This is a genomic window from Variovorax sp. 22077 (assembly GCF_052044195.1).
Classification (GTDB): domain Bacteria; phylum Pseudomonadota; class Gammaproteobacteria; order Burkholderiales; family Burkholderiaceae_C; genus Variovorax; species Variovorax atrisoli.
In genome coordinates, this window is sequence record NZ_JBQEQC010000025.1 from 1 (window position 1) to 111,807 (window position 111,807).

Annotated in this window: 106 protein-coding genes (1 of these 106 only partly in view); 23 read left to right on the forward strand and 83 right to left on the reverse strand. The window is 67.6% G+C overall.

Features of this window, described 5'->3' with window-relative positions:
- From ACTJLF_RS28125 to mscL, 3 genes are all read left to right on the forward strand, one after another.
- The coding region (locus ACTJLF_RS28125; RefSeq protein ID WP_440884351.1) for a YadA-like family protein at positions 1-988 on the forward strand (988 nt) is incomplete at its 5' end.
- Positions 989-1,173: 185 nt separating this feature from the next.
- Positions 1,174-3,663: a tetratricopeptide repeat protein gene (locus tag ACTJLF_RS28130; protein ID WP_132752360.1), complete on the forward strand. Its 2,490-nt coding sequence runs from the start codon at positions 1,174-1,176 to the stop codon at positions 3,661-3,663.
- A 59-nt stretch (positions 3,664-3,722) separates the two neighbouring features.
- The gene (gene mscL, locus ACTJLF_RS28135; protein ID WP_019654386.1) at positions 3,723-4,154 is read left to right on the forward strand and encodes a large conductance mechanosensitive channel protein MscL; all 432 of its coding nucleotides are present in this window, start codon (positions 3,723-3,725) and stop codon (positions 4,152-4,154) included.
- A gap of 113 nt (positions 4,155-4,267) precedes the next feature.
- Here mscL and pdxA read toward each other — a convergent pair whose 3' ends face one another.
- From pdxA to ACTJLF_RS28150, 3 genes are read right to left on the reverse strand one after another with little or no spacing between them, the layout of a single operon-like run.
- Complete coding sequence (pdxA, locus tag ACTJLF_RS28140) at positions 4,268-5,302, reverse strand: 4-hydroxythreonine-4-phosphate dehydrogenase PdxA (RefSeq protein WP_019654387.1); 1,035 nt, start codon at positions 5,300-5,302, stop codon at positions 4,268-4,270.
- Between the two features lie 31 nt (positions 5,303-5,333).
- The gene (locus tag ACTJLF_RS28145; protein ID WP_019654388.1) at positions 5,334-6,107 is read right to left on the reverse strand and encodes a Nif3-like dinuclear metal center hexameric protein; all 774 of its coding nucleotides are present in this window, start codon (positions 6,105-6,107) and stop codon (positions 5,334-5,336) included.
- On the reverse strand, positions 6,104-7,459 hold the full coding sequence (locus ACTJLF_RS28150; RefSeq protein ID WP_019654389.1) for an MFS transporter: 1,356 nt from the start codon (positions 7,457-7,459) through the stop codon (positions 6,104-6,106). The genes ACTJLF_RS28145 and ACTJLF_RS28150 overlap by 4 nt, the downstream gene beginning before the upstream one ends.
- 294 nt (positions 7,460-7,753) lie before the next feature.
- Here ACTJLF_RS28150 and ACTJLF_RS28155 point away from each other — a divergent pair, with 294 nt between their 5' ends.
- On the forward strand, positions 7,754-8,914 hold the full coding sequence (locus ACTJLF_RS28155) for a trypsin-like peptidase domain-containing protein (RefSeq protein WP_019654390.1): 1,161 nt from the start codon (positions 7,754-7,756) through the stop codon (positions 8,912-8,914).
- A 181-nt stretch (positions 8,915-9,095) separates the two neighbouring features.
- Here the strand turns inward: ACTJLF_RS28155 and tatC are convergent, their stop codons facing one another.
- From tatC to ACTJLF_RS28200, 9 genes are all read right to left on the reverse strand, one after another.
- Positions 9,096-9,908: a twin-arginine translocase subunit TatC gene (tatC, locus tag ACTJLF_RS28160; protein ID WP_019654391.1), complete on the reverse strand. Its 813-nt coding sequence runs from the start codon at positions 9,906-9,908 to the stop codon at positions 9,096-9,098.
- Positions 9,909-9,978: 70 nt separating this feature from the next.
- On the reverse strand, positions 9,979-10,440 hold the full coding sequence (tatB, locus tag ACTJLF_RS28165; protein WP_019654392.1) for a Sec-independent protein translocase protein TatB: 462 nt from the start codon (positions 10,438-10,440) through the stop codon (positions 9,979-9,981).
- Positions 10,441-10,456: 16 nt separating this feature from the next.
- On the reverse strand, positions 10,457-10,705 hold the full coding sequence (gene tatA / locus ACTJLF_RS28170) for a Sec-independent protein translocase subunit TatA (RefSeq protein ID WP_019654393.1): 249 nt from the start codon (positions 10,703-10,705) through the stop codon (positions 10,457-10,459).
- A gap of 65 nt (positions 10,706-10,770) precedes the next feature.
- A complete protein-coding gene (locus tag ACTJLF_RS28175) occupies positions 10,771-11,130 on the reverse strand; it encodes a histidine triad nucleotide-binding protein (protein ID WP_132752359.1) in 360 nt (119 codons plus the stop codon).
- A complete protein-coding gene (locus ACTJLF_RS28180; protein ID WP_126182688.1) occupies positions 11,120-11,509 on the reverse strand; it encodes a DUF4870 family protein in 390 nt (129 codons plus the stop codon). The genes ACTJLF_RS28175 and ACTJLF_RS28180 overlap by 11 nt, the downstream gene beginning before the upstream one ends.
- Before the next feature lie 13 nt (positions 11,510-11,522).
- A complete protein-coding gene (locus ACTJLF_RS28185) occupies positions 11,523-11,918 on the reverse strand; it encodes a phosphoribosyl-ATP diphosphatase (protein ID WP_126182687.1) in 396 nt (131 codons plus the stop codon).
- Positions 11,915-12,313, reverse strand: coding sequence for a phosphoribosyl-AMP cyclohydrolase (gene hisI / locus ACTJLF_RS28190; protein WP_184605003.1), 399 nt, complete (start codon positions 12,311-12,313; stop codon positions 11,915-11,917). The genes ACTJLF_RS28185 and hisI overlap by 4 nt, the downstream gene beginning before the upstream one ends.
- Before the next feature lie 68 nt (positions 12,314-12,381).
- Positions 12,382-13,167, reverse strand: a complete 786-nt coding sequence (gene hisF, locus ACTJLF_RS28195) for an imidazole glycerol phosphate synthase subunit HisF (protein ID WP_019654398.1) — start codon at positions 13,165-13,167, stop codon at positions 12,382-12,384.
- Between the two features lie 26 nt (positions 13,168-13,193).
- On the reverse strand, positions 13,194-14,027 hold the full coding sequence (locus ACTJLF_RS28200; RefSeq protein WP_132752358.1) for a D-hexose-6-phosphate mutarotase: 834 nt from the start codon (positions 14,025-14,027) through the stop codon (positions 13,194-13,196).
- A 170-nt stretch (positions 14,028-14,197) separates the two neighbouring features.
- Here ACTJLF_RS28200 and ACTJLF_RS28205 point away from each other — a divergent pair, with 170 nt between their 5' ends.
- Both ACTJLF_RS28205 and ACTJLF_RS28210 read left to right on the forward strand, forming a co-directional pair.
- Positions 14,198-15,502: a dicarboxylate/amino acid:cation symporter gene (locus ACTJLF_RS28205; RefSeq protein WP_019654400.1), complete on the forward strand. Its 1,305-nt coding sequence runs from the start codon at positions 14,198-14,200 to the stop codon at positions 15,500-15,502.
- 20 nt (positions 15,503-15,522) lie between these two features.
- The gene (locus tag ACTJLF_RS28210) at positions 15,523-16,440 is read left to right on the forward strand and encodes an amino acid ABC transporter substrate-binding protein (protein WP_132752357.1); all 918 of its coding nucleotides are present in this window, start codon (positions 15,523-15,525) and stop codon (positions 16,438-16,440) included.
- Positions 16,441-16,449: 9 nt separating this feature from the next.
- Here the strand turns inward: ACTJLF_RS28210 and ACTJLF_RS28215 are convergent, their stop codons facing one another.
- The 33 genes from ACTJLF_RS28215 to ACTJLF_RS28375 form a co-directional block, all read right to left on the reverse strand.
- Positions 16,450-17,622, reverse strand: a complete 1,173-nt coding sequence (locus tag ACTJLF_RS28215; protein ID WP_132752356.1) for an AAA family ATPase — start codon at positions 17,620-17,622, stop codon at positions 16,450-16,452.
- A 19-nt stretch (positions 17,623-17,641) separates the two neighbouring features.
- Positions 17,642-18,382 (reverse strand): 1-(5-phosphoribosyl)-5-[(5-phosphoribosylamino)methylideneamino]imidazole-4-carboxamide isomerase, encoded by a 741-nt coding sequence (gene hisA, locus ACTJLF_RS28220; RefSeq protein WP_019654403.1) that lies wholly within the window; start codon positions 18,380-18,382, stop codon positions 17,642-17,644.
- Positions 18,383-18,445: 63 nt separating this feature from the next.
- Positions 18,446-19,105 (reverse strand): imidazole glycerol phosphate synthase subunit HisH, encoded by a 660-nt coding sequence (gene hisH / locus ACTJLF_RS28225; RefSeq protein WP_019654404.1) that lies wholly within the window; start codon positions 19,103-19,105, stop codon positions 18,446-18,448.
- A gap of 19 nt (positions 19,106-19,124) precedes the next feature.
- Entirely contained in the window at positions 19,125-19,751 is a 627-nt protein-coding gene (gene hisB / locus ACTJLF_RS28230) for an imidazoleglycerol-phosphate dehydratase HisB (protein ID WP_019654405.1), read from the reverse strand.
- Entirely contained in the window at positions 19,748-20,845 is a 1,098-nt protein-coding gene (gene hisC / locus ACTJLF_RS28235) for a histidinol-phosphate transaminase (RefSeq protein ID WP_132752355.1), read from the reverse strand. Before hisC ends, hisB begins: the two co-directional genes overlap by 4 nt.
- Entirely contained in the window at positions 20,842-21,192 is a 351-nt protein-coding gene (locus tag ACTJLF_RS28240) for a hypothetical protein (protein WP_019654407.1), read from the reverse strand. The genes hisC and ACTJLF_RS28240 overlap by 4 nt, the downstream gene beginning before the upstream one ends.
- A 5-nt stretch (positions 21,193-21,197) precedes the next feature.
- Entirely contained in the window at positions 21,198-22,043 is an 846-nt protein-coding gene (locus ACTJLF_RS28245; RefSeq protein ID WP_132752354.1) for a hypothetical protein, read from the reverse strand.
- A 38-nt stretch (positions 22,044-22,081) separates the two neighbouring features.
- Entirely contained in the window at positions 22,082-23,452 is a 1,371-nt protein-coding gene (gene hisD / locus ACTJLF_RS28250) for a histidinol dehydrogenase (RefSeq protein ID WP_132752353.1), read from the reverse strand.
- 13 nt (positions 23,453-23,465) lie between these two features.
- A complete protein-coding gene (gene hisG / locus ACTJLF_RS28255; protein WP_019654410.1) occupies positions 23,466-24,107 on the reverse strand; it encodes an ATP phosphoribosyltransferase in 642 nt (213 codons plus the stop codon).
- A gap of 28 nt (positions 24,108-24,135) precedes the next feature.
- Positions 24,136-25,440: a UDP-N-acetylglucosamine 1-carboxyvinyltransferase gene (gene murA / locus ACTJLF_RS28260; protein ID WP_132752352.1), complete on the reverse strand. Its 1,305-nt coding sequence runs from the start codon at positions 25,438-25,440 to the stop codon at positions 24,136-24,138.
- Positions 25,441-25,482: 42 nt separating this feature from the next.
- The gene (locus tag ACTJLF_RS28265) at positions 25,483-25,725 is read right to left on the reverse strand and encodes a BolA family protein (RefSeq protein ID WP_126182676.1); all 243 of its coding nucleotides are present in this window, start codon (positions 25,723-25,725) and stop codon (positions 25,483-25,485) included.
- Positions 25,726-25,846: 121 nt separating this feature from the next.
- Entirely contained in the window at positions 25,847-26,602 is a 756-nt protein-coding gene (locus ACTJLF_RS28270) for an ABC transporter permease (protein ID WP_026346350.1), read from the reverse strand.
- 91 nt (positions 26,603-26,693) lie between these two features.
- On the reverse strand, positions 26,694-27,641 hold the full coding sequence (locus ACTJLF_RS28275) for an ABC transporter ATP-binding protein (protein WP_019654414.1): 948 nt from the start codon (positions 27,639-27,641) through the stop codon (positions 26,694-26,696).
- Between the two features lie 91 nt (positions 27,642-27,732).
- Complete coding sequence (locus ACTJLF_RS28280) at positions 27,733-28,008, reverse strand: STAS domain-containing protein (protein ID WP_126182675.1); 276 nt, start codon at positions 28,006-28,008, stop codon at positions 27,733-27,735.
- A gap of 16 nt (positions 28,009-28,024) precedes the next feature.
- Positions 28,025-28,681 carry an MlaC/ttg2D family ABC transporter substrate-binding protein gene (locus tag ACTJLF_RS28285; RefSeq protein WP_019654416.1) on the reverse strand — a complete coding sequence of 219 codons (657 nt, stop codon included), beginning with the start codon at positions 28,679-28,681 and terminating at the stop codon, positions 28,025-28,027.
- A gap of 167 nt (positions 28,682-28,848) precedes the next feature.
- Positions 28,849-29,583 (reverse strand): MlaA family lipoprotein, encoded by a 735-nt coding sequence (locus tag ACTJLF_RS28290; protein ID WP_019654417.1) that lies wholly within the window; start codon positions 29,581-29,583, stop codon positions 28,849-28,851.
- A 26-nt stretch (positions 29,584-29,609) separates the two neighbouring features.
- Entirely contained in the window at positions 29,610-30,098 is a 489-nt protein-coding gene (gene mlaD / locus ACTJLF_RS28295) for an outer membrane lipid asymmetry maintenance protein MlaD (protein WP_019654418.1), read from the reverse strand.
- Between the two features lie 136 nt (positions 30,099-30,234).
- Positions 30,235-31,017, reverse strand: a complete 783-nt coding sequence (gene mlaE, locus ACTJLF_RS28300) for a lipid asymmetry maintenance ABC transporter permease subunit MlaE (RefSeq protein WP_019654419.1) — start codon at positions 31,015-31,017, stop codon at positions 30,235-30,237.
- The gene (locus ACTJLF_RS28305; protein ID WP_019654420.1) at positions 31,014-31,877 is read right to left on the reverse strand and encodes an ABC transporter ATP-binding protein; all 864 of its coding nucleotides are present in this window, start codon (positions 31,875-31,877) and stop codon (positions 31,014-31,016) included. The genes mlaE and ACTJLF_RS28305 overlap by 4 nt, the downstream gene beginning before the upstream one ends.
- Before the next feature lie 137 nt (positions 31,878-32,014).
- Complete coding sequence (locus ACTJLF_RS28310) at positions 32,015-33,493, reverse strand: glutamate synthase subunit beta (RefSeq protein WP_019654421.1); 1,479 nt, start codon at positions 33,491-33,493, stop codon at positions 32,015-32,017.
- A 170-nt stretch (positions 33,494-33,663) separates the two neighbouring features.
- Positions 33,664-38,430 (reverse strand): glutamate synthase-related protein, encoded by a 4,767-nt coding sequence (locus ACTJLF_RS28315; RefSeq protein WP_019654422.1) that lies wholly within the window; start codon positions 38,428-38,430, stop codon positions 33,664-33,666.
- A gap of 185 nt (positions 38,431-38,615) precedes the next feature.
- A complete protein-coding gene (locus tag ACTJLF_RS28320; RefSeq protein ID WP_132752351.1) occupies positions 38,616-39,311 on the reverse strand; it encodes a transposase in 696 nt (231 codons plus the stop codon).
- Between the two features lie 39 nt (positions 39,312-39,350).
- Positions 39,351-40,229 carry a class I SAM-dependent methyltransferase gene (locus ACTJLF_RS28325; protein ID WP_126182670.1) on the reverse strand — a complete coding sequence of 293 codons (879 nt, stop codon included), beginning with the start codon at positions 40,227-40,229 and terminating at the stop codon, positions 39,351-39,353.
- Entirely contained in the window at positions 40,226-40,801 is a 576-nt protein-coding gene (locus ACTJLF_RS28330) for a DUF1415 domain-containing protein (protein ID WP_132752350.1), read from the reverse strand. The genes ACTJLF_RS28325 and ACTJLF_RS28330 overlap by 4 nt, the downstream gene beginning before the upstream one ends.
- Positions 40,798-42,060, reverse strand: a complete 1,263-nt coding sequence (locus tag ACTJLF_RS28335; protein WP_132752349.1) for an MFS transporter — start codon at positions 42,058-42,060, stop codon at positions 40,798-40,800. Before ACTJLF_RS28335 ends, ACTJLF_RS28330 begins: the two co-directional genes overlap by 4 nt.
- Positions 42,061-42,122: 62 nt before the next feature.
- The gene (locus ACTJLF_RS28340; protein WP_132752348.1) at positions 42,123-43,253 is read right to left on the reverse strand and encodes a deoxyguanosinetriphosphate triphosphohydrolase; all 1,131 of its coding nucleotides are present in this window, start codon (positions 43,251-43,253) and stop codon (positions 42,123-42,125) included.
- Positions 43,250-44,362: a 3-dehydroquinate synthase gene (aroB, locus tag ACTJLF_RS28345; RefSeq protein ID WP_207902217.1), complete on the reverse strand. Its 1,113-nt coding sequence runs from the start codon at positions 44,360-44,362 to the stop codon at positions 43,250-43,252. The genes ACTJLF_RS28340 and aroB overlap by 4 nt, the downstream gene beginning before the upstream one ends.
- 35 nt (positions 44,363-44,397) lie before the next feature.
- The gene (locus ACTJLF_RS28350; RefSeq protein ID WP_019654429.1) at positions 44,398-44,946 is read right to left on the reverse strand and encodes a shikimate kinase; all 549 of its coding nucleotides are present in this window, start codon (positions 44,944-44,946) and stop codon (positions 44,398-44,400) included.
- A gap of 23 nt (positions 44,947-44,969) precedes the next feature.
- Entirely contained in the window at positions 44,970-47,120 is a 2,151-nt protein-coding gene (gene pilQ, locus ACTJLF_RS28355; RefSeq protein ID WP_132752347.1) for a type IV pilus secretin PilQ, read from the reverse strand.
- Entirely contained in the window at positions 47,117-47,656 is a 540-nt protein-coding gene (locus tag ACTJLF_RS28360; RefSeq protein ID WP_019654431.1) for a pilus assembly protein PilP, read from the reverse strand. Before ACTJLF_RS28360 ends, pilQ begins: the two co-directional genes overlap by 4 nt.
- A complete protein-coding gene (locus ACTJLF_RS28365) occupies positions 47,653-48,330 on the reverse strand; it encodes a type 4a pilus biogenesis protein PilO (RefSeq protein WP_132752346.1) in 678 nt (225 codons plus the stop codon). The genes ACTJLF_RS28360 and ACTJLF_RS28365 overlap by 4 nt, the downstream gene beginning before the upstream one ends.
- A gap of 6 nt (positions 48,331-48,336) precedes the next feature.
- Positions 48,337-48,957, reverse strand: a complete 621-nt coding sequence (locus ACTJLF_RS28370; protein ID WP_019654433.1) for a PilN domain-containing protein — start codon at positions 48,955-48,957, stop codon at positions 48,337-48,339.
- The gene (locus tag ACTJLF_RS28375; protein ID WP_019654434.1) at positions 48,954-50,033 is read right to left on the reverse strand and encodes a pilus assembly protein PilM; all 1,080 of its coding nucleotides are present in this window, start codon (positions 50,031-50,033) and stop codon (positions 48,954-48,956) included. Before ACTJLF_RS28375 ends, ACTJLF_RS28370 begins: the two co-directional genes overlap by 4 nt.
- 241 nt (positions 50,034-50,274) lie before the next feature.
- Here ACTJLF_RS28375 and ACTJLF_RS28380 point away from each other — a divergent pair, with 241 nt between their 5' ends.
- Positions 50,275-52,683 (forward strand): penicillin-binding protein 1A, encoded by a 2,409-nt coding sequence (locus tag ACTJLF_RS28380; protein WP_019654435.1) that lies wholly within the window; start codon positions 50,275-50,277, stop codon positions 52,681-52,683.
- Positions 52,684-52,704: 21 nt separating this feature from the next.
- On the opposite strand, the gene cyaY is transcribed toward ACTJLF_RS28380, so the two are convergent.
- A complete protein-coding gene (gene cyaY, locus ACTJLF_RS28385; RefSeq protein WP_132752345.1) occupies positions 52,705-53,037 on the reverse strand; it encodes an iron donor protein CyaY in 333 nt (110 codons plus the stop codon).
- A gap of 12 nt (positions 53,038-53,049) precedes the next feature.
- Between cyaY and lptM the strand changes: the two genes are divergently transcribed.
- Complete coding sequence (gene lptM, locus ACTJLF_RS28390; protein ID WP_132752344.1) at positions 53,050-53,355, forward strand: LPS translocon maturation chaperone LptM; 306 nt, start codon at positions 53,050-53,052, stop codon at positions 53,353-53,355.
- A complete protein-coding gene (lysA, locus tag ACTJLF_RS28395) occupies positions 53,352-54,635 on the forward strand; it encodes a diaminopimelate decarboxylase (protein ID WP_019654438.1) in 1,284 nt (427 codons plus the stop codon). Before lptM ends, lysA begins: the two co-directional genes overlap by 4 nt.
- A 16-nt stretch (positions 54,636-54,651) precedes the next feature.
- Here the strand turns inward: lysA and ACTJLF_RS28400 are convergent, their stop codons facing one another.
- The 5 genes from ACTJLF_RS28400 to ACTJLF_RS28420 form a co-directional block, all read right to left on the reverse strand.
- Positions 54,652-55,296, reverse strand: a complete 645-nt coding sequence (locus tag ACTJLF_RS28400) for a sulfite oxidase heme-binding subunit YedZ (protein WP_019654439.1) — start codon at positions 55,294-55,296, stop codon at positions 54,652-54,654.
- 138 nt (positions 55,297-55,434) lie between these two features.
- A complete protein-coding gene (gene msrP, locus ACTJLF_RS28405; protein ID WP_132752342.1) occupies positions 55,435-56,463 on the reverse strand; it encodes a protein-methionine-sulfoxide reductase catalytic subunit MsrP in 1,029 nt (342 codons plus the stop codon).
- Between the two features lie 118 nt (positions 56,464-56,581).
- Positions 56,582-57,898 carry a c-type cytochrome biogenesis protein CcsB gene (gene ccsB / locus ACTJLF_RS28410; protein ID WP_019654441.1) on the reverse strand — a complete coding sequence of 439 codons (1,317 nt, stop codon included), beginning with the start codon at positions 57,896-57,898 and terminating at the stop codon, positions 56,582-56,584.
- Positions 57,899-57,912: 14 nt separating this feature from the next.
- Positions 57,913-60,078, reverse strand: a complete 2,166-nt coding sequence (locus ACTJLF_RS28415; RefSeq protein ID WP_132752341.1) for a cytochrome c biogenesis protein ResB — start codon at positions 60,076-60,078, stop codon at positions 57,913-57,915.
- Between the two features lie 124 nt (positions 60,079-60,202).
- Positions 60,203-60,877, reverse strand: a complete 675-nt coding sequence (locus ACTJLF_RS28420; protein ID WP_019654443.1) for a c-type cytochrome — start codon at positions 60,875-60,877, stop codon at positions 60,203-60,205.
- A gap of 72 nt (positions 60,878-60,949) precedes the next feature.
- On the opposite strand from ACTJLF_RS28420, the gene yihA reads away from it, so the two are divergent.
- Positions 60,950-61,699: a ribosome biogenesis GTP-binding protein YihA/YsxC gene (gene yihA, locus ACTJLF_RS28425; RefSeq protein ID WP_132752340.1), complete on the forward strand. Its 750-nt coding sequence runs from the start codon at positions 60,950-60,952 to the stop codon at positions 61,697-61,699.
- A gap of 89 nt (positions 61,700-61,788) precedes the next feature.
- Entirely contained in the window at positions 61,789-62,700 is a 912-nt protein-coding gene (locus ACTJLF_RS28430; protein ID WP_132752339.1) for an alpha/beta fold hydrolase, read from the forward strand.
- A gap of 119 nt (positions 62,701-62,819) precedes the next feature.
- Here ACTJLF_RS28430 and ACTJLF_RS28435 read toward each other — a convergent pair whose 3' ends face one another.
- Together ACTJLF_RS28435 and ACTJLF_RS28440 are read right to left on the reverse strand one after the other, a co-directional pair.
- Positions 62,820-63,704: an LpxL/LpxP family acyltransferase gene (locus ACTJLF_RS28435; RefSeq protein WP_126182660.1), complete on the reverse strand. Its 885-nt coding sequence runs from the start codon at positions 63,702-63,704 to the stop codon at positions 62,820-62,822.
- Positions 63,701-64,591: a lysophospholipid acyltransferase family protein gene (locus ACTJLF_RS28440; protein ID WP_019654447.1), complete on the reverse strand. Its 891-nt coding sequence runs from the start codon at positions 64,589-64,591 to the stop codon at positions 63,701-63,703. The genes ACTJLF_RS28435 and ACTJLF_RS28440 overlap by 4 nt, the downstream gene beginning before the upstream one ends.
- A gap of 220 nt (positions 64,592-64,811) precedes the next feature.
- On the opposite strand from ACTJLF_RS28440, the gene metK reads away from it, so the two are divergent.
- Positions 64,812-65,996 (forward strand): methionine adenosyltransferase, encoded by a 1,185-nt coding sequence (metK, locus tag ACTJLF_RS28445; protein ID WP_019654448.1) that lies wholly within the window; start codon positions 64,812-64,814, stop codon positions 65,994-65,996.
- Between the two features lie 24 nt (positions 65,997-66,020).
- Here the strand turns inward: metK and ACTJLF_RS28450 are convergent, their stop codons facing one another.
- The 4 genes from ACTJLF_RS28450 to ACTJLF_RS28465 all read right to left on the reverse strand — a co-directional run bounded on the left by ACTJLF_RS28450 (position 66,021) and on the right by ACTJLF_RS28465 (position 71,799).
- Positions 66,021-68,183: a TonB-dependent receptor gene (locus ACTJLF_RS28450; protein ID WP_132752338.1), complete on the reverse strand. Its 2,163-nt coding sequence runs from the start codon at positions 68,181-68,183 to the stop codon at positions 66,021-66,023.
- A gap of 63 nt (positions 68,184-68,246) precedes the next feature.
- Positions 68,247-68,456, reverse strand: coding sequence for a hypothetical protein (locus ACTJLF_RS28455; RefSeq protein WP_019654450.1), 210 nt, complete (start codon positions 68,454-68,456; stop codon positions 68,247-68,249).
- Positions 68,453-69,655, reverse strand: coding sequence for a PepSY-associated TM helix domain-containing protein (locus ACTJLF_RS28460; protein ID WP_132752337.1), 1,203 nt, complete (start codon positions 69,653-69,655; stop codon positions 68,453-68,455). The genes ACTJLF_RS28455 and ACTJLF_RS28460 overlap by 4 nt, the downstream gene beginning before the upstream one ends.
- A 29-nt stretch (positions 69,656-69,684) precedes the next feature.
- Positions 69,685-71,799, reverse strand: a complete 2,115-nt coding sequence (locus ACTJLF_RS28465; RefSeq protein WP_132752336.1) for a TonB-dependent siderophore receptor — start codon at positions 71,797-71,799, stop codon at positions 69,685-69,687.
- 178 nt (positions 71,800-71,977) lie between these two features.
- Between ACTJLF_RS28465 and ACTJLF_RS28470 the strand changes: the two genes are divergently transcribed.
- Positions 71,978-73,579, forward strand: a complete 1,602-nt coding sequence (locus ACTJLF_RS28470) for a phospholipase D family protein (RefSeq protein WP_132752335.1) — start codon at positions 71,978-71,980, stop codon at positions 73,577-73,579.
- Positions 73,580-73,602: 23 nt separating this feature from the next.
- On the opposite strand, the gene ACTJLF_RS28475 is transcribed toward ACTJLF_RS28470, so the two are convergent.
- Complete coding sequence (locus ACTJLF_RS28475; RefSeq protein WP_132752334.1) at positions 73,603-74,544, reverse strand: LysR family transcriptional regulator; 942 nt, start codon at positions 74,542-74,544, stop codon at positions 73,603-73,605.
- Positions 74,545-74,684: 140 nt separating this feature from the next.
- Between ACTJLF_RS28475 and ACTJLF_RS28480 the strand changes: the two genes are divergently transcribed.
- From ACTJLF_RS28480 to groL, 6 genes are all read left to right on the forward strand, one after another.
- The gene (locus tag ACTJLF_RS28480) at positions 74,685-75,953 is read left to right on the forward strand and encodes an aromatic ring-hydroxylating dioxygenase subunit alpha (RefSeq protein WP_132752333.1); all 1,269 of its coding nucleotides are present in this window, start codon (positions 74,685-74,687) and stop codon (positions 75,951-75,953) included.
- A gap of 3 nt (positions 75,954-75,956) precedes the next feature.
- Positions 75,957-76,427 (forward strand): aromatic-ring-hydroxylating dioxygenase subunit beta, encoded by a 471-nt coding sequence (locus tag ACTJLF_RS28485; RefSeq protein WP_019654456.1) that lies wholly within the window; start codon positions 75,957-75,959, stop codon positions 76,425-76,427.
- 8 nt (positions 76,428-76,435) lie between these two features.
- On the forward strand, positions 76,436-76,753 hold the full coding sequence (locus tag ACTJLF_RS28490; RefSeq protein WP_019654457.1) for a non-heme iron oxygenase ferredoxin subunit: 318 nt from the start codon (positions 76,436-76,438) through the stop codon (positions 76,751-76,753).
- An 18-nt stretch (positions 76,754-76,771) separates the two neighbouring features.
- Complete coding sequence (locus ACTJLF_RS28495; protein WP_132752332.1) at positions 76,772-77,998, forward strand: FAD-dependent oxidoreductase; 1,227 nt, start codon at positions 76,772-76,774, stop codon at positions 77,996-77,998.
- Between the two features lie 265 nt (positions 77,999-78,263).
- A complete protein-coding gene (locus tag ACTJLF_RS28500) occupies positions 78,264-78,554 on the forward strand; it encodes a co-chaperone GroES (RefSeq protein WP_007835162.1) in 291 nt (96 codons plus the stop codon).
- Between the two features lie 31 nt (positions 78,555-78,585).
- On the forward strand, positions 78,586-80,238 hold the full coding sequence (gene groL / locus ACTJLF_RS28505; protein WP_019654459.1) for a chaperonin GroEL: 1,653 nt from the start codon (positions 78,586-78,588) through the stop codon (positions 80,236-80,238).
- A gap of 159 nt (positions 80,239-80,397) precedes the next feature.
- Here groL and xylB read toward each other — a convergent pair whose 3' ends face one another.
- The 11 genes from xylB to ACTJLF_RS28560 form a co-directional block, all read right to left on the reverse strand.
- A complete protein-coding gene (gene xylB / locus ACTJLF_RS28510) occupies positions 80,398-81,864 on the reverse strand; it encodes a xylulokinase (protein WP_132752331.1) in 1,467 nt (488 codons plus the stop codon).
- A gap of 168 nt (positions 81,865-82,032) precedes the next feature.
- Positions 82,033-82,977, reverse strand: coding sequence for an AraC family transcriptional regulator (locus tag ACTJLF_RS28515; protein WP_019654461.1), 945 nt, complete (start codon positions 82,975-82,977; stop codon positions 82,033-82,035).
- Between the two features lie 14 nt (positions 82,978-82,991).
- The gene (locus ACTJLF_RS28520) at positions 82,992-83,966 is read right to left on the reverse strand and encodes a carbohydrate kinase family protein (protein WP_126182650.1); all 975 of its coding nucleotides are present in this window, start codon (positions 83,964-83,966) and stop codon (positions 82,992-82,994) included.
- A gap of 17 nt (positions 83,967-83,983) precedes the next feature.
- The gene (locus ACTJLF_RS28525; protein ID WP_132752330.1) at positions 83,984-84,655 is read right to left on the reverse strand and encodes a transaldolase family protein; all 672 of its coding nucleotides are present in this window, start codon (positions 84,653-84,655) and stop codon (positions 83,984-83,986) included.
- A gap of 6 nt (positions 84,656-84,661) precedes the next feature.
- Positions 84,662-85,450, reverse strand: coding sequence for an L-iditol 2-dehydrogenase (locus tag ACTJLF_RS28530; RefSeq protein ID WP_132752329.1), 789 nt, complete (start codon positions 85,448-85,450; stop codon positions 84,662-84,664).
- Complete coding sequence (gene dalD, locus ACTJLF_RS28535) at positions 85,447-86,850, reverse strand: D-arabinitol 4-dehydrogenase (protein WP_132752558.1); 1,404 nt, start codon at positions 86,848-86,850, stop codon at positions 85,447-85,449. The genes ACTJLF_RS28530 and dalD overlap by 4 nt, the downstream gene beginning before the upstream one ends.
- 82 nt (positions 86,851-86,932) lie before the next feature.
- A complete protein-coding gene (locus tag ACTJLF_RS28540; RefSeq protein ID WP_019654466.1) occupies positions 86,933-87,973 on the reverse strand; it encodes an ABC transporter ATP-binding protein in 1,041 nt (346 codons plus the stop codon).
- A 119-nt stretch (positions 87,974-88,092) separates the two neighbouring features.
- On the reverse strand, positions 88,093-88,917 hold the full coding sequence (locus ACTJLF_RS28545) for a carbohydrate ABC transporter permease (RefSeq protein ID WP_019654467.1): 825 nt from the start codon (positions 88,915-88,917) through the stop codon (positions 88,093-88,095).
- Positions 88,918-89,067: 150 nt separating this feature from the next.
- The gene (locus ACTJLF_RS28550) at positions 89,068-89,925 is read right to left on the reverse strand and encodes a carbohydrate ABC transporter permease (RefSeq protein WP_019654468.1); all 858 of its coding nucleotides are present in this window, start codon (positions 89,923-89,925) and stop codon (positions 89,068-89,070) included.
- Positions 89,926-90,063: 138 nt separating this feature from the next.
- The gene (locus ACTJLF_RS28555) at positions 90,064-91,374 is read right to left on the reverse strand and encodes an ABC transporter substrate-binding protein (protein WP_019654469.1); all 1,311 of its coding nucleotides are present in this window, start codon (positions 91,372-91,374) and stop codon (positions 90,064-90,066) included.
- Positions 91,375-91,560: 186 nt separating this feature from the next.
- Positions 91,561-92,490: a LysR family transcriptional regulator gene (locus tag ACTJLF_RS28560; RefSeq protein ID WP_020723060.1), complete on the reverse strand. Its 930-nt coding sequence runs from the start codon at positions 92,488-92,490 to the stop codon at positions 91,561-91,563.
- A gap of 93 nt (positions 92,491-92,583) precedes the next feature.
- On the opposite strand from ACTJLF_RS28560, the gene ACTJLF_RS28565 reads away from it, so the two are divergent.
- Together ACTJLF_RS28565 and ACTJLF_RS28570 are read left to right on the forward strand one after the other, a co-directional pair.
- Positions 92,584-93,588, forward strand: coding sequence for a Bug family tripartite tricarboxylate transporter substrate binding protein (locus ACTJLF_RS28565; protein WP_020723061.1), 1,005 nt, complete (start codon positions 92,584-92,586; stop codon positions 93,586-93,588).
- 65 nt (positions 93,589-93,653) lie between these two features.
- Positions 93,654-94,721, forward strand: a complete 1,068-nt coding sequence (locus tag ACTJLF_RS28570) for a 4-hydroxythreonine-4-phosphate dehydrogenase PdxA (RefSeq protein WP_132752327.1) — start codon at positions 93,654-93,656, stop codon at positions 94,719-94,721.
- A 71-nt stretch (positions 94,722-94,792) separates the two neighbouring features.
- Here ACTJLF_RS28570 and ACTJLF_RS28575 read toward each other — a convergent pair whose 3' ends face one another.
- The 3 genes from ACTJLF_RS28575 to tal all read right to left on the reverse strand — a co-directional run bounded on the left by ACTJLF_RS28575 (position 94,793) and on the right by tal (position 97,777).
- Positions 94,793-95,125, reverse strand: a complete 333-nt coding sequence (locus ACTJLF_RS28575; RefSeq protein WP_019654473.1) for a DUF805 domain-containing protein — start codon at positions 95,123-95,125, stop codon at positions 94,793-94,795.
- A 142-nt stretch (positions 95,126-95,267) separates the two neighbouring features.
- Positions 95,268-96,821 (reverse strand): glucose-6-phosphate isomerase, encoded by a 1,554-nt coding sequence (gene pgi, locus ACTJLF_RS28580; protein ID WP_132752326.1) that lies wholly within the window; start codon positions 96,819-96,821, stop codon positions 95,268-95,270.
- Positions 96,822-96,823: 2 nt separating this feature from the next.
- The gene (gene tal, locus ACTJLF_RS28585; protein ID WP_132752325.1) at positions 96,824-97,777 is read right to left on the reverse strand and encodes a transaldolase; all 954 of its coding nucleotides are present in this window, start codon (positions 97,775-97,777) and stop codon (positions 96,824-96,826) included.
- A 271-nt stretch (positions 97,778-98,048) separates the two neighbouring features.
- Here tal and ACTJLF_RS28590 point away from each other — a divergent pair, with 271 nt between their 5' ends.
- Positions 98,049-98,711, forward strand: a complete 663-nt coding sequence (locus ACTJLF_RS28590; protein ID WP_132752324.1) for a lipocalin family protein — start codon at positions 98,049-98,051, stop codon at positions 98,709-98,711.
- On the opposite strand, the gene ACTJLF_RS28595 is transcribed toward ACTJLF_RS28590, so the two are convergent.
- From ACTJLF_RS28595 to ACTJLF_RS28610, 4 genes are read right to left on the reverse strand one after another with little or no spacing between them, the layout of a single operon-like run.
- Positions 98,657-99,319 (reverse strand): HAD family hydrolase, encoded by a 663-nt coding sequence (locus ACTJLF_RS28595; RefSeq protein ID WP_132752323.1) that lies wholly within the window; start codon positions 99,317-99,319, stop codon positions 98,657-98,659. The two genes, ACTJLF_RS28590 and ACTJLF_RS28595, sit on opposite strands and share 55 nt — an antisense overlap.
- A 12-nt stretch (positions 99,320-99,331) precedes the next feature.
- Complete coding sequence (locus ACTJLF_RS28600) at positions 99,332-100,384, reverse strand: ABC transporter ATP-binding protein (protein WP_132752322.1); 1,053 nt, start codon at positions 100,382-100,384, stop codon at positions 99,332-99,334.
- Between the two features lie 40 nt (positions 100,385-100,424).
- Positions 100,425-102,677: an ABC transporter permease gene (locus ACTJLF_RS28605; RefSeq protein WP_132752321.1), complete on the reverse strand. Its 2,253-nt coding sequence runs from the start codon at positions 102,675-102,677 to the stop codon at positions 100,425-100,427.
- A complete protein-coding gene (locus tag ACTJLF_RS28610) occupies positions 102,678-103,694 on the reverse strand; it encodes an ABC transporter substrate-binding protein (RefSeq protein ID WP_019654480.1) in 1,017 nt (338 codons plus the stop codon).
- Positions 103,695-103,861: 167 nt separating this feature from the next.
- On the opposite strand from ACTJLF_RS28610, the gene zwf reads away from it, so the two are divergent.
- Positions 103,862-105,334 carry a glucose-6-phosphate dehydrogenase gene (zwf, locus tag ACTJLF_RS28615; protein WP_126182640.1) on the forward strand — a complete coding sequence of 491 codons (1,473 nt, stop codon included), beginning with the start codon at positions 103,862-103,864 and terminating at the stop codon, positions 105,332-105,334.
- 28 nt (positions 105,335-105,362) lie between these two features.
- Here the strand turns inward: zwf and ygiD are convergent, their stop codons facing one another.
- From ygiD to ACTJLF_RS28650, 7 genes are all read right to left on the reverse strand, one after another.
- Positions 105,363-106,280: a 4,5-DOPA dioxygenase extradiol gene (gene ygiD, locus ACTJLF_RS28620; protein ID WP_132752320.1), complete on the reverse strand. Its 918-nt coding sequence runs from the start codon at positions 106,278-106,280 to the stop codon at positions 105,363-105,365.
- Positions 106,281-106,357: 77 nt separating this feature from the next.
- The gene (gene mctP / locus ACTJLF_RS28625) at positions 106,358-107,863 is read right to left on the reverse strand and encodes a monocarboxylate uptake permease MctP (protein WP_132752319.1); all 1,506 of its coding nucleotides are present in this window, start codon (positions 107,861-107,863) and stop codon (positions 106,358-106,360) included.
- Positions 107,863-108,042, reverse strand: coding sequence for a DUF3311 domain-containing protein (locus tag ACTJLF_RS28630; protein ID WP_019654484.1), 180 nt, complete (start codon positions 108,040-108,042; stop codon positions 107,863-107,865). Before ACTJLF_RS28630 ends, mctP begins: the two co-directional genes overlap by 1 nt.
- Before the next feature lie 153 nt (positions 108,043-108,195).
- Complete coding sequence (locus ACTJLF_RS28635) at positions 108,196-109,230, reverse strand: ABC transporter ATP-binding protein (RefSeq protein ID WP_019654485.1); 1,035 nt, start codon at positions 109,228-109,230, stop codon at positions 108,196-108,198.
- Positions 109,227-110,297, reverse strand: a complete 1,071-nt coding sequence (locus ACTJLF_RS28640; protein WP_126182636.1) for an ABC transporter ATP-binding protein — start codon at positions 110,295-110,297, stop codon at positions 109,227-109,229. The genes ACTJLF_RS28635 and ACTJLF_RS28640 overlap by 4 nt, the downstream gene beginning before the upstream one ends.
- Positions 110,298-110,310: 13 nt before the next feature.
- Positions 110,311-111,222 carry an ABC transporter permease gene (locus ACTJLF_RS28645; protein ID WP_019654487.1) on the reverse strand — a complete coding sequence of 304 codons (912 nt, stop codon included), beginning with the start codon at positions 111,220-111,222 and terminating at the stop codon, positions 110,311-110,313.
- A gap of 158 nt (positions 111,223-111,380) precedes the next feature.
- Positions 111,381-111,807, reverse strand: the final stretch of a protein-coding gene (locus ACTJLF_RS28650; RefSeq protein ID WP_019654488.1) for an ABC transporter substrate-binding protein. 1,160 nt of this gene lie beyond the right edge of the window; only the last 427 of its 1,587 coding nucleotides appear in the window; the start codon falls outside the window, past its right edge; it ends in the stop codon at positions 111,381-111,383.

Here is a 111,807-nt window from a genome sequence, read left to right on the forward strand (position 1 = left end):
CGCCACCAACGTCAGCACCACCAATCTGACGGCCAGCAACGGAACGATCAACACGCTGAGCGCCACCAACGTCAGCACCACCAATCTGACGGCCAGCAACGGAACGATCAACACGTTGAGCGCAACCAACGTCAGCACCACCAATCTGACGGCCAGCAATGGCACGATCAACACGTTGAGCGCCACCAACGTCAGCACCACCAATCTGACGGCCAGCAATGGCACGATCAACACGCTGAGCGCAACCAACGTCAGCACCACCAACCTGACTGCCAACGCCGGCACGATCAACACGCTGAGCGCCACCAACGTCAGCACCACCAACCTGTCGGCCAGCCGCGGCACGATCAACACGCTGAGCGCGACGAACGTCAGCACGACCAACCTGTCGGCCGCCAGCGCCACGGTCAATGCACTGACCGCCGGCACGGTCGCCGCCACGACGGTGAACGCCAGCACGGTGAATGCCACCACCGGCAACTTCCAGACGATCACCGCGGCCAACGGCAACATCACGGTGCTGAACACGCAGACCGGCAACATCACCACGATCAACGCCGTGACCGGCAACGTCACGACGCTGAATGCGGGCACGGTCAACGTCACCGGCAACGTGAATGCGGGCGGCACCATCACCGCAGGCAACGGCGTGGTCGCCAACGGGCGCGTGCAGAACGTGGCCCCGGGCGTGCTGCCGACGGATGCCGCGAACATGTCGCAGTTGAACCAGGTCCGCAGCGAGGTGCAGGACATGCGCAGGACCAGCAGCACCGGCGCGGCCATCGCGCTGGCCGCGGCCTCGGTGCCGGCGCTCGAGGCGGGCAAGAACTTCGGCATCGGCGTGGGCGTGGGCTCGTACGACGGCCGGTCGGCCATCGCTGCAGCGGCCAGCTTCCGCATCGGCGAAGGCGCGCAGATCAAGCTGAACATCGGCAGCGGCAACAACGGCAAGGTCGGCGGCGGCATCGGCGCCTCCTGGTCCTGGTAATCCGCCCGGCACTTCCGCGGCGCCAGCGAGCGCGCCGCGGGAATGCCAGCGGATGCAATCGAAAGGCCGGCCCCTATACTGGGTGACCGGCCTTTTCACTTGTGCGGAAGGCCGGCACCGAAGCGGCCGCAATCACTGTCCCGACCCAGTCTCGACTCCAGACTCGACACTCTTCACGCGGATTCATGAACTCACCTTCTCTCGCTCCCGCTCCCTCCACGCCGGCCGCGGACGCCGGGCAACTCCTGGAGCAGGGTCTGGCGCTGCACCGGGTGGGCCGCTTCGCGGAGGCCCTGCAGGTCTACGAGGCGCTGCTGTCGCGCTTCCCCGAGCATGCCGACGCGCTGCACCTCAGCGGCGAGGCGCTGTACCGGCAAGGCCGTCCCAAGCTGGCGCTGAACTACGTGAACCGGGCGATCGCACGGTCGCCGCACCACTTCTACTTCAACACCCGCGCGACGATCTTCATGCACATGGGCCTGCCGAACGAAGCGCAGCAGGACCTTCGCCGCGCGATCAAGGCCCAGCCCAACTACCCCGAGGCCTACGTGAACCTGTCGGCGGTCTATCGCCAGCAGAAGAAATTCCGCCAGGCGCGCGAAGCCGCCGCCGAGGCCACGCGGCTCGCGCCGCAGGCACCCGCCGCATGGAACAACGCCGGCGCCATCGACATGGAGCAGGACCGCTTCGACGAGGCGATCACGCAGTTCGGCCGCGCGCTGGCGCTGGACCCAGGCTACGCCGCCGCGCACAAGAACATCGGCAAGATCCGCGCGCACCAGAAGGACTGGGCCGCCGCGCTCGGCGCGTATGAAAAGGCCGCCGCCGACCCGATGGACTGCGAGGCCGCGTTCATGCTCTCCAGGGCGCTGCAGGCCTGCGGACGCATCGAGGAGGCGATCGAACCGATGCAGCGCGCCATGCGCAACTGGCCGGCCGAGGAGCGCCACAAGGCGCTGTCCGACCCCGAGGGCGTGGCTGCGCTCTACGGCGTGTGCGGAGCGCTCGAGGGCGTGTCGATGCGCTTCGCGGAGTCGGCCGAGCTCTACAGGCTCGCGCTCGAAAGCCTGCCCGAGCACGAGCTGCTGCTGAACAACCTGGGCACGGTGAACTTCCGGCTCGGCCGCTTCGACACTGCCATCGAGGTGCTGAAGAAGGCCCTCGAGGTGCACCCGCGCCAGGTGCTCGCGCGATGCAACCTGGGCGTGACCTACGTGATGGCAGGCCAGTCGAAGGAGGCCATCGCCGAGTTCGAGCAGTGCCTGCGCGACGATCCCGACTTCATGCCCGCCATGGTGTGGATGCTGGGCGAGAAGGCGCACATCGCCGACTGGAACGGCGTGCCCGAACTGCGCGAGCGCATCGCGGCGCTGCTCGACAACCCGAGCAACGACCAGACGGTGTCGTCATTCATCCTGATGTCGAACTACGACGACGCGCGCCGCCTCATGAACTGGACGCAGCGCTCCGCCCTGCTGGCCGACCGCAACACGGCCATCAGGCCCTTTGCCGATGCGGGCGCGCGCCGCACCTCGCCGCGCATCCGCGTGGGCTACTACTCCTTCGACTTCCGCAACCATCCGGTGGCGCACCTGACGGCAGAGCTCTATGGCCGGCACGACCGCAAGGAGTTCGAAGTCTTCATCTACTCCTACGGCCCCGACGACGGCCACCCCGCACGGGCGCGCATCGCCGCCACCGCGGAACATTTCGTCGACCTGCAGGGCCTGTCGATCCAGCAGATGGCCGAGCGCATCCGCGACGACGAGATCGACATCCTGGTCGACCTCTCGGGCGACACGCGCGGCGCCAAGCCGCAGGTGATGGCCTACCACGCGGCGCCCGCGCAGCTCATGTGGCTGGGCTACATGGGCACCAGCGGCACGCCCAACTACGACTACCTGGTGTCCGACAACTTCCTCTCGCCGCCGGGCACGGAAGACTGCTACTCCGAGAAGCTGCTGCGCCTGCCGGAGACCTTCCAGGTCATCGACACCCAGCGGCCGGTCAATCCGCACAGGCCCACGCGCGCCGAGCACGGCCTGCCCGAAGACGCCTTCGTGCTGTGCAACTTCTCGCAGTCCTTCAAGATCCAGCCCGAGACCTTCGAGGCCTGGGTGCGCATCGTGCAGGGCATTCCGAACTCGGTGCTGTGGCTGGCCCAGGGCCCGAACGGCTTCGAGCAGAACCTGCGCGCGCAATGGGAGAAGGCGGGCCTGCCGGCCGAGCGCCTGATCGTGTCGCCGCGCATGCCGGTCGATCAGCACCTGGCGCGCATCGGCCTGGCCGACCTGTTCATCGACACCTTCCCCTACAGCAGCGGCGCGACCGCGAACGACGTGCTGTGGTCGAGCGTGCCGCTGCTGGCGCTCACCGGCACGACGATGGTGTCGCGCATGGCGGGCAGCCTGCTGCGCGCCATCGGACTGCCGGAGCTGGTGGCCACGAACCACGCGGAGTATGTCCAAAAGGCCATCCACTACGCCACGCACCGGGAAGAGCTGGCGGCGCTGCGCTCGCGCCTCGCGAAGGCCAAGGAAGCGCGCAGCGGCTACTTCGACACGCCACGCTTCGTGCGCCACCTGGAAGACGGCTACAGGCAGATTGCCTCGCGCAGTCGTGAAGGGTTGCCGGCTGCGCACGTCGATGTGGCACCGCGCCCGCTGGAGAAGTGAGCAATCGCGGGCATACTCGGCTCTCCTTCAACAGCAGAGCTCCAGCAGCCTTTTGAATCATGAGCATCCTCAGTGAATTCAAGGAATTTGCCGTCAAGGGCAACGTCATCGACCTCGCGGTCGGCGTGATCATCGGCGCGGCCTTCGGCAAGATCGTCGACTCGCTCGTGGCCGACATCATCATGCCGCTGGTGGGCGTGGTGTTCGGCAAGCTCGATTTCTCGAATCTCTACGTGGTGCTGGGCACGGTGCCGCCGGGCGTCGCGAACACGCTGGCGGACCTGAAGAAGGCAGGCGTCCCGGTGCTGGCGTACGGCAACTTCATCACCATCGCCGTCAACTTCGTGATCCTCGCCTTCATCATCTTCATGATGGTCAAGCAGATCAACCGCCTGAAGCGCACCGAGGAGCCGGCGCCCGCCGCAGCCCCCGCGACACCCGAAGACGTGGTGCTGCTGCGCGAGATCCGCGACAGCCTCAAGCAGCGCTGAACCTGTTGCCCGCCCCAGGCTGCGCGCACTTCATGTCGCGCACGCCTTGACCCTGCCGGGCAACACCCACGGCCCGGCAAAGCCGGTTCCGCGGTGTTTCTGGAGAAGTCGGTTCAGCTCAGCGTGCGAGCCATGCGCAGCGCCTCCACGAGGCTGGACGCATCGGCCCGCCCCGTTCCGGCAATGTCGAACGCGGTACCGTGATCGGGACTGGTGCGCACGAGCGGCAGGCCCAGCGTCACGTTCACACCCTTTTCCACGCCCAGGTACTTGACCGGGATCAGTCCCTGGTCGTGGTACATCGCGATCACCACGTCGAACTCGCCGCTGGACGGCACGCCGTTCTTGGCGCGTGCGCGCATGAAGACCGTGTCGGGCGCGTGAGGCCCGCTGGCATCGATGCCCTCGGCGCGCGCCGCCTCGACGGCCGGCGCGATGATCTCCCGCTCCTCCGAGCCGAAGAGCCCGCCCTCGCCCGCATGCGGATTGAGCCCCGCCACGCCGATGCGCGGCGCGCGGCCCAGCGCGTGCGTGAGCGCACGGTGCGTGATGCGCAGCGTCTCCAGCACGCCCTCGAAGCGCACCGCCTCGATGGCCTTGCGCAGCGACATGTGGATGCTGACGAGCACGGTGCGCAGCTCGTCGTTGGCCAGCATCATGCGCACCGGCACGTCGGCCACGGTGCGGCCCAGGTGCGCGGCCGCCTCGGCCTGCAGCAGCTCGGTGTGGCCGGGGTACGGAAAGCCGGCGGCCGACAGCGCCTCCTTGTGCAGGGGCGCGGTCACGATGGCGCCGATCTCGCCGCGCAGCGCGGCCCGCGCGGCCCACACCACGCATTCGCCCGCCACGCGGCCGGCCTCGGCGCTGATGCGGCCCGTTTCGATGCCAGAGGGCGGCGCGATCACCTGCAGTACCGGGATGCAGCCTGGCGGAACACTGGCCGCCTCGGCGACCGATTCGATCTCCAGCACCGGCCAGCCGGGGCGGCCGTCGGCGGCCAGGGCCTGCGATGCCTTGCGCAGCGTGCCCACGTCGCCGGCGACGAAGGCGCCACGCGTCGCTTCGGGCGCGTCGCGGAAGGCCTTGACGATGATTTCAGGGCCGATGCCGGCGGGGTCGCCCAGCGTGATGGCGATGGAGCCGCTCATTGGAAATACACCTCCGTGCTCCGCGCCGCGCTCATGCCGGGTTGTCGATGTCGATGAACTCGTGCGTCAGCCCGAGCTGCGCAGCCACGTGCCCCGCCACCGCGGGGGCGCCGTAGCGCTCGGTGGCGTGATGCCCGCAGGCGAGGAAGGCCACGCCCATCTCCCGCGCGTAGTGGGCCTGCGGCTCCGAGATCTCGCCGGTGATGAAGGCGTCGGCGCCGGCCGCGATGGCGGCCTCGAAGTAGCCCTGCGCGCCTCCGGTGCACCAGGCGATGTTCCTGATGGGGCGCTGTGCGGCATCGACCAGCGTCACCGGCCTTTTCAGCACGCTCTCGACGTGGGTGGCGAGCGTCCTGGCGCTGTCGAAGCTCCCGCCGCCTTCCTGCGTGCCGATGAAGCCCAGCTCCTGCTCCCCGAAGCGGCCGCCCGGACCGGTATGCGCCACGAGCCCCAGCTTCAGGCCCAGCTGGGCGTTGTTGCCGAGTTCGGGGTGCGCGTCGAGCGGCAGGTGGTAGGCGAAGAGATTGATGTCGCGGCCCAGCAGCAGGCCGAGGCGCTGCTTCATCCAGCCGGTGACGCGGCCGTCCTGGCCGCGCCAGAAGAGGCCGTGGTGGACGAAGATGGCATCGGCGTCGGACTCGATAGCGGCCTCGATCAGCGCGCGGCTGGCGGTCACGCCCGAGACGATCTTTCGCACCACGGTGCGCCCTTCGACCTGCAGGCCGTTGGGTCCGTAGTCCTTGAAGCGCCCGGGGGCCAGCAGCAGGTCGAATGCGTGAAGCAGTTCGTGGCGGGTTGTGCTCATCGCGCCATTGTCGCGCCGCGCGCGGGCGCCACGCCACCGTCGCGCATCGCATGGCCGCGCGCGGCCAGGGGCAGCAGCGCCAGCAGGAAGCCGAGCGCGGCCAGCACCGCGACGTAGTGCGCGGGCGCCATCGTGTCGTGCTGCAGCCAGAGCGTCAGGATCACCGGCGTGAGCCCGCCGAAGACCGCGTACGACATGTTGTAGGCGAAGGAAAGCCCGGTGAAGCGCACCGGCGCCGGGAAGGCGCGCACGCCCGCGATCGGCACGGTGGCGATGGAGCCCACGAACAGGCCCACCAGGCCGTAGTGCCAGAAGAGCGTCGCCGGCGTACCGGGCAGGCCGCTGTAGAAAAGGTAGGCCGTGGCGAACAGGCCGCCCCAGCCGATCAGCATGACGGCCCGGGTGCCGATGCGGTCGCTCGCCCAGCCGGCCAGCACGCAGCCCAGCGTGAGCGTCAGCGTGGCCAGGGCGTTGGCCTCCAGCGCCATGGCAGCAGGAATGTGGTGCACCTTCTGCAGGTAGGTGGGCGTGTAGAGCACCACGACCACGATGGCGGCCGACAGCACCCAGGTCAGCAGCGCGACGTACACGCAGGCCAGGCGATGCTCGCGCAGCACGGTGCGAAGCGGCAGCTCGCGCGCCGCGTTGCGGCGGCCGGCCAGCTCCTTGAACACCGGCGTCTCATGCAGGAAGCGCCGCAGGTACACCGACACCAGCCCGAACACGCCGCCCAGGATGAACGGAATGCGCCAGGCGAAGTCGCTCACCTGCTCGGGCGAATAGTGGCGGTTGATGGCCACCGCGATCAGCGAGCCCAGCAGGATGCCGCCGGTGATGCCCGAAGTCAGCACGCCGATGCCCAGGCCGTAGCGCTTTTCCGGCACGTGCTCGCCCACGAACACCCAGGCGCCGGGCATCTCGCCGCCGATGGCCGCCCCCTGCAGCACGCGCATCGCCAGCAGCAGCAGCGGGGCCGCCACGCCGATGCTGGCGTAGGTGGGCAGCAGGCCGATCACCAGCGTGGGCGCCGCCATCAGGAAGATCGACAGCGTGAACATGCGCTTGCGGCCGAAGATGTCGCCGAAATGCGCGATGACGATGCCGCCCACCGGGCGCGCCAGATAGCCGGCCGCGAAGATGCCGAAGGTCTGCAGCTGGCGCAGCCAGTCGGGCATGTCGGCCGGGAAGAACAGCGCTCCCAGCACGGTGGCGAAGAACACGTAGATGACGAAATCGTAGAACTCCAGCGTGCCGCCGAGGGCGGACAGGCCGAGGGTCTTGTAGTCGCTCGAGGCGAGCGTGCGCGCCGGCACCGGCCGTGCGCCGTGCGGGGTGGTAGCTTCTGAAGTCATGGCAGGCAGGAAGATCTTGGCCGCGCGCCAACCCGCGAAACCGGGTGAGAAACGGAAAGAATGGCGCGCCGACGGAAGGCCTCGCCGCACCCGCCGGATGGGCGGCACGGGGGCCGAAAAACAGACGGACCGGGTGGGGCCGACCCGTGATACTAAGTGTTAACCCGAATTCACGCCCCGGCACCCTCCTAATCTCGACCGGCCCGGGCGGTCTCCGGACTGCCCGGTTGAGGGACAATTGACAACATTGCCGCGCTGCTTGCGGCTTTCCAACGTCTTTTTCACCAATCTTTCATGAAACGCACCTGGCTGCTATTTGCCCAAGCCGTGACCGTCCTGCTGGCGGCTTACTTCGTCGTCGCGACGCTCAAGCCCGAGTGGATCAACAAGCGCGCGACCTCGCTGGGCGGCGTGGTCTCGATCGTCGAGGCCCCGGCCAGCAACCCGGGCGTCACGGCCCCCGGCAGCCTGAGCGCGCCTGCCAAGAAGGCTTCGCCCGCAGTGGTCAGCATCAACACCAGCAAGGCCGCCCAACGCCACCCGCGCAGCAACGACCCGTGGTTCCGCTTCTTCTTCGGCGACCAGGACGACCAGCCCCAGGTGGGCCTGGGCAGCGGCGTGATCGTGAGCCCCGACGGCTACATCCTCACCAACAACCACGTGGTGGAAGGCGCCGACGAGATCGAGGTGACCCTCAACGACAGCCGCCACGCGCGCGGCAAGGTGATCGGCACCGATCCAGACACCGACCTGGCTGTGCTGAAGATCGAGCTCGACAAGCTGCCTGTGATCGTGCTGGGCGACTCCGACGGCCTTCAGGTCGGCGACCAGGTGCTGGCAATCGGCAACCCCTTCGGCGTGGGCCAGACCGTGACCAGCGGCATCGTGTCCGCGCTGGGCCGCAACCAGCTCGGCATCAACAACTTCGAGAACTTCATCCAGACCGACGCGGCCATCAACCCCGGCAACTCGGGCGGCGCGCTGATCGACGTGAACGGCAACCTGCAGGGCATCAACACCGCGATCTACTCCCGCTCGGGCGGCAGCATGGGCATCGGCTTCGCCATCCCTGTGTCGATGGCCAAGATCGTGCTCGAGGGCATCGTCAAGGAAGGCCAGGTGCGCCGCGGCTGGATCGGCGTGGAGCCGAGCGACCTGTCGCCCGAGCTGGCCGAGACCTTCGGCGTGAAGGCCGACTCCGGCGTGATCATCACCGGCGTCCTGCAGAACGGCCCCGCCGCCAAGGCCGGCATCCGGCCGGGCGACGTGATCACCTCGGTGGGCGAGAAGAAGACGGACAACGTGCAGGCCCTGCTGACCGCCGTGGCCGGCCTCAAGCCCGGCACGACCTCGCGCTTCGCGCTGCAGCGAGGCAGCGACAAGATGGAACTGGACGTGACGCCGGGACTGAGGCCGAAGAGCCCGGTGCGGCAGGTGCCGAATCAGCAGGAGTAAAAAGCTCTCCCCCAGGCTTCGCGCACTTCGTGTCGCTTCGCCAACCCCCTTCCGGGGGCAACACCAGCGGCCCGGCAAAGCCGGTTCCGCGGTGTTTCTGGAATTTTCGGGGTAGCTTGGCGGCTGGCTACGGGCCCGACGGGCGCAGCGGGCCCTGTCGCAGGGCCTGCTGGAGGGCTGGCTAGCTGGAGGCCGAGTCGGCGCTGCTCTGCTCTTCTTCGGACTTCTTGGTGCTGCTGGCGAAGTACTTGGCGCCGAGGATGCCCACTTCGTACAGCAGGCACATCGGCACCGCCAGGGCCAGCTGCGAGACCACGTCGGGCGGCGTGAGCACTGCGGCCACGACGAAGGCGACCACGATGAAGTAGCCGCGGAAGGACTTGAGCTTCTCGATGGTCACCATGTCGAAGCGCACCAGCAGCATCACCACGATCGGCACCTGGAACGCCACGCCGAAGGCGATGTAAAGCGACAGGATCGCCTCCACGTAGGAGGAGATGTCGGGCGTCGCCTGCACCGCGGCGGGCGCGAAGTGCTGGATGAAGCCGAACATCTTGTCCAGCACGAAGAGCTGCACGAAGGCGATGCCCGCATAGGCCAGCAGGCTGCCGAAGCAGATCAGGGGCAGCGCGAAGCGTTTCTCATGGCTGTAGAGGCCCGGCGCGACGAACATCCACGCCTGGTACATGAGCCAGGGCAGCGCCAGCAGCACGGCCGCCATCATCAGCACCTTCAGGGGCACGAAGAACGGCGAGAACACGCCGATGGCGATGAGCTTCGCGTCGTGCGGCATGTGGGCCTTGATCGGCACCGCGATCAGGTCGATCAGGCCGGCCGGGCCGGGCCAGATCGCCAGCAGCACACCCGCGACCACGAGGCCGTAGACGCAATAGAGCAGGCGGTCGCGAAGCTCCATCAGGTGCGCCACGAACGGCTGTTCGGTGCCCGCGAGCTCGTCTTCCTTGTCGTTGCTCTTGTTGTCTGAATCGGCCATTGGAAAAGAAGATAGCGTGACGTCGGCCGGCGTGCGGCGCTCGAAGAACGCGGTGAAGGGAGGAAAACCGCTAGTTGATCTTGTGCGGGCGGAAGCGTGCCACGCGCGCGGCTCCCGAGAGCGCCTTGGTGCGCACGCCGTTGCGCGCCTTGTACCACTGCGGCGTGGCGCCCTGCTTCAGGCGCCAGTTCTTGCGGGGGTGCTTGTAGACCGGCGGCGGTGGCGGCTCGGGTTCGGCCAGCGCCGAAAGGGTTTCGCCCGAACCGCTGAACTGCTTCTCGAACTCGCTCGCGCCCGTGTGGATGCTGTGCTCGACGTCGCGCGCCGCATCCTCGACGGTGGTCTTCATCTTGCGGAGCTCGTCGAGCTCCATCGAGCGGTTGACTTCGGCCTTGACGTCGTTCACGTAGCGCTGCGCCTTGCCCAGCAGCGTGCCGACGGTACGGGCCACGCGCGGCAGCTTCTCCGGGCCGATGACGATCAGCGCGACGACGCCGATCAGCGCCAGCTTCTCAATGCCGAGGTCGAGCACGTGCTGCTGCCCGTGCTCAGGACTTCTGACGCGCTTCGACGTCGATCGCCGACTTGTCGCCGTTGGCCGGCTGGCCGGTCACCTGCTGGGCGGGAGCCGAGGGTGCAGCGGAAGCGTCGGACGCGGAGCCGTCCTTCATGCCGTCCTTGAAACCCTTGACGGCACCACCGAGGTCCGAACCGATGTTCCGCAGCTTCTTGGTGCCGAAGATCATGACCACGACGAGCAGCACGATCAGCCAGTGCCAGATGGAAAAAGAACCCATGGAGAACTCCTAAGAATGTGTCCGATTTTAGTCGGGCGTAATGTGACAGTTTGGCTTAATGCCCGTCAGCCGCGAAGCCATGGCCGGGGGCCGCCCATGACATGGACATGGAGATGGTGAACCTCCTGCCCGCCCTCCGCACCCGTATTGACCACGACCCGGAAGCCGCCGTCCGGGTAGGGCCTGCAGCCCTGCTCCAGCGCCAGCTTGGGCGCCAGGGTCATGATCTTGCCCATCAGCGCCGAATCCTCGGGCGTCAGCTGGGCCATCGAGGGAATGTGCTTCTTCGGCACCAGCATGAAATGCACCGGCGCCCAGGGCGCGATGTCGTGGAAGCCGAACAGGTCCTCGTCTTCGTAGACCTTGCGGGAGGGAATCTTGCCCTCGATGATTTTGCAGAAGACGCAGTTCGGATCAGATGACATCTTTGGGTTCCATGGGACGGCCGTCGTTCATCCGGATCATGCCCTTCACGATCCGGTAGAGGAACCACAGCGAGATCAGGCTCCAGGCGATCCAGCCCGGCACGAAGAGCAGCAGCCAGAGCCACGAGGTGACGATGTACAGGAGCCCGGCCCACAGCACCGAGCGGATGCGCCAGCTGAAATGCGAGGCCTGCCAGGTGCCGGCCGCGTCGTCGCGCTTCACGAAGTCGATCACCAGCGCGATGAGCAGCAGCAGCACGGAGGCCTGCGCCCCCGGCACGACGGCGCCGATGGCCACGATCAGGTGCAGGATGTAACTGACCCAGCCCCAGGTCTTGAGCGAGTCGTCGGGTTCCACGTTCACGATGTCGTTGGCCATGGCAGGTGTCCTTTCAATCGTTGGGGGCTTCGGCTTCCCGTGCCTTCACCTTGCGAAGCGCCTTTTCCTCGATGCCGCTTGTGCCCTCGCGGCGCTCCAGTTCGGCAGTGACGTCGGCCGGAGAGAAACCGTAGTGCGCCAGCGCCACCATGGTGTGGAACCACAGGTCGGCCACTTCGTTCACTATTTTCGAGCGGTCGCCGCCGTGGTCGGCGTCCTTGGCGGCCATCACGACTTCGGTGGCCTCCTCGCCGATCTTCTTGAGGAAGGCGTCGGGGCCCTTGTGCAGCAGGCGCGCGACGTAGCTTTTCTCGGGGTCGCCGCCGCGCGCGGGCAGGCGGCTTTCGATGACCGCGGCCAGGCGGGCGAGCGCGTCGGAGGTGCTGTCGTTGTTCACTGTGGCCGTCACTTGTAGATCGATTCCGGGTCTTTCAAGACGGGCTCGACCGCTTTCCAGCCGCCGTTGTCGTACTTGTTGAAGAAGCAGCTGTGGCGCCCGGTGTGGCAGGCGATGCCCGGCTCGTGGCCGAGCTGGGTGACCTTGAGCAGCACCACGTCGCTGTCGCAATCGAGGCGGATCTCGTGCACGGTCTGCACGTGGCCCGACTCCTCGCCCTTGAACCACAGCTTGTTGCGCGAGCGGCTGAAATACACCGCGCGGCCCAGCTCGGCGGTCTTCTCGAGCGCCTCGCGGTTCATCCAGGCGAACATCAGCACGTCGTTGCTGCCCTGTTCCTGCGCGATCACGGGCACCAGGCCGTTCGCGTCCCACTTCACTTCATCGAGCCAGTTCATGGAAGGTATTGTCGGGGATGGCAAAAGACCCTTGGACAGCCTTTTGGGGCTGCCCGGGAGGCTGTCCGCGGGGCCATTCAGCGGTCGATGCGCACGGGAATGCCCCGCGCGGCCATGCGGGCCTTGGCCTCGCCGACCGTGTGCTCGCCGTAGTGGAAGATGCTCGCGGCCAGCACCGCGTCGGCGCCGCCGGTCTGGATGCCGTCGGCCAGGTCGTCCAGGCTGCCCACGCCGCCAGAGGCGATCACCGGTACGTTCACGGCGTTGCTCACCGCGCGGGTCAGCTCCAGGTCGAAGCCGCTCTTGGTGCCGTCGCGGTCCATGCTGGTCAAGAGGATCTCGCCGGCGCCGCGGCGCGCCATCTCGGCGGCCCATTCGACGGCGTCCAGGCCGGTGTTCTTGCGCCCGCCGTGGCTGTACACGTCCCAGCCCGCGCCGCGCGTGGCGGCCTCCTCGGGGCTGCGGCGCTTGGCGTCGATGGCGACCACGATGCACTGCGAGCCGTATTTCTGCGACGCGTCACTGATCACCTGCGGATCGGCGATGGCGGCCGAGTTGAAGCTGGTCTTGTCGGCGCCGGCGTTGAGCAGCCTGCGCACGTCGGCCACGGTGCGCACGCCGCCGCCCACGGTCAGCGGAATGAAGACCTGCGAGGCCACCGCCTCGATGATCGGCAGGATCAGGTCGCGGCCGTCGCTGGTGGCGGTGATGTCGAGGAAGGTGAGCTCGTCGGCCCCCTGCGCGTTGTAGCGCGCGGCGATCTCGACCGGATCTCCGGCGTCGCGCAGTTCGACGAAGTTGACGCCCTTGACGACGCGGCCGCCGGTGACGTCGAGGCAGGGAATGATGCGTTTTGCAAGCATGGTGGGGTAAGGAACCGGTGGGGTGGTCAGAGAACGCGCAGCTGTTGCCAGCCGAGCCATTGGGCGCCGGGCGCGAGCAGCACGGGCTCGTCGATGCGGGCCGCCTCCACGCAGAGCATGTGGCGATAGCCGTCTTCGGGCATGTCGGCGAGTTTCGCACCTAGCACGGCGCCGGGGTTCCAGACCACGGTCTCGGTGCAGGTAGGGCTCTGGGAGATTTCGACCGTGCCGCCCGGCTGCACCAGCTGCAGCGGCCGGCCCGGCGTGCCGTAGACGCTGTCGAACTCGGCCTCGAACTGCAGCGCCTGCGCCTTTTCGGCATGGCGCTCGTCGGTCAGCGAATCCCAGCGATCGGCGCCCTGGAGGCCCTCCAGGCGCGCATCGGCGATGTCGTCGACGCGCAGGTAGGTGTGCAGCGCCGCGGTGAAGGACCAGGGCGCGGCATCGGTGTTGACCAGGGTGAGCGCCGTGCGAAGCCCGCCGGGGCTCAGCGTTGCATCCAGCCGTGCCTCGAAAGAGTGCGGCCAGAGCCTGCGCGTGGCTTCGTTGTCGCGCAGCGTCAGGCGAAGCGTCTGGGGGACGTCGGAAGGGGCGTTTTCCCAAGGCAAATTGCGCATGAAGCCATGCTTGGGCAGCATGCCGCGCTGGTTAAACTGCGGGCAGCAAATGGGTATGCCGCCGCGGATGGCGGCCTGTCCGTCGAACACCGCGCGCGGGCTCAGGTAGAGCCTCTCCACAGCGTCGGCCGTGGTCCACGACAGCACATGGGCACCATGCAATGCGACGGTAAGGGTGCTTCCGTCGGCGCCGGTTGCGCGCATGGCGGGCTGGCCGCGGAACTCGATCAGGCTGGTTTCCATGTGAGGAATTGTAGGCAGCGCCCGTTCAGTGGCACGGAACTGGCATCCCGGCCCATTGCGCGGCCGGGGCCTTCTTGGATACCCTGTGGCCGCCTGCACCGGGAGACAAGGTGCAGGCCGGTCCCGCGCACCCGGAAAAAATCACTCTCACACGACAAAAGGGGATACGAATGAAGAAGCTGCCGATGGCCGCATGGATCCTGATCGCGATGGTGCTGGGCATCATCGTCGGCTACATGATCTTCACCAGCTTTCCGGACAAGAAGGCCGCGAAGGAAATCGCAGACTACGTCTCCATCGTCTCGGACGTCTTCCTGCGCCTCATCAAGATGCTGATCGGCCCGCTGGTGTTCTCCACGCTGGTGGTGGGCATCGCGCACATGGGCGACGCCAAGTCGGTGGGCCGCGTGTTCGGCAAGGCCATCGGCTGGTTCCTCACGGCCTCGCTGATCTCGCTGGTGATCGGCCTGGTCATGGCCAACCTGCTCAAGCCCGGCGAGAACCTCGGGCTGCCGCTGCCCGACATCGGCGCCTCGGCCAACCTCGCCACGGCCAAGTTCACGCTCAAGGAGTTCGTGAGCCACACGGTGCCGAAGTCCTTCGTCGAGGCCATGGCCAACAACGAGATCCTGCAGATCGTGGTGTTCTCGATGTTCTTCGGCGTGGCGCTGGCTTCGCTGGGCGACAAGGCCAAGACGCTGGTCGCCGCCATCGAGGAGCTCTCGCACGCGATGCTCAAGATCACCGGCTACGTGATGAAGCTCGCGCCGCTGGCCGTGCTGGCCGCCATGGCCGCCACCGTGGCCGTCAACGGCCTGGGCATCCTGCTGAAGTTCGCGGTGTTCATGGGCGACTTCTACCTGGGCCTCTTCGTGCTCTGGAGCGTGCTGGTCCTGGCCGGCTTCCTGTTCCTCGGCCCGCGCGTGTTCAAGCTGCTGGTGCTCATCAAGGAGGCCTTCCTGCTGTCGTTCGCCACCGCCAGTTCGGAGGCGGCCTATCCGAAGATCCTGCAGGCCCTCGACCGTTTCGGCGTGAAGCGCAAGATATCCAGCTTCGTGATGCCGATGGGCTACTCGTTCAACCTCGACGGCTCGATGATGTACTGCACCTTCGCCGTGCTCTTCATCGCGCAGGCCTACAACATCCACATGCCGATCAGCACGCAGATCACGATGCTGCTGATCCTGATGCTCACCTCCAAGGGCATGGCCGGCGTGCCGCGCGCCTCGCTGGTGGTGATCGCCGCCACGCTGAACCACTTCGACATTCCCGAGGCCGGCCTGCTGCTGATCCTGGGCGTGGACACCTTCCTCGACATGGGCCGCTCGGCCACCAACGCGGTGGGCAACTCCATCGCGACGGCGGTGGTCGCCAAGTGGGAGGGCGAGCTGCTTTCCGAGAGCGACGCCGAAGTCAACGCCAAGGCGCTCGACGAAGAGGCCAACGCCACCCTCGCCCACCCGGCGCACGCCTGAGCCGAAGCGAAGAACACATCATGAAGCGCATCGGCACGCTGCCATTCGCTTTCCTCGCCGCGCTGCTGGCGGCGGTGGTGCTCGCGGCCCTGCCCGCTGCGCCCGCGCGGGCGCAGGAGCAGCTCACCGGCACGCTGGCCAAGGTGCGCGAGAGCGGCACCATCGCCATCGGCTACCGCGAGTCGTCCGTGCCCTTCTCGTACCTCAATGCGCGCAACGAGCCCATCGGCTATTCGATTGAGCTCTGCCGCGCGCTGGTGACGGCGATCGAGGACGCGGTGAACAGGAGCCTCGCAATCAAGTGGGTGCCCGTGACCTCCGATTCACGCATCGACGCGGTCGTGAGCGGGCAGGTCGACCTGGAGTGCGGCTCCACCACCAACAACCTCGAGCGCCAGAAGCGCGTGAGCTTCTCGCCCACGATGTTCGTCTCCGGCACCAAGGTGCTGGTGAAGAAGGGCTCGCCGATCAAGTCCTTCCGCGACCTCGCCAACCGCAAGGTGGCCGTGACCGCGGGCACCACCAACGAGAAGACGCTGCGCGAGCTCTCGCAGAAGTTCAAGCTCAACATCGACCTGCTGGTGGCGCGCGACCACGCCGAATCCTTCGGCCTCGTGAAGAGCGGCCAGGCCGACGCCTTCGCCACCGACGACGTGCTGCTCTACGGCCTGATCGCCAAGGACGCCGCGAAGAGCGACTACGAGGTGGTCGGCGACTTCCTCTCCTACGACCCCTACGGGATCATGTACCGCAAGGGCGATGCCCAGCTCAACAAGGTGGTCGTCGACGCCTTCCAGGTGCTGGCGGAGGACGGCGAGATCGAGCGCCAGTACAAGCGCTGGTTCCTGCGCAAGCTGCCGTCGGGGGAAAGCATCAACCTGCCGATGAGCGCGCAGCTGGAGACCATCATCCAGACGATGTCGGTGAAGGCCGAGTAGTCGGGCTAGCTATCTTGCAGGCCACTCCCATCGCGGGATCTCGCTCATGTCGAGGTTCGCGATGCGGGTCTCGCCGAAGCGCTTTTCCAGCACCACAGGCTGCATGCCGTCGCTGTCGTCCAGCGCCGAGATCAGCCGTGCCGCGTGCGACACCACGATCACCTGCGACTGCCGCGCGGCCTGCGCGATGAGGCGGCCCAGCGCGGGCAGCAGCTCGGGGTGCAGGCTGGTCTCGGGCTCGTTGAGCACCAGCAGCGCGGGCGGCCGCGGCGTGAGCAGCGCCGCGATCCACAGCAGGTAGCGCAGCGTGCCGTCGGAGAGCTCGGCGGCCGTCAGAGGCCTCAGCAGGCCGTGCTGGTGCATCAGCGTCTCGAATCGGTCGCCGTTGACGCGGATCTCGATGCCGGCGCCCGGAAAGGCATCATCCACCGCACGGTCGAGCGCTTCGCCATCGCCGATCTCGCGGATGGTCTGCAGCGCGGCGGCCAGGTCGGCGCCGTCGTTGGCGAGCACCGGCGTGTAGGTGCCCAGCTGCGGCTGGCGTGCGGGCGCCTCGGCGTCGGAGCGGAAGTGGTCGTAGAAGCGCCAGGAACGCATCTGCTCGCGCAGCGTGAGCATCTCGGGCGCATCGCGCGGGTCGGCGTGCTCGGTCAGCATGCTGGCGAAGGCCGGAATGGGCCGGCCGACGGCCTGCCAGCCCCTGCCCTCGCGCAGCCGCAGCGCGGCGCCCTTGCGGTCGACCAACTGCGTGGAGGGCCGCAGCAGCGGGCCGCTCCAGATGGCCTCGTGCTTGATCTGCGGATCGTGCGAGAAGGCGGTGGACGGAATGGGAGGCGGCAGGCCGATGTCGATGGCGTAGCCGAAGTCGTCGGCCTCGGCGCCGGCGAAGCCCAGCTTCAGCGCCACGGGCTCGCTGCGCGTGGTGCCCTGCACCGGCACGTCGCCGCGCAGCATCGCGGCCGAGAAGCGCTCGGGGCCGGCCCACAGGGTGGATGAAAGCCCGCCCTCGCGCACCAGCGAGCGGATCACGCCGCCGTTGGCGATATCGGCCAGCAGGCGCATCGCGCGGTAGACGCTCGACTTGCCGCTGCCGTTGGGCCCGGTCACGACCGTGAGCCGCCCCAGCGGCACGGTCAGCTGCCGCAGCGATCGGTAGTTGGCGATGGCGAGCGCGGAGAGCACGCGCTGCGCAGCGGGAGCGTCAGGCGGTCAGCTCGTCCGCGCGCGCCTGCGCGGCGGCGAAGTCGAGGTCGCCCGAATAGATGGCGCGGCCGCAGATCACGCCCTCGACGCCGTCGGATTCGACGGCGCAGAGCTGGTCGATGTCGGCCATGTTCGACAGGCCGCCCGAGGCGATCACGGGGATGGTCAGCGCCTGGGCCAGCTTGACGGTGGCCTCGATGTTGATACCCGAGAGCATGCCGTCGCGGCCGATGTCGGTGTAGATGATCGACTCGACGCCGTAGTCCTCGAACTTCTTGCCCAGGTCGGCCACCTCGTGGCCCGTGAGCTTGCTCCAGCCGTCGGTGGCGACCTTGCCGTCCTTGGCGTCCAGACCCACGATGATGTGGCCGCCGAAGGCGCTGCAGGCATCCTTCAGGAAGCCGGGGTTCTTGACCGCGGCGGTGCCGATGATCACGTAGCGCAGGCCGTCGTCGATGTAGCGCTCGATGGTGTCGAGGTCGCGGATGCCGCCGCCGAGCTGCACCGGGATGTCTTCGCCCACCTCGCGCAGGATCGCCTTGATCGCCGCGTGGTTCTGCGGCTTGCCGGCGAAGGCGCCGTTCAGGTCGACCAGGTGCAGCCGCCGCGCGCCGGCGTCGACCCACTTGCGCGCCATGGCGGCGGGGTCTTCGCTGAAGATGGTGGACTGATCCATGTCGCCCTGCTTGAGGCGAACGCAGTGGCCGTCTTTGAGATCAATGGCGGGAATGAGGAGCATGGAAGTGACGCGAGTGTGCGAGATCCGGGCTGTCAGAGCCCGGGCCCGGCAGGAAGAACAGGTTCAGGGGTTCCAGTGGAGGAAGTTGCGATATAGCTGCAGCCCATGGTCCGCACTCTTCTCCGGGTGGAACTGGGTTGCAAAAATGTTATCTCGTGCGATGGCCGCGGTAAAGCTCGCGCCGTATTCCGCCTCGCCCACGCTGTGTTTGGGGTCGACCGGACGGGCGTAGAAGCTGTGCACGAAATAGAAATAGCTGAGGTCGGGCACCCCCGCCCACACCGCGTGCGGCTGGGCCTGCCGCACCTGGTTCCAGCCCATCTGCGGCACCTTGAAGCGGCTGCCGTCGGGCTGCAGGCGTCCGGCCAGGTCGAACTTGACCACCTCGCCGGGAATGAGGCCCAGGCCGTCGGTCGGGCCCTCGTCGCTGCGCGACAGCATCATCTGCATGCCGACGCACACGCCGAAGAGCGGCTTGCTGGCTGCCGCCTCGAGCACCGATTCCTGCAGGCCGGAGTCGCGCAGCTCACGCATGCAGTCGGGCATGGCGCCCTGCCCCGGCAGCACCACGCGGGTGGCCTTGCGGACCACGTCCGGGTCGGAGGTGACGAAGACTTCCACGCCCACCTGATCGGCCGCATGGCGCACGGCCTGTGACACGGAGTGCAGGTTGCCCATGCCGTAGTCGACGACCGCGACGGTGTTTGCTGCTACAGATTTCATAGCTTTCAGGCCGCCATCCTCAGAGCGAGCCCTTGGTCGACGGGATCACCCCCGCCGAGCGCGGATCGAGTTCGAGCGCGCCGCGCATGGCGCGTGCGAAGGCCTTGAACACCGTCTCGCACTGGTGGTGCGCGTTGACGCCCTTGAGGTTGTCGATGTGCAGCGTGACGAAGGCGTGGTTCACGAAGCCCTGGAAGAACTCGTAGGTGAGCTGGCTGTCGAAGGCGCCGATCATCCCGCTGGTGAAGGGCACGTGCATCACCAGGCCCGGGCGGCCCGAGAAGTCGATGACGACGCGGCTCAGGGCCTCGTCCAGCGGCACGTAGGCGTGGCCGTAGCGGCGGATGCCCTTCTTGTCGCCCACGGCCTTGGCCACGGCCTGGCCCAGCGTGATGCCGACGTCTTCCACCGTGTGGTGGCCGTCGATGTGCAGGTCGCCCTGGCAGTCGATCTCGAGGTCGATCAGCCCGTGGCGGGCGATCTGGTCGAGCATGTGGTCGAAGAAGCCGATGCCGGTCGAGAGCTTGGCCTTTCCGGTGCCGTCGAGGTTGACGCTGACGGTGATCTTCGTCTCGGCGGTGTTGCGGGTGACCGTCGCGACGCGATCGGCAGCACCCGCGAGGGCCGTGGTGGTGGGGGTGGTCATAGTGAGGCTTCGAGTGCCGCGAGCATCCGCGCATTCTCGTCGGCCGTTCCGACGGTCAGGCGCAGGCAGTTTGCGAGCAGATCGTGCATTTTAGAAACGTTCTTCACCAGCACCCCGTGTGCCTTCATGCCATCGAAGGTCTTGGCGGCATCGGGCACGCGCAGCAGGATCATGTTGGCGTCGCTCGGCCAGGTCTTCACGCCGGGCAGGCGACCGAGCCCCATCATCAGGCGCTCGCGCTCCTCGCGGATCTGGCGGGCCTGCGCCTCGAACACGTCGGCGTGCTCCAGCGCGAAGAGCGCGCACTCGCAGTTCAGCACGCTGACGTTGTAGGGCGGGCGCACCTTGTCGATCTCGGCGACCAGCCCGGCTGGGCCCATCAGGTAGCCCAGGCGGATGCCGGCCAGGCCGAACTTGCTGAGCGTGCGCATCAGCAGCACGTGGCCGTGCTTCGCGAGCCGGTCGATGTAGCTGCGCGCGGCGAAGGGCTGGTAGGCCTCGTCGATGGCGACCAGGCCGCCCTGCGCGCCCTGGGCCTCGACGATGCGCTCGAGCACCGCATCGTTCCAGAGGTTGGCCGTGGGGTTGTTGGGGTACGCGAGGTAGACGATGGCGGGTTTCTCGCGCTCGATGGCGGCCAGCATGGCGGCCTCGTCGAGTTCGAAGTCGGCCGTCAGCGGCACGCCGACGAAGCGCAGTCCCTGCAGCCTCGCGCTCATGGCGTACATGACGAAGCCGGGCACCGGCGCCAGCACCGTGGCGCCGGGCTTGTCGCAGGCGATGGCCAGCAGCGAGATCAGCTCGTCCGAGCCGTTGCCCAGCATCAGCTCGAAGCCTTCCGGCATCTGCGCATGCGCGGCCAGTGCGCGGCGCAGGTCGGCGCCTCGCTCGCCCGGGTAGCGGTTCAGCGCCAGCGCGCCGAGCCGCGCGCCGAGCTCGGCCTGCAGCGCGGGCGGCAGGCCGAAGGGGTTCTCCATGGCGTCGAGCTTGATGAAGCCGGTGGCGTCCTGCACCGCATAGGCGTGCATGGACCGCACGTCCTCGCGGATGCGGTCGAGCGGAAGGCGGGCGGGTTCGGAAGGAGCAGCGGTCATCGGGTGCAGCGGTAGCTGTTGCGGAGGGCGCCGGCCATGACCAGTTGCACGGGCATGTCGGCTTCGTAACTGTCGGCGTTGCGGCTCAGCTCCGTCTGGTAGAGCGAGCGCGCCATGGAGGGCTCGAGGCGGCGGCCTTCGATGCAGAAGATCGGCTTCTGCCCGTTGCGCTGCGAGGCCTCGACGCCTTCGCGCAAGCCTTCGAGCACGCCGACGAGGTAATAGCTGGCGTAGGCCTTGCCGTCCTTCTCGCCGGCTTCGAGCGTGCGCAGCTCGCGGATGCTCATGGCCTGCGCACCGGTCGCGGCCGCCGCGAGCACGAGCGACAGGAAGGCGGCACGCTTCATCGGGCTCACTTGCGGTAGCGCGGCGGCGGCGCGTAGGCACCGTCGGCCGGGAAGGCACTGGGCTGCTGCGGCGCAGCGTCGCGGCGCTGGCGTCGGGGCGCGTTGCGCTCCTCGAGCTCGAACAGCGCGGCGCCGATCACGCCGATGTTGCGCACGTCGCCGGCCTCGGTGTTGGCGGCATAGGCGCGGCCGGGCGCGGAGAAGCGGAAGGCCGCCACCTCGTTCTGGCTCTTGCGGAAGCCCTCGATGGTGATCGACTGCAGCGGCTGCAGCACGTAGCCGCCGTTGCGCAGGCTGCCGGGCTTGCCGCTGAGCACGTCCAGGCCGTCGACGGTGGCGATCAGCTCGTAGCTGCGCTCGCTGAGGTTGCGAAAGCGCAGCGTGTAGCGCGAACCCTCGACGCCGGCGAGGCGGAACATCTCGTCGCCACCGGCACCGCGGCGGGCGCGCTGCAGCGGCAGCGGACGGCCGTCCTCGTCGAGCACCGACCATTCGACGTCGCCGTCGGCCAGCATCAGGCTCAGGCGCCGCTCGGGGTTGCCGCCCACCGCGCGGCGCACGGCGGAGGCCTCGTTGTAGCCCAGCGAGGCCACGTCGTCGGGCTGGTCGGACAGGCGCTTGGTGACGACCGTGCGGGTCCTCGACTCGATCCCCTCGCCCCACTGCGTACCGAGCTGCGGCGCAGGCGCCGCGGGTGCGGCGCTGGGCGTGGCCGTGGCGGCCACCGATCCGCTCGGCGCCTGCGGCATCTGGCTGCAGGCCGCCAGCAGCGCGGCGCCGGCGACGGCCGTGGTGGCGAACCTGAGCAGGCGAGAACCGAAGAAACGAAAACCGAAGAGACGATCGATCATCAGGCGTGCTCCTCCCGCATGCGGGTTGTTGTTGGAATTCAGATCTTACGCAGCCGCATCCGGGCGGCCTCGGCGTGCGCCTGCAGGCCCTCGCCCTCGGCCAGCGCCACGGCGATGGGGCCCAGCACCTGGGCACCGGCCTCGCTGACCTCGATCAGACTGGAGCGCTTCTGGAAGTCGTACACGCCCAGCGGGCTCGAGAAGCGCGCGGTGCCGCTTGTGGGCAGCACGTGGTTCGGGCCCGCGCAGTAGTCGCCCAGGCTCTCGCTGGTGAAGGCGCCCAGGAAGATCGCGCCGGCGTGGCGCAGCAGCGGCTCCCAGCGGTTCGGCTCGCTGCTGCTCACCTCCAGGTGCTCGGGAGCGATGCGGTTGCTGATCTCACAGGCCTCTTCCATGCTCTTGGTATGGATCAGCGCGCCGCGGCCGTCGAGCGAGGCGGCGATGATCTCCGCGCGCGGCATGGTCGGCAGCAGGCGGTCGATCTCGGCCTGCACGCGGTCGATGTAGGCGGCATCGGGGCACAGCAGGATGCTCTGGGCCAGCTCGTCGTGCTCGGCCTGGCTGAACAGGTCCATCGCCACCCACTCGGGCGGCGTGGTGCCGTCGGCCAGCACCAGGATCTCGCTGGGGCCGGCGATCATGTCGATGCCCACGGTGCCGAACACCCGGCGCTTGGCGGCGGCCACGTAGGCGTTGCCGGGGCCGGTGATCTTGTCGACGGCAGGGATGGTGTCGGTGCCGTAGGCCAGCGCGGCCACGGCCTGGGCGCCGCCGATGGTGAACGCGCGGGTCACGCCGGCCACGTAGGCGGCGGCGAGCACCAGCACATTGCGCTCGCCCTTCGTGGACGACTGCCCGCCCGCGCCGCCCGTCGCCACGCTGCCCTTCACGGGCGTCGGGACCACCATGATGATTTCGCCGACGCCCGCCACGTGGGCCGGGATCGCGTTCATCAGCAGGCTCGACGGATAGGCCGCCTTGCCGCCCGGCACGTAGATGCCAACGCGGTCGAGCGGCGTGACCTTCTGGCCCAGCAGCGTGCCGTCCGCGTCGCGGTAGCTCCAGCTCTCGCCGCTGGCCTTCTTCTGCGCCTCGTGGTAGCTGCGCACGCGGTCGGCCGCGGCCTGCAGCGCATCGCGCTGTGCGGCGGGCAGCGAATCGAATGCTTCCTTGAAATCGGCCTGCGTCAGTTCGAGCTCGGACATGGCGCTCGCGCCGAGGCCGTCGAAGCGGCGGGTGTACTCGAGCACCGCCTCGTCGCCGCGCTTGCGCACATCGGCGAGGATGTCCGCCACCACCGTCTCGATGGCCGCGTCGGCATCCGCGGACCAATGCAGCCGCGCCTTGAATTCAGCGTCGAAGCTGGCTGAAGTCGTGGACAGGCGGAGGGGGGCTGCTTTCGAGGTCATGAGGCGGGAGATTTCAGGCGGAAGGAATTGCGGTGGCGAAGGCGTCGATGATGTGGCGGATCGGCTCGCGCTTGAGCTTGAGCGCAGCCTGGTTCACCACCAGGCGGGCGCTGATGTCCATGATGCGCTCCACCTCGACGAGGTGGTTGGCCTTGAGCGTGTTACCGGTGGAGACCAGGTCGACGATGGCGTCGGCCAGGCCGGTCAGCGGCGCCAGCTCCATGCTGCCGTAGAGCTTGATCAGGTCGACGTGGACGCCCTTGCTGGCGAAGAAGTCGCGCGCCAGGCCCACGTACTTGGTGGCCACGCGCAGGCGCGAGCCCTGCTTCACGGCCGAGGCGTAGTCGTAGTCGGCGCGCACGGCCACGCTCAGGCGGCAGGCGGCGATGCGCAGGTCCAGCGGCTGGTACAGGCCCTGGTTGCCGTGCTCGAGCAAGACGTCGAGGCCGGTCACGCCGAGGTCGGCGCCGCCGTACTGCACGTAGGTGGGCACGTCGGAGGCGCGCACCAGCACCACGCGCACGTCGGGGCGGGTGGTCCCGAGGATGAGCTTGCGCGATTTCTCGGGGTCTTCGGTGACCTCGATGCCGGCGGCGGCCAGCAGGGGCATCGTCTCCTCGAAGATGCGGCCTTTGGACAGAGCAAGCGTGATCACGATTGCGACTCCTGTGATGCGAGGGTGATCATGCGGCTGCCGCTCCGGTCAGTCGTTCGATGTCGGCACCGAGGCCGCGCAGCTTGGCTTCCATGCGGTCGTAGCCCCGGTCGAGGTGGTAGATGCGGTCGACCAGCGTCTCGCCCTCGGCCACGAGGCCGGCGATGACGAGGCTGGCGGACGCGCGCAGATCGGTGGCCATCACGGTGGCGCCCGAGAGCTGCTGCACGCCCTCGACCATCGCCACCTTGCCTTCGACGTGGATGTGGGCGCCCAGGCGCACCATCTCGTTCACGTGCATGAAGCGGTTCTCGAAGATGGTCTCGGTGACCATCGAGGCGCCGCGCGCGATCACGTTAAGGGCCATGAACTGGGCCTGCATGTCGGTCGGGAAGCCCGGGTACTCGGTGGTGCTGAAGCTTTGCGCCTTCAGGTGCTCGTAGGCCGGCCCCTTCGAGGCGATGCGCACGCCGTCCTTCTCGGACGTGACCTTGCAGCCGGCGTCGCGCAGCTTGTCGATCACGGCATCCAGATGGTCGCCGCGCGCGTTGCGCAGGAAGGCCTCGCCGCCCGTGGCGGCCACGGCGCACATGAAGGTGCCCGCCTCGATGCGGTCGGCAACCACCGTGTGCTCGCAGCCGTGCAGCCTCTCGACGCCCTGGATGCGGATGTGGCTGGTGCCGTGGCCTTCGATCTTCGCGCCCATGCGGATCAGCATCTCGGCCAGGTCGACGATCTCGGGCTCCTGCGCGGCGTTCTCCAGCAGCGTCTCGCCCTCGGCCAGCGCGGCGGCCATGAGGAAGTTCTCGGTGCCCGTGACGGTGACCATGTCGGTCAGGATGCGCGCGCCCTTCAGCCGCGTGCGCCCGGCAGGCAGGCGCGCGACCATGTAGCCGTGGTCGACCACGATCTCGGCGCCCATCGCCTGCAGGCCCTTGATGTGCTGGTCGACCGGCCGCGAACCGATGGCGCAGCCGCCGGGCAGCGACACCTTGGCATGGCCGAAGCGCGCCAGCAGCGGGCCCAGGGCCAGCACCGACGCACGCATCGTCTTCACCAGCTCGTACGGCGCCTCGGGCTTGTTCAGGTCGCCCGCGTCGAGCCGGACGGTGCCGCCATCTTTCTCGTTCGGGTCGCGCTCGGCCGAAACGCCCATGTTGCGCACCAGCTTGAGCATGGTCGACACATCCTGCAGGCGCGGCACGTTGTGCAGCACCACGGGCTGGTCGGTCAGCAGGGCCGCGCACAGCTCGGGCAGCGCTGCGTTCTTGGCGCCGGAAATGAGTACTTCGCCGCGGAGCTCTCGCCCGCCGCGAATCAGAAGTTTGTCCATCGAAGTTCCAGCGAAATCAGGAGGCCGCGAGGGCCCGGGGAGTTATTTTTCCACCGCCGCCCATTCGGCCGGCGTGTACGTCTTCATCGAAAGCGCATGCACCTCGTCGGTGTGCATTTTCGCACCCAGGGTGGCGTAGACCCGCTGGTGGCGCTGGATCGAGCGCTTGCCCTCGAATTCGGCCGAGACGATGGTCGCGTACCAATGTCGGCCATCGCCCTCCAGCGAGATGTGCTCGCACGGCAGGTGGGACTGGATCAGGGCTTGGAGTTCGGCAGCGGTCATTTGAGGCAGGTATTCATTGGGGAACACTGCGGAACCGGCTTTGCCGGGCCGCAGGTGTCGCCCCCGGAAGGGGGTTGGCGAAGCGACACGAAGTGCGCGCAGCCTGGAGGAGAGCCATCTTCTAGCCTCTGATTTTGTAGCCTATGCGCAGGAGATGGATGGCGATGGCGCTCACCACCAGCCACGCGGTGCCGACGATGCCCAGGCTGAGCCAGGGCGAGGCGTCGCTCACGCCGAAGAAGCCGTAGCGGAAGCCGTCGATCATGTAGAAGAACGGGTTCAGGTGGCTGACCTTCTGCCAGAACGGCGGCAGCGAGCCGATCGAATAGAACACGCCCGACAGAAAGGTCATGGGCATGATCAGGAAATTCTGGAACACCGCCATCTGGTCGAACTTCTCGGCCCACAGCCCCGCGATGAGGCCCAGCGTGCCCAGCATGGCCGAGCCCAGCAGCGCGAACACCAGGATCCAGCCCGGCGCCTGGAAGCCCGGCATCGCGAAGAAGATGGTGACCACGAACACGCCCAGCCCCACGGCCAGCCCGCGGATGATCGACGAGCCCACGTAGGCGAAGAACCAGCCCCAGTGCGACAGCGGCGTGAGCAGCACGAAGACCAGGTTGCCCATGATCTTGCTCTGGATGATGGAAGACGAGCTGTTGGCGAAGGCGTTCTGCAGCACGCTCATCATCACCAGCCCGGGAACCAGGAACGCGGTGTAGCCGACCGTGCCGTAGACCTTCACGTGGTCTTCGAGCACGTGGCCGAACACCATCAGGTACAGCAGCGCGGTGAGCACAGGCGCGCCCACGGTCTGGAAGCCGACCTTCCAGAAACGCAGCGTCTCCTTGTAGAGCAGCGCGCGCCAGCCGGTCACGGCGATCATGAGGCCCCCTTGCACGGCACTGCGCGTCCGCGCTTCCCCACGAGGGGGAGCTTCGCTGGCTTGGGGCGGCGCGGCGCGGCGCTCATCGCGCCACCTCCAGCGGCGTCTGCTCGCCGGCCATCAGGTCGATGAACACGTCTTCCAGGTCGGCCTTGCGCATCTCCACGTCTTCCACCGTGACGCCGGCTTCGCGAATGGCGGCCAGCAGTTGTTCGACTTCATGTGCGTTCTGCGCCGGCAGCTGGACGATGCGCCCGGTGATGCGCGCGTGCTGGGCGATCGCCCAGGGCAGCATGGCGTCCGTCTTGAAGCGCAGCACGTTGCTCGCGGCCGACTTCAGCAGCTCGCTGGTGCGGTCGAGCGCGATCACCTTGCCCAGCTTGAGCATCGCGATGCGGCTGCACAGCGCCTCGGCCTCTTCGAGATAGTGGGTGGTGAGCAGCACCGTGCTGCCCTGCTTGTTGAGCCTGGCGACGAACTGCCAGAGCGTCTGGCGCAGCTCGACGTCGACGCCGGCGGTGGGTTCGTCGAGCACGATCACCGGCGGCTTGTGCACCAGCGCCTGCGCCACCAGCACGCGACGCTTCATGCCGCCGGAGAGCTGGCGCATGTTGGCCGTGGCCTTGTCGGCCAGGCCCAGGCTCTGCAGCAGCTCGTCGATCCAGGCTTCGTTGTTGGTGATGCCGAAGTAGCCCGACTGGATGCGCAGCGACTCGCGCACGTTGAAGAAGGGATCGAACACCAACTCCTGCGGCACGATGCCGAGCTGGCGGCGCGCCTGCGCGTACTCGCGCTGCACGTCGAATCCATGGACGCTGATGGCGCCCGCCGTGGGCCGCGAAAGGCCGGCGAGCATGCTGATCAGGGTGGTCTTTCCCGCGCCGTTGGGGCCGAGCAGTCCGAAGAACTCGCCCTCCTCGATCTGGAAGCTGACCTCATCGACCGCCTTGAGCCCGGACTTGCCCTGGGCTTTCTGCTGTCTGGAAGGGGGATAGGTCTTGGAGACCGACTGGAATGAGATCGCGGGCATGGGAGCCCGCGATTTTAAGGTGCCGCTCTACAAGCCGCCTCGGACGCTGCCGATACCCTCATGCGGCCCCAGCCGGGCCGACGCAACGGGGTCAGGGCGCGGCGGGCAACAGTCCGGCAATGCCGTAGAGCGCCGCCAGTTCCCGCAGCCGGGGCGAGAGCCCCTTGACGGAGAAACCGCGCCCCAGCGCGCTCGATTCGCGCCGGCATTCCAGCAGCACGGCCAGCGCCGAGGAGTCGAAATGGGTCAGCGCCGTCGCGTCGACCACGGTGGACGACGAGTCGGCCTGGCCCTTGAGCCCCTGCTGCAGCATGCGCATGCATGCGGGGGCCTCGTCATGAGTGAGTCGGGCGGGCAGGACCAGCATCGCGTGCGGCTCCTTCTCAGCCCTTGCCGTTGCCCTTGTTGCGCGCGGCGAGCGCAGCGATCAGGCCGTCGATGCCGCTCTTGTTGATTTCCTGCGCGAACTGGGTGCGGTAGGTATCGACCAGCCACACGCCCAGCACGTTCAGGTTGTAGACCTTCCAGCCTGCGCCCTGGCCAGGGGTCTTCTCGAGGCGGTAGTCGAGCTGGACCGGATCGCCACGGCCGCGGACCTCGGTGCGCACCAGCACGTCCTTGTCGTCGGGAGAGCCGCGGAAGGGACGCACGGTGACGGTCTGGTCGGTCACCTGGTCGAGCGCGCCGGCGTAGGTGCGAACCAGCAGCGCCTTGAACTCGTCCTGCAGGCGCTTCTGCTGCTCGGGGGTGGCGGTACGCCAGGCCGGGCCGACGGCGGAAGCGGTCATGCGCTGGAAGTTGACGTTCGGCATGATCTTGCTGTCGACCAGCACCATGATCTTGTTGACGTCGCCCGACTTGATGGACGAGTCGGCCTTGATCGTCTCGAGCACGTCGGTCGACAGGCGCTTGACGAGCGCGTCGGGCGCCTCGTCGGCGGCACGGGCGGGCTGGACGAAGGCGACGGCGGCGCTGAACAGCAGTGCGCCAGCCAGTGCCAGGCGGCCGATATCGCGACGTTGCAGGGTCTTGTTGTTCATGGGGAGTCCCTCATTCAAGTTTGAAGATCCGCAGGCATCCGGAAACACCCGGCTGCTGAGACAGGAACGGTTTCGAGCCCCATGGAGCCGACCGGGTTCCTGTCCGGGAGGTGAAGCCTTGCAACCGGATGCAAGCACTCTCCTCTCCGGCGGTACTTTTTCTCTGTCTATTTGTCGGTGCCCTTGTCGGTACCACCGCCGTCGTCCGGCGGATTGCCGTCATAGACCTGGCTGCGGCGGCGCTGCAGGTAGGCATCGCGCGTGAACGAATACTTGTCGAGCGCCGCATCGCCCAGCAGGCGGCTGGCGCGCAGGTACTGCGAGCGCGTGTCGACGACGCGCAGCACCGTCAGCGAATTGCGCCACGGGATGTCTTCCACATGGCCCAGCGGGTCGCCCCAAATGTCGAGCGGCTTGGCGGCGGTGTCGCGCAGCGTGGAGGAACCCAGCAGCGGAAGCACCACGTACGGGCCGGAGCCCACGCCCCAGTAGCCCAGGGTCTGGCCGAAGTCTTCCTCGTGGCGGGGAATGCCCGCCTCGGTCGCCACGTCCAGCACGCCGGCGAGGCCGAAGATGGTGTTGACGTTCAGCCGCATGAAGGTCTCGGCACTGTTCTGCAGCTTGAGCTGGGCCACGTTGTTGGCCAGGTTCCAGACGTCGCCGATGTTGCTGAAGAAGTTGTTCACGCCGGTACGCACCATGGAGGGCAGCGCGTTCTGGTAGGCCGTGGCCGCGGGCACCAGCACGGCATCGTCGACGGCGTCGTTGAAGCGCGAGACGCCGCGGTTGAACGGCTCGAAAGGGTCGGCGGGGTTGGCGCCAGGTCCGGTCGCGCAACCGGCGGCCAGAGCGAGGACTGCGCCGGCACCTGCCCAGCGAATCCGATTTGCTACGTTATTCATAGCAAAAGACAAAAAATATCGTGTTTTCATTTCTTATTGGCTGTTCCAGGCGTCGAATTTCCCTCCGCCGCCTTGCTGTACAGGAACTGGCTGATCAGGTTCTCCAGCACCACGGCCGACTGGGTCGCGGTGATGGTGTCGCCGGCTTGCAGGTTCTTGTCCTCGGCGCCCGCCTCGATTCCGATGTACTGCTCTCCGAGCAGGCCGCTGGTCAGGATCTTGAGCGAACTGTCCTTGGGAAAACTGTAACGGTTTTGCAAAGCCAGTGTGACGTCGGCCTGAAAGGTCTTGTCGTTGAAGGAGATGGATTCCACACGGCCGACCACCACGCCGGCGCTCTTCACCGCGGTCTGCGGCTTCAGGCCGCCGATGTTGTCGAAGCGCGCCGTGACCGAATAGGTCTTCTGGAAGTTCAGGCTCAGCAGGTTGGCCGACTGCAATGCCAGGAACAGCAGCGCAGCAGCGCCGATCAGGACGAACAGGCCGACCCAGATGTCGTTGTTGGAACGTTGCATATCTACTCTTCCTAAATTCCAGCGGTTTGGCTCATTTGGGGAACACCGCGGAACCGGCATTGCCGGGCCGCAGGCGTTGCCCCCTGCAAGAAGGTTGGCGGTCGCACGAAGTGGGCAAGCCCGGGGATCTGCCGGTTCATATGCTGAACATCATGGCGGTGAGCAGGAAGTCGAGCCCCAGCACCGCCAGCGACGCCGTCACCACCGTGCGCGTGGTCGCGCGCGACACGCCCTCGGGCGTGGGCTGCGCCTCGTAGCCCTGCAGCAGCGCGATGAAGGTCACGGTGAAGCCGAAGACGATGCTCTTGATCACGCCGTTGCCCACGTCGCGCCAGACGTCGACACCGCCCTGCATCTGCGCCCAGAACGCACCCGGGTCCACGCCCAGCATCAGCACGCCCACCACGTAGCCGCCCATGATGCCAACGGCGCTGAACACCGCCGCGAGCAGCGGCATGGTGATGACGCCAGCCCAGAAGCGCGGCGCGAGCACGCGCTGCACCGGGTCGATGGCCATCATCTCCATGGCGCTCAGTTGCTCGTCGGCCTTCATGAGGCCGATCTCGGCCGTCAGCGAGGTGCCGGCGCGGCCGGTGAAAAGCAGCGCCGCCACCACGGGCCCGAGTTCGCGCACCAGGCTCAGGGCGACCAGCAGGCCCAGCGCTTCGGAAGATCCGTAGCGCTGCAGCGCGTAGTACATCTGCAGCCCGAGAACGAAGCCCACGAACAGGCCCGAGACGCCGATGATCGCCAGCGAGTAGTTGCCCAGGAAATGGATCTGGTCGCGCACCAGCGCGAAGCGGCGAAGGATCTGCGCACCCGGTCCGACCAGGCGCATGAAGAGCTTCGCGCCGTAGCCCAGGTTGGCCAGGTGGCCGCGCGTGGCGAAACCGACGTCGGCGGGCTTCCACCAGGTCATGAGCGTCCTCCCTCGACATTGCCGAAGTCGTCTTCGATGCTGAGGCCGGGGTAGTGGAAGTGCACCGGGCCGTCGGGCAGCGCATTCACGAACTGATGGACCAGCGGGTCTGCACTCTCGCGCACCTCGGCCGGCGTGCCCTGCGCGGCGATGCCGCCGTTGGCCAGGATGATCACGTGGTCGGCGATGCGGAAGGTCTCCTCCAGGTCGTGCGACACGATGATGCTGGTGAGCCCCAGTGCGTCGTTGAGCTGGCGGATGAGGCGTGCGGCAGTGCCGAGCGAGATCGGGTCGAGCCCGGCGAAGGGCTCGTCGTACATCACGAGGTCGGGGTCGAGCGCGATCGCGCGCGCCAGCGCCACGCGCCGCGCCATGCCGCCGGACACCTCGCTGGGCATCAGGTCGCGCGCGCCGCGCAGGCCGACGGCGTCTAGCTTCATGAGCACCACGTCGCGCACCAGCGCCTCGGACAGTTGCGTGTGCTCGCGCAGCGGAAACGCCACGTTGTCGAACACGCTCATGTCGGTGAACAGCGCGCCGAACTGGAACAGCATGCCCATGCGCCGCCGCGCGGCGTACAGGGCGTTGGCGTCAAGCTTGCCGACGTCGCTGCCATCGAAGAGCACCTCGCCGCGCTGCGCCTTCTGCTGTCCGCCGATCAGCCGCAGCACGGTGGTCTTGCCGCCGCCCGAGGCGCCCATCAGCGCGGTCACCTTGCCCCGCGGCACGGCGAACGAGACGCCGTCGAGGATGGTGCGCGCGCCATAGCCGAACCTGACGTCGCGAAACTCTACGAAGGGATGTGGCAGCGGTTTGGCGGTGTCCATCTCAATAAAAAAGCCGGGCGCCCTTTCAAGCATCCCGGCATGCGGTTTGACGCGGATGATAACGGGGCGGCGAGCGGCCCCGCGAAACTGAAACAAAATTCAGCGCGGCGCCCGTCAGACCCTCGTCAGGAAGCCGTGGACAACGGCCCGCGCCGAGGAGAACCCCCTTGTCAGCGAGGCAGGTCGCTGAAGCCCATCAGGAACTCGTCCACCGAACGCGCAGCCTGGCGGCCTTCGCGGATCGCCCACACCACCAGCGACTGTCCGCGGCGGATGTCGCCGGCCGCAAAGACCTTCGGAACATTGGTGGCATAGCCGCCGACGAAGTCGACCGTCGCCCGCGCGTTGCCGCGCGCATCCTTCTCCACGCCGAAGGCGTCGAGCACGGAGGCCACGGGGCTCACGAAGCCCATGGCGAGCAGCACCAGGTCGGCTTTGAGCACCTGCTCGCTGCCGGCCACTTCCTGCATCTTGCCGTCCTTCCATTCGACGCGAACGGTCTTCAGGCCGGTGACCTTGCCCTTCTCGCCGATGAACTCCTTCGTGGAGATCGAGAACTCGCGCTCGCAGCCTTCCTCGTGGCTGGAGCTGGTGCGCAGCTTGATCGGCCAGTAGGGCCAGGTCAGCGGGCGGTTCTCTTCCTCGGGCGGCTGCGGCATCAGCTCGAACTGCGTGACGCTGACCGCGCCGTGGCGGTTGCTGGTGCCCACACAGTCGGAGCCGGTGTCGCCGCCGCCGATCACGATCACGTGCTTGCCGTCGGCGCGCAACTGGCCCTTGACCTTGTCGCCGGCGTTGACGCGGTTCTGCTGCGGCAGGAACTCCATCGCGAAGTGGATGCCGTCGAGGTCGCGGCCGGGCACCGGCAGGTCGCGCGACTGCTCCGCGCCGCCGGTCAGCAACACGGCGTCAAAATCCTTCTGCAGCTGCTCGGGCGTGACGGTTTCCTTGGCCAGGTTCGTGACCTTGGAGCCCTTGCCCAGCGGGTCCTTCGCGGCGCCGACGATCACGCCGGTGCGGAACACCACGCCTTCGGCCTTCATCTGCTCGACGCGGCGGTCGATGTGCGACTTCTCCATCTTGAAGTCGGGGATGCCGTAGCGCAGCAGGCCGCCGACGCGGTCATTCTTCTCGAAGAGCGTCACGTCGTGGCCGGCGCGCGCCAGCTGCTGGGCAGCCGCCATGCCGGCCGGGCCCGAGCCCACCACCGCCACCTTCTTGCCGGTCTTGTGCTTGGCGACGCGCGGCGCCACCCAGCCTTCGTCCCAGGCGCGGTCGATGATCGCGTGTTCCAGCGACTTGATGCCGACCGCGTCGTCGTTCACGTTGAGCACGCAGGCAGCCTCGCAGGGCGCCGGGCAGATGCGGCCGGTGAACTCGGGGAAGTTGTTGGTCGAGTCGAGCACCGCGAAGGCGTTTTGCCAGTCGTTGCGGTACACGAGGTCGTTGAAGTCCGGAATGATGTTGTTGACCGGGCAGCCGCTGTTGCAGAACGGCGTGCCGCAGTCCATGCAGCGCGCACCCTGCACCTTGGCCTGCTCGTTGCTCAGGCCGACGACGAATTCCTTGTAGTGCTTGACGCGCTCGGAGACGGGCTTGTAGCCCTCCTCGATGCGCTCATGCTCCATGAAGCCGGTGATCTTTCCCATCGTGGTTCCTTTTCACACCCCCGTCGCTTGCTCACTGCGTGTAGCCGCCTCCCCCCTCGTGGGGGCAACACCGGCGGCCCGGCAAAGCCGGTTCCGCGGTGTTCCCCGAAGGGATCGAGACAGATTCACGCGCTGCATGCGATGCGGGGGCTCGTTGTGTTGGTTGATCTTCAAGCGGCGGCGGGAGCCGACTGCGGTGCGGGGGCGGCCAGCGCATGCGGCTCGAGGCCGATGTGCGCGTTGTTGCCGGTGCTCGTGAGCTCGACCTTGCGGTCGTGCAGCTCGGCGAGCGCGCGCTTGTATTCGTTGGGGAAGACCTTCACGAACTTCGTGCGCGACACGGCCCAGTTGTCCAGCAGTTCGCGCGCGCGCTTGCTGCCGGTCCAGCGGTGGTGCTCCTCGAGCAGCTTCTTGAGCTGGGCCTCGTCGGTCTCGCCGCCGTGCCAGATCTTGCGGTGCACGCTGGCGGTCTGCTCGGCCGAGGTCAGCACCTTCTCCAGCGAGACCATCGACAGGTTGCAGCGCGACGCGAACTGGCCGTCCTCGTCGTAGACGAAGGCGACGCCGCCGCTCATGCCGGCTGCGAAGTTGCGGCCGGTCTTGCCGAGCACCGCTACCGTGCCGCCGGTCATGTACTCGCAGCCGTGGTCGCCCGTGCCCTCGACGACTGCCGTGGCGCCCGACAGGCGCACTGCGAAGCGCTCGCCCGCCACGCCGCAGAGGTAGGCCTCGCCGGTGGTCGCGCCGTACAGCGCGGTGTTGCCGACGATGGTGTTGCGCGCTGCTTCGCCACGGAAGTCGAGGCTGGGGCGAACCACCACGCGGCCGCCCGAGAGGCCCTTGCCGGTGTAGTCGTTGGCGTCGCCGATCAGGTACAGCGTGATGCCGCGCGCCAGGAAGGCGCCGAACGACTGGCCGCCCGTGCCTTCGAGCTGGATGCGGATCGAGTCGTCGGGCAGGCCCTGCGGATGCACCTTGGTCAGCGCGCCCGAGAGCATCGCGCCCACCGAGCGGTTGACGTTGCGCGCCACCTCGATGAACTGCACCTTCTCACCCTTGTCGATCGCGGGACGCGACTTCTCGATGAGCTTGACGTCGAGCGCCTTGTCGAGGCCGTGATCCTGGTTCTCGACATGGAATCGCGGCACGTCGGCCGGCACGTTCGGCAGCGCGAACAGGCGGCTGAAGTCCAGGCCGGCGGCCTTCCAGTGCTCGATGCCCTTGCGCATGTCGAGCAGGTCGGCGCGGCCGATCAGGTCGTCGAACTTGCGGATGCCGAGCTGGGCCATGATCTGGCGCACTTCTTCGGCGACGAAGAAGAAGTAGTTGACGACGTGCTCGGGCTTGCCCGAGAACTTCTTGCGCAGCACCGGGTCCTGCGTGGCCACGCCCACCGGGCAGGTGTTCAGGTGGCACTTGCGCATCATGATGCAGCCCTCGACCACCAGCGGCGCGGTGGCGAAGCCGAACTCGTCGGCGCCCAGCAGCGCGCCGATGGCGACGTCGCGGCCGGTCTTCATCTGGCCGTCGGCCTGCACGCGGATGCGGCTGCGCAGGCGGTTGAGCACCAGCGTCTGCTGCGTCTCGGCCAGGCCGATTTCCCACGGGCTGCCCGCGTGCTTGATCGACGACCAGGGCGAGGCGCCCGTGCCGCCGTCATGGCCGGCGATCACGACGTGGTCGCTCTTGCACTTGGCGACGCCCGCGGCGATGGTGCCCACGCCGATCTCGCTCACCAGCTTCACGCTGATGCTGGCGTGCGGTGCGGTGTTCTTCAGGTCGTGGATGAGCTGTGCCAGGTCCTCGATCGAGTAGATGTCGTGGTGCGGCGGCGGGCTGATGAGGCCCACGCCCGGCACGGCATAGCGCTGCTTGCCGATGTACTCGGTGACCTTGCCGCCCGGCAGCTGGCCGCCTTCGCCCGGCTTGGCGCCCTGCGCCATCTTGATCTGGATCTGGTCGGCCGAATGCAGGTACTCGGCCGTGACGCCGAAGCGGCCCGACGCGACCTGCTTGATGCGCGAGCGCAGCGAATCGCCTTCCTTCAGCGGCAGGTCGACCTCGACGTTCTCGGCGCCCACGATGCTGCGCAGCGTGTCGCCCTGCTTGATCGGGATGCCCTTGAGCTCGTTGCGGTAGCGCGCGGGGTCTTCACCGCCCTCGCCCGTGTTGCTCTTGCCGCCGATGCGGTTCATGGCCACCGCCAGCACCGAGTGCGCCTCGGTGCTGATGGAGCCCAGCGACATCGCGCCGGTGGCGAAGCGCTTGACGATCTCGGCCGCGGGCTCGACCTCGTCGACCGGGATGGCCTTGGCCGGGTCGATCCTGAACTCGAACAGGCCGCGCAGCGTGAGGTGGCGGCGGTTCTGGTCGTTGATGAGCTGGGCGTATTCCTTGTACGTGTTCCAGTTGTTGGAGCGCGTGCTGTGCTGCAGCTTGGCGATGGCGTCGGGCGTCCACATGTGCTCCTCGCCGCGCGTGCGCCATGCGTATTCGCCGCCGGCGTCGAGCATGTTGGAGAGCACCGGGTCGTCGCCGAAGGCGGCCTTGTGCATGCGGATGGCTTCCTCGGCGATCTCGAACACGCCGATGCCTTCCACGCGGCTGGCGGTGCCGGTGAAGTACTTGCTCACCGTCTCGCTGTTCAGGCCGATGGCTTCGAACAGCTGCGCGCCGCAGTAGCTCATGTAGGTGCTGACACCCATCTTCGACATGATCTTCGACAGACCCTTGCCGATGGCCTTCACGTAGTTGTAGACCGCCTTGTCGGCGCTCAGCTCACCCGGCAGGTCGGCGTGCATCGCCACCAGCGTTTCCATTGCAAGGTAGGGGTGCACGGCTTCCGCGCCGTAGCCCGCGAGCACGGCGAAGTGGTGCACCTCGCGCGCCGAACCGGTCTCGACCACCAGGCCGGCCGTGGTGCGCAGGCCCTCGCGCACCAGGTACTGGTGCACGGCCGACAGCGCCAGCACGGCGGGAATGGCCACCTGCGTGGGGCTCACGCCGCGGTCGCTCACGATCAGGATGTTGTTGCCGCCCTTGATGGCATCGACGGCCTCGGCGCACAGCGACGCCAGCTTGGCTTCGACACCCTCGTCGCCCCATGCGAGCGGGTAGGTGATGTCGAGCACGTAGCTCTTGAACTTGCCCTGCGTGTACTTGCCGATGTCGCGCAGCTTCGCCATGTCTGCGAAGTCGAGGATCGGCTGGCTCACTTCGAGCCGCATTGGCGGGTTGACCTGGTTGATGTCCAGCAGGTTCGGCTTGGGGCCGATGAAGGACACCAGCGACATCACGATCGCTTCGCGGATCGGGTCGATCGGCGGGTTCGTGACCTGCGCGAACAGCTGCTTGAAGTAGTTGTAGAGCGGCTTGTTCTTGCTTGAGAGCACGGCCAGCGGGCTGTCGTTGCCCATCGAGCCGATGCCTTCCTCGCCGGCCTGCGCCATCGGGCTCATCAGGAACTTGATGTCTTCCTGGGTGTAGCCGAAGGCCTGCTGGCGGTCGAGCAGCGGCACCTGCGACAGCGGAGCCTTGACCGCCTCGGCGGCTTCGGCGGTCACGCTGTCGAGCTTGATGCGCAGGTTCTCGATCCACTGCTTGTAGGGCTTGCTGTTGGCGAGGTTGGCCTTGACCTCCTCGTCGTCGATCAGGCGGCCCTGCTCCAGGTCGATGAGGAACATCTTGCCGGGCTGCAGGCGCCACTTGCGCACGATCTTCTGCTCGGGCACGGGCAGCACGCCCGACTCCGAAGCCATGATGACCAGGTCGTCGTCGGTCACGCAGTAGCGCGAGGGGCGCAGGCCGTTGCGGTCGAGCGTGGCGCCGATCTGGCGGCCGTCGGTGAACACGATGGAGGCCGGGCCGTCCCACGGCTCGAGCATGGCGGCGTGGTATTCGTAGAACGCGCGGCGGCGCGGGTCCATGGTGGCGTGCTGTTCCCAGGGCTCGGGAATCATCATCATCACGGCCTGGCTGATGGGGTAGCCGGCCATCGTCAGCAGCTCGAGGCAGTTGTCGAAGGTGGCGGTGTCGGACTGGCCGGCGAAGCTGATCGGGTAGAGCTTCTGCAGGTCGGGGCCCAGCACGGGGGAAGACATGACGCCTTCGCGCGCCTTCATCCAGTTGTAGTTGCCCTTGACCGTGTTGATTTCGCCGTTGTGGGCGACGTAGCGGTACGGGTGGGCCAGCGGCCACTCGGGGAAGGTGTTGGTGGAGAAGCGCTGGTGCACCAGGCCCAGGGCCGAGACGCAGCGCTTGTCCTGCAGGTCGAGGTAATAGGTGCCGACCTGGTCGGCCAGCAGCAGGCCCTTGTAGACCACGGTGCGGCTCGACATGCTGGGAACGTAGTATTCCTTGCTGTGCTTGAGCTTCAGGCGCTGGATGTTGGCGCTGGCGGTCTTGCGGATCACGTAGAGCTTGCGTTCCAGCGCGTCCTGCACGATGACGTCGTTGCCGCGGCCGATGAAGACCTGGCGCAGCAGCGGTTCCTTCTCGCGCACGGTGGGCGACATGGGCATGTCGCGGTTGACCGGCACGTCGCGCCAGCCGAGCAGCACCTGGCCTTCGGCCTTGATCGCGCGCTCCATCTCCTGCTCGCAGGCCTCGCGGGAGGCGTGTTCCTTAGGCAGGAAGATCATGCCGACGCCGTACTCGCCCGGCGGGGGCAGCGTGACGCCCTGCTTCGCCATTTCTTCACGGTAGAGACGGTCGGGCAGCTGGATCAGGATGCCGGCGCCGTCGCCCATCAGCTTGTCGGCGCCCACTGCGCCGCGATGGTCGAGATTTTCAAGAATCTTCAGGCCCTGCAGCACGATGGCATGGCTCTTCTCGCCCTTGATGTGTGCAACGAACCCGACGCCGCAGGCATCGTGCTCGTCGGCAGCGGAATACAGACCGTGTTCTTGGAGATGCTTGATCTCGGCAGCCGTCGTCATGGCGCGCTCCTTCAGTTTTCGCAGGGAATCGGAGCATATTGCGTTGCACAAAGAATGCCAAACACTTTAATAGGGGTCAGATTCCATTTAAATCTTGAGTTTTTCGATAGGAATAAAATCAGGGACACATCAAAAACAGGAGCAAAAGGGCCACTCCGCCCGAAGGATGGACCGGCTTTTCCTGCTCAGGATCGGGGAGTCGAAGGCGGGCGCCCAGCCTTGGCTTTGACCACCCGGCGGTCGGTGGACTTCTGCAGGCCGTCGAGAAAATCCTCGTCGCCAGCCGCCCAGCCCCGCAGCGTGGCTTCGGTCAAGGCCTTCTGATCGGCCGCGCGCACCCCGGCGCGCACCAGTTCGACATACGCAGCCTCACGGGCGAACGGGGTGTTGCCGAGTTCCCAGTACAGCGGATGCGGCGTCAGCAGCTTGTCGTGCCGAAGGCCGGCGTAGTGGCCATGGCTGGACCATGGGAAGTCGCGCGCCTCGGCCACCATGCCCGCCCGCACGGGGTTGAGGTCGATGTAGGCCATGCAGGTCAGCAGATAGCGGTCGGTCTGGATCAGCGTCGACCTGTAGCGCCCTTCCCACAAAGTGCCGCTGCGGCCATGGCGGTCGTTGAAGTAGCGCACATAGGCCCGCCCCACCGACTGCATGAACTGCGGCAGCCCGGTGACGCTGGCAGGGGTGGCCAGCAGGTGGAAGTGGTTGTCCATCAGCACGTAGGCGTGCACCGAGATCTCGAAGCGCGCGGCGTTCTCGGTCAGCAGCGCGAGCAGCTTCTCGTGGTCGGCGCGGTCCATGAAGATCGGCTGGCGGTTGTTGCCGCGCTGGATCACGTGGTGCGGCATGCCTGCCAGCGTGAGACGGGGAAGACGGGCCATGGGAGCGATCGGCCTGTGCGACGGACGGCGCGCCCGCGCTCAGGCGAGACGGAAGCGCGTGTCGCCCAGCCTGTCCAGCCCGAACTGAGCGAGCAGCTCGCGCAGCCGCGCGGCCGCGCTCGCCTTTTTCTGGCCGGTGTAGCGCGCGAGGATCAGCTCGTTCTTCATGCTGTGCTCCCAGCCGACCAGCTCCGTGACCGTGACGCTGTAACCGTTGGCTTCGAGGTACAGGCAGCGCAGCACGTTGGTGAGCTGGCTGCCGATCTCGCGCGTGTGCAGCGGATGGCGCCACAGCTCGGCCAGCGGCGTGCGCGACAGCGCCAGCGCCTTGGTCTCGCGCAGGCAGGCAGCCACCTCGGCCTGGCAGCAGGGCACGAGCACCATGCAGCGCGCCTTCTTGGCCAGGCCGAAGGCGATGGCGTCGTCGGTCGCGGTGTCGCAGGCATGCAGCGCGGTGACCACGTCAATCTGCGCCGGCAGCTCACCCGATTGCGCCGACTCGGCCACCGTGAGGTTCAGGAACGACATGCGCTCGAAGCCCAGGCGCTTCGCGAGCTCGCGCGAGCGCTCGACCAGCTCGCCGCGCGTCTCGATGCCGTAGACATGGCCGCCACCCGGCCGGGCGCGGAAGAACAGGTCGTAGATGATGAAGCCCAGGTACGACTTGCCCGCGCCATGGTCGGCCAGCGTGGCGCCCGCGCCCTCTTCCGGCAGCTCGCGCAGCAGCTGCTCGATGAACTGGAACAGGTGGTAGACCTGCTTGAGCTTGCGCCGCGAGTCCTGGTTGAGCCGGCCCTCGCGGGTCAGGATGTGCAGTTCCTTGAGCAGCTCGACCGACTGGCCGGGGCGCAGCACTTCGGCCAGCTCGGCGTCGGCCTTCGCGGCCTTGTTCGTCTTCGGTGCGGTCTTCGTGTTCATGGCTTGGCGCTCCCCGGCCCGACGTCGAGTTCGCTCCAGCCCTGCGCTCCCAGCGCTTCGAGCGTGTCGATGTTGCGCTCGAAGATCGCCTCTGCCTCCGGAAAGGCCTCGACGGCGCGGCTCACGCTGTCCTCGCGCAGCAGATGCAACGTCGGGTACGGCGCACGGTTGGTCGCGTTGCCGATGTCGTCGGCTTCGGTGCCGGCGAACTGGAACTGCGGATGGAAGCTCGCCAGCTGCAGCACGCCGTCGAATCCCGCGCGGGCGAGCCGGCGTTCGGCGCGCGCCGTGAAGTCGTTGAAATCCAGGAAATCGGGCAAGGCGTTCGGTGCAATCAGAAGGGTTGTGTCGCGCACGGAGGCATCGAGCGCCACGAGGTCCCGGGCCTGCGCCAGCAGTGCGTCCATCAGGTCGGCCTCCTCGGCGGGCTCGTACAACGCGTAGTGGATCTGTCCTTTCACATGCACGGCCTTGGCGAAGGGGCACAGGTTGAGGCCGATCACCGCGCGCTCGAGCCAACGCCGCGTGTCGGCTTCGGCCTGGAGGGAAGGAATTGTCGCCGGTAGCGTCATGCCATCTCCGCAGCGGGGCGAATACGCCCCAGGCGCCGCGCGACCGCCATGCCGACCAGCGAGCAGGCCAGCGTGGCCGTCCAGGTCCACTGCCAGCCGCCGACGCGATGCGCCAGCCACGCCACCGCGAGCGGCGCCAGGAACTGCCCCAGCGAAGAGGCCTGCTGCATCAATCCGATGGTGGTCGACACGGTGGACGGCCCCGGCGCCAGCCGCACGCCCAGCATGAACAGCGTGGCAGGCACCATGCCGCCGCCCAGCGAGAAGGCGCACACGGCGATATAGCGCACGGTCGGCGGCAGACCTGCCGCCTCGGCGCCCTGCCCCATCTGCGCGAAGGCGGCCACGCCGCTCAGCGCCATCGTCAGGAAGCCCAGCTGCAGCAGGCGCTCGGGCGCCACGCCGCGCTGCAGCCAGCGCCCGCCCGCGACGTTGCCGACGATGTTCGCCGCCGCCGCCAGCGCGGTGAGCACCGCACTCCAAGCGGCCGGCACGCCTGCACCCGCATAGATGGCAGGCAGGAAGCCGATCACCGCGATCCATTGCGACGAGTACACGGCGAAGGTCAGCGCGACCAGCCAGGGCGCTCGCGCGCCGGCAGTGGCGCGCAGCCGCGACGCCCATCCGCCGGAAGCCGGCCCCGCCGCGGACGGACGGAGCCGGTCGGCGGGCACGGCGATCCAGAGCCAGAGCGCCGCGCCGGCCGAGACGGCCGACAGCGCCCACCACCAGTCCACCCAGCCGCCCCAGCCGATCAGCGCCGGACCGAGAAGAAGCGCGAGGGCCACGCCCAGGGGCATGTAGGCGCCCCAGAGGCCCAGCGCCGCCTTGTCGGCACCCGGCGGCGTCAGGGCACGGATCAGCCCGGGCCCCGGCATCACCGCCAGCAGGAAACCGATGCCCTCCACGGCGCGCAGAACCAGAAGCCAGTGCACGGCATGTGCCCCGCCGCCGCCGAGCCCCGTACCGGCCGCGCCACCGAGCAGGCTGGCGACCGTCAGCACGATCAGCCCCGTTAGCATGCTGCGGCGCAGCCCGATGGTGTCGGCCGCCAGGCCCACCACCAGACCCAGCGTCATGCTGGCGACCTGCACCAGCGAGAGCAGGAACCCCGCCTCGACCAGATCGATGCCCAGCGATGCCTGCAGCGCCGGCACGGCGGGCGGCAGCTTGCCCAGGTGCAGGGATCCGCTGACGCCGCCCAGCAGCACGGCCATCGCCGCAGCAGGAATGCGGGGTCGCCCGGCCCGCCCACCCATTGGCGTACCTTCGTGCTTCGCACTACCGTGCGAGCTTGCCTGGGAGCGGCCCGGCGCGGCGCTCATGCGATGCCCCGGCGACCGGTCAGCCGTTCGTGCTCGCGCACGGCGAATCGGTCGGTCATGCCGGCGATGTAGTCGGCGACAGCGCGATGCCTGTCCGGCCGCTCGGCATAGGAGGCCGGCATCTCGGAGCCTCGCTCCAGATAGGCTGCGAACAGTTCACGCACCACCTCCCGCGCCTGGTCGGTGGTCTGCGTGACCTGCGGGTGCCGGTAGAGGTTGCGGAAGAGAAAGCGCTTCAGGTCTTCCGACTGGGCCTGCATGGTGCTGCTGAACGCCACGACGGGCGGAGCCTTGCGCACGGCATCGGCGTCGGCCGGGGCGAGCGCCTCGAGCGACGCCCGGGTCGCATCGATCACGTCGTAGACCTGTGCGCTCAGCATGCGGCGGATGGCTTCGTAGAGCACGCGGCGCCCCTGCAGATGCGGGTGCTCGGCGAGCGCCTCGCGGCGATGCCGCTCGAACAGCACCACCTCCGACAGCTGCTCGACCGTGATGAGCCCCGAGCGCACGCCGTCGTCGATGTCGTGGGCGTTGTAGGCGATCGCGTCGGCCAAGTTGCAAAGCTGGGCCTCCAGCCCCGGCTGGGTACGGTCGAGAAAACGCCGGGCGACGCCGCCGGGCTCGGCAGCCTCCAGCCGCTCGGCGTTCGCGCGCGAGCAATGCTTGAGGATGCCCTCGCGCGTCTCGAAGCTGAGGTTCAGGCCGTCGTACTGCGGATAGCGATGCTCCAGCGCATCGACCACGCGCAGGCTCTGCAGGTTGTGCTCGAAGCCGCCGTGCCCGGCCATGCAGTCGTCGAGCGCATCCTGCCCGGCGTGGCCGAAGGGCGTGTGCCCCAGGTCGTGCGCGAGGGCGATGGCCTCGACAAGGTCCTCGTTGATGCGCAGCGCCCGCGCGATCGACCGGCCCAGCTGGGCGACTTCGAGCGAATGCGTGAGACGGGTACGGAAGAGGTCGCCCTCGTGGTTCAGGAACACCTGCGTCTTGTAGACCAGCCGGCGGAAAGCGGTGGAATGCACGATCCGGTCTCGGTCGCGCTGGAAGGCATCGCGCGTGGGCGCTGGCGGCTCCGCATGCCGACGGCCGCGCGAGCGCGCGGGCAGGCAGGCGTAGGCCGCGAGGCTCATTGCTGCGCGCAGCTCTGGGCGAGCACTTCGCGCACCAGCGCATCGGGCGCGCTGCGGACCACCGCGGAGCCGGGCCGGTCGATCACCACGAAGCGGATCTCGCCGGCCTCCGACTTCTTGTCGACGCGCATCAGCTCCAAGTAGCGGTCCGCGCCCAGCGCCGGGCCGACGATCGGCAGGCAGGCCCGCTCGATCAGCCGCGTGAGCCGCTCGACGAACGCGGCATCGACACCGCCGAGCCGTTGGGACAGCCGCGCCGCCATGACCATGCCGCAGCCCACGGCCTCGCCGTGCAGCCACTCGCCATAGCCCAGGCCCGATTCGATCGCGTGGCCGAAGGTGTGGCCGAAATTGAGGATCGCGCGCAGGCCGGTCTCGCGCTCGTCCTGCCCCACCACCAGCGCCTTGATCTCGCAGCTGCGCCTGACGGCGTGGGCCAGCGCTGCCGGCTCCCGCGCGACGAGGGCGTCGATGTTCGCCTCGATCCAGTCGAAGAAGGCCATGTCGTGGATCGGGCCGTACTTGATGACTTCAGCCAGCCCGGCGCTGAGCTCGCGCGGCGGCAGCGTCTGCAGCGTCGCGAGATCGCAGAGCACGAGCTGCGGCTGGTAGAACGCGCCGATCATGTTCTTGCCCAGCGGGTGGTTGATGGCCGTCTTGCCGCCGACGGAGGAATCCACCTGCGCCAGCAGCGTGGTCGGCACCTGTACGAAAGGCACGCCGCGCATGTAGCTGGCAGCCGCGAAGCCGGTCATGTCGCCGACCACCCCGCCACCCAGCGCGAACAGGACGGTCTTGCGGTCGCTGCCCCGGCCGAGGAGTTCGTCGAAGATCAGGTTCAGCGTCTGCAGGTTCTTGTAGGCCTCGCCGTCGGGCAGTTCGAGCAGGTGAACTGCCCTGAAACGCCCCGCCAGGGCGGATTGCAGCGCCCCGGCATAGAGCGGCGCCACGGTGGTGTTGCTGACGATCAGGGCCGTGGCCGACGCGGGCACGACATCGAAGCTCCGTGGGTCGTCCAGCAGGCCGGCGCCGATCAGGATCGGATAGCTGCGGTCGCCGAGCTGGATGTCGACACGTTCTGGCGGAGCGGAAAGTACGGGCAGGGACATGGGCAGCGAGTTTAGGCGCTGCGGCAGGGGCAGGCTCAGGCGGAGGGCTCTTCGGGGTGCGCACCCGGCTCGACGACACCCGCCAGCTCCAGCTGCATCACGATGATGTTCACCAGCATCGCGATCGTCGGGCGGCCCGTGTCGACCACGTCGTGGGCGGTTTCCCGATAGAAGGGGTCGCGCGCATCGTGCAGCTCCCGAAGCCGGCCCAGCGGATCGGCCACCTGCAGCAAGGGGCGCTTGACATCATGGCGCAGGCGCCGGAACAGGTCTTCGGGGGAGGAGCGCAGGTAGATCACATGGAAGTGATCGCGAAGTTGCTGGCGGTTGGCCTCCCGCAGCACCGCCCCGCCGCCCGTGGCCAGCACGCCCTGGGCGTTGGAGGCCAGGTCGGCGATCACGGCCTGCTCGAGGTCGCGGAAGGCAGCCTCGCCCTCGCGCTCGAAAAAGTCACGGATCGAGCAGCCGATGCGCTGCTCGATCACATGATCGGTATCGATGAAAGGAAGGTCCAGCCGCATCCCCAGGCGCCGGCCCACTGCGGACTTTCCGGCGCCGGGCAAGCCGACGAGTGCGACCGCCACGCGGTGGCTGCTACGCCCGCGCGTCAGCGCGCGGCGTTGCGGTCGGTAATCATCTTCGGGGTGATAAAGACGAGCATTTCAGTCTTGTTGGCAACGCGTTCGCGCTTGCGGAACAGTGCACCCACATAGGGCACTTCACCCAGCACCGGCACGCGCGATTCGTCATTGGTTTCGGTGAGCTCGAAGATACCACCGATGACAACCGTGCCGCCGTTCTCCACCAGCACCTCGGTCTGCACGTGCTTGGTGTTGATCGCCGGACCCGCCGAGGTATTCACGCCGCGGGCGTCCTTGCTGACGTCCAGCGTCAGGATGATGTTGCCCTCCGGCGTGATCTGGGGCGTGACTTCGAGCTTCAGCACCGCCTTGCGGAACGAGATGGAGGTCGCGCCGCTGGAAGTGGCCTGCTGATACGGGATTTCCTCGCCCTGCTCGATCAGCGCCTTGGTCTGGTCGGCGGTGATGACACGGGGGCTGGAGACCAGCTTGCCCTTGCCGTCGGCTTCGAGCGCCGAGATTTCGAGGTTCAGCATGCGCGAGAAGCTCGAATTGAAAAGCGAGATCGCGAAGGTGCCTGCCGCGTTGCCGGTGCCACCGGCATCGCCTGCGGGGAGGTTGATGAAGTTGGAATTGGTCCAGGTGGTGTTGGCAGTGCTCGGACCGCCGTTGGTGCCAGGGGTCACGACAGGCATCACGCCAAGGTTGGCGAACGCACGATTGCCGCCGGAAGATGCAAAACGCTCGCCAGCGATGCCGCCACCCAACCGCACGCCCAGCGACTTGCCGAAGGTATCGGACGCCTCGACGATGCGCGCCTCGATCAGCACCTGGCGAACGGGGATATCGAGCTTCTGGATCAGTTCTGCCACCTGCGCCAGTCGCGAGGGAACGTCAGACACGAACAGCTGGTTGGTACGCGATTCCGCGATCACGCTGCCACGCGGGCTCAGGATGCGGGTCGTGGTGCCGCCACCACCGCCGCCGCCAGCAGAAGCGCCAGTACCGGTCAGGCCCTGCGCAATGGCGATCGCCTTGGTGTAGTTGAGCTGGAACGACTGGGTCCGCAGCGGCTCCAGGTTCTCGATCGCGGCCTTGGCCTCGAACTCGAGCTTTTCCTTGGCGTTGATCTCATCCTTGGGCGCGATCCACAGCACGCTGCCGTTCTTGCGCATGCCCAGGTTCTTCGCCTGCATGATGATGTCCAGGGCCTGGTCCCACGGCACGTCCTTCAGACGCAGCGTGAGGGCACCCGTCACCGAATCCGAGGTCACGATGTTGAAGTTCGTGAAGTCGGCGATCACCTGCAGCAGCGAGCGGATCTCGATGTTCTGGAAATTGAGCGACAGCTTCTCGCCGTTGTAGCCCACGCCCTGGGTCAGCTTGGTCGGGTCGACCTTGCGGGCGCGCACCTCGACCACGAACTGGTTTTCGCTCTGGTAGGCGCTGTGCTCCCAGTCGCCCTTGGCGTCGATCGTCATGCGGACGCGGTCGCCGGCCTGCTGCGAGGTGATCATCTGCACCGGCGTGCCGAAATCGGCCACGTCGAGGCGGCGGCGCAGCCCCTCGGGCAGGGACGACTTGGTGAACTCGACCACGAGGCTCTTGCCCTGCTGCTTGACGTCCACACCCACCTGGTTGTTCGGAAGGTCGACGATGACGCGGCCGGTGCTGTCGGCGCCCAGGCGGAAGTCGACGTCGCGCAGAGGCAGCGTGTCGCGATTGCGGTTTTCGGCGAAAGCCGTGGAAACCGGGGCTGCGAGGGCCGATCCGGCGACGGGCTCGAGCACCACCAGCAGCGACTTGCCCTGGATCTCGGCCTTGTACGCGGTCGCCTGCTTCAGGTTCAGCACCACGCGGCTGCGCTCACCGGCCTGCACCACGTTCACCGAGCGCAGGTTGCCCTGGTTCACCTCGATGGCGGAGCGGCCGATGGCGTTCGTGACACCGGGAAAGTCCAGCGCGATGCGCGCGGGGGTCTGGACGGCGAATCCGGCGGGAACCGCGGTGAGCGGCTGCGCGAGATCGATGCGGATGACTTCCGAGCCCGACTGGGTCGAGCTGGTGACGGCTTCGATGGCGTTTTGCGCATGTGCCACGGCCAATGCGCCGAAGGCCAGCAGACCCAGGCCGGCAGCGCGCAGCCACTGTGCCATTTTTGATTTCTTTTGGTTCATTTCGCACTCTCTTGCAGCTGCAGCGTCGCGACGCGTTCGATCCATTCACCGGCGGCGTCTTGCACGATTTCACGCAAGGCGATTTCGGTTTCGTTGATGCGGGTGATACGCCCGTAGTTGAGTCCCAGGTATTCGCCGACGCGCACCTTGTAGAGCAGCTTGTCCACGCGCAGCAGCGCCACCGGCTGGCCGTTGCGGTTCATGCTGCCGACCATCGCCATCGAGTCGAGCGGGAAAGCCTCGAGCGGCTCCTTGCGCCGAGCCAGCTCGGGCGCGATCAGCTCCGAGGTGCTCGGCTGGTTCGATTCGCGGCGCAGCGCCTGCGTCAGCTTCAGGATGTTGAAAGGTTCGAACGCCGAGGCCTCGGTATAGGCCTGCGGAGTGAACTTCTTGGGTTCGGAAATGGGCGGAATCGAAGGCTTCACCTGGGCACGCTGCTCGGCCATCCAGCGCTGGAGGTCTTCCTGGCCCGAGTCGCAGGCGCTCAATGCCGACGCGGCCAGCGTCAGCCACAGTACTTTGGCGACGATCTTCATTTCTTCGCCTTCGGTGCGGAGGCGCGCTTCTGGGCGGCCCGCTCTTCATCGTCGAGATAGCGATAGGTGCGCGCGGTGGCGTCCATCGTCAGCACGTCCTTGTCCTTCTGCGGGGTGACCGAGATGTTGTTGAGCGTCACGATGCGCGAGAGGCCCGCCACGTCGGCCGCGAAGGCGCCCATGTCGTGATAGCGGCCGGTCACGCGAACGGCGATCGGCAGTTCGGCGTAATAGTCCTTGACCGACACCTGCCCGGGCCGGAACAGCTCGAACTGGAGGCTGCGGCCCAGGCCCGCCTGGTTGATGTCCGACAGCAGGGCATCCATTTCGGCCTTGCTGGGCAGCTGCTTCTCGAGCAGGGTCACGTACTGCTGGACCTGCTCGCGCTGCTTCTTGAGCAGATCGAGGTTGGCGGCCTGGGCCACCTTCTTCTGGTAGTCGGCCTTGAGCGTGACTTCCTTGGCGCGCTCGCTTTCGAGCTCGTCGTTCGAATTGGTCAGCCAGACGAACCACAGAGCGACCAGCACCAGCGCCGTGACTGCGAGGCACAGCGCATGGCGCGGCACCGGGGGCCACGCCGAGGGATCGTTCGGATTGAGTCCGCGGAACTGGTCGCCGAAGCGCTGGAGCGCTGCGGCGACGTCGATTTTCTGGGAGGGGCGCTTGCTTGCCATGATCGGTTACCCCTTGGACTGCGCCGTTGCGGCCAATGCCTTGTCGGCAGCGGCTTTCTGCGCGTCGGTGGGCCGCTTCAGGCCAATGCGCATCGTGAAGTTCGCCACGCGGCGCTGGTCGCGCGGATTCAGGCTCACATTGGCCGAGGTGATCTCGACCAGCTCGGGCTTCACCAGCCACGGGCTGTTGTTGCCGAGATTGCGCAGCAACTCCGACACGCGCTCGTTCGACTGGGCCATGCCCTGCAGCGTGACCGTCTGGTTGTCCTGCTTCATGTTGGTCAGGTAGACGCCATCGGGCAGCTGCCGCACGAGCTCGTTGAGCAGGTGCACGGGCAGGTTGCGGTCGCCCTGCAGGTCTTCGACGGCCTGCTGGCGCGCGCGCAGCGCGGCGATTTCTTCCTGCAGCGTGGAGATTTCCTTGATCTCGACCTCGAGCTTCTTGATCTCGGCCTGCAGGAAGCTGTTCTTCGATTGCTGCGCCGATATCTGCGCCTCGAACCAGAGGTAGCCCAACCCGGCGATCAACACGCCCAGGATCGCCGCGGCACCCAGGGTGCCATAGAACGCCTCGCGCCTGCGCTTGCGCGCAGCTTCGCGATGCGGGAGCAGATTGATGAGGATCACTGCAGGAACCTCCGCATGGCCAGCCCGCACGAGGTCAGATAGGACGGAGCCTCGCGGCGGACCTTCTTCTCCCGGACGTTCGAGCTGATTTCCATCCCTTCGAAGGGATTGAGCAGCGAGCAGGCGAACGAGGTCTGCCGCGTGACGGCATTCGTCAGGCCCGGCAGCGAAGCCGATCCGCCGGCCAGCAGGACGTAGTCGACGCGATTGTGCGGTGTGCTGGTGAAGAAGAACTGGAGCGCACGCGCGATTTCCTGCGCGATGCTCTCGACGAAGGGCCTGAGCACGCCCGAACCGTAGTCGTCGGGCAGGTCGCCGCTGCGCTTCTTGGCCTCGGCTTCCTCGGCGGAGAAGCCGTACTGGCGCACGATCAGCTGGGTGAGCTGGGCACCGCCGAACGCCTGGTCGCGGTCGTACAGTACTTCCTGGTTGCGCAGCACCTGCATGCTGGTGGTGAAGGCGCCCACTTCGAAGAGCGCAACGATCGAATCGACGCCCTTGCCGGGCAACTGCTCGATCAGGCGGGCGGTGGCCAAGCGCGAGGCATACGACTCGACATCGAGGATCATCGCCTTCAGGCCCGCGGCTTCGGCCAGGCCTTCGCGGTCCTGGACCTTTTCCTTGCGCGACGCGGCGATCAGAACCTCCACGTCGCCTGCGGAGGTGGCGCTCGGGCCGGTCACGCAGAAGTCGAGGCTGACTTCGTCGAGCGAGAACGGGATGTACTGGTTGGCTTCGGACTCGACCTGGATCTCGAGCTCCTGCTCGCTCATGCCGCCGGGAAGAATGATCTTCTTGGTGATCACGGCCGATGGCGGCAATGCGAGCGCCACGTTGCGGGTGCGGGTGCCGCTCTTGCGGATGACGCGGCGGACGGCTTCGGCCACCTCGTCGAACTTCTCGACGTTGCCGTCGGTGATCCAGCCACGTTCCAGGGGTTCGATGGCGCAGCGCTCCAGGACCAGCTTGCCGCTGGCCTCACGGCCGAGCTCGACCAGCTTGACGCTGGACGAACTCACGTCCAGCCCCAGCAGGGGAGCGTTCTGACGACGAAACAATGATCCAAGAGCAGCCAAGGCAGGTTCCTCTTCCCCTGTATTTGTAACGAATAGAAAAAATTGAATTCGGTTGCATGCTAGCAGCAGGCGTAGCGGCAACCAAGCGACGCTGCAGGGCAAATTCCTCAAGCGTTGTCAAAAGCTGACGGCAAAACCGCATTTTGTAACTTTTGAATTAGGGCAATGCAAGCCCCGCAAAGATCGGATCGTGAGGAAGGGGCGGCTTTTTATAATGTCGGGTGACTCTGTGCGGCCCCTCATGCAAGAAACTTCCAGCCCCAAAGGGCCAGCCAAGAATTCCCCCTCCCCCCGCCCGACCTGGCTGAAATGGCTGCTGCGCCTTTTCCTCTGGGGTTTCGGCATTGCGCTGGCCGGTGTGCTCGCGGTGCTGTGCGTGGTGGCCGTGGCCCTTGCGGTCGCGTATCCCAACCTGCCTGACATCAGCGAGCTCTCCGACTACCGGCCGAAGCTGCCGCTGCGCGTTTTCTCTGCCGAAGGCATCCTGATCGGCGAGTTCGGCGAGGAGCGCCGCAACCTCACGCCCATCTCGGCCATCCCGAAGGTCGTGAAGGACGCCGTGCTCGCAGCCGAGGACGCGCGCTTCTACGACCACGGCGGCGTCGACTACAAGGGCATGATCCGCGCGGGCCTGGCCAACATGAACCGCGTGAAGAGCCAGGGCGCATCGACCATCACGATGCAGGTGGCGCGCAACGTCTACCTGAGTTCCGAGAAGACGCTCACGCGCAAGATCTACGAGGTGCTGCTCACCTTCAAGCTGGAGCACCTGCTCACCAAGGACCAGATCTTCGAGATCTACCTGAACCAGATCTACCTCGGCAACCGCGCCTACGGTTTCGCTGCCGCCTCCGAAGCCTATTTCGGCAAGCCCCTGCAGGAGCTCACGATCGCCCAGGCCGCCATGCTGGCCGGCCTGCCCAAGGCGCCAGGCGCGAACAACCCGGTCAACAACCCGCAGCGCGCGCGGGGCCGCCAGTTCTACGTGATCGACCGCATGCAGGAAGCCGGCTTCATCACCGCCGAGCAGGCGGCCGAAGCCAAGAAGGAAGAGCTGCACCTGCGCGACGCCGCCGACCCGAACCGCCTGCACGCCGAGTACGTGGCCGAGACCGTGCGCCAGCTGATGTACGCTCAGTACGGCGACAGCACCTACACGCGCGGCCTGAAGGTGTACACGTCGCTCGTCGCAGCCGACCAGGCCGCCGCCTACAAGGCGCTGCGCAAGGGCATCATGGATTACGAGCGCCGCCAGATCTATCGCGGCCCCGAGAAGTTCGTCGACCTTCCGAACGACCCGAAGGACCTCGACGAAGCGGTCGACGACGCGCTCAGCGACCACCCCGACAACGGCGACGTGATGGCGGCGGTGGTGCTCAAGGCCACGCCGAAGCAGATCGACGCGGTGCGCGGCAACGGCGACCCGGTGCAGATCACCGGCGAGGGCCTCAAGCCCGCCCAGTCGGGCCTCTCCGACAAGGCGCCGCCGAACATCAAGATTCGCCGCGGCGCGGTCATCCGCGTGGTGAAGACGCCCAAGAACACCTGGGAGATCACGCAGCTGCCCGAGGTCGAGGGCGCCTTCGTCGCCATGGACCCGCGCGACGGCGCCATCAAGGCGCTGGTCGGCGGCTTCGATTTCGGAAAGAACAAGTTCAACCACGTGACGCAGGCCTGGCGCCAGCCGGGTTCGAGCTTCAAGCCCTTCATCTATTCCGCGGCGCTCGAAAAGGGCTTCACCCCGGCCACGGTCATCAACGACGGCCCGCTCTTCTTCGACGCCGGCACCACCGGCGGCCAGCCCTGGGAGCCGAAGAACTACGGCGGCGGCTACGACGGCCCGATGACGATGCGCACCGCGCTGATGAAGTCGAAGAACCTGGTCTCGATCCGCATCCTGCAGTCCATCGGCACGCGCTACGCGCAGGAGTGGATCACCAACTTCGGCTTCGACAAGGAAAAGCACCCTGCCTACCTGCCGATGGCACTGGGCGCGGGCTCGGTCACGCCGATGCAGATGGCGGTGGGCTATTCGGTGTTCGCCAACGGCGGCTATCGCGTGAATCCGTACTTGGTCACGCGCATCACCGACCACAAGGACAAGGTGCTGGTCGACAAGCAGCCGCCGCTGCTGAACGATTCGCTGCGCGTCATCCCGCAGCGCAACGCCTTCATCATGGACACGCTGCTCAATTCGGTGGCCCGCGGCGGCACCGCGGCCAAGGCGCAGGCCATGCTCAAGCGCCCCGACCTCTACGGCAAGACCGGCACCACGAACGACTCGCTCGACGCCTGGTTCGCCGGCTTCCAGCCCACCATGACAGCCATCTCGTGGATCGGCTACGACACGCCGCGCAACCTGGGCGACCGCGAGACCGGCGGCGGCCTGAGCCTGCCGATCTGGATCACCTACATGGAGACGGCCATCAAGGGCGTGCCGGTGACCGAGCTGTCCGCCAACCCGCCCCCGGGCATCGTGAGCGTCGGCGGCGAGTGGTACTACGACGACTACGCGCCGGGACGCGGCGTTGCGAGCCTGGGCGTGGAGTCAGCACCGGCAGCGCCGGTCGAGGCCCCGGCGGGCGGTCCGATCGGCGCCCCCGCACAGCCCGAGGAGCGCAACCGCATCCTCGACCTGTTCCGCAACTGAGCGCCGCCGTCGGCGGAAGGTTCAGCCAGCCGCGAAGTCCAGCGGCTGGCCGGCCTGAAGCGTCGCCTCGCGCGACAGGTTGCCGAAGAATTCCTCGCCCGTCTTGGTGTCCACCCAGGCCTTGCCGTCATGGCGGTAGTGATAGCCGCCCGAACGCGCGGCTAGCCAGATCTCCTGCAAGGGCTTCTGCAGGTTCACGATCAGCTGGCTGCCGTTGCGAAAGGTCATGGTGATCATCCCGCCCACCCTCTGGTTGTCGATGTCTGCGTCGGTCGCTTCGTTGATGCGGTCGCAGCCCAGCTCGATGGCTGCAAGAGCAGCCTCGGCGTGATCCATGTACTCGGTGTCGGTCATTACAATTTCGCCATGTTGAACGTTCGCCAAATTCTAGTGAGCACCCGCGCCCGCGCCGCGCTCATGGTCTGCCTCGCCGTAGGCACCGCCGGGCTCGTCGCCGCCTGCGGACAGCGCGGTGCGCTGTATCTGCCGACCGATCCGGCAGCCGCCGGGCGAGCCACCTTGCCGGAGATATTGACGCCGGACAGCCTGCGCTCCTCATCGTCATCATCGTCGTCTTCCAGCCAGGCAGCGCCCGCGCCTGCGGCCGCCGCCAGCGCACCGGCCGCTCCGACCACGAACGGCAGCAGCGCCGGTACGGAGCAACGCAAGTGAACGCCGGCACGACCACCTCCCTGCCCGGCCAGCCGCACATCGCCGAGCGCGACGGCACGCTGCACGTCGAAGGCGTGGCGCTCGACGCGCTGGCCCGCGAACACGGCACCCCCCTCTTCGTCTACTCCAGGCAATGGATGCTGGATGCCCTGGCGGCCTACCAGCGCGGCTTCGAGGGCCGCGACGCCCTCATCTGCTATGCGATGAAGGCCAACTCCTCGCTCGGCGTGCTGCGCGTGTTCGCCGAAGCAGGCTGCGGCTTCGACATCGTCTCCGGCGGCGAGCTGTCGCGCGTGCTGGCCGTGGGTGCCGATCCGAAGAAGATCATCTTCTCGGGCGTCGGCAAGACCCGCGCCGAGATGCGCCAAGCCCTTGCGGCCGGCATCGCCTGCTTCAACGTCGAGAGCGAAGCGGAGCTCGACGTGCTCAACGAAGTGGCTGTTGCCGAAGGCAAGCGCGCGCCGATCAGCATCCGGATCAATCCGAACGTCGATCCGAAGACGCACCCCTACATTTCCACCGGCCTCAAGGGCAACAAGTTCGGCATTGCGCACGACCGCGCCGTCGAGGCCTACAAGCACGCCGCGCGGCTGCCGGGGCTGGAGGTGGTGGGCATCGACTGCCACATCGGCTCGCAGATCACCGAAGCGTCGCCCTATCTCGACGCGTGCGACCGCGTGCTCGACCTGGTGGAAGCCATCGAGGCGGCCGGCGTGCCGATTCATCACCTGGACTTCGGCGGCGGCCTGGGCATCGACTACAACGGCGAGGTGCCGCCCAAGGCAGATGCGCTTTGGCAGCAGCTGCTGGCCAAGCTCGATGCGCGCGGCTTCGGCGGGCGCAAGCTGGTGATCGAACCGGGCCGCTCGCTGGTCGGCAACGCCGGCGTGTGCGTCACCGAAGTGCTCTACACCAAGCCGGGCGAGGACAAGAACTTCTGCATCGTCGATGCAGCCATGAACGACCTGCCGCGCCCCGCGATGTACCAGGCCTTCCAGCGCATCGTGCCGGTGCGCACGCGCGCGGGCAACGCAACGACCTACGACGTGGTCGGCCCGGTCTGCGAGAGCGGCGACTGGCTCGGCCGCGACCGCGCGCTCAACGTGCTGTCGGGCGACCTGCTGGCCGTGCTGTCGGCGGGCGCGTACTGCATGAGCATGTCCAGCAACTACAACACGCGCGGCCGTGCCGCCGAGGTGCTGGTGAGCGGCGCGAGCGCAAGGCTGATCCGCCGCCGCGAGACGATGGAAGACCAGCTGCGCAGCGAGATCGACGGCTGATCGCCCTTTCCCGGCGTCAGCCGGTGCGCACCGCGCCCGCAGACGCCGGCTTCGCCTTCCCGCGCTTGTTCGCGAAATAGTTCCATACGCGCCACGCGAGCAGCACCGCGATGATCGCGGCGTAGACGAACACTTCCGCGAAGTTGTTCTTGCCCGCGCGCATCCAGAAGAAGTGCAGCAGGCCGAGCCCTGCGATCAGGTAGACCAGCTTGTGCAGCATCTGCCAGCGCTTCGCCCCCATCGCCTTGATCGCGCGGTTGAACGACGTGGCCGCCAGCGGCGTCAGCAGCACGAAGGCCGAGAAGCCCACCAGGATGAACGGCCGCTTGGCGATGTCCTTCGCGATGTCGGCCCACTCGAAGCCCATGTCGAACCAGGCGTAGCACAGCAGGTGCAGGACCACGTAGAAGTACGCGAACAGGCCCAGCATGCGACGGTAGCGCGCGAGCGCGTTCCACTTGCTCATCACGCGCAGCGGCGTCACCGCCAGCACGATGCAGATGAAGCGCAGTGTCCAGTCGCCGGTGGCGCGGATCAGGAACTCCGCAGGGTTGGCGCCCAGCCCGTCCGTGAACGCGCCATAGGCCAGCCGCGCGAAAGGCAGCAGGCACAGCAGGAAGACGATCGGCTTGGTCGCCGGATGCATGAGCAGCTTGTTCACAAGACACTCCATGAAAGAAGAGACGTCGCACCGTCGAGAACACCGCGGACCCGGCTCCGCCAGCCCGCAGGTGTTGCCCCCGGCGGGGAAAAGGCGCGCGCGACACCAAGTGCGCGCAGCCCGGGGGCGAGCCCCATTTCAGTAGTTCTTCTTGAGGTCCATGCCCGCATAGAGCTGGCCGACCTGCGCCTCGTAGCCGTTGAACATCTCCGTCTTGCGCCGCTTGGCGAACAGCCCGCCGCCGTCGCCGATGCGGCGTTCGGTGGCCTGGCTCCAGCGCGGGTGGTCGACGTTCGGGTTCACGTTCGAATAGAAGCCGTATTCGTTGGCCGCGGCCTTGTTCCAGGCGGTGCTGGGCTCCTTCTCGACGAAGCGGATCTTCACGATCGACTTGGCCGACTTGAAGCCGTACTTCCACGGCACCACCAGCCGCACCGGCGCGCCGTTCTGGTTGGGCAGCACCTCGCCGTACATGCCGAAGGCCAGCAGGGTGAGCGGATGCATCGCCTCGTCCATGCGCAGGCCCTCGGTGTAGGGCCAGTCGAGCACGCGCGAGCCCACGAAGGGCATGGTCTTGGGGTCGGCCAGGGTCACGAACTCGACGAACTTGGCGTTGCCCTGCGGCTCGACCTTCTTGATGAGCTCGGCGAGCGAGTAACCCACCCACGGGATGACCATCGACCAGCCCTCGACGCAGCGCAGCCGATAGATGCGCTCCTCCTGGGCGCTGAGCTTGAGCAGATCCTCGATGCCGTACTTGCCCGGTTTCTTGACCAGCCCTTCCACCTCCACGGTCCAGGGCCGCGTCTTCAGCGTGCCGGCGTTCTTGGCGGGGTCCGCCTTGTCGGTGCCGAACTCGTAGAAGTTGTTGTAGGTGGAGGCGTCCTTGTAGTCGGTGACCTTCTCCATCGAGATGGCACCGGGCACCGTCGATTTCGCGCCCGGCAGCGGTGCGAGCTTGTTGGGGCGCTCGACCTGCGCCAGGGCTTCGCGCGAGGCGAATGCCGCAAGCGCGGCTCCCGCTGCACCGCCGGCCATCAGCTTGAGCATGTCGCGGCGGCCTTCGTAGACCTCCCGGGGCGTGATCTCGCTGGACAGCGGATGGATGAAACCGTTGTCGCCGCTGTTGTTGACGGTGCGACGGAGGGGACGGGAATGGAACGACATGACGGGCCTTTCGCGGAATCGTTGTTCTCAGGGTAGTTCGTGGCCAACCCCGATTCGGTTACGCGCCGCCGCGGCGCGTGGTTTCAATAATTCTTCGCGAAAGGCCGCAGGCCTGCACTCACAGGGTGCCGTAGCTGTGCAACCCGCTCAGGAACATGTTCACGCCCAGGAAGGCGAAAGTCGTGACCGCGAGCCCGCCCAGCGCCCACCAGGCCGCCACGGTGCCGCGCAGGCCCTTCACCAGCCGCATGTGCAGCCAGGCCGCGTAGTTGAGCCAGACGATCAGCGCCCAGGTCTCCTTCGGGTCCCAGCTCCAGTAGCCGCCCCAGGCGTCGGCCGCCCACAGGGCGCCCAGCACGGTGGCGATGGTGAAGAAGGCGAAGCCGACGGTGATCGACTTGTACATGACGTCGTCGAGCACGTCGTTGGCCGGCAGGCGCGCGGCGATGCGCTTGCGCCCCAGCAGGATGCCCGCGGCGATCAGCGCGGAAATGCCTGCATAGATCACCCAGTAGCTGCCGCCGGCCTCCTGCACGCGCTGGCGGAACGCCACCGGCACGAAGCACAGCGCCACGCCCAGCAGCCAGATCGGCGTGAGCTTGTACCAGCGCTTCTCGTCGGCCTGCTCCTTGATGAGGTAGGCGAAAGCGACCATGGCCGCGAGCGCGAAGGTGCCGTAGCCGATGAAGTTGGCCGGCACGTGCAGCTTCATCCACCAGCTCTGCAGCGCCGGCACCAGCGGCTGGATCTCGTGCGCCTCGCGCACGATCGTGTACCAGAGCAGAAAGCCCACCGCCGCGCTGACCACCAGCATCACGAAGGCGCCGAGCGCGCGCGTGCCGTAGCGCTCCTCGAAGTAAAGGTAGAAGGCCGCCGTCAGCCAGCAGAACAGCACGAACACCTCGTACAGGTTGCTCACCGGGATGTGGCCGATGTCGGGGCCGAGCTGATGGCTCTCGTACCAGCGCACCATGGTGCCGATCAGCGCCATCGTCACCGCCGCCCACGCCAGGCGCGAGCCGATCGCGTCGAAGGTGTCCGACTGCCTGCCGCCGAAGAAGCCGAGCCAGTAGAACAGCGTGCTCATGAAGAACAGCACGCTCATCCAGAGAATGGCCGACTGGCTCGAGAGGAAGTACTTGAGCCAGAACACCGTGTCGGCGCGCGCCAGGTCGCCCTGGTAAGACGCGATGGCCAGCAGCGAAGCCGCAGCCACCACGATCGCCAGCACCCGCAGCGGCCGCCAGAACCATCCGATGGCGATGGTCGCGATCACCGCCGCGGCGAGGATCGGCTTCTCGTAGTAATCCATCGAGCCCGCGTAGCGCGTGAAGGCGAAGAGCCCGCCGGCCACCACCAGCGCCGCGAACACCCAGTCGAACAGGTTGCGGCGCGAGAGCCAGCTTTCATTGAGCGTGAGGGTCGTGGTGTTCATGTCGTCTCGTGGTCTTATGCGTTCAGGGCGAGCAGCTTGCGTTTGAGATGCTCGAATTCGCGGTCGCTGTCGATGGTCTTGCGATTCACCGAGAAAGCCATCGTGGCTGCCGTCGTCGCGGATGCTTCGCCTCCGGCAGCCGTGCCGCCGGGCGCCAGCCACACCCACAGGCGGCGCTCGCGCACGTACAGCATGGCAAAAATGCCGACGATCAGCAACAGGCACCCCAGGTAGACGATGTTCTTGCCGGGGGCGCGCGCCACCTGGAACACACTGGCCTGCACCTGGGTGAAGTCGGTCATCATCATCGCGACCGGCGCCGGGTAGAAGTACGCGTCGCTGATGGCAAGCACGGCCTGCGTCAGGTAGGCCTGCGATTTCTCGTCGTTGGGCAGCGCGGCGAGCCCGGCACCCTCGCGGCTCAGGTTGAGTACCTCGAACAGCACGTCGTTGAGGATGCGCACCAGCACCCCGCCGGCGCGCTCGCGCTCGGCCTCGGGCACGTTGGCCTCCATGAACTCGGCAATGGCCTGCCAGCCGCCTGCGGTGGCGGCGTCAGCCTTGGCGCGCTCGCTGCCGGCGAACAAGGCCAGCGCGCGCGTGGCGGACACGCGCAGCTGCTCCGCCATCTCGGGGCGCTTGGGATCGGTGGCCTTGGCGATGTAGCGCTCGACGGCGCGCTCGCGCGTAGCCGGATCGGCGAGCGCCGCGCGCATGCGCACGAAGCCGTCCATGGAGCCCTGCTCGTCGGCCGGCACGCGCAGGTAGCGGAAGGGCTCGTCGGCCTTCTCGCGCATGCCCAGCAGGAACACCGGCTGGCCGTCGCCGGTGTCGACCGGCACCATGTAGTTCTGGTACTCGCGCGCCTGGCCCGAAGCGTCGCGCAGCTTGTAGCCGATGCTCGGGCCGATGTTGCGCAGCACCTTCGGCTTGTTGGTCTTGTTGGCAGCGCCCAGGCGCGACTCGATGTCGTGGCGCAGGTCGACCTTGCGCACGTCGGCGCCGCTGCCCATGGCGTTGGCGTCGGCGAAGTTCTCGACGTTGATCACGCGCAGCGCGGCGTACTCGAGCGTGAGCTTGTCCTTGCCGTTGGTGATCTCGGTGCTGGGCCCGCCGATGACGCCTTCCACCTCGAAGGGCTTGGCCGCGGCAGCCATCGGCACCGCCTTGAGCTTCACCTTCGAGCCGCCGTCGTCGAAGCTCGACTGGTAGATCTCCACGCCCTTGTAGCTGGCCGGATGGTTGACCTCGATGCGCGCGGGCACCTGCTCGCCGGTCTCGCGATCGTGCAGCACCACCTCGCTCGCGAAGAGCTTGGGCATGCCGGTCGAGTAGTAGTCGACGATGAACTTCTTCAGCTCGATGGAGAACGGCAGCTCCTGCAGCAGCACGCCGTCGGACTGGTTCAGGATGGCGACGCTGCCCTGCCCGCCCTCGGGCACGAGGATGTTGCCGCGGAAGGTCGGGTTGCTGGCCGACAGCCGGTGCTGGGGCGGCACGTCGGCGATCATGCCGCCGCCGGTGAATACGCTCTTGCCGTTGAACCAGGTCTGCGCGCGCACCACCAGGTCGCCGTCGAACAGGCCGCCGATGCACACCAGCACGATGGCGCTGTGGGCCGCGATGTAGCCCAGCTTGTGGGCGCCGCCCGCGCGCGCCGCGACCATCCAGCCTCCCGCGCTCTTGCCGTCGGCGCCGGCCTCGCGCCGCTGTAGCTTGACCTTCCAGCCCCCGCTCACCAGCAGCTGGCCGATGCGGTTGGCCGCGGCCTCGGGCGTCTCGCCCAGGCTGTTCTCCGCGCGATGGCCGAAGGCCTTCAGGCTCTGCACGCGGATGTCTTCCTTGAACGTCTTCAGGTCGACCATGATGCGCGGCGTGTTGCGCACGATGCACAGCGTGGTGCTGATCACCAGGAACAGCAGGATCAGCAGGAACCACCAGGCGCTGTAGATCGAGTCGAGCCGCGCGGCGCGGAAGAGCTCGGCCCAGAACGGGCCGAACTGGTTGATGTAGTTGTTGATCGGCTCGTGCTGCTTGAGCACCGTGCCGATGATCGACGCGATGCAGATGATGGTGAGCAGCGCGATCGCGAAGCGCATCGACGACAGCAGCTCCACCGCGGCGCGAAGCATCTGCGGTCCGCGATGAACGCGAAGGCCATGGGTGGAGACGGACGACATCGGGCGAAGCTGGAAGAAAGGAAGAGAGGGCTGAAAACAAAAGGGCGGGCCATCCTGCTGGATCGGCCCGCCCTTTGTTTGGGGTTGTTATCGGCGGCTGGTCACGCTCCAGGGAGCGCCATCATCAACGCAAACCGGCAATGTAGTCGGCAACAGCCTTGATTTCCCTGTCGTTGAGCTTGGCTGCGACGCCGGTCATGGGCAGGCTGTTCAGGCGGACGTTGTCGCGGAAGGCTGTGAGCTGCGCCACGGTGTAGTCGGCGTTCTGGCCGCCAAGGCGGGGATACTGGGCCGGAATGCCGGCGCCGTTGGGGCTGTGGCAGCCGGCGCAGGCCGGGATCTGGCGATCGCCGATGCCGCCGCGGTAGATCTTCTCGCCCAGCGCGATGGTGTCCTTGTCCTTCGAGAAGCCCGGCTTGACCTTCTTCGACCCGACGAACCAGGCGATGTTGCGCATGTCTTCGTCGGACAGCGCCGAGGCCAGCGGCTTCATGATCGCGCTCTTGCGGGCGCCGGACTTGAAGTCCTGCAGCTGCTTGAGGATGTATTCGGGATGCTGCTGCGCCAGCTTGGGGTTGGCCGCGATGGCGGAGTTGCCGTCGGCGTTGTGGCACGAGGCGCAGCTCTGGCTGTTTGCCGGCGTTGCGTTGAAGAGCGCATCCCCCTTGGCGGGGTCCGGCTTGGCCGGCTTGGCGGCTGCCGGGGCGGCAGGAGCGGCCGCGTGTTCATCGGCCGCAAAACTCACGCTGGATGCGATGCCCACGAGGGCCGCAAGCACAATATTGGCAAACAACTTCATATCGGGGGCTTCGAATTTATGGCGCAAAACCTCACGATTCTACAATGTGGGCCCTGTTTCGAAAGTCCGTAGATGCCCTCCCCGCGCGCCAAGCCCGCTGCCTATCCTCCCCGCGCGGCAGCTGCCGCAGACCCCCGGGTCGCCGAACGCGAGCGCATGGCGCTGGGCTGGCTCCACACCGCCCACTTCCTCACCAGCGCCCCCCAGCTCGAACATCTGCCCCCGCTCGGCCTGCCCGAGATCGCCTTCGTCGGACGCTCCAACGCGGGCAAGTCGACCGCCATCAACACCCTGACGCAGCAGACCCGCCTGGCCTTCGCCTCCAAGACGCCGGGCCGCACGCAGCACATCAACCTGTTCGGCATCGGCAAGCAGAAGGTCGATGACGCGGTGCTCGCCGACCTGCCCGGCTACGGCTACGCCGCCGTGCCGCGCGAGGCCAAGCTGCGCTGGCAGCGCGTGATGGGCAACTACCTCATGACGCGCGAGAACCTGCGCGGCGTGGTGCTCATGTGCGATCCGCGCCACGGCCTGACCGAGCTCGACGAGATCCTGCTCGACGTGATCCGCCCGCGCGTGGAGCAGGGCCTGAAGTTCCTCGTGCTGCTCACCAAGGCCGACAAGCTCACCCGCAGCGAGGGCGCCAAGGTGCTGTCCATTACGCGACTGCAGGCCGGCGGCGGCGAGGTGAAACTGTTCTCGGCCCTCAAGAAGCAAGGCGTGGGCGAGGCGGCGGAGCTGCTGTGGCGCTGGGTCCATCCAGAGGACGCCGAGGCGCAGGCGGCCGCACCCGAGCCGCCGCCGCCAGCGGAAGGCGCCTGACGATCCGGCAGGCTGCACCGTCCGTCCCATCTGCGCAGGTCACTATCAAAACAATAGCGACGACAGTCAACCCGAAGGAGACAAGAAGCATGATCGAGACATTCCAACGCAGCCTGCCCAACGGCATCACACTGAGCTGCCGCGCCGCCGGCCAGCCGGGCCGGCCGCTGATGGTGTTCCTCCACGGGTTCCCGGAGGCCGCCTTCATCTGGGACGAGCTGCTCGAATACTTCTCCGACCCCGCCCATGGCGGCTACCGCTGCGTGGCGCCCAACCTTCGCGGCTTCGAGAAGTCGAGCTCGCCCACCGACGTGGCTGCCTACAAGCCGCATCTGCTGATCCAGGACATCCAGCAGCTCGCCGCCACCGAGAGCGCCGACGGCACCATGGCCGCGCTGGTCGCCCACGACTGGGGCGGCGCCTTCGGCTGGGGCTACGCCAACGCCTTCCCGCAGCAGGTCGGCAAGCTGGTCATCATCAATTCGCCGCACCCGGGCACCTTCACCCGCGAGCTGCGCAACAACCCGGCGCAGCAGCAGGCGAGCGCGTACATGAACTTCCTTGCGCGCCCCGACGCCGAGGCGCTGCTCGCGGCCGACGACTTCAAGCGCATGTGGCCCTTCTTCCTGCTGATGAAGGCCGGCCCCGACGGCCACGGCTGGCTCACCGAGGAAGTGAAGCAGCAGTACCGCGAGGTCTGGAGCGCGGGCCTCACGGGCGCCTGCAACCTCTACCGCGTGACGCCGATGAAGCCGCCCCTGCCCGGCCAGACCGTCGACGGCATCCCCGTGCTGCCGCGCGAGCGACTCGTGGTGGAAGTGCCGACCTTCGTGTTCTGGGCGCTCGATGACGCCGCGCTGCTGCCCGGCCTGCTCGAAGGGCTCGACGAATACGTGCCCAGGCTCGAGGTCAGGAAGGTGCCGAACGCGACCCACTGGATCGTGCACGAGCAGCCGCAGCTGGTCGCGCGCGAGATCGAGGGCTTCCTGAATCGGGCTTGACCGAAGGCAGAGGCCGCTGAAAGAACCAGGTCCGCCTTTTCGGACCTTCTGGACCTTCTTTCTCGGCCTTTGCGAAACCTTGGCGAACCCTGCATCCGGCTGCCCGGCTCCTGCGGCCCTCAATAGATCGGCGGCTCGCCCTCCGGCCGCGTCTTGAAGCGGCGGTGCACCCAGTAGTACTGCGCGGGCATCGTGTCGATGTAGCCCTGCAGCCGCTCATTCATGAGCGCCGTGTCGGCCTCGACGTCGTCCGTCGGAAAGTTCTGCCAGGTCGGCAGGATCTCGATCTCGTAGCCGTCGCGCGTGAGCTTCGACACCACCGGCACCACCTTGGCCTTGCCCAGCCGCGCGAAGCGCGACAGCGACGGCACCGTGGCCGCCTGCACGCCGTAGAACGGCACGAAGATGGTCTGGTCGCGGCCGAAGTCCATGTCGGGCAGCAGGTACAGCAGGCCGCCCTTGCGCAGGCCCTGCAGCACCGGCTTGATGCCGTCCACCCGGTTGAGCGCCGCCACGTCGCCGAAGCGCGTGCGGCCCTCGCGGATCCAGGCGTCGATCATCGGGTCGCGCTGGGTCGTGTAGATGGTGGCAGAGGGACGCGCCGTGTGCATCGTGAGCGCGGTGGCGGCCGCGTCGAGGCCGTAGAAGTGCGGCGCGAAGAGGATCATGGGCTCCTCACCGTGGGCGATCTCGCTGATCTCCGAGGCTGCGCCGACGATCCTTAGCCGGCTCGCCACCGTCTTCTCGGGCGCATGCCAGAGCCAGCCGCGGTCCAGCCACGACTGCGCCACGTAGACGAAGGTTTCCTTCGCGATCGCACGGCGCTCGGCTTGCGACTTCTCGGGGAAGCAGACCGCCAGGTTGGTGTCGACCACGCGCCGCCGCGGCACCGCGACGACGTGCAGGATGCGGCCGAGGAACGCGCCGAAGCCGCGCACCAGCGGCAGCGGCAGCGGCGCGATCGCGCGCATGAAGCCGATGCCGAGTCGGGAACCGAGGCTCATGCGGTCTCCCCGGCAGCGGCGACCACGCGCTCGGCGCGCGGCTCCTTGTAGCGGGCGTAGTCCCAGACGTACTGCCCCGGCAGGCTGCGGATCAGCCGGCCGATCGCGTCGTTCATGGCCGCGGCCGCCTCCTCGATGGGAGCGGTCGGGTCGGTCAGCGCTGTGCCGACGATGGGATCGAAGCGGATCACGTAGCCGGCCGCATTCGGCAGGCGTTCGCACACGCTGAGGAAGCAGGCTGCGCCGGTCTGTTGCGCGAGGCGGGGAAGCAGGGTCATGGTGTAGGCCGGGCGGCCCAGGAAGGGGGCCCACACGCCCTGGCCGAGCGGCGGGACCTGGTCGGGCAGGATGCCGGTGTAGCCGCCGCTGCGCAGCGTGCGGATCAGGCCGCGCACGCCGGTGTTGTTGGTGGGCAGGGTCTGCAGGCCGGGCCTGTCGCGCGAACCGGCTGCGATCAGCTCGGCCATCCACTTCTTGCGCGCAGGGCGAAAGAGCGCGGTGATCGGCCCGTAGGTCGACAGAAAACGCTCGCCGATGGCCTGGCCGCACATCTCCCAGCTGCCGAGATGCGGCGCGACCAGGATCACGCCCTTCTTCGCCTGCATGGCCGCCTCGAAGGCTTCCACGCCCTCCCAGCGCACCACGCGATGCAGCACGGTTTCCCCTTGAGGCCGCAGCCAGAGCCAGGGCAGCTCGGACGCCATCTTGCCGGCTGCGGCGATGGCGGGACGGTATTGCTCGGGGCCGAAGCCCGCGCTCTCGGCGTTGGCCCTGAAGCGGCGGCGGTAGCCGGGCGCGCTCCACCAGACCAGCCAGCCCAGCAATGCGCCGAGCCGATGCATCAGCGGCATCGGCACGCGGGCAAGCAGGCGGAACAGGGTGATCATCGAATACGGGAGGGAGTCAAAACACGGACGCGCGCGCATGGTATTGCGCGGCTCGAATAGAATGCAAATTGTCGCCGAGTTACGGAACAACTTGCAGGGCGACAAACACAAGCGCAGCAGTGCGATTGTGCCGGGCCGAGAAATCGGCATCTGCTAAAGCGTTCGCCAGAGCTCCGCAGAGTTGGCAACGCGCCAAGTCAAATCAAGGAGTTTTGAACAAATGGCGAACGACTTCCTCTTCACGTCCGAATCCGTCTCCGAAGGCCATCCCGACAAGGTCGCCGACCAGATCTCGGACGCCATCCTCGACGCGATCTTCGAGCAGGACCCCCGCAGCCGCGTGGCAGCCGAGACGCTGACCAACACCGGCCTCGTGGTGCTGGCGGGCGAAATCACCACCAACGCGCACGTCGACTACATCCAGGTCGCGCGCGACACCATCAAGCGCATCGGCTACGACAACACCGAGTACGGCATCGACTACAAGGGCTGCGCCGTGATGGTCTGCTACGACAAGCAGTCCAATGACATCGCCCAGGGCGTCGACCACGCCAGCGACGACCACCTGAACACCGGCGCCGGCGACCAGGGCCTGATGTTCGGCTACGCCTGCGACGAAACGCCCGAGCTGATGCCCGCGCCCATCTACTACGCGCACCGCCTCGTCGAGCGCCAGGCCCAGCTGCGCAAGGACGGCCGACTGCCCTTCCTGCGCCCCGACGCCAAGAGCCAGGTCACGATGCGCTACGTGGACGGCAAGCCCCACAGCATCGACACCGTGGTGCTCTCCACCCAGCACAGCCCCGACCAGAGCGAGACGCCCACCAAGATGAAGGCCTCGTTCAACGAAGCCATCATCGAGGAGATCATCAAGCCCGTGCTGCCCAAGGAGTGGCTCAAGGACACGCGCTACCTGATCAACCCGACCGGCCGCTTCGTCATCGGCGGCCCGCAGGGCGACTGCGGCCTCACCGGCCGCAAGATCATCGTCGACACCTACGGCGGCGCCTGCCCGCACGGCGGCGGCGCGTTCTCGGGCAAGGACCCGTCGAAGGTCGACCGCTCGGCCGCCTACGCCGCACGCTACGTCGCCAAGAACATCGTGGCCGCCGGCCTGGCGCGCCAGTGCCAGATCCAGGTGGCGTACGCCATCGGCGTGGCACAGCCGATGAACATCACGGTCTACACCGAAGGCACCGGCGTCATTCCCGACGAGAAGATCGCGGAACTGGTGCGCGAGCACTTCGACCTGCGCCCGAAGGGCATCATCCAGATGCTCGACCTGCTGCGCCCGATCTACCAGAAGACCGCCGCCTACGGCCACTTCGGCCGCGAGGAGCCCGAGTTCACCTGGGAAGCGACCACCCAGGCTGCCGCGCTGCGCGCAGCCGCCGGCCTCAAGTAAGCAAGAGAAAAGGATGGTGGGGCGTCAGAAGCGGTAGGCGCCGCTCAGTCCCACCGTCCAGTTGCGGCCAGGCGCAGGCTCGTAATAGCGCGCATTGCCTTCGTTGACGATCACCGAGCCCACGTAGCGCCGGTCGAACAGGTTGTCGACGCGCGCAAAGGCGTTGAACTCCCAGCGCTCCCACTTCTTCAGATAGCCCGCATACACCGCCGCGACGGCATAGCCCGGCGCGCTCGCGGTGTTGGCGTCGTTGGCCTGGATGCGGCCGAGCGCGCGCATCTCGATGCCGGCGCGCCAGCCTTCGGGCGGCACCCAGCCCAGCGACGCGAAGAGCGACTGCCGCGCGATGCCCGGAATGCGGTTGCCCGCCGCCACGGTGTTGGCCGCCGCGCAGGGAGATGGCGAGCAGAAGGCGTCGCGGTAGGTGGCGTCCAGCCATGTATAGGCGAGCTGCGTGCGCCAGTGGTTCGCGGTCTCGTGCTGCCAGCCAAGCTCGAAGCCGTTGCGCCTGGTGCGGCCGGCGTTCTGGAAGGTCGCGCGGCCGCCGACGTTGGTGTCGGTCACGATCTCGTCGCGCGTGCGGGTCTGGAACAGCGCGGCCGTGAGCAGGCCGCCCGCGAGCCGCGCCTTGGCGCCGATCTCGATGCTGTCGTTCACCGATGGCCGCAGCGCGAAGTTGAGGCCGCTCGCGCCGTTGGCCCGGTACGAAAGCTCGTTCAGCGTCGGCGTCTCGAAGCCGCGGCCGATCGAGCCGTAGAGCGCGAGGTCCTGCGTCGCCTGATAGCGCAGCGAGGCCACCGGCAGGGTCTTGCTGTAGCGCGCGCTGCCGCTGTCGTCGCGATTCGTGCCGACGATGTAGCGGTCCTGCGAATCGAAGTGCACGCTGCTGCGGCGCACGCCGGCTTCGAGCGTCCAGCGATCGGCGAGCCGCCAGGTGGCCTGCGCGTAGGGATCGAGGTTCCAGGCCTCGTTGAGCTCGTTGCGCCGCAGCCGACCTTGCACGCCGAGCAGCGGCGCCGACACCGGCCCCAGGTAGTTCTCGTAGCCCCGGCGCTTCTCGCGCAGGCTGTCGTAGCCCAGGCCGGCCACGATGTCGAAGGGCCGGCCGGCCAGCGTGAGCGCGGCGTTCCAGCGCAGGTCGATGCCGCCGTACTGGCGCGAGAGGTCGATCACGCCGCCCGCGTGCAAGGGGTTCTGCTGCGCCGACGGCGGGATCGACTGGAACTGCACGGTCTTGCGCTGGCCGCCGTAGACCATGAGCCGCAGGCCCTGCGTGGAATCGATGCGATGCTCGTAGAGCAGGCCGGCCTGCGTCTGCTCGACCGTCTTGCGGGTGTCGTACTGCGTGGCCAGCGGCGCGTTGCGCGGCGCAAGGGCGTACTGGTCGGCGGTGAGGCCCAGCGGGTCCTGCGCGTCGATGCGCACGCTGTTGAACACCAGCGTGAGCCTGTCGCCGTTGTCCAGCGCGATGCCGAGCTTGCCGTTGGCGATGTCGCGCTTCGCGGCGCTGTGCTCGCGCCAGCCGTCGGTGTGGAAGCGGCTCGCGTCGAGCAGGTAGTCCACCGCGCCCTGGGAGCCGCTGAGCTGCAGCGACTGCCGCCAGGTGCCGAAGCTGCCGCCCGCGAGCGAATACGACAGGCGCGGCGGCCCCTCGCCCGAGGCGGTGAAGGCCTGCACCACGCCGCCGGAGGAGTTGCCGTAGAGCGCGGAGAACGGTCCGCGCAGCACCTCCACGCGGTCCAGCGAGCCGATGTCGATGTTGGAGGTCTGGCCCTGCCCGTCGGGCAGGGTCGCGGGAATGCCGTCGACATAGAGGCGCACGCCGCGCACGCCGAAGGTCGAGCGCGCACCGAAGCCGCGGATGGAAAGCTGCAGGTCCTGCGCGTAGTTCAGCCGGTTCTGCACCTGCAGCCCCGGTACCGCGCCGAGGCCTTCGGAGAGGTTCACCTGCAAGCGGCTGTCGCGCATCTCGTTGCCGTCGACGCGGTCGACCGAGCCGGGCACGTTGAATGGCGCGACCTCGCCGCGGGGCACGGTCACGGTGATCTCGCGCAGGCTCGCACCGGTGCTGCTGCCCGAGCCCAGGTCGGTCGGGGGCCGATCCTGCTGCGCCCGTGCGGCCGGCGGCGCAGCGATCAGGAGGAGAAAGCCGGCGGCGGTGAATGCGACGGGCGCGAGATTCTTCATCGCGCCGATTCTGCTTTGCCGCGCCGGCCGAGCGTGTCGCAGTGGCGCGACTCTCAGGGAAAACTAGGACTCGCCTGCCTTGTCTGACGGCCGCCTGCACCAGCCGTACCAGACGCACACCACGCACGGGACGCCCAGCGCTATCCAGGCCAGGATGTCGCCCAGGCCGCCGTCGCTGAAGAGCGCCGAGATCAGTCCGAAGGTCGTGAGCACGCCCAGCACGACGGGCCAGCCCCACATGTGCCAGAAGCCATGATGATGCTGCTGCTTCATGCCTGGCCCTTCAATGCCGCGGCCGGCTCGGGTTGCGCGACGCCGACGGGCTCGGGCGGCTGCCGCTCCTCATGCTCCTTCGCCTTCCTCGAGGCCGAAGGCACCGTGTTGCCCCGCTTGAGCCAGAGATAGAGACCGCTGCCCAGCACGATGATGGTCGCGATGTCGAGCAGCGCCCAGATGATCTGCATCGGCATGCCGCCGTAGTCGCCGAAGTGCAGCGGCTGCGACACCAGCAGCGCCCACAGGTACCAGGGCAGCTTGGGCGAGGCGGTCACTTCCGCCGTCTTGGCGTCGACCAGCACGGGCTGCAGCAGCTTGGACGTGAAGGGCTCGTTGCCGCGCAGGAAGAAGGTCGTGTGGTGCGGGCTGGAGAACGAGGTGCCCGGGAAGGCGATGAACGACAGCTTCATGCCCGGCGCACGCTCCATCGCGGCCTCCATCGAACGCTGCACCGAGGCGCGCTCGTTCACCGCCACGACGGGCTCGTCCTTGTAGGGCGCGAGCAGCGCGCTGAGCTGGTCGTACTGCCAGTACTTGATGACCAGGTCGGCCCACGTGTTGATCATGCCGGTGGCGCCCACCACGAACACCCACACCAGCGTGACGATGCCCAGCAGGTTGTGCAGGTCGAGCCACTTCAGGCGCGGACGCTTCTCGCGCCGCACGGTGCCGAACTCGAGCTTGCGCATGAAGGGCGAATAGAGCACCACGCCCGAGACGACCGCCACTAGCAGCAGCAGCCCCATGAAGCCGAGGAAGAGCTTGCCCGGCAGACCCGCGAAGAGGTCGACGTGCAGCTTGAACATCACGTACATGAAGCCTTCGTCGAACTTCGGCTGTGCGAGCACGGCACCCGTGCGCGCATCGACCGCGACCGACTTGAAGTCGTCCGTGGGCGCCGGCGTGGGCGTGAGGGTGACGAACCACAGGCCGTCGTCGTCCTCGGGCTGCGAGGCGAACTGCACCACGCGGTCGGGGTGCCTGGCCTTCGCGACTTCGAGCACGCGGTCGAGGCTGATGTGCGGCGTGCCCGCGGGCATCTTCGGCGCCTCGACCTCGGTGCCCAGCAGGTGGCCGATCTCGTGATGGAAGATCAGCGGCAGGCCGGTGAGGCACAGCAGCAGCATGAACACCGTGCACACGAGGCTGCTCCACTTGTGCACCCAGGCCCAGGTCTTGATCTTTCGGCTGTTCATGTCGTGGCTGCTCTATCGAGGGAAGGTTTCTAGAAGCGGTAGGTCGCGCTGGCGACGATGTTGCGGCGCGCGCCGTACCAGCAGTCGCCACGCGCGAGGCAGGTGCTGAAGTAGGTCTTGTCGGTCGCGTTGTTGATGTTCAGGGCGTAGCGCCACTTGGCCGACTCGTAGGCGAGCATCAGGTCGAGCAGTGCGACCGACGGCACGTAGGGCCCCGCGCCCGCGCCGTCCACGTCGCGGAAGCCGCTCATGTAGCGTACGCCGGCGCCGGCGGAGAAGCCAGGCACGCCCGCGATCGAGAAGCGGTACTTGCCCCACACCGACACCTGGTTGCGCGGCGTGTCGATGAGCTTGTGGTCGACGTCGATGTAGGTGTAGTTGGCGATGAGGTCGAAGTCGCGCGCCAGGGTGGTCTTGAGCTCGAGCTCGACGCCCTTGTTCTTCGTCGCGTCGACCTGGCGGCCGTAGTTCGGGTTGGTGCTGTCGGAGACGATGCGGTTCTTCTCCTTGAGCGAGAAGGCCGAGGCGGTGAAGCTCGTTGGCGAGCCCTGCGGCTGGTACTTGACGCCGGCCTCGACCTGTTCGCCGCGCAGTGGCTTGAACAGCCTGCCGTTCAGATCGGTGCCGCCCTGCGGAGTGAAGGATTCCGTGTAGCTGAGATATGGCGACCAGCCGGAGGGCAGCATGTACATCGCGCCGAGGCGGCGCGACGTGGCGCTCGTGGTCTCCGAGGCACTGCCCGCCGTGCCGGCGGTGCTGCGGTCATGGCGCAGACCGGCCACGAAGATCCAGTTGTTCCACTTCATCTGGTCCTGCACGTAGATGCCGGCGTTGCGCTGCGTGGTGCGGGGCTTGCGCATCAGCTCGGTGACCGGCACGTAGCCGATGCCGTAGACCGGCGCATAGGCGTCGATGGCGCTGTAGGCGGAGCCTTCTGTCTTGTCCTGGCGCTGGCGGGAGTACTCCGCGCCCACGAGCAGCGTGTGGCGCACCGAGCCCGTATCGAAGTGGCCTTCGACGTGGTTGTCGATGCCGGCCATGCTGGTCCAGGCCAGCGACTTTCCGTTGTAGCGGCCCAGCAGGCGCTGGCCCAGCGGATCCAGCGACCAGCCGCCGGGCTCGGAGAAGGAATCTGCGTAGTGGTAGTGCGAGTCGTTGAAGGTGCGCGACGCGCGGAAGTTCTGCCGGAAGGTCCAGCGGTCGTCGAACTTGTGCTCGAACAGCCAGCCGAAGGTCTTGCGCTCGGTGTCATAGCCGTCGCCGGGCTCGCCGATGAAGCGGCTCGAAGGCAGCGGGCCGTTGATGTTCGGCAGGATCGTGCCCTTCCAGGGGAAGAACTGCGAGGTGCTGCCGGTCTTGTCCTTCTGCCACAGGGCCTGCAGCGTCAGCGAGGTCGCGGCGCTCGGGCGCCATGTGAGCGACGGCATGACGAGCGAGCGGTCGTCCGGCACATAGTCGACTTGCGTATCCGACTTGCGGTGCAGCGCGATGAGCCGGTAGGACCAGTCGCCATCCGCCGTCAGCGCACCGGTCAGGTCGGCCTGCACCTGCTTGCGGCCGAAGGAGCCGAGCTGCACCCCCACTTCGCGGTAGGTCTCCTGCTGGGGCCGCTTGCTGACCATGTTGACCACGCCACCCGCATTGCCCGCTCCGAAGAGCATGCCCGCAGGCCCGCGCAGCACTTCCAGGCGCTCCAGGGTGTAGGGGTCGGGCCGTGCGGTCGAGGTGTACCAGCCGGAGGAATAGGTCTGCAGCCCGTCGAGGTAGATGGTCGCGTCGCTGCCGCGGACCAGGAAGCTGTCGGAGCGCGAATCGATACCGTAGGCGTCCGAGCGCACGCCGGCGGCGTAGGTGAGCGCATCCTGCAGGTTGGTCGCGCCCTGGTCGACCATCTGGTCCCGGGTCACCACGGTGACGGACTGCGGCGTTTCCGCGAGCGGCGTGTCGGTCTTGGTGGCGGTGACGGCGTTCTTCGCGCGGTAGCCGATCACCGGCGTGGTCGCCGTCTCGGCCCCGGCATCGACCCGCACTTCGGGCAGCGAGGCCTCGTTAGTCGCCTGGGCCAGCGCCTGGTGTTGTGTATAGACAGCCAGGCATCCCGCCAGCACCGATGCGACCTTGCGCCGCGCCACCAACCTCTTCATTCCCGCTCTACTCCTCTATAAATTAATAAGAACGATTCGCATTTTAGGCGTGACATATTTCCGCTTCCCCGAATCACCGCCCTGAGCGAAGGGCGTTGCGTTGCGAAATTGCGTCTTCTGCGCGAAGGCGAAGCGGCTACCATGCCGCCCGCACGCTTCCCGTGCGTTGGCAGCCTTCATGCTCAAGCTCATCGCCCTTCTGTTTCCCGCATTTCGCGGTCCGGCTCTGCGGCTGATGGCGCTCGTGGCGGCCGCCGCGCTCACCGGCTGCGCCGGCCTGCCGCCGCGCACGCCCGAGGTGCCCACGCTGGCCATTCCGGCCTCGCCTTCCACCGAACTGGGCCGCGCGGCCCTCAGCCTCAACAACCCGCCCGACGGCCTGAACAGCATGCGGCCGCTGATCGAGGCCTCCTTCGCACTCGACGCGCGGCTGGAGCTGATGCGGCGCGCCAGGTCGTCGCTCGACATCCAGACCTACCAGCTCGGCAACGACAAGACCGGCCGCCTGCTGCTGCGCGAGATGCGCAACGCCGCGCGCCGCGGCGTACGCGTGCGGCTGCTGCTCGACGACTTCTACACGGCCGGCATGGACCGCCTGCTGCTCGGCCTGGCCGCCGAGCCCAACGCCGAGGTGCGGCTCTTCAACCCCTTCGTGAACGCCCGCGACCACTCCTCCGGGCGCTGGCTGGAGTTCTTCTCCGACTTCCGCCGGCTCAACCACCGCATGCACAACAAGCTGTTCGTGGCCGACGGCGCAATGGCCATCGCGGGCGGACGCAACCTTGCCGACGAGTACTTCCTGCGCAGCGACAGCGCGAATTTCATCGATTTCGAGCTGCTCCTTGCGGGCCCCGTGGTGCCCGAATCGGCCGCCATCTTCGACACCTACTGGAACAGCGACGTGGTCTACCCCCTGCAGCGGGTGGCCGGCACCAGCCGCACGCCGCAGGCGCTGAAGGAAGATTTCGAGGAAGCCACCTCCCCCGCCCACGCCCCGGCGCCAGACCCGCTGCCCGTCTCAGACGTGCTCGGCGACCCGCCGCTGGGCGTACAGCTCGCCGACATCGACGAAGCGAAGTGGATGCGCGCAGAAGCGCACGCCTCCGCCGACAGCCCCAACAAGGCGCTGGGCGTGATGGCCCAACCCGTCGAGCCGCTGGCGCAGCGCTTCCACGAGACGCTGGCGACGGCCCGTTCGAGCGTGGTGGTGATCTCGCCCTACTTCATTCCGGGCGACGAGGGCATGGAGCGCATCCGCATGGGCCGCGAGCTTGGCGTGAGCATCACCGTCATCACCAACTCGCTGGCCGACAGCGACGAGCCGCTGGTCAACATCAACTACAACCGCTACCGCGTCGACATGCTCAAGCTGGGCGTGAACCTGTACGAGGTGAGCACGCAGCAGCTCAAGCGCAGCGACCAGTTCCGCACGCTGCTCAAGAAGGCGCGCGGGCGGCTGCACGCCAAGCTGGCGCTGGTCGACAGGCAGTGGGTGCTGCTCGGCTCCATGAATCTCGACCCGCGCTCCGCCCGGCTGAACACCGAGTTCGGCGTGCGCGTGCGCAGCTTCGACCTGACGCAGGCGCTGCTCTATGCCTACCAGCTCGACGACATCGAGGGCGTCTACCGCGTCACGCTCAAGCCCGACGGCCAGAACGTGCAGTGGGTCGGCACCGGCGACGTCAACAACGAGGTGCTCGACAGCGAACCCGACTCGAGCATGCTAACGCGGCTGCAGCTGCTGCTGTTCTCCTGGTTCGTGCCGACCGACCAGCTCTAGACCCGCTGCGGATCGGCTGCGGATCAGCCGTCCTTGCGGCCCTGCCCCTGCGCCGCGGCGCATTCGCCGTGCAGGCCGATGATCAGCGAGCGCAGCCAGGCGATCGCCGGGTCCTTGTGGAAGCGGCCGTGCCAGAACAGGTTGATCTCGATCTCCGGCAGCTTCGCCGGGTGTCGCACGTAGGAGAGCCCGAAGGGCCCCGCCAGGGCCTGCGCGAGCTTCTCCGGCACCGTCGCGACGAGGTCGGAGTCGTGCAGGATATGGCCCACGGCCACGTAGTGCGGCACGGTGAGCACCACCTTGCGCGTGATCTTCTTGCGGTCGAGAAACTCGTCGGCGTTGCCGTGGCCCGTGCCCGCCGACACCACCACGACGTGGTCGGCGGCGGAGAAGTCCTCGAGCGACACCTTCTTGCGGCCGTCCAGCGGATGGCCCCGCCGGAACATGCACACGTAGTGCTGCCTGAAGAGCCTGCGCTGGAAGTAGCCCGCCTTCAGCTGCGGCAGCAGGCCGATCGCGAGGTTGACGTGGCCCGCCTCCATCTCGTCCTGCAGGTTGACCGCGGTGTTGCGCACGGTGCTCAGCGAGACATTGGGCGCGACCCTCGCGATCTCCTTCATCAGCCTGGGCAGGAAGTAGATCTCGCCGATGTCCGTCATGCCGACGGTGAAGGCGCGCTTCGAGGTGGCCGGATCGAACGAGGCCTTCCGGTTCATCGCGGCATGGATGACCTGCAGCGCGCGCGCCGTCGGCTCGGCGAGCTGCTGCGCATACGGCGTGGGCTCCATGCCGCCGGGCGTGCGCAGGAAGAGCGGATCGTCGGTGAGCTTGCGCAGCCGCGCGAGCGCATTGCTCACGCCCGGCTGCGAGAGGCCGAGGCTGGCCGCCACCTTCGAGACCCTGCGATCGACGAGCAGTTGCTGGAAGACGACCAGGAGGTTGAGATCGATGTCCTTCAGCTCCATCGGCGGCGTCTCACATTCTTGAAATCAATATGAACTATTGACAACATTCTATTGAGCGATGACAGCCGAGTGGGGATCATCGATGCACCCACGAGAGACAAACGCCGCCCTCCCCCGGGGACGGCCAAGGAGACACAGGAATGGACGACACCGCATCGGCGGTCTTCCCGCAGAAGATCCACTGGGAAAGCCAGGGCACCAGCCGCATCCCCTTCATGGCCTACACCGAGGCCGACCTGCACCGCCAGGAGCTGGAGCGCTTCTTCTACCGAAACCACTGGAGCTACGTCGGCCTGGAGGCCGAGATTCCGGCGGTCGGCGACTTCAAGCGCACGGTGGTGGGCGAGCGCTCGGTGATCATGGTGCGCGATGCCGAAGACTCCATCAGCGTGGTGGAGAACGTCTGCGCCCATCGCGGCATGCAGTTCTGCCGCGAGCGGCACGGCAACCGCAAGGACGGCGGCTTCACCTGCCCCTATCACCAGTGGAACTACACGCTAGCGGGCGACCTGCAGGGCGTGCCCTTCCGCCGCGGCGTGAAGCAGGACGGCAAGGTCAACGGCGGCATGCCGGCAGACTTCAAGCCCGCCGAGCACGGACTCAACAAGCTCAAGGTGGCGCGGCGCGGCGGCGTGGTCTTCGCCTCCTTCGACCCCGAGGTCGAATCGCTCGAGGACTTCATGGGGCCCGAGATCCTGGGCTACTTCGACCGGCTCTTCAACGGCCGCAAGCTCACCATCCTCGGCTACAACCGCCAGCGCATTCCGGGCAACTGGAAGCTCATGCAGGAAAACATCAAGGACCCGTACCACCCCGGCCTGCTGCACACCTGGTTCGTGACCTTCGGCCTCTGGCGCGCGGACAACAAGTCGGAACTGAAGATGGACCGGCACCACCGCCACGCGGCCATGATCTCCACGCGCGGCGCGAGCGGCAAGGCCGAGCAGGTGACGCAGGTTTCGAGCTTCAAGGAAAGCATGAAGCTCAACGACGACCGCTTCCTCGACATCGTGCCCGAGCCATGGTGGGGCGGCCCGACGGCGGTGATGATGACGCTCTTTCCGAGCGTGATCCTGCAGCAGCAGGTCAACAGCGTCTCGACGCGGCACATCCAGCCCAGCGGGCCCGGAGCCTTCGACTTCGTGTGGACGCACTTCGGCTTCGAGGACGACACCGAGGAGATGACGCGGCGCCGCCTGCGCCAGGCCAATCTCTTCGGCCCCGCGGGCTTCGTGTCGGCCGACGACGGCGAGGTGATCGAGCTCTCGCAGAAGGGCTTCGAGCAGAAGCCCTTCCACCGCACGCTGGCCGAGCTCGGCGGCCGCGAGGTCGGCGACACGGACCACATGGTCACCGAGACGCTGATCCGGGGCATGTACGAGTACTGGCGCAAGGTGATGGAGGCTTGAGCGATGGACTTCCAGGAATACTTCGAGCTCTCCCAGCTCTATGCCCGCTACGCCCAGGCCGTGAGTTCCAGCCAGTGGGAGCTGTGGCCCGAGTTCTTCACCGAAGACTGCAGCTACCGGCTGCAGCCGCGCGAGAACCACGACCGCGGCTTCCCGCTCGCGACGCTCTCCTTCGAGAGCAAGGGCATGCTGAAGGACCGTGTCTACGGCATCCGCGAGACCCTCTTCCACGACCCGTACTACCAGCGCCACGTGGTGGGCGCGCCGGTGGTGCTGAAGGCCGAGCCGGGGCGCATCGAGTCGGAGGCCAACTACGCGGTCTTCCGCACCAAGCTTTCGGAGCTCTCGAGCGTCTTCAGCGTGGGCCGCTACATCGACGTGGTGGTGCGCACCGAAGAGGGCCTGAAGTTCGCCTCGCGCCAGGTCATCTACGACAGCGAGATGATCCCGAACTCCGTCATCTACCCGATCTGAGGACTGCCATGAGTGACCTGCAATGGACCGATGCCGCCGCACTCGGCGACGTGCCCGCGGACGACGTGATCGGCGTCCTCGTGGCCGGCCGCGACGTCGCGCTCTACAGCGTCGAGGGCGAGGTCTACGCCACCGACAACCTCTGCACGCATGGCCACGCCCGCCTGTGCGAAGGCTTTCTCGAGGGCCACGAGATCGAGTGCCCGCTGCACCAGGGCAAGTTCGACGTGCGCAACGGCGCGCCCACCTGCGCGCCGGTGACGGAGGCGATCCGCTCCTATCCCGTGAAGATCGAGGGCGGGCGGGTCTTTCTCTCGCTGGACTGACCCCTGCTGGAGCAAGCGATGAGCGCGGATGAGAAGACGATCGCGATCGTCGGCGCCGGCCAGGCCGGCGGATGGGCGGCGCAGACGCTGCGCAGCGAAGGCTTCGGCGGCAGGATCGTGCTGATCGGCGACGAGGCGCATCGCCCCTACGAGCGCCCGCCGCTGTCGAAAGCCGTGCTCGCCGGAGAAGCCCTGCCGGAAACGACCCGGCTCCAGAAGCCCGAAGCCTTCGACACACTGGAGCTGGACTGGCGCCCGCTCGCGAGCGCGACGCGCATCGACCGGGCGGCGAAGCAGCTGCACCTGCGCGGCGGCGACGTCGTCGGATACGACAAGCTGATCCTGTGCACCGGCGGCCGCGCGCGGCGGCTGGGCATCCCCGGGGCAGAGCTGCCGGGCGTCTTTACGCTGCGCAACCTGGACGACGCCGCGGCCCTGGGCGCCGCACTCATGCCGGGCAGGCGGCTGCTGATCGTCGGCGGAGGATGGATCGGGCTCGAAGTGGCCGCGACCGCCCGCAGAAAGGGGCTCGACGTCACCGTGGTGGAAGCGATGCAGCGGCTTTGCGAGCGCACAGTGCCGCCGGAAATTTCTGCCTACCTGCTGCGGCTTCACGCCTCGAACGGTGTTCGCGTCGAGCTGGGCATGGGCATCGAGCGCCTGGCGCAGACGCAAGGCGGCGCCGGGCTGATCGCCACGCTCGTCGACGGGCGCACGCTGGCCTGCGACGCGGTGCTGGCCGGCATCGGCCTCGTCCCCAACGACGAACTCGCGCGCGAGGCGGGCTTGCAGTGCGAGGGCGGTGTGGTGGTCGACTCGCAATGCCTCACCTCCGACCCCGACATCCTCGCCGCCGGGGATGTCGCCGTCTGGCACTGCGAACGCGCCGGGCGCCGGATGCGGCTGGAATCGTGGCAGAACGCGCAGGAGCAAGGCATCGCGGCCGCGCGCTCCGCGCTGGGCATCGCGGTGAATCACCAGCCGCTGCCGTGGTTCTGGTCGGACCAGTACGGCATCAACCTCCAGATATTCGGCATGCCCGCACCGGAGCATCTGGCCGTGGTGCGCGGCGATATGCAAGGCGACAGCTTCGTCGTGTTCTTCCTGGACGCCGGCAAGGTCGTCGCGGCGCTGGGCCCGAACGCGGCGCGCGATCTGCGATTCGCCCGGCGGCTGATCGAGCGCGGGACGACAGTGGATGCGGGCCAGCTGGCCAATCTGCAGGTGCCGCTGTCCAAGATTTGAACAGCACGGACGGGAGCGATTTCTCCATTCCTCCATTTTTACCCTGGTAAAAATGGAGGGGTCGTAGCGTCCCTGATTCTCACGGACGACGGCAAGCCGGCTCCCACCACTTTCCCTTCCTTGAAACGTCATCGATTGCCCTTATGATTAGCACTCGCTGCTGATGAGTGCTAACAACGGCCTCGCTTCCAGTCGATGGGCTGCCGGTCTCCGGTCCGGCACCCGACCACAAACCCGTTTCTTATCCATACATCCAGGAGATGCAATGAAACTTCGTCCTTTGGCCGATCGCGTGATCGTCAAGCGTGTTGACAGCGAAACCAAGACCGCATCGGGCATCGTGATCCCCGACGCAGCCGCCGAGAAGCCCGATCAGGGTGAAGTCCTGGCCGTGGGCCCGGGCAAGCGCAACGACAAGGGCGAACTGGCCGCTCTGACCGTGAAGGTCGGCGACCGCGTCCTGTTCGGCAAGTACAGCGGCCAGACCGTCAAGGTCGGCGGCGACGAGCTGCTCGTCATGAAGGAAGACGACCTGTTCGCGGTCGTCGAGAAGTAATTCAACAGATCCCCATTCGGAGTAATAGAACATGGCAGCAAAAGACGTAGTCTTCGGCGGCGAAGCCCGCGCACGCATGGTCGAGGGTGTGAACATCCTCGCCAACGCAGTCAAGGTGACCCTGGGCCCCAAGGGCCGCAACGTGGTGCTCGAGCGCTCGTTCGGCGCCCCCACCGTCACGAAGGACGGCGTGTCGGTCGCCAAGGAAATCGAACTGAAGGACAAGCTCCAGAACATGGGCGCCCAGCTCGTGAAGGAAGTGGCCTCCAAGACCAGCGACAACGCCGGTGACGGCACCACCACCGCGACCGTGCTGGCTCAAGCCATCGTTCGCGAAGGCTTCAAGTACGTGGCCGCCGGCATCAACCCGATGGACCTGAAGCGCGGCATCGACAAGGCAGTGGCTGCCCTGGTCGAAGAGCTGAAGAAGGCTTCCAAGCCCACCACCACGTCGAAGGAAATCGCCCAGGTCGGCTCGATCTCGGCCAACAGCGACGAAACCATCGGCAAGATCATCGCCGACGCGATGGACAAGGTCGGCAAGGAAGGCGTGATCACCGTGGAAGACGGCAAGTCGCTGGACAGCGAACTGGACGTCGTTGAAGGCATGCAGTTCGACCGCGGCTACCTGTCGCCCTACTTCATCAACAACCCCGAGAAGCAATCGGCGATCCTGGACAACCCGTTCGTCCTGCTGTTCGACAAGAAGATCAGCAACATCCGCGACCTGCTGCCCACGCTGGAGCAAGTTGCCAAGGCCGGCCGTCCGCTGCTGATCATCGCTGAAGAAGTCGAAGGCGAAGCCCTGGCTACGCTGGTGGTGAACACCATCCGCGGCATCCTGAAGGTCGTGGCCGTCAAGGCTCCTGGCTTCGGTGACCGCCGCAAGGCCATGCTGGAAGACATCGCCATCCTGACGGGCGGCAAGGTCATCGCCGAAGAAGTGGGCCTGACCCTCGAGAAGGTGACCCTGGCCGACCTGGGCCAGGCCAAGCGCATCGAAGTGGGCAAGGAAAACACGATCATCATCGACGGCTCGGGCGCTGCTCCGGACATCGAAGCCCGCGTGAAGCAGATCCGCGTGCAGATCGAGGAAGCCACCAGCGACTACGACCGTGAGAAGCTGCAAGAGCGCGTGGCCAAGCTGGCCGGCGGTGTTGCCGTGATCAAGGTCGGCGCTGCCACCGAAGTCGAAATGAAGGAAAAGAAGGCTCGCGTCGAAGACGCCCTGCACGCCACCCGCGCTGCAGTGGAAGAAGGCGTGGTTGCCGGCGGCGGCGTGGCTCTGCTGCGTGCCAAGCAAGCCGTGGGCGACAAGGTCAAGGGCGACAATGCCGACCAGGACGCCGGCATCAAGCTGGTGCTGAAGGCCATCGAAGCTCCCCTGCGCGAAATCGTGAACAACGCCGGCGGCGAAGCCTCGGTGGTGGTGAACGCGGTTCTGGCCGGCAAGGGCAACTACGGCTTCAATGCCGCCAACGACACGTACGGCGACATGCTCGAGTTGGGCATCCTGGACCCGACGAAGGTCACCCGCACCGCACTGCAGAACGCCGCTTCGGTGTCCTCGCTGCTGCTGACGACCGAAGCCATGGTGGCTGACGCTCCGAAGGACGACGCTCCTGCGGCCGGCGGCATGCCCGACATGGGCGGCATGGGTGGCATGGGCGGCATGGGCATGTAATTGCTCGCCCCCAGGCTGCGCGGCACTTCGTGTCCGCTACGCCTACCCCCTACCGGGGGCGACACCTGCGGACCGGCCAAGCCGGATCCGCGGTGTCCCGCGAAATGAAAAAAGCCCGTCTGCGACGGGCTTTTTTCATGGTCGTGGCAATCGTGCCGGTTACTGGAACTGGTCTCGCAGGGACTTGTACAGGGCCTGGAAGCGCGCGTGCCTTGTCCTGCGGAGATCGGCACCTTCGGCCGACGGCATCAACTTCTGTTTCACCGGCGGCAGCGTGCACACCTCGGCCACGTCGCCGCCATCCGCCAGCCAGGCCAGCCGCGCCGCGCCCAGCGCGCCGCCCGTCTCGCTGCCTGCATAGAGCGTGAGCGTCACGCCGAAGATGTCGGCCAGCAACTGCCCCCACCACACGCTGCGGGCGCCGCCGCCGACCAGCGCCATCTCGCGCATCGGCATGTCTTCCGGCAGCCGCAGGGTGTCGAAGCCGTCGCGCAGGCCGAAGCTCACGCCCTCGACCACGGCATAGGCGATCTCCGCCGGCCCGTGCGCATGCGTGAGCCCGAAGAGCACGCCCTGCGCGTTGGGGTTGTTGTGCGGTGAACGCTCGCCCGAGAGGTACGGCAGGAACAGCGGGCAGCGTTCGCGCTGCGCCGGCGGAACGCTTGCGGCGGCTTCGAGCAGCGCCGCCTCGTCGGCGAACCTGAAGGTCTTCGCGGCCCAGCTCACCGCGCTGGCGGCCGAGAGCATCACCGACATCTGGTGCCAGCGCTTCGGCAGCGCATGGCAGAAGGCATGCATCGCCTGCGCGGGGTTCGGCAGGAAGCGGTCGGTCGACACGAACACCACGCCCGAGGTGCCGAGCGAGACGAAGCCCTGCCCCGGCTCGACCAGCCCCATGCCGACCGCGCTCGCCGCGTTGTCGCCGGCACCACCGGCGATCTTCACGCCGTCGCGCAGGCCCCATCTCGCAGCCAGATCGGGCTTGAGCTGTGCCGATACCTCGCTGCCCTCCACCAGCCTCGGCATGTGCGCACGCGTCAGTCCGGTGGCAGCGAGCAGCTCGTCGGACCAGTCGCGCGCGCCCACGTCGAGCCACAGCGTGCCCGCGGCGTCCGACATCTCGCTGACGGCCTCGCCGCTGAGCATGAAGCGCAGCCAGTCCTTCGGCAGCAGCACGCGCGCGACGCGGCCGAAGACCTCGGGCTCGTGCTCGCGCACCCACAGCAGCTTGGGCGCGGTGAAGCCGGGCATCGCGAGGTTGCCCGCGATCTCGCCGAGCCTGGGCACGGCACGCGCGAGCGCCTCGCACTGGGCGCCGCTGCGGCCGTCGTTCCACAGGATCGCGGGGCGCAGCACTTCGCCTGCTTCGTCGATCAGCGTGGCGCCGTGCATCTGGCCCGACAGGCCGATGGCGCGGACCGCCGCGAGTTCTTCGGGATGCGACTTGCCCAGCGCACGCATCACTTCTTCGAGCGCCTGCCACCACTGCTGCGGCGCCTGCTCCGACCACAGCGGCTGCGGCCGTTCGACGGTGAGCGGTGCACGGGCCACGCCCACGATGCGGTGGTCGTCGGCGAGCAAGAGCGCCTTGAGCTCGGACGTGCCGAGGTCGAGTCCCAGATACAAGATGAACCCCTTGTTTGTTCAGATTGCCGTGCTTTCGCGCGGCGGACTTACGAAGAACCCGCTTTCCCTTCAAGGAACACCGAGGAACCGGCTTTGCCGGGCCTGCGGTGTTGCCCCGAGAGAGGGTCGGCGAAGTGACACGAAGTGCGCGCAGCCTGGGGGAGAAACTCATACCCCGAAGCGCGTGTCGGCCTGCTTGCGGAACTCGCTCGGCGTCATGCCCTTGATCTCGAGAAAGCGGCGGTTGAAGTTCGCCACGTTGTTGAAGCCCACCTGGTAGCAGATGTCGGTCACGTAGTGGTCGGTCTGCATCAGCAGGTGGCAGGCGCTGTTGATGCGCACGCGGTTGACGAAATCGGTGAAGCTGTTGCCGGTGGAGCGCCTGAAGAAGCGGCTGAAGCGGCTCTCGCTCATGCCCAGCTCGGCCGCCACGTCCGACATCGAGATCGGCTCGGCCATGTTGTTGGTGATGCGGTTGACGATGCCGTTGATCTGGTCGACCTGCGCATCGCCGTCGGCGCCCTGCGCTCCCTGCATCTGCACGCTCGACAGCAGCCGGTAGTCGGTGCATTGCGCCAGGTCGGCCATGAAGTCGAGGAACAGGCCCAGGCGGCGCACGCCGCGCGCGGCCTTGATGCGGTCCCAGTGCGACTGCGCCTGCTGCGACATGCCGAAGAACTCGATGCCGTGGCGCGCCCGCTCCAGCAGCTGCATCACCTCGCGCAGCTCGGGAATCTGCTGCGCCGCATGCTCGATGGGCTCGTGGCGGAACTGGATCACGCGGTCGCGCCCGGCCGCACCGCCCTCGGGCACGTCGAGCGATATCCAGTTGTGCGGCAGCCGCGGCCCGCACAGCACCAGGTGCCCCGGCTGGAAGGGCCCGATCCAGTCGCCGATGAAGGCCTTGCCCGATGTCTCGGTGATCAGGTGAAGCTCGTAGTCCTCATGGAAGTGCCATCGCACCAGCGGGCTCGGGAAGCCGTGCGCGAGGCAGCGCACCAGGCCGGTTTCTTCGGGGGCTTCGTAGCCCAGCGAGGGCGACCGCGCGAAGTCGCGCTCCAGTTCGGGCTGGCGCTGGCGGGGAATCGAGCGCTTGCGGGTGGACGTCGTCATGATGGCAGCACGGCTCAGGGCCGGGAAGCAGCAGCAACAGCGGTATTTTGTGCCTTCGCCAGCGCGGCGTGAACCGCCTCCAGCGTCGGTGGATCGGCACCCTCGCGGGTGCAGTTGAGGGCGGCGGCGGTGGCGGCGAAACCCATCACGGCCTTCCAGTCTTCGTCGGCCAGCCCGTCGATCTGACCGGGCTGCTCGATGCCGTGCGAGAGCAGCGCCACCGACAGACCAGCCGTGAAGGTGTCGCCCGCGCCGATGGTGTCGACCACGGTGACGCGCGGCGCCGCCACGCTCAGCGGCGCATGGCCCGTGCGCCAGAGCGTCGCGCCGTCGCCGCCGCGCGTGACGATCACGGCGCGCGCGCCGGCCTTCAGGCACTCGGCGGCCAGCGCATCGACGGGCTGCCCGGGCGCGAGCAGCGCGGCGTCCTCGTCGCTGAGCTTGACCAGGTCGGCCATGCCGAACCAGCCGTGCACGCGCTCGCGGTAGGCGGCCATGTCGGAGATCAGGCTGGGCCGCACGTTCGGGTCGAACACGATCACGCGCTGCCCGCGGTTGGCCGCGATCAGGTCGGCGATGCGCGCGGCGGCCGGGTCCTGCAGCAGCGAGATCGAGCCGAAGTGCAGGAAGCGGCATTCAGCCGGCAGCTGCGGCAGCGGCTCGGGCGCCCAGGTGGCGTCGGCGCTGCCTTGCGTATAGAAGGCGTAGCGGTTGGTCTGCGGGGTGCGCTCGACGAAGGCCAGCGTCGAAGGCGCGTTGCTGCGCAGGATGAAGCTGGTGTCCACGCCGTTGCGCTGCAGGAAGCCCATCAGCCGCTCGCCGAACAGGTCGGTGGACAGCTGCGTGAGAAAGCCCGTCGGCTGACCGAGCCGCGCACAGGCCACGGCCGTGTTGAGCGGCGAGCCGCCCTCGTGCCCCAGGAACGCCAGGTTGCCAGCCTCGCTGGCGGTGAAATCGATGAGGGCTTCGCCCGTGAGTGCTATGCGCATGATGGCTGGATTCTGGATCAGGGCAGGTCGCGCGCGTCGGCCAGGAAGCCGCTTTCAGCGGCCAGCGTGGCGGGATGATCGAGCAGCTCGGAAAACAGGCGCGGCGGGATGGTGATCGCGCCCACGCCGATCTTCAGCAGCGAAAGGTAGGCCTCGCGCGAGCGGATGCTGGCCACCAGCAGCCGCGTGCCCGACGCGGGCCGCTGCGCCACCAGCGCCTGCATCTGCGCGATCAGCCCCAGCCCGTCGGCGCCGGAGTCTTCCAGCCGGCCCAGGTACGGTGCGGCATAGGCGGCACCCAGCTGTGCTGCGAAGTGCGCCTGCTCGGGCGCGTATACCGCCGTCCAGGTGACCGGCACGCCCTGCGCGATGAGCCGCGCGCCGGCCGCCAGGCCTTGGCGCGTGGCCGGGATCTTCACCACCAGCTGGCCGGGCGCGAAGTGCGAGAGCAGCGCCTGCGCGTCCTCCAGCATGCCGTCGGCGTCCTGCGAATACACCTGCGCCTGCACCTGCCTGGCACCCAGCTCGATGCAGCGGCGCAGCAGGCCGGGCACGCCGGCGCGGCCGATGCCGGCACGCCTGAGCAGCGTCGGGTTGGTCGTCACGCCGTGCACCACGGGGTGCGGCAGGCAGGCCTGCAGCTCGGCCATGTCGGCGCTGTCGAGGTACAGGTGGAAGTCTTGGTTCATCGGGTCTCAGCTCATGACGTTGCCGCCGTCGACGTTGAGGGTCTGCGCCGTGATGTAGCGCGCCTCGTCGCTGGCGAGGAACACCGCCGCCCCCGCGATGTCGTCCGGCACGCCCATGCGTCCGAGCGGCACCGCCAGGCCGACCTGCCGCTTCTTCTCTCCGGGCGGCAGTCCTTCGGCCCTGGCGAACAGGCTGTCGACATGGTCCCACATCGGCGTGTCGACCACACCGGGGGCGATGCCGTTGACGCGGATGCCGTGCGGCGCCATGGCCAGCGCGGCGCTCTGGGTGTAGCTGATGACGGCCGCCTTGGTTGCGCAGTAGTGCGACACCAGCGCCTCGCCGCGCCGCCCGGCCTGCGAGGCCATGTTGATGACCGACGCGCCCTGCGTGCCGGCCTCCACCATGTGGCGCAGCACCGCCTGCATCACGAAGAACATGCCCTTCACGTTGACGGCGAAGAGACGGTCGAACGAGGCCTCGTCGCTGTCGAGCAGGGGGGCGAGGTCGAACACCGCCGCGTTGTTGAACAGCGTGTGGATCGGCCCGAAGGCGACCTGCGCCTCGGCCAGCATGTGGGCGATGGCCTGCGTGTCGGTCACGTCGGCCGCGATGTAGGCGAGGCCGTCGGGGTGGCGCTGCTGCAGTGCGCGCACGGCCTCGGGAGCGGCGGGCGCACGGTCGATCACCGTGCAGCGCGCGCCCTCGCCGATGCAGGCCGCGGCCACGGCCAGCCCGATGCCGCCGCCAGCGCCGGTCAGCAGCACGTGCCTGCCCTGCAGCCGGCCGCTCATGGCCTGTGCCCCGAAGCGGCCTGCACGAAGCGCGCGACGCGTTCGTTCGCGCGACGCACGGCGTCGATCAGGCGCTGGTCGCCCGCGATGTCGCCCCACAGCCCCACGTCGGAACACAGTGCGACCACAGGATCTGCAGCGTCGCAGATCGCGTGCGCCACGGCCTCGTCCATGCCCTGGTCCTGGTAGGCGTAGGGCAGCGCGCCCTTGTGCCAGCGCTGCAGGAAGGCCAGGAACAGCGCGGGCAGCATCGCCACGCTCTCGATGGGCTGGCCGGCCGCGAGGCGCTCGCGCACCGTCGGCGCGATGAAGCCAGGGATCTTCGAGAAGCCGTCCGCCGCCACGCGCTGGTTGGTGTCGCGGATGGCGGGGTTGCCGAAGCGGTCGAGCACCACGTCGCGATACGCCGCGAGGTCGATGGGGCTGGGAGTCAGGCAGGGAATGACGTCGTCGGTGACGTAGTCGTAGGCCATCTTGCGGATGGCCGCGTCGTGCGTGCCCTCGTGGATGAAGCCGAGCCCCACCAGCGTGCCCGCCCAGGCCACGCAGCTGTGCGTGGCGTTGAGGATGCGGATCTTGGCCTCTTCATAAGGCTGCACCGACTCGACCAGCTGCACGCCCACGCGGCCCCAGTCGGGCCGGCCGGCCGCGAAGTCGTCCTCGATCACCCACTGGATGAAGCTCTCGCCGGTGATGGCGGCCGCGTCGTCGCGACCCGTGGCAGCCTTCACGCGGGCGCGCAGTTCGGGCGGCGGGCGCGGCGTGATGCGGTCGACCATCGCGTTCGGGCAGCGCGTGTTCGCCTTCACCCATACAAGCAGATCGGCATCGCCCGCCAGTTCGATGAATTCCAGCAGGCCGGCGCGGAAGCGGTCGCCGTTGTGGCGCAGGTTGTCGCAGTTCAGCAGCGTCAGCGGGCCCGCGTTCGTGGCCTTGCGCGCACGCAGGATGGCGCAGACGGCGCCGTAGATCGTCACGCCCTTGCCTTCGGTCTCGCCGCTTTCGCCGCGGCGCGCGCGCTCCACGTCGGCCGCAAGGTCGGGGAACGACAGGTCGAGCCTGCCCTTGTCGTCGAGGTAGTAGCCCGCCTCGGTCACGGTGAAGGACACGATGCGCGTCGAGGGCGCCGCGCCGCGCGCGATCACCTTGGCCAGCGAGGGCTCCCAGGGCAGCACCTCGCGAATCGCGGAGATCTCCTCGTAGCGGTACTCGGCCGCGGGGGAGACGGTTTCGAGCGTGTAGCGCCCGCCCTGCGCCTCGAGCGCTGCGACGACCTCGGCCATGTCCGGCCGGATGTTGGCGCCGGAGATCGACCAGCGGGTGTCGCCCGCGTCGATCAGCCGCTGCAGGTACACGGCCTGGTGGGCGCGGTGGAACGAGCCCAGGCCGAGATGGAGCACCGTGAACTCGGAAGGAGCCGGTGGAGTTTGCGCAATGGTCACGAGAAGGTCCGTTGAAAAGACGGTGGACGGAAAGTCGAGGTCACGCGAAGACCGAACGGCCCTCGCGGTTGAAGAGATGGAGCACCGACGGATCGAGCTCCACCGCCACGTCGTCGCCGGCCTGCAGCGGCGTGCGGTCGTTCTGACGCGCGATCAGCGGCACCCCGCCCACATCGACGTGGATCAGCGTGTCGGCGCCCAGTGCCTCCACCAGCTCGACGCGGCCGAGCACGTCCGACACCGGCGCGCCCTGCTTCGGATGCACGCGCAGCCCCTCGGGGCGCACGCCCAGGAAGCCGTCGGCGGGCAGCCTGCCTCCGGTGGCGGCGGAGAAGGTGGGAATCGCGTTTGCCGCCACCATGTTCATCGACGGCATGCCGATGAACTGCGCGACGAACTGGTTGGCCGGGCGGTCGTACAGCTCCAGCGGCGAGCCGACCTGCTCGATCAGCCCGTCCCTCAGCACCACCACGCGGTCGGCCAGCGTCATGGCCTCGACCTGGTCGTGCGTCACGTAGATGGTGGTCGCGCCGAGCGCGCGGTGCAGCTTGTGGATCTCCACCCGCGTGTTGCCGCGCAGCGCGGCGTCGAGGTTCGACAGCGGCTCGTCGAACAGGAACACCTTCGGCGCACGCACGATGGCGCGCCCGATGGCCACGCGCTGGCGCTGGCCGCCCGAGAGGTCCTTGGGCGTGCGGTCGAGGTACTGCGTGAGGTTCAGCGTCTTCGCCGCGTACTCGACCTTGGTCTTGATCTCGCTCTTGGAGACGCCCGCCAGCTTGAGCGCGAAGGACATGTTGTCGTACACGCTCATGTGCGGATAGAGCGCATAGCTCTGGAACACCATCGCGAGGTCGCGCTTGCCCGAAGGCGCCCAGGTGATGTCCTTGCCGTCCAGCAGCAGGTTGCCGCTGGTGATCGGCTCCAGCCCCGCGATCAGCCGCAGCAGCGTCGACTTGCCGCAGCCCGAGGGCCCGACGAAGACGATGAACTCGCCCTTCTGGATCTGCAGGTCGACGCCCTTGATGATGTTGACTTCACCAAAGCTCTTCTTGATGTTCTTGAGTTCGAGGTAGGCCATTCACGACTCCTTGATGTTTTGTGGGCGGGCAGACGACGCGCCCACAGCGCTCGAGAGCGCGCAGCGCAATCCGGGGGTTGGCGAAGCGACACGAAGTGCGCAAAGACTGGGGGTGGTGTTCATTTCACGGCACCGAAGGTCAGGCCTTGAACGAGTTGCTTCTGGCTGAACCAGCCAAACACCACGATGGGCGCAATCGCCATCAGCGAAGCGGCGGACAGCTTGGCCCAGAACAGGCCCTCGGGGCTGGAGTACGAAGCGATGAGCGTGGCCAGCGTGCCCGCCTTGGCGGAGCTGAGGTTGAGCGCCCAGAAGGCCTCGTTCCAGCTCAGCACCAAGCACAGCAGGCCGGTGGATGCGAGGCCGCCCACCGACAGCGGCATCACGACGTGCCGGAACTCGGTCCAGAGGCTGGCGCCGTCCATGCGCGCGGCTTCGAGAATCTCGGGCGGGATGTCCTTGAAGGCGCTGTAGAGCATCCACACCATGATCGGCAGGTTCGACAGCGTGAACACGATGGTCAGCGCGGTGAGCGAATCCAGCAGGCCCGCGGTCTGCGCGATCACGTAGATCGGCACCAGCGCACCGACGGCCGGCATCATCTTGGTGGAGAGCATCCACATCAGGATGTCGCGCGTCTTCTTCGTGCGGAAGAAGGCCATCGAGTACGCGGCAGGCGCCGCGATCAGCAGGCCCAGGATGGTCGAGCCCAGGCTGGTGATGAGCGAGTTGCGCGCATACAGCAGGTAGTCGCTGCGGCGCTGCACCTCGCCGAAGTTGTCGAGCGTGGGCTCGAAGATGAAGAGCGGCGGCACATGGATCGCCTGCAGCTCCGTCTTGAAGGCCGTGAGGAACAGCCAGCCGAGCGGAAAGAACAGCAGCAGCGCGACGGCCCACGCGCCGACGGTGCGCAGCAGCTGCGGCAGGAAGTTGCTGGGTTGCATGATCTGGCTACTCCACTGCTGGTTGATTCGAGACTGGATCAGTTCCAGGAACACCACGGAACCGGCTTTGCCGGGCCGTCGGTGTTGCCCCCTGCAAGGGGGTTGGCGAAGCGACACGAAGTGCGCGAAGACTGGGGGTGTGCCACATGACTAGTCAAGGTTCTTGCCGATGATGCGGATGAGGAACACGGCCACGATGTTGGCCAGCACCACCGCGAAGAGCGCCCCCGCCGAAGCCACGCCCACGTCGAAGTTCATGAGCGACTGCTTGAAGATCATGTAGGTCATGTTCGTGCTCTCGTTGCCGGGCCCGCCGTTGGTGGTGATGGCGATCTCGGCGAACACGCTGAGCAGGAAGATCATCTCGATCATGATCACCACCGCCATGGGGCGCGCGAGGTGCGGGATGGTGAGATAGAAGAAGCGCTGGAACGCGCTCGCGCCGTCCATGCGCGCGGCCTCCATCTGCTCGCGGTCAAGCGACTGCAGCGAGGTGATGAAGATCAGGCAGGCGAAGGGCAGCCACTGCCAGGCAACCATGATGATCACCGACAGCAGCGGCACGTCGGTGAGCCAGTCGACGGGCTGCGCGCCGAAGATGCGCCACACGTCGGCGAGGATGCCGTAGATGGGGTTCATCATCATGTGCTTCCACAGCAGCGCGTTGACCGCGGGCATGACGAAGAAGGGCGAGATCAGCAGCACGCGCACGATGCCGCGCCCCGGGAAGGGCTCGTTCACCAGCAGCGCGAGCAGCACGCCGAGCACCACGGTGATGACGATCACGCTGCCGATCAGCAGCAGGGTGTTCCAGGTGGCCGGCCAGAAGTCGGGGTCGGTGATGAAGTAGTGAAAGTTCTCGATGCCCGCGAAGGTGCGCTCGCCCGGCTGCATGAGGTTGTAGTTCACAAGCGAGAAGTACAACGTCATCACCAGCGGCACGATCATCCAGAGGAAGAGCGTGAGCACGGCAGGCGCCATGAGGGCGCGGGGCAGGAGTCTTTTCATTGTGTGTCCTCTCTGGGGGCTGTTGCCCCCTCTCCCGCTCGCGGGAGAGGGTTGGGGTGAGGGCATGCGGCCCATGCGGTGGGCACGCCGCCCCCCTCACCCTGCCCTCTCCCCAAGGGGAGAGGGTAAGAAGGCGGCTTACTTGTAGTAGCCCGCTTTCTTCATTTCACGCTCAGCCGCCGTCTGCGAAGTCTTCAATGCCTGGTCGACCGTGACCTTGCCCGACAGCGCCGCGCTCATCTGCTGCCCCACCGCCACGCCGATCGCCTGGAACTCGGGAATGGCCGCGTACTGCACGCCCACGTACGGCGACTTCGGCAGCGTGCTGTCCGTCAGGTTCGCGCTGTCGATCGCCTTCTTCTCGGCCGCGGCGAACTTGGCGACCTTCTGGAACTCGGGGTTCGCATAGGTCGACTTGCGCGTGCCGGTCGGCACCGAGGCCCAGCCGGTTTCCTTGGCCACGAGCGCGATGTAGTCCTTCGAAGTGGCCCACTTGATGAACTTCTGCGCCGCTTCGTCCTTGGTCGAACTGGCCGGGATGGCGAGGTTCCACGACCACAGCCAGTTGGCACCCTTGGGCGTGGCGGCGGTGGGCGCCTGCGCGAAGGCCACCTTGTCGGCCACCTTCGACTGCTTCGGGTCGCTGATGAAAGAGGCAGCGATGGTCGCGTCCACCCAGGCCGCGCACTTGCCTTCGTTGAAGAGCGCGAGGTTCTCGTTGAAGCTGTTGGCCGAGGCGCCCGGAGGGCCGTCCTTCTTCATCAGGTCGACATAGAAGGTGATGGCGTCCTTCCAGGGCTTGGTGTCGATCTGCGGCTTCCACTGCATGTCGAACCACTGGCCGCCGTTGGTGTTGACCAGCGTGGTCAGGAAGGCCATGTTGTCGCCCCAGCCCGGCTTGCCGCGCAGGCACATGCCGTAGACGCCCGCCTTCGGGTCGTTGGCCTTGTCGGCGAACTCCTTCACCTGCGCCCAGGTGGGCTGCTCGGGGAACTTCACCCCCACCTTGTCGGCCAGGTCCTTGCGGTACATGAGCATCGAACTCTCGCCGTAGAAAGGCGCGGCGTAGAGCTTGCCCTCGTTCGACAGGCCGTCGCGGATGGCGGGCAGCAGGTCGTCCACGTCGTAGGCTGCGTCGGTGGCGATGGGCTTGAGCCAGCCCTTCTTCGACCAGATCGGCGTCTCGTACAGGCCGATGGTCATCACGTCGAACTGGCCGCCCTTGGTGGCGATGTCGGTGGTCACGCGCTGGCGCAGCGTGCCTTCTTCCAGCGTGACCCACTTGAGCTTGATGTCGGGGTTGGCCTTCTCGAAGAAGGGGGTGAGCTTCTGCATCTCGATCATGTGGCCGTTGTTCACGGTCGCGATCACGAGCTCGGTGGCGGCCTGCGAGACGACGCCAGTACCGATCAGTGCGAGGACGAGGCCCGCTTTCAGAAAACGCTTCATGTTGTCTCCTAGAGGAAGTGAGCGACGCCCTCTTTCTGTCTGTCGGGTCGCCGTGCCGCGAATTCTGGAGAAGCGGGCCTGCGATTTTGGTACTGGTGCCGCCGTCACCAGTACTTTCATGCATCGATTGGCTAGTGAAATCCCTAATCGATGCAATACAGCATGGAAATTGGCAAGCCAAAGGCCTCAAGCGCTGCCAAGCAGCTGGCGACGCAGCTGCGCCGCCGCGGGCGACAGCGCCCGGTCGGCCCGGGTGATCAGGCAGATCGGCGGCACCCGAACCGGCAGTTCGACCGGCACCACGCGAAGCACGCCCAGGCGGGCGTAGTGGCCGGCCTGCGAGGCGGGCATCACGGCCGCCATGTCGGAGTTCTCGAGCAAGGCGGTGATGGCGATGGGCGATGCCGTTTCGATGATGTCGAGCCGGTCGGAAATGCCCGCCTCGCGCATCGCCGCCTCGAAGCGCCCGCGCTGCGGCGAGCCCGGCGGCTGCAGCACCCACGACCAGCCCGCCATCTCGGCCAGCGTGACGTTGCCGCGCTCGAACACCGGATGGGCGGCGCGCACCACCACCACCTGCGATTCGCCCAGCAACGGCACGCTCGCGTACTTCGCCTCGTCGTGGCCGTCTGTGAGACGGCCCAGCACGAAGTCGACGTCGCCCTGCTCCAGCTGCGCCTGGATCACGTCGCTGGTCTCGACGACGACCGACACCGCCACCTGCGGGTGCCGGCGGTGGTATTCCACCAGCGCCGGTGCCAGCAGCTGCGGCACCGCGCCCGGCACGCTGCCTACGCGCAGTGCGCCGCTCAGCCCCGAGCGCAGGGCCAGCATCTCCTCGCGCGCGCTGCCGAAGTCGCTGAGCACGCGGCGGGCATAGCGGATCAGGATCTCGCCGTAGGGCGTGGGCTCCATGCCGCGCGCCAGGCGCTCGAAGAGCTTCTCGCCCAGCGAATCCTCCAGCTGCTGCAGCAGCTTGGTGGCCGCCGGCTGGCTGATGTTCATGGCCTCGGCCGCCCGGCCCAGATGGCGATGGGTGTCGAGCCGGGCCAGCAGCAGCAGCTGGCGCGGCCGCACGAGGAGCATCAGCGAAGCGTCGGAAGGCCCTTGTGTCATGCACAAAAGTATATGAAGCCCTGGCCATTTTCGATTGGATCGCACGGGCGTTGCTCCGTACGCTTGCCGCACTACAAGCAGGAGACAAACCCGATGAAGCGTTCTTTTCTCGCCCATGCGACAGCACTGGCAGGGCTGGTAGGCCTGGCGGCCGCCGCGGTGCTGACAGCTGTGCCGGCCGGCGCACAGCAGCAGCAACAGCCCTATCCCGACAAGCCGATGCGCATCATGGTCGGCGCCTCGCCCGGCGGCGGCACCGACATCCTGGCGCGGGTGCTGGCCGACAAGTTCTCGCCCGCGCTCAAGCAGCCGGTGGTGGTCGAGAACCGGCCGGGCGCCTCCAACACCATCGCGGGCGAGCTCACCGCCCGCGCGCCGGCCGACGGCGCCACGCTGCTGCTGGCCACCAACACGGCGCAGGCGGTGGCACCGCACATCCTCAAGCTCAAGTACGACCCGCTGAAAGACCTGCAGCCCGTGGGCCTGGTGGCGGTAATGCCGAACGTGCTGGTCGTGTCCGCCAGCTCGCCCTACAGGTCGGTGAAGGACCTGGTGGCGGCCATGGCCGCGAAGCCCGGCAGCTTCAAGTACGCCTCTTCCGGCATCGGCAGCACGCAGCACGTGGGCGGCGAGGCCTTCAACCTGGCCACCGGCATGAAGTCGATCCACGTGCCCTACAAGGGCAGCTCGCAGGCGCACGTCGACATCATCGCGGGCGAGGTCGACATGATGTTCGACAGCACCTCCTCGGCCATGGGCCAGATCAAGGCCGGCAAGTTCCGCGCGCTCGCGGTGAGCGCGCCGCAGCGCTCGCCCGAGCTGCCCGACGTGCCCACGCTGGCCGAGCAGGGCATCAAGGGCGCCGACGTGTCGACCTGGTACGGCCTCTACGTCACCGCCGGCACGCCGCGCCCTGCGGTGGAGCGCCTGAGCGCAGAACTCTCGCGCACGCTGAAGCTGGCCGACGTGCAGACGCGCATCAAGGCCCTGGGCGGCGAGCCCGGCGGCCTGACCGGCGAACCCTTCGCAGCGATGAACCGGCAGGAGTTCGACCACTACGGCCAGCTCGTGCGCGACGCCAACATCAAGGCCGAATGAGGCGGCCGGACTCTCTTTCACTCCTTCCCCTTGCCCTTCCCCTTCAACCGCATCCGACCGACACCATGTCCCTTTCCTCCTCCCAGACTCCAGGCGTGACTTCCGCCAAGCCCCGCATCGCCGTGCTGCTCGGCGACCCGAGCGGCATCGGCCCCGAGATGGCGGTGAAGCTGCTCGCGCGGCAGCGCAACCTCGACGCTGCGCGCGTGCTGCTGATCGCCGACCCGGCCGTGCTCGCGTCCGGCGAGCGCATCGCGGGCGAAAGGCTGAACCCGCTGCGGGTGGACAGCCTCGACGCAGTGCGCTTCGAGGACGGCCGGCCCACGCTGCTCGCAAGGGACTGGATGGAGGGCCGCGAGCCGGTGCTGGGCGAGTCGAACGAACACTCGGGCCGGGCCTCGTTCGGGGCGCTGGAACTGGCCACGCTGGCGGTTCGACGCGGGCAGGCCGAGGGCATCCTCTTCGCGCCGCTCAACAAGCACTCGCTGCGCCTGGGCGGCCTGGTGCACGAGGACGAGCTGCGCTACATGCAGGAGCGCTTCGCGGTGGAAGGCTTCGTCTGCGAATTCAACCTCACGGGTTCGCTGTGGACTTCGCGCGTGACCTCGCACATTCCGCTGAAGGACGTGGCCAGCCACATCACGGTGCAGGGCGTGAGCGACGCGGTGAAGATCATCGCCAATGCCCTGCAGCGCGCAGGCGTGGCGCAGCCGCGCATCGCGGTGACGGGGCTCAATCCGCACGCGGGCGACGGCGGCTCCATCGGCATGGAGGAGATCGAGATCATCGCGCCCGCCATCGAACGGCTGCGCGCCGAGGGCCTCGATGCGCGCGGCCCCTTCTCGCCCGACACGGTGTTCATCGGCGCGCGGCGCGGCGATGTCGATGCGGTGGTGTCGATGTACCACGACCAGGGCCAGATCGCGATGAAGCTCATGGGCTTCGAGCAGGGCGTGACGCTGCACGGCGGCCTGCCGGTGCCGGTCGCGACCTCGGCCAGCGGCAGCGCCTTCGACATCGCGGGCAAGGGCATCGCGAAGATCGAGGGGCTGCAGCAGGCCTTCGACCTGTGCGTGCGCATGGCGGCGGGCGCGCCCGTGCGGACGCAGGCACCGTCGGCAGCCACGGCCTGAGGCATCGCGCAGGCCGCGCACCAAAGAAAAAGGGCCGCTGCGCGGCCCTTCATTGGTGGCTTGAAAAAGGCTCAGGCTGCCGGCGGTTCACCGTAGGCGTTGGACTCCGGCTGCGTCGGCTGCACGTAGAAGTAGATCAGCACGAGATTGACGAGCGGAATGAGGGCCAGCAGCAGCAGCCAGCCGGTCTTGCCGATGTCGTGCAGGCGGCGCGCGCCGACGGCCAGCGCCGGCAGCAGCAGGCCGAGTGCCGCGATGCCGTACACGAAGCGATGGATCAGGCTGGCCACGATGAGAACGACCAGCTGCGCGAGCACGAACCACCAGAACTCCGAGCGCGATGCACGCCCGCTGAAGTCCGCGTACTTGCTCAGACATGTCTTGACCGCTGTTTGAAAATCCATTGATCGACTCCTCTTTGTGTTGGTCCCAGGGAAATTTCCCCGGGCCATCATATAGACGCGTCTTTCAACGGCAAATACAGCCGTAAGCCATAGCCCGGCTTAAAACAAAAGGCTCCGAAAAGCCTTTGCTACAGGTGCCTGATCAGCTTCGCAGCCGCTCCAGCAGGCCCGCGGTGGAGGCATCGAGCCCCGTGATGTCGCCCGAAGCGAGGCGCGGCTCGATGTCCTTGGCGAGCACCTTGCCGAGCTCCACGCCCCACTGGTCGAAGCTGTTGATGCCCCACAGCGCGCCGCTGGTGAACACGCGGTGCTCGTACATGGCGAGGAATGCACCCAGCGCCTCGGGCGTGAGCTTCTCGAACACGAAGAAGCTGCTCGGCCGGTTTCCGGGGAAGTTCCTGTGGCCGCCCTCGTCGAGCTTGCCCACCATCAGCGCCTGGGCCTGTGCGAGCGCGTTGGCCAGCAGCTTCGGATGATGGCCTTCGAGGTCGTGCGAGGCATCGCGCACCGCCACGAACTCCAGCGGCGTCACGTCGGTGCCCTGGTGCAGCATCTGGAAGTAGGCATGCTGGCCGTTGGTGCCGGGCTCGCCCCACAGCACCGGCGAGGTGCCGAAGGCCAGCGGCTTGCCATCGGCGTCCACCTGCTTGCCGTTGCTTTCCATCTCGAGCTGCTGCAGATAGGCCGGCAGGCGCTTCAGGGCGCTGTGGTACGGCGCGATGCTGCGGCTCGTGAACTTGTGGAAGTTGCGGTACCAGACATCGAGCAGCCCGAGGCGCACCGGCAGGTTGCGCTCCAGCGGTACGGTGCGGAAGTGCTCGTCCATCGCATGCGCGCCGGCGAGCAGCCTGCGGAAGCCGTCTGCACCGATGGCCAGCGCGATCGGCAGCCCGATGGCCGACCACAGCGAATAGCGCCCGCCCACCCAGTCCCAGAAGCCGAAGGTGGTGTCGATGCCGAACTTCTTCGCGGCTTCCACATTGGTGGTGAGCGCGGCGAAGTGGCCCGCGATGTCGGTGCCGCCCGATTGCTCGTACCAGCGCTTGGCCGACTGCGCGTTGGTCATCGTCTCGGCGGTGGTGAAGGTCTTCGAGGCGATGAGGAACAGCGTGTGCTCCGGCGCCAGCCCCTTCAGCACGCCGGCCAGCTCGTGGCCGTCGACGTTCGAGACGAAGTGAAAGCGCTTGCCCGGCGCGGCGAATTCGGCCAGCGCCAGCACCGCCATCTGCGGACCGAGGTCGGAGCCGCCGATGCCGATGTTGACCACGTCGGTGATCGTGTGGTCGGCGCGCACCTTCTCCGCATAGGCCAGCATCGCGTCGAGCGTGGCGTGCACCTCGCGCAGCTCGCTGGCCGTCTTGGGGCCCGTGGGCGCATCGGCCGGCGCGCGCAGCAGCGTGTGCAGCACGGCGCGGTCTTCGGTGTTGTTGATGTGCTCGCCGGCGAACATGGCGTCGCGGTGCGCCTCCAGGCCGCATTCGCGGGCCAGCTTGAAGAGCAGCTCCTCGGTGCGCGCGTCGATCAGGTTCTTCGACAGGTCGGCGAAGACGTGGGGCGCCTCCTGGCTGAAGCGCGCGAAGCGGCCGGCGTCATCCACGAAGGCATGGCGCAGGTCGAACTGCCTGCCCGCGGTGTCGAAGCCGGCCTGCAATTGCGCCCAGGCGGGCGCGCGGTCGCAGCGAAGGGTCATGGCCATCTTCAAGCGCCGCTTTCCTGCATGAGCTTCTCGAGCTTCACGGCGTCGGCCGCGAAGGCGCGGATGCCTTCGGCCAGCTTCTCGGTGGCCATGGCGTCTTCGTTCAGCGCGAATCGGAAGCCCGCCTCGTCGTAGCTGACCTTGGCGACGTCGGCGCCGGTGGACTTGGGGTCGAGCGCGCGCTGCAGCGGCTCGTTGCTCGCGGCCAGCTCGGCCAGCAGCTCGGGGCTGATGGTCAGCAGGTCGCAGCCGGCCAGCGCCTTGATCTGGCCGACGTTGCGGAAGCTCGCGCCCATCACTTCGGTCTTGATGCCGTGCTGCTTGTAGTACGCGTAGATCTGGCGGACCGACTTCACGCCGGGGTCGTTGGCGCCCGCGTTCGCGGCCTCGTCCCAGCTGGAGCCGGCGGACTTCTTGTACCAGTCGTAGATGCGGCCCACGAAGGGCGAGATCAGCTGCACGCCCGCCGCGCCGCAGGCCACGGCCTGCGCGAAGGAGAACAGCAGCGTCAGGTTGGTGCGGATGCCCTTGCGCTCCAGCTGGCGCGCGGCCTCGATGCCTTCCCAGGTGGAGGCCACCTTGATGAGCAGGCGCTTCTCGGTGTCGATGCCTTCGGCCTTGTAGAGGGCCACGATGCGCTCGCCGCGTGCGATGGTCGCTGCCGTGTCGAAGGACAGGCGGGCGTCGACCTCGGTGGAGACGCGGCCCGGAATGATGGAGAGGATCTCGGTGCCGAAGCTCACCAGCAGGCGGTCGATGACTTCGTCGAGCGGCTTGCCGGAATGCTTTTTCACGGCGGCGTCGAGCAGGGGCCGGTACTCGGGTTTCTGCACGGCCTTGAGGATCAGCGACGGATTGGTGGTCGCATCCTGCGGCTTGGAAATGCTGAGCTGTTTGAAGTCACCGGTGTCTGCGACGACGGTGGTCCACTGGCGGAGTGCATCGAGTTGGTTCATGAAATCATTATCCTGTGCCGGTTGTGACGAGACCTGCACGCAATTGCGCGCCGGCCGATGTTTTCATGCGCACCGTAGCACGGGTTTCCGCATGGCTCCATCGGCCTGAGCCGAGTGGGGTTGTCGGTTTCTTCTCCGGTTTCTTCTCCCCTTGGCGCCCTACAGCGCCTGTGGTCCGCGGCTGACGGCCCGGCACCCGGCCTGCGGCTAGGCTTTGCCGTACTGCGAATGTCTTCAGCAGACGCAAAGTCTTTCCCCTTCAGGAGCCCTCATGACCACTCGCCGACCTCCCGCCAACGTCAGGCCCTTCGACGACCGCCGCACCAGCAACGCGATCGGCGCGATGGCCACGGCCTTCGTCGTGGGCGGGGTGGCCACGTGGTTCGCTCTGGGCGCCGCACGCACGGCGCGTGCCCAGCTCGCAGGCCCCGCAGACGGCGCACCGCTGATGCGCGCACCGCTGCAGGTGGTGGCGCCGGTCGACCTGGAGCGTTATGCGGGTGTCTGGCACGAGCAGGCGCGGCTGCCGAACCGCTTCCAGAAGCAATGCTCGGGCCCGGTGAGCGCCGAGTACACGCCCCAGCCCGACGGCACGGTGCGCGTGGTCAACCGCTGCGTACGGGAAGACGGCAACTTCGACGAGGCCGTGGGCACCGCCCGCGTGGTTCCGGTGGCGGGCCAGCCCGGCGCCGGCCGCCTCGAGGTGCGCTTCGCCCCCGCCTGGCTGAGCTGGCTGCCGATGGTCTGGGGGGACTACTGGATCCTGAAGCTGGACCGCGACTACCAGGTCTCGCTGGTCGGCACGCCCGACCGCGAGTACCTGTGGGTGCTCTCGCGCGCACCGCGCCTGGACGACGCGGTACTGCAGGCCGAGCTGGACTACGCCCGCAGCCTGGGGTTCGACACCGGCAAGGTGACGCTGACCGGCAGGTAACGCTGCAGCTGCGAGGGCAGCATGGCCGGCGAGGTGCAGTGGATGGCGTGCCAGCCGAAGGCGCGCGCTGCTTCCACGTTGGCAGCCGAATCGTCGATGAAGACGGTCTGCTCGGGATCGAGCGCGTAGCGCATCGCCAGCAGTTCGTAGATCTCGCGCTCGGGCTTGAGGAACTTCACGTCGCCCGAGAACACACCTCCGTCGAAACGTCCCATGAAGGCATGCCGGCGCTCGATGGCGCGGGCATAGGGCGAGGGCATGTTCGACAGGTAGTACAGCCGCAGCGGCTGCCCCGCCTCGCGGTGGGCGATCAGCTGCTCGAGCATCTCGACGGTGACGCCGATGGGCTCCAGCCGCTCGCCCAGCCCGTCGAGCATGGCGAACAACGGTTCGGGCGGGAGCCCCAGCCGTACCGACATGCGGGCGATGGAATCGGCCAGCGTGCGGGTGCCGCAGTCGAAGCTGGTCCAGTCGTCGTGATGGAAGAGCGCGCGGCCCATGGCCGCCGCGGCGGCTTCAGTGGGTGCGTGTGGGGCGAGATGGGCCTGTACCAGCCGGGTGGGCTCCCATGCGAACAGCACGGCGCCCAGGTCGAAAACCACGTTCATGGCCCCATTGTTTCATGCGCCGGGCACCACGCTCACGCCATGGGCTCCCAGGGACAGGGTGGCCTGGGCGCCGGCCGCCAGCGGGCTGGACAGGTCGGTCGACACCACGAAGACCGGCCCCAGACTGGTGTCGAAGCCGTATTCGTAGAAGCTGCCGAGGTAGGCCGACTTGCGCAGCGTGGCGGGCAGGCCGCCCGTGGCCTCGGCGCCGCCGATCCGCCAGGCCTCCGGCCGTACCGCCACCTTCACCGTGCCGGCCGCCACGGCGTAGCGCGGCTGCAGGCGCAGAGGACCCAGCGCCACGCTGCCATCGGCCTCGGCCACCGCCGGGAACACCATCGCCTCGCCCATGAAGCCGGCGACGAATTCGCTCTCGGGACGGCCGTAGAGCTGCTCGGGCGTGCCGCGCTGGGCGATCACGCCATGGTCCATCACGATGATCTGGTCGCTCACCGCCAGCGCCTCGCTCTGGTCGTGCGTGACGTAGGCCACCGTGAGCCTCAGCCGCTGCTGCAGCGCGCGGATCTCCTCGCGCATCTCGCGGCGCAGCCGGGCGTCGAGGTTCGACAGCGGCTCGTCGAAGAGCAGCACCGCGGGCTCCAGCACCAGCGCACGCGCCAGCGCCACCCGCTGCTGCTGGCCGCCGGACAGCTCGCTGGGCAGCCGCTCGTCGAAGCCGACCAGGCCCACGCCGCGCAGGGCCTCGCGCGCCCGCGCCGCGGCCTCCTCCTTCTTCACGCCGCTCATGCGCAGTCCGTAGGCCACGTTCTCGATCACGTTCATGTGCGGGAACAGGGCGTAGCTCTGGAACATCATGCTCACGTTGCGCTCGGCCGGCCCCAGCGTGGTGACGTCGCGCCCGCCCATCAGGATCGATCCCGAGGTCGGCGACTCGAGCCCCGCGATCATGCGCAGGGTGGTCGTCTTGCCGCAGCCCGAGGGGCCGAGGATGGTGGTGAGCGTGCCCTCCGGCACTTCGAAGCTGATGCCCTTGACGGCCAGCGGCGCGTTCTTGTCGCTGCCGTAGCGCTTGGTGACGTTGCGGAATTCGATGCCGTTGCTCATGAGTCAGAGTTTCCGATTGCCGGACGCGGAAGTCCGAATTTCATTGCGCCACCACCACGGCCGAGCCCGCCCCGCGCCGCCCCAGCCTGCGCTCGCCGACCACCCACTGGACCAGCGCGATGGCCAGCGACATCAGGATCATCAGCACCGTGCAGTACGCCAGCGCGATGCCGTAGTCGCCGTTGCCCACGCGGCCGATGATGTAGGTGGTGGCCAGCTCGTTTTCCGCGGTGACCAGGAAGATCACCGCGCTCACCGTCGTCATCGCGCGCACGAAGCTGTAGACCAGCGCGGCCACCAGGGCGGGCTTCAGCAGCGGCAGCACCACCCTGAAGAGCGTCTGCGAGGTGGAGGCGCGCAGCATCAGCGAGGCTTCGTCGAGCGAGCGGTCGAGCTGCTTGAAGGCCGCCGTGCCGGCGCGCACGCCCACCGGCAGGTTCCGGAACATGAAGCACAGCACGATGATGAGCCCCGTGCCCGTGAGCTCGAAGGGCGGCACGTTGAAGGCCAGGATGTAGCTCACGCCGAGCACGGTGCCCGGTATGGCGAACGCCAGCAGCGCGCCGAACTCGAAGAGGCCCTGCCCCCTGAACTCGTTGCGCGCCAGCAGCCACGCGATGAGCAGGCCCAGCGCCGCGGTGATGGGCGCCGAGATGCCCGCCAGCTTGAGCGTGGTGAGCAGCGAGTTCCACGCGGTGCCGGCCCACACCAGACCGAACTGTCCCCATTCGAGCGAGAACGCCGCCTTGAAGTGGTTAAGCGTGAAGGTGTAGTCGCGGCCCCAGGTCTGCACGAAGCCGCCCGCGAAGGCGAACAGGTAGACCACCGCGGTGAAGGCGATCCAGGGCAAGGCGATGCAGAGGATGGTCCGGCGCACGCCGTCGGGCAGCGCCATCGGGATGCCGGCGTCACCCTTGCCGCTGACGGTGGTGTAGTTCTGTTTGCCGAGCAGGCCGCGCTGCAGCGCGAACACGCCGAGGGCGAACAGCGTGAGCACCCAGGCCAGCGAGGCCGCGCGGCCCTGGTCGTACTGCGCGCCGACGATGGCGAAGAAGATGTCGGTCGACAGCACCGAGAACTGCCCGCCCACCACCACCGGGTTGCCGAAGTCGGCGATGCTCTCGATGAAGCCCACCAGGAAGGCGTTGGCCAGCCCCGGCTTCAGGAGCGGCAGCGTGATGGTGAAGAAGGCCCGGCGCCGGTCGGCGCGCAGCATCTGCGCGGCCTCCTCCAGGCTGGGCGCGATGCCCTGCACCACGCCGCGCATGATCATGAAGGCGATGGGCGTGAAGGCGAAGAGCTGCGCCACCAGCACGCCGGGCATGCCGTAGAACCAGCGCGTGGGCTCGATGCCGAACACGCTCTCCAGCACCTGGTTGACGATGCCCGCACGGCCGAAGAGCAGGATCAGCCCCAGCCCCACCACGAAGGGCGGCGTGATGATCGGCAGCAGCGCCAGCACCCGCAGCGCGCCCTGCCCGCGCTTGCTGCCGCGCTCGGCCATCAGCGCCATCAGCGTGCCGAGGAAGGTGGTGCCCGCCGCCGTGAGCAGCGCCAGCACCAGCGTGTTCCAGGCCACGCCGCAGCGCACGCCGCCTGCGAGACAGCCCAGCCCCCAGATGCGCTCGGTGAACACGCGGGCGACGAAGGCGGCGATCGACCACTGTCCGTCTTCGTTGAAGAACGCGCCCGACAGCGCCTTGCTCACGGGATACGCGATGAAGAGCGCCATCAGCACGCCGCAGCCGACGACCGCCGCCGAGACGAACAGGTCGCCCTTGAAAAGCCCCAACCGCGCGATGCCGAAGGCCGCCAGCAGCACCAGCGCGGTGAGCGCCACGAAGCCGCCCGCGCCGATGCCGAACTGGTTGACCGCCAGCTCGCCGAACTGCGCGTTGAGCGCGGCCACGCTCCAGCCGCGCGCGCCGATGGTGAAGCCGGTCGCCGCAAGCCCGAGCGCGCCGATCAGGCCTCCGGCCAGCAGCCAGCGCCCCTGCGCCCTGCCCGGCGGAAGCCATGCGCCCACCGCGCACAGCAGCAGGCCGGCCAGGCCCACGAAGAGCCAGCTGCGGCCCTGCGTGGCCGCCTGCATCAGGCCGTTGGCACCTTCCGCCTGGCTGAAAACCTGCGGAACGGCCTCGTACCAGGTCGAATCCTGGATCGCATACCAGGGCAGCAGCAGGTAGCCCGCAAGGCCCAGCACGACCCACGCCCAGACCCAGCGCCGCGAGCGCCGGGCCGCCGCCAGCGACGCCGGGTTGACCGGCGCGCCTTCGATAGCACGCGCTTCCACTTACCGGGGCAGCGAGTTGACGTCTTTCTCCCAGCGCGCGATCAGCCGGCGCCGCTCCGCGCTGGCGCCGTACTTGGCGTAGTCGTAGTTGATGAACTTGATCTTCTTGAAGTCGGGAATGCGCGGATCGAGCTTGGCGTTCACGTTGCTCGGCAGCTGGAACTGCTTGTTGGCGGCGCCCAGCTCCTGCGCGGCGGGCGTCAGGGCCCACTCATAGAACTTCTTGGCCGCGTCGAGGTTGCGCGCGCCCTTGACGATACTCATGGAGCCGATCTCGGCGCCGGTGCCGTCGCTCGGGGTGATGGTCTCGACCGGAAAGCCCTGCATCTTCTCGCCCGGGCCGTCGTGCACGAAGCTGATCGACACGGCCGTCTCGCCGCGCGCCACCGCCTTGATCGGGCCGGTGCCCGAGCGGGTGTACTGGCCGACGTTCTTGTGCAGGGCCTTGAGGTATTCGAAGGCCTTGTCCTCGCCCATGAGCTGCACCAGCGTGGCGATCATGGTGTAGGCCGTGCCGCTGGAGGCCGGATTGGCCACCTGGATGTCGCCCTTGTATTCGGGCTTGAGCAGGTCGGCCCAGGTCTTGGGCACGGGCAGCTTTTTCTTGGCCAGCAGCTCGGGGTTGTAGCCGAAGCCCAGCGGGCCCGAGTAGATGCCCACCGTCTTGTAGCCAGACTGCTTGGCCTGCTGCTGTGCCCAGGGGTGCAGCTGAGGCAGCGTGGGCGACTTGTATTCGAGCGTGAGGCCCTGCTCGGCCGCCTGCAGGTGCGGGTCGCCGGTGCCGCCGAACCAGACGTCGGTCTTGGGGTTGTCCTTTTCGGCGATCAGCTGGGCCAGGGCCTCGCCCGAGCCCTTGAGCGCCATGTTGATGCGCACGCCGGTGGTGCGGGCGTATACCGTCGAGATCACGCTGCACCATTCGGCCTGCACCGAGCAGATCACGTTGACGGTCTGCGCCGAAGCCGCAGCCGACAGGCCCAGCAGCGCTGCCATTGCAAGAAGCTTGTTCTTCTTCATCGGGTCTCTCTTCCTCTGAGCAATAAAAAAAGGCCTCGCGGCCATCGGACAGCGTAGCTTTAGTACAGGCCTGGCGAATCCGTACAAGTACCATCGTGGCTGGCGAATTCGCTTTCGCGACCAGGGCAGCCTGGCCAGGCATTCAGACAAGGAAGGAAAGTTTTCTCATGAGCTTCGATCTCGTTCTGTTCGGCGGTACTGGCGATCTCGCGTGGCGCAAGCTGATGCCCGCGCTGTTCCAGGCCTTCCGGCACGGCAGCCTGCCTCCCGACGGGCGCATCGTCGGCGTGGCGCGGGACGACCTGTCGGACGACCAGTACCGGGAGCTGATCCAGTCGCGCTTCAGCGCCGTCGAAGGCGCCAAGCGGCCCTCGCCCGAGGAGTTCAAGAAGTTCGCCTCCATGCTGCACTACCTGCGCATGGACCTCTCCAAGCCCGACGACTACGCCCGCCTGGCCGACCTGCTCAAGCAGCGCGATGCCAAGACGGTCGTGATGTACGTGGCCACCGCCCCGGCGCTCTTCACCCAGGTGGTCGAGCAGATCGCCGCGGCCGGCCTGAACGGCCCGCGCACCCGCATCGTGCTGGAGAAGCCCCTGGGCCACGACCTGGCCTCCAACCGCGCCATCAATTCCGCCGTGGGCAAGGTGCTCGAGGAGAAGCAGGTCTTCCGCATCGACCACTACCTCGGCAAGCCCTCGGTGCAGAACCTCTTCGCCATGCGCTTCGGCAATGCGCTGTTCGAGCCCATCTGGCGCCGCGAGCACATCGCCAACATCCAGATCACCATCGCGGAAGACCTGGGCGTGGAAAAGCGCGGCGCCTTCTACGACCAGACCGGGGCGCTGCGCGACATGGTGCAGAACCACGCGCTGCAGCTGCTGTGCGCGATCGGCATGGAGCCGCCCATCAACTCGCACGCCGACGCCATCCGCGACGAGAAGCTCAAGGTGCTGCGTGCGCTGAAGCCCTGGACGCCCGAGAGCCTGGGCCTGCACGCAGTGCGCGGCCAGTACACGGCCGGCACGGCCTACGGCGAGCGGGTGCAGGGCTACCGCGACGAGCCGGGCGTGAACCCCGACAGCCGCACCGAGACCTTCGTGGCGCTGCGCACCGAGATCGCCAACTGGCGCTGGGCCGGCGTGCCCTTCTACATCCGCACCGGCAAGCGCCTGGCCTCGCGCGACGCGCGCATCGAGGTCAACTTCCGGCCCACGCCGCACGCCATCTACCGCGCGCCGGCCGGCAACGTCAACAAGCTGGTGATCAACCTGCAGCCCAAGGACGGGCTGGAGCTGCACATGCTCGCGCAGGCGCAGGACAACCGCCAGCGCAGCAACGGCAACCAGAGCTCCGCCGCCCAGCTGGCGCCGGTGCAGCTCGACCTCGACTTCGACAAGCGCTTCGGCTCCGAGCGTGTGGGCGCCTACGAGCGGCTGCTGCTGGATGTGATCGACGGCCGCCTCAACCTGTTCGTGCGCAGCGACGAGCAGGAAGAGGCATGGCGCTGGGTCGAGCCGCTGCTCGAGAGCTGGGAATCCGACGGCGGCCCGCGCCCCTATGCGGCCGGCACCTGGGGCCCGAGCGCATCGAGCGCGATGATCGCGCGCGACGGCTTCTCCTGGGGCGAGGAGCAGTAAGCCCGGTCCTCACCCGCTCCGGGCCCGCTCAGCCGAACTGCAGGCAACGCATGCTGAGCGTGCCCGACTGGAATCCTTCGTAGACCGTCTTCGCGCGCTCGCTGCTGCCGGCGGCGCCCAGCGCGTAGAGGAAGGGGTAGTAGTGATCGGGCGTCGCCACCGCGGTGGCCGCGCCTTCCAGCTTCACGTAGTCGACCAGCGCCCGGTCGTCGCGGCCCGCCAGCGCCGACTTCACCGCATCGTCGAAGGACTGCGCCCACGGCCGGCTGGCGCTCGGGCCGTCCGGCACGCCGCGGTCGGTGGCGCGCAGGTTGTGGACCACGTTGCCGCTGCCCATCACCAGCACGCCCTTGTCGCGCAGCGCGGCCAGGTCTCGCCCCACCGCGTAATGGAAGGCGGCCGGCTTGTCGTAGTCGATGCTGAGCTGGAACACCGGGATGTCGGCCTTGGGGTAGAGGTGCTTCAGCACCGTCCACGTGCCGTGGTCCAGGCCCCACTGGTCGGTGGCGATCACCGGCGTCTGCTTCACCGCACCCACGGTCTCGCGGGCGAATGCCGGGTGGCCCGGCGCCGGGTATTCGACGTCGAACAGCGCCTGCGGGAAGCCGCCGAAGTCGTGGATCGTCTTCGGCCGCTCCTGGATTCCGACACCGGTGGCGCCGCGGCTCAGCCAGTGCGCCGAGACGCTGAGGATCGCCGACGGCCGCGGCAGCTCCCTGCCCCACGCCGCCAGCCGGCGCGTGAAGCCGTTGTCGGTGATGGCGTTCATCGGCGAGCCATGGCCGATGAAGAGCACCGGCATGCGCCGCGTGGGCGATCCCGCGGCCTGCACGCTGCAGGCCAGCGAGGCCAGCGAGGCCAGCACCGCGGTCGCGCCGAGCGCGGTGCCCATCAGGAAGCCGCGGCGGCCGGGTTCGGGGGTTGCGAGAGTCGTCGTCAGTGGCATGCCGGCACTCTGCAACAGTTTCCGGCGCAAGGCAGTGCCTTTGCGCACACTTTCTCGAAAGCGACCGGCGGCTGACGCTACTTTCCGGCCAGCACGGGCGCTTCGCGCAGCGGTGCGCCCTTGACCACCAGCTGCACCGCCACCGCGACGACGATGTTGAGCACGAGCGCCGCCAGCCCGGTGTAGAGCGTGTAGCTGTCCCCGCCGATCACGAAGGTGTGCACGGGCTTGATGCCGTCCGAGAACGCCAGCCAGCTGCCGCCGGCCAACCCCACGGCCCAGCCGGCCAGGAGCGCCGGCGCGCGGAACCAGCCGAAGAACAGCCCGAACACCACCGCCGGGAAGGTCTGCAGGATCCACAGGCCGCCCAGCAGCTGCAGGTCGAGCGCGAACTGCGTGGGCAGAAACAGGATGAACACCAGCGCCCCCAGCTTGACCACCAGCGACACGATCTTCGCCACCTTGGCCTCGCCCGCCGGGGTGACATCGGGCCGCACGTAGGCCTTCCAGAAATTGCGCGTGAACAGGTTGGCCGCGCCGATCGACATCACCGCCGCCGGCACCAGAGCGCCGATGGCGATGGCCGCGAACGCGAAGCCCGCGAACCACGACGGGAACAGTGCGTTGAAGAGCGCCGGCACCACGTCGTTGTTGCTCTTCACCGAGAGATGCGCCGCATAGGCCATGTAGCCCAGCAGCGCGATCAGCCCCAGCAGCACCGTGTAGGCCGGCAGGAAGACGGCGTTCTTGCGGATGGTGTTGGCGCTCTTCGCCGCGAAGATGCCGGTCAGCGTGTGCGGGTACATGAAGGCCGCCAGCGCCGAGCCCAGCGCCAGGCTCGCATACGGCAGGTACTGGGCCGGCTTGAGCGTGAGCCCGGTGGCGCCGCCCTTGGCCGCGAAGGCATCGCCGGCAACCTGGAACACGTGGCCGTAGCCGCCGAGCTTCATGGGCACCAGCACCACCGCCACCAGTACCACGATGTAGATCATCAGGTCCTTGACAAAGGCGATGAGCGCCGGCGCCCGCAGGCCCGCCGAGTAGGTGTAGAGGGCGAGGATCACGAAGGCGGCCGCCAGCGGCAGCTCGCCCGTGAGGCCCAGCGCCTTGATGACCACCTCCATGCCCACCAGCTGCAGCGCGATGTACGGCATGGTCGCGACCACGCCGGTCACCGCGATGGCCAGTTCCAGGGCCCGTGAGCCGTAGCGCCCGTACACCACGTCGGCAGCCGTGACGTGCCCTGCCTTGTGAGCGGCATGCCAGAGCTTCGGCATGATGATGAAGACGATCGGGTAGACGAGGATGGTGTACGGCAGCGCGAAGAACCCATAGGCGCCCACGGCGTACACCAGCGCGGGCACCGCGATGACGGTGTAGGCGGTGTAGAAGTCGCCGCCCACCAGGAACCAGGTGATCCAGGTGCCGAAGTTGCGCCCGCCCAGGCCCCATTCATCCAGATGGGCGCCCTTGTGGCTCGCGCCGCCGCTTTGCCATCGCGAGGCCGCGAAGCCCATCACCGTGACCAGCACGAAAAAGAAGACGAAGACCGAGAGCGCGGTCCAGTTGATCTGGCCGTCCATCATTCGTCTCCCGCGTCATACCCGCTGCGGTAGACGATCCAGATCAGCAGTGCCGTGACGGGAACCCACAGCAGCTGGTACCAGTAGAAGAAGGGGAAGCCGAACAGCGCCGGCAAGGGGCTGTTGTAGAACGGCAGCCAGAGAAGCCCGACGAAGGGCAACAGGAGCAAGGCCTGCATGTGCTGTTCTCCTTGGTGTGATTTTTACGAAAGCACACCAAGGCTTATAGACCTAAAGCCGAACACGCGGCGCCGACCCCGGAATTGCGCGCGTCGCCAGCCCCTCTCCTCTCCCTTCCTTCCCTGCCGCTTCCCTGCCCTTCGCTACAGACGCTAGATGCGCCCTTCTTCCACCGCATGGCAGGCCACCTGCACGCCACCGATGCTCGACAGCTTCGGCCGCTCCGCCGAGCAGCGCGCATTCGCATGCGGGCAGCGCGGATGGAAGGCGCAGCCCGCGGGCGGGTTCAGCGGATTCGGCACCTCTCCCTGCACCGGGGTGCGCGAGCGGCCGGTCTGCTTCATCTGCGGGATGGCGTCCAGCAGCATGCGCGTGTACGGATGGCGCGGCGCCGAGAACAGGTCCTGCTTGTCCGCCACCTCGACCAGCCGGCCTAGGTACATCACGCCGACCTGGTCGGCCACGTGCCGCACCACGGCGAGGTTGTGCGAGATGAAGAGGTAGGTCAGGCCCTGCTCGCGCTGCAGGTCCTTCATGATGTTGAGCACCTGCGCCTGCACGCTCACGTCGAGCGCGGAGGTGGGCTCGTCGCAGACCAGGAACTCGGGCTGCGTGGCAAGGGCGCGCGCGATGGAGATGCGCTGGCGCTGGCCACCGGAGAACTGGTGCGGGTACTTGCTCATGTCCAGCGGCGACAGGCCCACCGACTTCAGCAGCTCGCCCACGCGCTCGCGCAGCGCGGCCTTGTCGCTGAGGATGTCGTGCTCGCGCAGCGGCTCGCCGATGATGTCCTCCACGATCCAGCGCGGGTTGAGGCTCGCGTAGGGGTCCTGGAAGATCATCTGGATGCGGCGGCGCAGCTTGCGGCCTTCGGCGGTCTTGAAGGCGGCGTGCGCATCCTGCCCGTCGAACTTCAGGCCGCCGCGCGTGGGTGCGTAGAGCCCCACCAGCAGCCGCGCCACGGTGCTCTTGCCGCAGCCCGATTCGCCCACCAGCGCCAGCGTCTTGCCGCGCTCGATGGAGAAGCTCACGCCGTCCACCGCATGCAGCAGCACGCGCGGCTTGCGCTCGAGCACGCGGTTGAGCCAGGGCGGCGAGACGTCGAAGGTGCGCGCGAGGTCGTGGGCGACGACGAGCGGCTCGCCATTCGCCGGGGTGCTCGCCACGGTGCTTGCAACGGCGTTCATCGCGTCACCTCCACGATGCTCTCGGCAGCCTCGGGCGTGGCGCGCTCGCCCGCCGCCATCGCTTCATGGTGCCTCGCGGCGATCTCGGCCTGGCCCACGTGCGGGTCGGCAGCGTCGTGCAGCCAGCAGGCGGCGCGCGTGGCGCCGGCATGCATGAGCTCGGGGCGCTCGACCAGGCAGCGCGCGAAGGTGCGCGGGCAGCGAGGGTTGTAGGCGCAGCCGGCCGGGATGGCATTGAGCCGCGGCATCGCACCGTCGATCTGGTTGAGGCGCTCGCGGTCGCTGGTCATGTCGGGAATCGAGCCCATCAGGCCCGAGGTGTAGGGATGCGCGGGCTGGTGGATCACCTCGTGCACCGGGCCGATCTCGGCGATGCGCCCGGCGTACATCACCGCCACGCGGTCGCAGGTCTCGGCGATCACGCCCATGTCGTGCGTGATCAGCATCACCGCCGCGCCGCGTTCCTTGCAGACCTGCTTGAGCAGCTGGATGATCTGCGCCTGGATCGACACGTCGAGCGCGGTGGTCGGCTCGTCGGCCACGATGAGCTTGGGCTCGGCCGCGAGCGCGAGCGCGATCACCACGCGCTGGCGCATGCCGCCGGAGAACTGGTGCGGGAAGTGGTCGATGCGCTGCTCGGCCGCCGGAATACCTGTGTCCTGCAGCAGACCGATGGCCCGCTTGCGCGCCTCGGCCTCGCTCACCGGCAGGTGGGCGCGGATGGTTTCCACCAGCTGGCGGCCCACGGTGTAGAGCGGGTTCAGCGAGGTCAGCGGGTCCTGGAAGATCGCGCCGATCTTTCGCCCGCGGATGGGTCGCATCGCCTCGAAGCCGAGGTTGTCGATGCGCTGGCCCTCCAGCAGGATCTCGCCGCCGGCCACGCGGCCCGGCGGCTCCAGCAGGCCGATGATGGCCGCGCCGGTGAGCGACTTGCCGGCGCCCGATTCGCCCACCACGCCCAGGATCTCCCCGGGCGCGATGTCGAAGGAAATGCGGTCCAGCGCGCGCAGCGTGCCGCGGCGGTGGGGAAATTCGACGACGAGGTCTTTGACTTGCAACAGGCTCATGGCGCTACCTCTCTCATCGCAGGCGGGGGTTCAATGCGTCGCGCAGCCAGTCGCCCAGCAGGTTCACGCTGAGCGCGATCAGCACCAGCATCAGGCCGGGGAACACGGTGATCCACCATTCGCCCGAGAACAGGTACTGGTTGCCGATGCTGATGAGCGTGCCCAGCGAAGGCGAAGTGGGCGGCACGCCGACGCCGAGGAACGACAGCGTGGCCTCGGTGATGATGGCCGTCGCCACCTGGATCGTGGCGAGCACCGTCACCGGCCCCAGCACGTTGGGCAGCACGTGGCGCAGCATGATGCGCAGCGGCGCCACACCGGTGACGCGCGCGGCCTGCACGTACTCCTTGCTGCGCTCCACCAGCGTGGAGCCGCGCACCGTGCGCGCGTACTGCACCCAGCCGGTCAGCGAGATGGAGATGATCAGCACGCCGAAGGCGAGCGACTCGTGCGCCCCCGGAAAGAGCGCGCGTCCGACGCCCGCGATCAGCAGCGCCACCAGGATCGGCGGGAACGACAGCATCACGTCGCATACGCGCATGAGGAAGGAGTCGAGCCAGCCGCCGAAGAAGCCGGCCAGCAGGCCCAGCACCACGCCGACCGCGACCGACAGCACCACCGACACCATGCCGACGATCAGCGAGATGCGCGCGCCGTAGATCACGGCCGATAGGATGTCGCGGCCCTGGTCGTCGGTGCCCAACAGATACTTGGAGGAGCCTTCGGCGCTCCATGCGGGCGGTAGCCGCGCGTCACCCAGTTCCAGAGTGGCCAGGTCGAAGGGGTTGTGCGGCGAGACCCAGCCGGCGAACACCGCGCAGAACACGCAGACCAGCGCGATCAGCGCCGCGGCCATGGCCACGGGCGATGTGCGGAAGCTGTAGCCGACATCGCTGTCGAGCCAACGGGCAAGTGTTTTCTTCATCGCCGGGCCGCCCCAGGATGAAAAGCGGCCCCCTCGGGGGGCAGCGGACCTTGCGCAGCAAGGGGAGCGTGGGGGTTATTTTTCATCGCGAAGCAAAAAGGAATGGGCCCGCAAGAAGCGGGCCCATGGTCAGGCCGCCGTGCGGGCGGCCCGCTGTCTTACGGCTTGATGCTCATCCACTTGAACGGCATGTAGTTGTCGGCCATCTGCGTGAGCGACACCTTCTTGCTCACACCCCAGGCCAGCGTCTGCTGGTGCAGCGGCAGGTGGCCCACGTCGGCGGTGTGAAGGTCGAAGGCTTCCTTGATCATCGCGTCGCGCTTGGACTTGTCGGTTTCAGACTGGATCTTCTTGGTCAGCTCGTCGACCTTCGGATTGCAGTACGCGCCCAGGTTGAACTGGCCGGCTCCGGTCTTGTCGTCGGGGCAGGCCATCAGCGCGGTCAGCGCGTTGTGCGAGTCGTAGGTGGTCGGGGTCCAGCCCAGCATGTAGAAGCTGGTGTCGCGGCGCAGCACCTTCGGGAAGTAGGTGCCCTTGGTCTCGGCCGCGAGGTTGATCTTGACGCCGATCTTCGCGAGGTTCGAC

What these genes read in the sequence shown, in the direction of transcription:
- ACTJLF_RS28130 (WP_132752360.1), top strand. Translation starts at nt 1,174, where the DNA reads ATGAACTCACCTTCTCTCGCTCCCGCTCCCTCCACGCCGGCCGCGGAC.
- mscL (WP_019654386.1), top strand. Translation starts at nt 3,723, where the DNA reads ATGAGCATCCTCAGTGAATTCAAGGAATTTGCCGTCAAGGGCAACGTC.
- pdxA (WP_019654387.1), bottom strand. Translation starts at nt 5,302, where the DNA reads ATGAGCGGCTCCATCGCCATCACGCTGGGCGACCCCGCCGGCATCGGC.
- ACTJLF_RS28145 (WP_019654388.1), bottom strand. Translation starts at nt 6,107, where the DNA reads ATGAGCACAACCCGCCACGAACTGCTTCACGCATTCGACCTGCTGCTG.
- ACTJLF_RS28150 (WP_019654389.1), bottom strand. Translation starts at nt 7,459, where the DNA reads ATGACTTCAGAAGCTACCACCCCGCACGGCGCACGGCCGGTGCCGGCG.
- ACTJLF_RS28155 (WP_019654390.1), top strand. Translation starts at nt 7,754, where the DNA reads ATGAAACGCACCTGGCTGCTATTTGCCCAAGCCGTGACCGTCCTGCTG.
- tatC (WP_019654391.1), bottom strand. Translation starts at nt 9,908, where the DNA reads ATGGCCGATTCAGACAACAAGAGCAACGACAAGGAAGACGAGCTCGCG.
- tatA (WP_019654393.1), bottom strand. Translation starts at nt 10,705, where the DNA reads ATGGGTTCTTTTTCCATCTGGCACTGGCTGATCGTGCTGCTCGTCGTG.
- ACTJLF_RS28175 (WP_132752359.1), bottom strand. Translation starts at nt 11,130, where the DNA reads ATGTCATCTGATCCGAACTGCGTCTTCTGCAAAATCATCGAGGGCAAG.
- ACTJLF_RS28180 (WP_126182688.1), bottom strand. Translation starts at nt 11,509, where the DNA reads ATGGCCAACGACATCGTGAACGTGGAACCCGACGACTCGCTCAAGACC.
- hisF (WP_019654398.1), bottom strand. Translation starts at nt 13,167, where the DNA reads ATGCTTGCAAAACGCATCATTCCCTGCCTCGACGTCACCGGCGGCCGC.
- ACTJLF_RS28200 (WP_132752358.1), bottom strand. Translation starts at nt 14,027, where the DNA reads ATGGAAACCAGCCTGATCGAGTTCCGCGGCCAGCCCGCCATGCGCGCA.
- ACTJLF_RS28205 (WP_019654400.1), top strand. Translation starts at nt 14,198, where the DNA reads ATGAAGAAGCTGCCGATGGCCGCATGGATCCTGATCGCGATGGTGCTG.
- ACTJLF_RS28210 (WP_132752357.1), top strand. Translation starts at nt 15,523, where the DNA reads ATGAAGCGCATCGGCACGCTGCCATTCGCTTTCCTCGCCGCGCTGCTG.
- hisA (WP_019654403.1), bottom strand. Translation starts at nt 18,382, where the DNA reads ATGCTCCTCATTCCCGCCATTGATCTCAAAGACGGCCACTGCGTTCGC.
- hisH (WP_019654404.1), bottom strand. Translation starts at nt 19,105, where the DNA reads ATGAAATCTGTAGCAGCAAACACCGTCGCGGTCGTCGACTACGGCATG.
- hisB (WP_019654405.1), bottom strand. Translation starts at nt 19,751, where the DNA reads ATGACCACCCCCACCACCACGGCCCTCGCGGGTGCTGCCGATCGCGTC.
- hisC (WP_132752355.1), bottom strand. Translation starts at nt 20,845, where the DNA reads ATGACCGCTGCTCCTTCCGAACCCGCCCGCCTTCCGCTCGACCGCATC.
- ACTJLF_RS28240 (WP_019654407.1), bottom strand. Translation starts at nt 21,192, where the DNA reads ATGAAGCGTGCCGCCTTCCTGTCGCTCGTGCTCGCGGCGGCCGCGACC.
- ACTJLF_RS28245 (WP_132752354.1), bottom strand. Translation starts at nt 22,043, where the DNA reads ATGATCGATCGTCTCTTCGGTTTTCGTTTCTTCGGTTCTCGCCTGCTC.
- hisD (WP_132752353.1), bottom strand. Translation starts at nt 23,452, where the DNA reads ATGACCTCGAAAGCAGCCCCCCTCCGCCTGTCCACGACTTCAGCCAGC.
- murA (WP_132752352.1), bottom strand. Translation starts at nt 25,440, where the DNA reads ATGGACAAACTTCTGATTCGCGGCGGGCGAGAGCTCCGCGGCGAAGTA.
- ACTJLF_RS28265 (WP_126182676.1), bottom strand. Translation starts at nt 25,725, where the DNA reads ATGACCGCTGCCGAACTCCAAGCCCTGATCCAGTCCCACCTGCCGTGC.
- ACTJLF_RS28275 (WP_019654414.1), bottom strand. Translation starts at nt 27,641, where the DNA reads ATGCCCGCGATCTCATTCCAGTCGGTCTCCAAGACCTATCCCCCTTCC.
- ACTJLF_RS28280 (WP_126182675.1), bottom strand. Translation starts at nt 28,008, where the DNA reads ATGCTGGTCCTGCCCGCCCGACTCACTCATGACGAGGCCCCCGCATGC.
- ACTJLF_RS28285 (WP_019654416.1), bottom strand. Translation starts at nt 28,681, where the DNA reads ATGAACAACAAGACCCTGCAACGTCGCGATATCGGCCGCCTGGCACTG.
- ACTJLF_RS28290 (WP_019654417.1), bottom strand. Translation starts at nt 29,583, where the DNA reads ATGAATAACGTAGCAAATCGGATTCGCTGGGCAGGTGCCGGCGCAGTC.
- mlaD (WP_019654418.1), bottom strand. Translation starts at nt 30,098, where the DNA reads ATGCAACGTTCCAACAACGACATCTGGGTCGGCCTGTTCGTCCTGATC.
- mlaE (WP_019654419.1), bottom strand. Translation starts at nt 31,017, where the DNA reads ATGACCTGGTGGAAGCCCGCCGACGTCGGTTTCGCCACGCGCGGCCAC.
- ACTJLF_RS28305 (WP_019654420.1), bottom strand. Translation starts at nt 31,877, where the DNA reads ATGCTTGAAAGGGCGCCCGGCTTTTTTATTGAGATGGACACCGCCAAA.
- ACTJLF_RS28310 (WP_019654421.1), bottom strand. Translation starts at nt 33,493, where the DNA reads ATGGGAAAGATCACCGGCTTCATGGAGCATGAGCGCATCGAGGAGGGC.
- ACTJLF_RS28315 (WP_019654422.1), bottom strand. Translation starts at nt 38,430, where the DNA reads ATGACGACGGCTGCCGAGATCAAGCATCTCCAAGAACACGGTCTGTAT.
- ACTJLF_RS28320 (WP_132752351.1), bottom strand. Translation starts at nt 39,311, where the DNA reads ATGGCCCGTCTTCCCCGTCTCACGCTGGCAGGCATGCCGCACCACGTG.
- ACTJLF_RS28325 (WP_126182670.1), bottom strand. Translation starts at nt 40,229, where the DNA reads ATGAACACGAAGACCGCACCGAAGACGAACAAGGCCGCGAAGGCCGAC.
- ACTJLF_RS28330 (WP_132752350.1), bottom strand. Translation starts at nt 40,801, where the DNA reads ATGACGCTACCGGCGACAATTCCTTCCCTCCAGGCCGAAGCCGACACG.
- ACTJLF_RS28335 (WP_132752349.1), bottom strand. Translation starts at nt 42,060, where the DNA reads ATGGGTGGGCGGGCCGGGCGACCCCGCATTCCTGCTGCGGCGATGGCC.
- ACTJLF_RS28340 (WP_132752348.1), bottom strand. Translation starts at nt 43,253, where the DNA reads ATGAGCCTCGCGGCCTACGCCTGCCTGCCCGCGCGCTCGCGCGGCCGT.
- aroB (WP_207902217.1), bottom strand. Translation starts at nt 44,362, where the DNA reads ATGTCCCTGCCCGTACTTTCCGCTCCGCCAGAACGTGTCGACATCCAG.
- pilQ (WP_132752347.1), bottom strand. Translation starts at nt 47,120, where the DNA reads ATGAACCAAAAGAAATCAAAAATGGCACAGTGGCTGCGCGCTGCCGGC.
- ACTJLF_RS28360 (WP_019654431.1), bottom strand. Translation starts at nt 47,656, where the DNA reads ATGAAGATCGTCGCCAAAGTACTGTGGCTGACGCTGGCCGCGTCGGCA.
- ACTJLF_RS28365 (WP_132752346.1), bottom strand. Translation starts at nt 48,330, where the DNA reads ATGGCAAGCAAGCGCCCCTCCCAGAAAATCGACGTCGCCGCAGCGCTC.
- ACTJLF_RS28380 (WP_019654435.1), top strand. Translation starts at nt 50,275, where the DNA reads ATGCAAGAAACTTCCAGCCCCAAAGGGCCAGCCAAGAATTCCCCCTCC.
- cyaY (WP_132752345.1), bottom strand. Translation starts at nt 53,037, where the DNA reads ATGACCGACACCGAGTACATGGATCACGCCGAGGCTGCTCTTGCAGCC.
- lptM (WP_132752344.1), top strand. Translation starts at nt 53,050, where the DNA reads ATGTTGAACGTTCGCCAAATTCTAGTGAGCACCCGCGCCCGCGCCGCG.
- msrP (WP_132752342.1), bottom strand. Translation starts at nt 56,463, where the DNA reads ATGTCGTTCCATTCCCGTCCCCTCCGTCGCACCGTCAACAACAGCGGC.
- ccsB (WP_019654441.1), bottom strand. Translation starts at nt 57,898, where the DNA reads ATGAACACCACGACCCTCACGCTCAATGAAAGCTGGCTCTCGCGCCGC.
- ACTJLF_RS28415 (WP_132752341.1), bottom strand. Translation starts at nt 60,078, where the DNA reads ATGTCGTCCGTCTCCACCCATGGCCTTCGCGTTCATCGCGGACCGCAG.
- ACTJLF_RS28420 (WP_019654443.1), bottom strand. Translation starts at nt 60,877, where the DNA reads ATGAAGTTGTTTGCCAATATTGTGCTTGCGGCCCTCGTGGGCATCGCA.
- yihA (WP_132752340.1), top strand. Translation starts at nt 60,950, where the DNA reads ATGCCCTCCCCGCGCGCCAAGCCCGCTGCCTATCCTCCCCGCGCGGCA.
- ACTJLF_RS28430 (WP_132752339.1), top strand. Translation starts at nt 61,789, where the DNA reads ATGATCGAGACATTCCAACGCAGCCTGCCCAACGGCATCACACTGAGC.
- ACTJLF_RS28435 (WP_126182660.1), bottom strand. Translation starts at nt 63,704, where the DNA reads ATGAGCCTCGGTTCCCGACTCGGCATCGGCTTCATGCGCGCGATCGCG.
- ACTJLF_RS28440 (WP_019654447.1), bottom strand. Translation starts at nt 64,591, where the DNA reads ATGATCACCCTGTTCCGCCTGCTTGCCCGCGTGCCGATGCCGCTGATG.
- metK (WP_019654448.1), top strand. Translation starts at nt 64,812, where the DNA reads ATGGCGAACGACTTCCTCTTCACGTCCGAATCCGTCTCCGAAGGCCAT.
- ACTJLF_RS28450 (WP_132752338.1), bottom strand. Translation starts at nt 68,183, where the DNA reads ATGAAGAATCTCGCGCCCGTCGCATTCACCGCCGCCGGCTTTCTCCTC.
- ACTJLF_RS28455 (WP_019654450.1), bottom strand. Translation starts at nt 68,456, where the DNA reads ATGAAGCAGCAGCATCATCATGGCTTCTGGCACATGTGGGGCTGGCCC.
- ACTJLF_RS28460 (WP_132752337.1), bottom strand. Translation starts at nt 69,655, where the DNA reads ATGAACAGCCGAAAGATCAAGACCTGGGCCTGGGTGCACAAGTGGAGC.
- ACTJLF_RS28465 (WP_132752336.1), bottom strand. Translation starts at nt 71,799, where the DNA reads ATGAAGAGGTTGGTGGCGCGGCGCAAGGTCGCATCGGTGCTGGCGGGA.
- ACTJLF_RS28470 (WP_132752335.1), top strand. Translation starts at nt 71,978, where the DNA reads ATGCTCAAGCTCATCGCCCTTCTGTTTCCCGCATTTCGCGGTCCGGCT.
- ACTJLF_RS28475 (WP_132752334.1), bottom strand. Translation starts at nt 74,544, where the DNA reads ATGGAGCTGAAGGACATCGATCTCAACCTCCTGGTCGTCTTCCAGCAA.
- ACTJLF_RS28480 (WP_132752333.1), top strand. Translation starts at nt 74,685, where the DNA reads ATGGACGACACCGCATCGGCGGTCTTCCCGCAGAAGATCCACTGGGAA.
- ACTJLF_RS28485 (WP_019654456.1), top strand. Translation starts at nt 75,957, where the DNA reads ATGGACTTCCAGGAATACTTCGAGCTCTCCCAGCTCTATGCCCGCTAC.
- ACTJLF_RS28490 (WP_019654457.1), top strand. Translation starts at nt 76,436, where the DNA reads ATGAGTGACCTGCAATGGACCGATGCCGCCGCACTCGGCGACGTGCCC.
- ACTJLF_RS28495 (WP_132752332.1), top strand. Translation starts at nt 76,772, where the DNA reads ATGAGCGCGGATGAGAAGACGATCGCGATCGTCGGCGCCGGCCAGGCC.
- ACTJLF_RS28500 (WP_007835162.1), top strand. Translation starts at nt 78,264, where the DNA reads ATGAAACTTCGTCCTTTGGCCGATCGCGTGATCGTCAAGCGTGTTGAC.
- groL (WP_019654459.1), top strand. Translation starts at nt 78,586, where the DNA reads ATGGCAGCAAAAGACGTAGTCTTCGGCGGCGAAGCCCGCGCACGCATG.
- ACTJLF_RS28515 (WP_019654461.1), bottom strand. Translation starts at nt 82,977, where the DNA reads ATGACGACGTCCACCCGCAAGCGCTCGATTCCCCGCCAGCGCCAGCCC.
- ACTJLF_RS28520 (WP_126182650.1), bottom strand. Translation starts at nt 83,966, where the DNA reads ATGCGCATAGCACTCACGGGCGAAGCCCTCATCGATTTCACCGCCAGC.
- ACTJLF_RS28525 (WP_132752330.1), bottom strand. Translation starts at nt 84,655, where the DNA reads ATGAACCAAGACTTCCACCTGTACCTCGACAGCGCCGACATGGCCGAG.
- ACTJLF_RS28530 (WP_132752329.1), bottom strand. Translation starts at nt 85,450, where the DNA reads ATGAGCGGCCGGCTGCAGGGCAGGCACGTGCTGCTGACCGGCGCTGGC.
- ACTJLF_RS28540 (WP_019654466.1), bottom strand. Translation starts at nt 87,973, where the DNA reads ATGGCCTACCTCGAACTCAAGAACATCAAGAAGAGCTTTGGTGAAGTC.
- ACTJLF_RS28545 (WP_019654467.1), bottom strand. Translation starts at nt 88,917, where the DNA reads ATGCAACCCAGCAACTTCCTGCCGCAGCTGCTGCGCACCGTCGGCGCG.
- ACTJLF_RS28550 (WP_019654468.1), bottom strand. Translation starts at nt 89,925, where the DNA reads ATGAAAAGACTCCTGCCCCGCGCCCTCATGGCGCCTGCCGTGCTCACG.
- ACTJLF_RS28555 (WP_019654469.1), bottom strand. Translation starts at nt 91,374, where the DNA reads ATGAAGCGTTTTCTGAAAGCGGGCCTCGTCCTCGCACTGATCGGTACT.
- ACTJLF_RS28560 (WP_020723060.1), bottom strand. Translation starts at nt 92,490, where the DNA reads ATGACACAAGGGCCTTCCGACGCTTCGCTGATGCTCCTCGTGCGGCCG.
- ACTJLF_RS28565 (WP_020723061.1), top strand. Translation starts at nt 92,584, where the DNA reads ATGAAGCGTTCTTTTCTCGCCCATGCGACAGCACTGGCAGGGCTGGTA.
- ACTJLF_RS28570 (WP_132752327.1), top strand. Translation starts at nt 93,654, where the DNA reads ATGTCCCTTTCCTCCTCCCAGACTCCAGGCGTGACTTCCGCCAAGCCC.
- ACTJLF_RS28575 (WP_019654473.1), bottom strand. Translation starts at nt 95,125, where the DNA reads ATGGATTTTCAAACAGCGGTCAAGACATGTCTGAGCAAGTACGCGGAC.
- pgi (WP_132752326.1), bottom strand. Translation starts at nt 96,821, where the DNA reads ATGGCCATGACCCTTCGCTGCGACCGCGCGCCCGCCTGGGCGCAATTG.
- tal (WP_132752325.1), bottom strand. Translation starts at nt 97,777, where the DNA reads ATGAACCAACTCGATGCACTCCGCCAGTGGACCACCGTCGTCGCAGAC.
- ACTJLF_RS28590 (WP_132752324.1), top strand. Translation starts at nt 98,049, where the DNA reads ATGACCACTCGCCGACCTCCCGCCAACGTCAGGCCCTTCGACGACCGC.
- ACTJLF_RS28595 (WP_132752323.1), bottom strand. Translation starts at nt 99,319, where the DNA reads ATGAACGTGGTTTTCGACCTGGGCGCCGTGCTGTTCGCATGGGAGCCC.
- ACTJLF_RS28600 (WP_132752322.1), bottom strand. Translation starts at nt 100,384, where the DNA reads ATGAGCAACGGCATCGAATTCCGCAACGTCACCAAGCGCTACGGCAGC.
- ACTJLF_RS28610 (WP_019654480.1), bottom strand. Translation starts at nt 103,694, where the DNA reads ATGAAGAAGAACAAGCTTCTTGCAATGGCAGCGCTGCTGGGCCTGTCG.
- zwf (WP_126182640.1), top strand. Translation starts at nt 103,862, where the DNA reads ATGAGCTTCGATCTCGTTCTGTTCGGCGGTACTGGCGATCTCGCGTGG.
- ygiD (WP_132752320.1), bottom strand. Translation starts at nt 106,280, where the DNA reads ATGCCACTGACGACGACTCTCGCAACCCCCGAACCCGGCCGCCGCGGC.
- mctP (WP_132752319.1), bottom strand. Translation starts at nt 107,863, where the DNA reads ATGGACGGCCAGATCAACTGGACCGCGCTCTCGGTCTTCGTCTTCTTT.
- ACTJLF_RS28630 (WP_019654484.1), bottom strand. Translation starts at nt 108,042, where the DNA reads ATGCAGGCCTTGCTCCTGTTGCCCTTCGTCGGGCTTCTCTGGCTGCCG.
- ACTJLF_RS28635 (WP_019654485.1), bottom strand. Translation starts at nt 109,230, where the DNA reads ATGAACGCCGTTGCAAGCACCGTGGCGAGCACCCCGGCGAATGGCGAG.
- ACTJLF_RS28640 (WP_126182636.1), bottom strand. Translation starts at nt 110,297, where the DNA reads ATGAGCCTGTTGCAAGTCAAAGACCTCGTCGTCGAATTTCCCCACCGC.
- ACTJLF_RS28645 (WP_019654487.1), bottom strand. Translation starts at nt 111,222, where the DNA reads ATGAAGAAAACACTTGCCCGTTGGCTCGACAGCGATGTCGGCTACAGC.